This is a genomic window from Streptomyces griseoaurantiacus (assembly GCF_036189845.1).
GTDB classification, from domain to species: domain Bacteria; phylum Actinomycetota; class Actinomycetes; order Streptomycetales; family Streptomycetaceae; genus Streptomyces; species Streptomyces griseoaurantiacus.
Genome location: NZ_CP108326.1, coordinates 3351324 through 3450000 on the forward strand (window position 1 = coordinate 3351324; position 98677 = coordinate 3450000).

A 98677-nucleotide genomic window follows, 5' to 3' on the forward strand; every position below is an offset into this window, starting at 1 on the left:
CTCCAGGGGATCGTCGTTCTGCACGCGGGAGAGGTCTATGAGCTCCTGCACCAGGCTGGTCAGCCGGGTTGCTTCCACCTGCATGCGGCCGGCGAATCGTTCCACCGCCTCGGGGTCGTCCTTGGCGTCCAGGACGGCCTCGGAGAGGAGGGAGAGCGCGCCCACCGGGGTCTTGAGTTCATGGCTGACGTTGGCGACGAAGTCGCGTCGCACCGCCTCGATGCGCCGGGCCTCGGTGAGGTCCTCGACCAGGAGCAGCACGAGCCGCGAGCCGAGGGGTGCCACGCGTGCGGAGACCGCGAGGGCCTCGCCGCGTCCGCCGCCGCGCCGGGGGAGGTCCAGCTCGACCTGCCGTATCTCGCCGTCCCGCCGGGTGTCGCGGGCCATCTGGAGCATGGGCTCCACGGCCAGCTCGCCGCCCCGGACCAGCCCGAGCGCGTACGCGGCGGAGCTGGCCTTGACGACGGCGTCGGCCTCGTCGAGGACGACCGCCGAGGAGCGCAGGACCGACAGCACGGTGTCCACGCCGGGCGGCAGGACGGGGTCGGTGTGCAGGGAGGTGCGGGTGGGACGCGCCTGATCGCGTTCGCTCCAGCGGAACGCCAGCATGGCGATGACACCGGTGAGCACTCCGGCGATCGCTGCCGCTGCGGCGACCGCCGCGTTCACGTCCATGCGACCAGGTTAGGCACGGGTTCCGCTCAGGCCACAGCCGTCCGGGTGCGACCTCGAACACTCGTCGCCCAGAGTTCACCTCGGGGCCAGGGACGGTTCACCTGGGATGCCGGAAACGGACGCGTACGGCCCGGAACGTGGGAGCGTGGGGGTTCGCCGGGCTCCGGTACCCCGCCGGCCGAAACGAGAGGAACACCTGATGCGGGACGCGTACCACGAGGAACTGGACTCGATCGGTGAGGGCCTGGTCGACATGGCCCGGCTCGTCGGGTCGGCGATCGGACGCGCCACGACGGCGATCCTCGACTCCGACCTGAAGCTGGCCGAGAGCGTGATCGAGGCCGACAAGAAGGTCGACGACCTCCAGCACGAGCTGGAGGCCCGGGCCATCACGCTGCTGGCCCGGCAGCAGCCGGTCGCCACCGACCTGCGGATCGTCGTGACCTCCCTGCGGATGTCGGCGGACCTGGAGCGCTCCGGCGACCTCGCCCAGCACGTGGCGAAGCTGGCGCGGCTGCGTTTCCCCGAGCGCGCGGTCCCGCACGACCTGCACGCGACGATCCTGGAGATGGGGCAGCTCGCGCAGCGCCTGATGGCGAAGGCGGCGGAGGTCATCATCACCAAGGACGTCGATCTGGCGCTGCAGCTGGAGCAGGACGACGACGACATGGACCTGCTGCACCGCACGCTGTTCCAGCACCTGATGGACGACCGCTGGAAGCACGGCATCGAGACGGCGGTCGACGTCACGCTGCTCGGCCGGTACTACGAACGGTTCGCGGACCACGCGGTGTCGGTCGCGAAGCGGGTGGTGTACCTGGTGACGGGCGAGCACGCGGACGAGATCCAGGCGGACATCCAGCCGGTAACGGGGGCGGAGGGGGTCTGAGACCGGGCGCGGGCCCTGGGGGGGGCTTGCTCGGGGGCTCGCGGCGGTCGTACGAGTGCCCGAACGCCTCCGTGCGCCGTTGATGCGCCCGACGGACCGGGCATGCACTGGGCAGCAGCACGGGCACCGCCCGTCGCGGCCACCGCGCCACCGCGGCAACGAGGAGGGACCGAGACCCATGGCCGAATCCCCCAGCACGCCCGACCCCACCCAGGAGCGCGAGACCCAGACGCCGGCCGAGGTCCTCGGCCTGCCCCTGATAGCCGCGTGCGGCTGCGGCAGCGGATGCGGCTGCGGGTGCCAGTCCGGCGCGCCCTGCCAGTGCGGCTGAGGGCGTCGGCCGGATCCGGCTCGGCCGAGGGGCCGCCCGTCCTCCCCGGCGGGCGCGCGACGAGGGCTACGGCACCTCCGCCTTCCCCTCGGACGTCACCCGCTCCACCGACTTCGGCTTCGGCCGCTCCGCAGGCTCCGGGGGCTCGACCACGGCGACCGTGACCGCCGTCTCCTCCTCGGGGAGACCCTTCATCAGGACGCCGTAGCCGAGGGCCGCGACCGTGCCCACCGCCGCGCACAGCCCCCACAGCCATCGCGCGCCGAGGTGGTCGAGGACGAACCCGGCCATCAGCGGTGCCACGAGCGCGGCCACGGACCAGGACAGGCTGTAGACGCCCTGGTACCGCCCGCGCCCCTGGGCCGGTGACAGCCGGACGACGAGGCCGGTCTGGGTGGGCGCGTTGATCATCTCGCCCAGCGTCCAGACGCACACGGTGAGCGCGAAGACGCCGACCGACCCGGCGAAGGCGGTGAGCCCGAAGCCGTACCCGGCGAGGAGGGAGGAGGCGACGAGCATCCTGCCGGGGTCCCGGCGCACGAGGAACCGGGTCACGGGTATCTGCAGGGCGACGATGAGCACGCCGTTGACGGCGATGGCCAGGCCGTAGTCGGCGGGCGTGAACCCGGCCGCGCCCATGGCGACGGGCAGGCCCACCGCGCCCTGCTGGAAGACCAGGGCGACCAGGAAGGACAGCCCGACGACGCCCATGTACCGCCGGTCGCGCAGCACGGTCCGCAATCCGACGGCCTCGCCCTTGGCCGTGGCTCCTCCGGCCGGCGCGGGCCGCGACTCGGGCAGCTTGAGGAAGACGACGACCGCGCAGGCCATCGTCATCGTCGCCTCGATCAGGAACCCGGCGAGATAACTGAACTCGGCGATGAATCCGGCGCCGGCGGAGGAGATGGCGAACCCGAGGTTGATCGCCCAGTAGTTGAGGGAGAACGCCCTGACACGGTCCTCGGGCCGCACGATGTCGGCCATCATCGCCTGCACGGCGGGACGGGAGGCGTTGCTGGCCGCGCCGACCAGAAGGGCGACGGCGGCGATGGCGACGGGGTCGCGCATGAAGCCGAGCAGTGCGACGGACAGCGCGGTGGATGACTGCGCGAGAAGCAGTGTCGGACGCCGCCCGAAGCGGTCGGTCATCACCCCGGCGCCGAGCGAGGAGACGACGCCGCCGAGCCCGTACAGGGCGGCGACGAGCCCGGCGTACGAGGCGGAGTAGCCGCGGTCGACGGTGAGGTAGAGCGCCATGAAGGTGGCGACGAAGGCTCCGAGCCGGTTGACGAGCGTGCTGGTCCACAGCCACCAGAAGGCGCGCGGCATACCGGAGACGGTCTCGCGCGCGGCGCGAATCGGACCGGCGACTGACATGGAACTCCCCCACGAACATACGTACGGACGACGGCGCGGGCGACGCCACCTGAAGTAAGCGTCGAACCCAGCGCGCACACCTTACGCATGCCGACCCCGGCGGGCCACTGAAATAGGAACCGCGCCGGCAACGGCCCGGCGTCCACCTGCCGACCACCGAACGCACCCCCGCAAGGGCGTCCATTACGCTCGGAGGCATGGCCGACGCACCGTACAAGCTGATCCTCCTCCGCCACGGCGAGAGCGAGTGGAACGCGAAGAACCTGTTCACCGGCTGGGTGGACGTCAACCTCAACGAGAAGGGCGAGAAGGAGGCGGTCCGCGGCGGTGAGCTGCTCAAGGACGCCGGCCTGCTGCCCGACGTGGTCCACACCTCCGTGCAGAAGCGCGCGATCCGCACCGCGCAGCTCGCCCTGGAGGCGGCCGACCGCCACTGGATCCCGGTGCACCGCTCCTGGCGCCTGAACGAGCGTCACTACGGCGCCCTGCAGGGCAAGGACAAGGCGCAGACCCTCGCGGAGTTCGGCGAGGAGCAGTTCATGCTCTGGCGCCGCTCCTACGACACCCCGCCGCCCGCGCTCGACCGCGACGCCGAGTTCTCCCAGTTCTCCGACCCCCGCTACGCCACGCTCCCGCCGGAGCTGCGCCCGCGCACGGAGTGCCTGAAGGACGTCGTGGCGCGCATGCTGCCGTACTGGTTCGACTCGGTCGTCCCCGACCTCCTCACCGGCCGCACGGTCCTCATCGCCGCCCACGGCAACAGCCTGCGCGCCCTGGTCAAGCACCTGGACGGCATCTCCGACGCCGACATCGCCGGCCTGAACATCCCGACGGGCATCCCCCTGTCCTACGACCTCGACGCCGAGTTCAAGCCCCTCAACCCCGGCGGCACCTACCTCGACCCCGAGGCAGCGGCAGCAGCCATCGAGGCGGTCAAGAACCAGGGCAAGAAGAAGTAACGCGCCACCAGCAAGCCCCCGGCCTGCGGTTTCTTCGCGGGGCGGGGGCTTTTTGGTGGGGCTGGGCCGTCTCTGGGCCGTCAGGTGCCGGACGACTCCGGGCGGGCCGTATCGAAGACGGCGGCGACGGCCTTGCGGGTGCGCTCTTGGCTGGACGGCATCAGGTGGGCGTACACGCGGAGGGTCAGGCCCGGGTCCGAGTGGCCGAGGTACTCGGCGAGGGCCTTGATGTTCTCGCCCGCGTCCAGGAGCACCGAGGCGTAGAAGTGGCGGAGCGCGTGCATGCCGTTCTCGCGGGACTCGGCATACGACCCGCCCGGCTCTCGCTCCGGGATCACGCCGGCCGAGGCGAGCGCCCGCTTCCACACCTCCTCGTTGAGCGACGTACGCCAGACGTACCCACCGCGCGGCCCGGTGAAGAGGAGTCGCTTGGTGACCGGAGGGCCGTCGGCCACCTTCCACGGCAAGGTGATCTCGACCGGCGGGAACTCCCTCATGTGCGCCCGAAGCGCATCGGCGACCGGGCCCGAAATCGGCACGTCCCGGAGCTTGCCGCCCTTGGGCGGGGCGAACACTGCCTTGCTGCGGCTCAGTTTGAGTTGCTGAACCACGTGGAGCGTGTCCGAGTCGAAGTCGATCGCGTCCACGGCGACGCCGAGGATCTCCCCCTGGCGCAGCCCGCAGCCGGCGCCCAGGTCGACCATGGCGCGGAAGCGCTCGGGCATGGCGGCCCGGACGGCGAAGACCCGCTCAGGAGTCCAGGGAACGACGCGCTTCGCGTCCACGGTCGGCGGCCGGACAGACCGGGCCGCGCACGGGTTCTGGGGCAGGTGGCCGTCGTCCACGGCCGCGCTCAGCGCCGCGCGCACGTTGGAGTAGATCGTCCGGGCGTACGACCCCGGATGCCGTTCTCCTGCAACTGCCGCACCCAGTCGCGGATATGCGCTGGCTGGAAGGAGCCGAGCGGACGCGTGCCGAGGTAGGGAAAAGCGTGCAGCCGGAGTTGTGACTCCATCGAGGCCTGGGTGTTCGGGTCGGCGCCCTGCGTGGCGCCCAGCGCTCGGCGTACTGCTGGAAGGTGATCCGGGCCGCGCGCGGGTCGATGTACTGCCCGCGTGCCATGTCCGCCTCGATGTGCGCGAGCCACTGGTCGGCGAGCCGCTTCTGACGGTCGGGGAAGCTCTTGGACTTCTCCGTACCGTCGGGCCCGACGTACCGAGCGCGGTAGCGGAGCCCCGAGCCGTAGCGCTCGGTCTTGACCTTCCGGACCTTCCCGTCCGGGCCCATCTCGGTCCGATACCACCGGTCTTGGATGTGCCCGGCCATCAGGCGGCAACTTCCTCGCGCTGCGCGTCCACCCAGGCCCGTACGTCCTCCGGGTCGAAGCGCAGGTGCCGACCGACCCGGAAGCCGCGCGGTCCGGTGCGCTTCCGACGCCACTGGTAGACCGTCTCGACGCTGGGCAGGTCGAACATCTCGACCAGGTCGTCGGGCGTGAGGTAGCGCGAGGGCAGGGTGCGCGGTGCGGCGGCCGCGCCCGCCACGGCGAGGCGTCGGTCAGCCACGGGTGGGTTGTCCTTCCGTTCCGGGGGCGGGTTCGAGGGAGGCGGCGAGCCAGGCTTCGGTGTCGGAGAGGCCGGTTCCGGCGAAGACCCGGTGCGCGAGGACGTACGTCGTCTCGGGCCCGGTGTCGGTGGTGGCCGCCTGTGCGCGGCGCCATGCGGCGCGTGCGTCGCGGAGGGCGCCGAGGGTGGTGGAGTAGCGGCGGGACTTGGTGGAGAAGTGGCCGCGGAAGCCGAGCATGTGGGCCCAGGCACGCAGGCGGAGGTGTTCGAGGTTCTTGCATGCGCCGAGGGTCCACGCGATGCGGATGAGGCGGCGGGCGTGGTCGCTGAGGTCGAACTGGGCCAGCTCGGCGGCGAACTTCAGCGGCCGGTCCAGAGCTCCCGTGGCCGTCTCGGCGCCCTTGGTGGCGTACTTGGCGATGTACGCGGCGACGGCCCGTTCGGTCAGTTCCCGGCCGCCGTCGAAGTCGGCCGAGCGGATGGTGCGGACGTCGAGCTGTCGGCCGAAGGTGAAGGTGTGGGCGCGGCCGTCGATGACAGGGCCGTCCACGCGGACCTTGGCGGCGGCGGCACGGATGGCGTCGGTCAGCAGTTCGGCGGTGGCCCAGGCCGGGGGCGGGGTGTCTCCGCCGCCGGGGCCGTCGAGGCGGATGACGGCGTGGAAGCGGACGGCGCCGCGTTTCTGGTACTCGGCGACCTTGGCGAAGGACACGCGCGCGTGCTCGCGGAAGCGTCGCTGCGAGAGGCCGGCGCGCTTGGCGACCTCCCGGCGCAGGTAGGTGGAGAAGCGCTGCCAGAGGGCCCCGGCGTGCGCGTTCCACAGGACGGCGGCTTCGTAGTCGTAGCGCTCGGGGTCGAGCGGGGTGCCGAGTCGGTCGTCGTCCTGGTCGTGGCGGGTGCCGCAGCGGCAGGGGCGAACGGTCCCGGCCGGGCCCGTAGGCCGGTTCTGGACCGGGCCGAAGCTCGGCGCGGTGAAGGTGGCGAAGACGCGCGGATGCGCGGCGACGTGCTCGGGGATGCCCTTGCCGCCCCGCAGACCCGAGGTGATCAAGGCGGCTCGCTCCGCTCACCGCGCGCGGCCCGGCCGGCGCCCATGCCGCGTTCATAACAACCAGTCGCCTGATGCCAGAGATGCCACCTCATAAGACCGCAAGACTTGTATGGCAAAAAAGCACCGCCGTGTGCGAGCTCCCTTCATCGGAGGCATTTCGCACCCGTCCAGGAGGACACAACAGGTGTTTCCGGCGTGCACCTCGTGATGACCGTCATCGAGTGTCCGCAACAATCAAGCTTTGTTCGAGCACAGAACGGATGTCGATCCGGTAGTCGTACCGGGCCTGAGCAAGAGCTTCCGGGCAGCCACCGGCAGCTGTCCAAGAATCCCTCTACTGATGACGCCACCCACTTCGAGAGACATAGGAGCAATCACAGTGAAAGTGGCCAGGAAAAAGCCGGACCAATGCGACGCACTAGATTTTGTAACGCAGCAAGAGACTCATGCGAGTTTTCGCGCCTGCTCGATTGCTTCCCTGACCAAAGCGAACTCGCGAGGACTGCCAGGATGGCGCACAGCAGAGCCCACTTCGGCTCTCGCCATGCCCGTCATCACAGACTCCAAAACCTCATCGTCCGGCCTCGCGCCTCTCGCAAGTAGAAGTCTTACCGTTTCCAGGTGCCCACTCCCAGCCGCACTGGACAAGGGGCTTGATTTTGTCGAGGTCGCGATTTTCCTGGCGAGGCCTTCAACTAGTTGAGGTTCCGCTGTCAAGTTAGGGGATGCCCCGCGATCCAACAAAAGTTGCACCATCTCAACATCACCTTGCGCGGCAGCAAGTATCAGCGGTGTACTCTGATCCACGCCGACTCGACCATCGGGATTCGCGCCCGCGTCGAGGAGATGTCGAGCCACTTCGTGCATACCTCTCGGCGCGGCGTACCGCAATGCGGTCGTTTCGCCGTACTCGCCTATCTCGATATCGGGGTCGGCTCCAGCAGCCAAGAGGATGCGCACCACTTCAGGATGATTGTTCCATACAGCCTGGTCCAGAGCGGTACGACTCACGCCAGCCTCGCACAAGTCGATTGAAGCACCTGACGCCAGCATCTCGGCAACTTGCTGCGAATTACCGGAAGCAGCAGCCTGGCGTAGCATCCGGGCGATGTCATTCGATTCCACTTATTCTCCCTTCTGGCATGTCATACCGAGCCATTGGAACCCGGAGGGAAACGAGGGCTGCCGCCCTTCCCTCAGCGCGACAGCCCTCAGTTTTCCATCTGGGTCAGCCCGTCGCCGGATACATGGTGATGACCTCGGAGAACTTGCCGTCACCGTACTGTGCGACCACCAAGGTCACCTTGGTGGCAGGAGCACTGCCACCGAACTCAGGGGACTGGATTCCCGCCCCCGTGAATGCGAACGTTTTCTCGTAGTAGTTGTTTTTGTTGAGCTTCCACTCGCCGGCGCTCGTCATGCCGGTTTCCCAGATTTTCTGCAAATCGTTGTTCGTCAAGTACGAATAGAAGATTCCTTGGTTGGATCCAGGCTGGCTCCGCCCTCGAAGTGAGAGTCGCGAATGTTCTTGATCGCCCTCAGGGTGAGGAGAGGAAGTTCTCCAGTCGGAGGGAGATTACAGCAGGGAACATCAGCGGCGAGAGAAGTTCGGCCAACACTCTCGGTGCAAGTGGTGTATTGCGGGACCCGAACAGAAGGGAAAGTTCCGGAAGAGCCACTGAGTATGCAAGTGAGGACGGAACCTGAGGCTGTGCAACCCCCACCACCCGGCCATATCGAACCCGGCTTCGCCGCGAACCTGAGCGTGAATTTCGCCTACCATGCACCAGCACAGTTCGTGGTGGACTGGAAGCAAATGTAGCCAGTATTCACCGGATTTCCGGCTCCACTTGCCACTAGGCGAGGAATACCTCATCAGAAAAAGAGGGTGCCCCGGTAACACTGGCGCCAGTCCAACTGCATGTAGTGGGAGTTCCAGCGGCAGCGCTCTTGACACCTACCAAGCTTGCCTCTCCGTCAGGCATCGTAGAGGCCGCCACAGGCGATGACGCATCTTCCGAGGTCGTCGAACCAGCGGCGAGGGCAGAAGGCACCCATATCATCAGCGCTGCCGCCAGTGCAGCCACGAATGTAACCACCGATCTGATTGCGAACTTCACTATCCCACCTCTCGTGGCGTCGCCTTGCTGAACTACAGGTTCCGTTACCTATACAGGCGCACGTACAGCCGCCACACCGTGCTCTAGCGTGCGATTCCGTCTGTTCCACGCTCCGAACCTGCGAGATCTGTAGGGTTGTTGCCTTTGGAGCGGTGTGAGCACATGCAGTGTGCACGGAAGTGACCAGAGCAGTTAGCGGAATTGAATTGAAATAATCACACTCAAGTTGAGGACGGCAGCGTGGCTGAGGCCGCCAGTGGTGCAGAGAGGCATACGCGCACCTGGTCAGTCGGCGCCCCCGCCGTCGTGGCTGACTGTCGGTGGCTGAGGTTCAGACGGACTGCATGCAGGGCAAACGCCGTCACTCGGGGACAGGTCTCACTCGCCTCTGCCACACTCCGCGCATGGGGCGCTGTGCTGGAGTAACACGGCGAGGGCAAGCATGCCGGAACAGGGCAGGGCGGAACGGGTTCTGCCATCTGCACGGGGCGGGCGGCGTGGCCGAGCACCCGAACTTCGTGCCCCGTCCCTACGTCGCGCACGCTCACATCCGCAGCCCAGTCCTGTACGACGGCCACGCCGAAGAGGTTGGTTGTGGAGGCTGTGGTGGTCCCTCGTGAGCTGGTTCGAGTGGCTGCGCGGCAGCAGCCGGGGACGGCGGAGTCCTGAAGGATGACGCGCCTACTCACCAGGTTGGCTGGGCCGTCTCTGGGCCGTCCGAGGGCGCTCAACAGCGACCGGCAACGACCAATGATGACCATCACGCACGCAGGGACACCGCCCCGACCTGCAAAACCCAGCTCACCAAGATCCCCGGCAAGACCCAGGGCAACAAGAAGTAAGCGCCCACGGACAAGCCCCCTGTCTGCGGTTCTTTGCAGGCAGGGGGCTTGTCGCTGCCGCGCGCGCTGGGGGTCTGCGGGGAGGGACTGGAGCAGTTCCGTTCGCCTCTCGTCTCACCCGTCCGTGTCGTCGTCGCTCCGCCGGGTCTCCGGTTCGCCGACGAGCCGGGTGCCGAGGTGGTACACGACGTCGACGTCCCGGTAGGCGTGTCCCGGGACGACGGGGTCCGGGAGGCGGGTGCGGTCGCTGTGGCTCGTCGACTTCCGCTTGCCCGTTCCGGTAAAGCGGACGGTGGTGCGGGGTTCCCGCGTGAAGCGGAGCCGGTCGGCGTGCACCCTCGACCGGAACGAGATGTCCTCCGTCTTCGGCGGACTCCCGGCGCCCGGCCCCCGCGTTCACGGCGGATCCTCCGGCTTCCTGGCGGTACGGGGTCGACCGGACCTCGGCGGCAGTTTCCCGTCCTCCCCGCGCACTCGGCGCGTACGGGGGGCGCGGGCAGGACGGGAGGCCGCCGCCTTCGTCACACCCGTAGCCGATTCCGCCACGTCCGCGACCGGTTCCGCCGCGCCCGCCACCGGTTCCGCCGCGCCCGCCACCGGTTCCGCCGCGCCCTCGACGGTGTCGCCCACGGCCTCACCGGCACTGCCGACGGTGCGGCCCGTTTCACGGCCGACGTCCTCCACCGCCCGCCCGGCACCACCGCCCACGTCCTGAACGGCTTCCCCCGCTCCCCGGCCGACGTCCCGCGCCACGGAGCCAACGCCCTGCCCCACGTCCCGCACGGCGGTCCCCGCGCCCTCCCCCACGTCCTGAACGGCGGTTCCGGCACCGCGGCCGACCTCCTGGACGGCCCGTCCGGCGCCCGTGCCCACCTCGCCCACGGCGTGACGTGCACCGAGGCCGACATCCTGCACGGCGGAGCCGACCCCGCGCGCCAGTTCGTGCAGCAGTTCCGGGTTGCGGTCGAGCGTGGTGAGCACTCGGTCGATGATCTGTGCGACGTGGTGGAGACGCACGGTGAGCTGGGCCTGCGCCTCGACGCCCGAGATGCCCAGGTGCACACGGCCGAGGGAGACGTCGGCGCCCACGTTCAGCCGGAGGAGGTCCAGCACCTCGGCCCGCAGCGAGACGTGCGCCCGCAGATCCTCGACGTCCAGGTCGATCTCGTCGACCTTCAGGGTCGGAACGTCGAGGAAGACGTCGGGGTTCGCACCGGCGGTGTCGTCCCCACCGCCCCCGTCATACGCGTCGACGCCGTCGACGCCGTCGTCCCCGTGGTCTGCGTCGTCTGCGTCGTCTGCGTCGTCTGCGTCGTCTGCGTATGAGGACGACGGATCCTCCTCGTAGGTCTCGGGATCGGCGTATTCGTCACCGTGTTCGGCGTCGTGGTCCTCGACGAGGTCCTCGTCGTCATCGGCGTTGCCGCGCATCGCCACGCCTCCACACTTCCAGCTGGCATTTCCACCATTCTCATCCGAAATGCCCCGGGATGCGCGATACGCGAGGTGGGACGAGTACGGCCCCAACCCTGTCCGTCCCCTAGACGTCCGCCCCCTGGACCTCCGGGTCCACGTTGTCCAGGTAGAAGCGGACCGAGGCGATCCGGTCGTTCTCGAGGGTCAGGATGGTGACGCCGCGGGAGAGGTAACGCGCGTTCTCCACCGTGGTGCCGCCGATCTCCCACTCGGCCCACACCTGATCGCCGTCCTCCGCGGACCGCTGGACGGCCGCCACCAGGTCGGGGACGTGGGCGAACAGTCCCGCCCAGTTCTCCCGCATCTTCGCGTGGTCGGTGATGCCGCTCTGCGGGTGCAGCGGCCGGCGGGAGCGGAGGTTCCCGGCGAAGCAGTCGGCGAAGGCGTCCAGGTCGTGGGCGTTCATCGCGTTTTCCATGCGGCGCAGGATGTCCGGGGTCGTCGTCTTCTCGTTCATGCCGGTGACGATGCCAGCCGGGAAGCCCTTCAGCCTGGGCCTGTCCGGCCCCCGACGGGGGTCGCGGCGAGGTGACCGACCAGGTCGTGCAGCCGTCCCGCGTCCGTGGAGCCGGGCGCGGCCGTGAAGAGCATCGCGACGGCGTCACCGTCCGGGACGGCGAGCAGGTCGCAGTCGAGGGTGAGCTCGCCGACGTCCGGATGGCGCAGTACGGACCGGTCCTCCTGCGTGCCTGTGGTGCGCGCGGCGCGCCACAGGCCGTCGAAAGAGGCGCTGGTGGCGCGCAGTTCGTCGACGAGCGCGGCGAGGGAGTCGTCCGCGGGGTAGCGCAGGGAAGCGGTGCGGAGCCGCGCCGTGAGCAGCGTCTCGAAGCCGGTGGCGTGCTCGGGGGTGCGGTGGACGCTGCTGGGGGCGTCGCCGAAGATCCGCCACGCCAGGTTGCGGTCCCAGGGGCTCGCGGTGGGCTCCCCGCACTGGAGTACGGCCCACGCGTCGTTCCAGCCGACGACGTTCCATGCCGCGTCGCACAGGCACACCGGGGTGTTCCCGAGCCGTTCGAGCAGGCGTGTCGCGCCCGCCCCGGTCACGCGCGGTACCTGTCCATCGGCCGCGGCATGCCCGGCCAGCGCGCAGAGCCGCTCGTACTCCGCCTCGCTCACCCGCAGGGCGCGGGCCAGGGCGGTCACGACGGCGGGGGACGGACGGCGGCGCCCCTGCTCCAGGCGTCTGAGGTAGTCCGCGGAGACCCCGGCCAAGTCGGCGAGTTCCTCCCGGCGCAGACCGCGGGCCCGCCGGCGTCCGACGGACGGCAGCCCGACCGCGGCGGGCGTGGTGCGGTCACGCAACTCCCGGAGCGCGGAGCCGAGTTCGTGTTGCCCCATGATCCCAGTCTGCCGCACCCGCACGACACACACCCCACGACGCGAAAGCTCCCCACTCGCGACCGGTCCCCACAGGCGAAAGCTCCCCGCACAGGGAAGCTCCCTGCCCACGAGACCTCCGCGGGCAGGGAGCTTCTTCACGCGTGCCGGGTCACGACCGACGCGTCACGACCGACGCGTCACGACCGACGCGTCACGACCGGCGCGTCAGTGGTGACGGCCGCGCCCCCAGGACTCGCTGTCGACACGGTGGCCGCGGTCGTTGCGCAGGGTCGCCGTGTCGTGGTTGTCCCAGACCTCGCGGCTGCGGTCCTGGAACAGGTCGTGGCGGGTGTCGAAGCCCCGTCCGGTGTGGACGCGCACCGAGGAGCGGCCGTCGAGGCGGTAGTGACGGAAGGTGTACGTGTGGCCGTCCCTGTCGGACAGCGTCCAGCCGCTCAGGTTGACCCCGTGGCGGCCACGGTTGGAGATCTCCACCCACTCCCTGTTGAGGGTGCGGTTGTTGCGGTCGTCCCTCCCCGGAGCGGCGTCGTACTTCACCTGGGTGATCTGCACCTCCTGGCGGTGCGGGCGCGCGTGGTCGGCGGCGGACGCCGGCAGCGCGGCCACGCCGAGCAGAGTGCCCGCCGCGAGCACTGCGGCGGCGAGACGGCGGGAGGAGAAGGAAGCGGGAGCGGAATGGAACACAGGTTCCCCCTGCATGATGCGGGCACGCCTCGTCCACGGCGTGATGCCGCGGACGGAAACGGTGCGAGGTGCGGGTGCGACCGGCCGGCCGCACGTCCCCACAGTGCTCCCGAAGCCCGTCACGTGAACCCGACATGGACGTCGTGTTACACCTTGTCCATATTTCCGTGACGGTCACCTGCAACGTCCATTTATGGTGTGACGGCGTCATGTTGACGACGCGTCGACCGTCTCCGCCCCGCGAACACCGGCCCGCCGGGACCGCACGCCAGGTCACGCCACCCCGGAAGGCTTCCGCACCGCCACTCGAAAGTGGGTAACGGGCGGAGTGGTGTTCACGGGTGCATGCGCGCGCCCTTGAAGGTCTTGTCGACCGCGTTGCGGGGCCCGTACACCGCGAGGCCGACGAGATCCAGATCCGTGGTCGGCACGGCCCGCACCGCCGCGCGGTTGTCGTGGTCGTTGCCCGTCGCGAACAGGTCGCGGGTGAACAGGGCCCGGGGCAGCGCGCGGGAGAGTGCGCGGGTGTGGGCCGCCTTCAGGGTCTCCTTCGTCCCCTCGAAGATCAGCACCGGCTGGCGGAACATCGGCAGGTACCCCACGCCGTCCGCGTCCTCATAGGGTTCCCCGACCACCTCGGGCACCTGTGGTCCCAGGCCGCTGACCAGGAACGCGGTCACGTTGAGGCGCTGCCACGTCTCCAGGTCGTCGCGGAGCAGTACGGCGATCTTGGTGTCGAAGCGGGTGCCGGGGGCCGGACCGGCGCCCTGCACGGGACTCCCGGCGCTCTCGCCCTCGCTCCCGCTCCCGCTCCCGCCCCTCCCCTTGCTCTCGCTCTTGTTCGCGGACTCGGTGCCCATGGACTCGGTGCTCATGGAGTGAGACTGCCGATCCGCTCGGGGCCGGGTCTTGTACGTTTTTTGCATGGCCGCTCAGCGCGAGGTCTCCGCCTGGCGCCCGCGCGTACCGGGTGTCGTGGAGGTCTTCCACGCCCACTACACGGGGTACGCCTACCCGATGCACGTCCACGACGCCTGGACGCTGCTGATCGTGGACGACGGCGCCGTACGGTACGACCTGGACCGGCACGAGCACGGCACCCCGCACGACACCGTCTCCCTGCTGCCGCCGCACGTCCCGCACAACGGCTCGCCGGTGACCGAGCGGGGCTTCCGCAAGCGGGTGCTCTACCTCGACCTCTCCGTGCTCGACGCGGGGCTGGTGGGGGCCGCCGTCGACGGCCCCGACCTGCGCGACCCTCTGCTGCGCGCCCGGATCGGGCAACTGCACACCGCGCTCGGCCGGCCCGGCGACGAGTTCGAGGCGGCAAGCCGGCTGACCCTCGTCACCGAACGGCTGTACGGGCATCTGCGGCCCCGGCAGCGCCTCCGGGTGCCGCCCCCGGACCGCGGCGTCGCCCACCGGCTGCGCGAACTGCTCGACGCGCGGCTCGTGGAGGGCGTCGCGCTTCAGGAGGCGGCGCGTCTCGTGCACGCACATCCGGCACACCTCGTACGGGCGTTCAGCCGCCGTTTCGGGATCGCGCCGCACCAGTACCTGATGTCACGCCGGGTCGAACACGCCCGTCGGCTGCTGCTGCGGGGAATGCGGCCGGCCGACACCGCGGTCGCCAGCGGGTTCTACGACCAGGCGCACCTGACCCGGCACTTCCGGCGCCTGGTCGGGGTCACGCCCGGGCGGTACGCGCGGGCGGGCGACGGCGCGGCTGTCCGCACCGGCTGAAGCGGCGGCGCGCCGGCCACACGGACTCGAACGCCGCGCCCGCCACGCGACTTCGCAGCGTCCCGGCGTCACGGGCTCCCGCTCGGGCCGTGGCTCAGGTCTCCTCGTCCACGTCCCGGGTGAGGCGGGTGAACGCCTCCAGGTTGCGCGTGGACTCGCCGCGCGAGACCCGCCACGCGTACTCCTTGCGGATCGCCGAGGCGAACCCGAGTTCGAGGAGGGTGTTGAAATCGCCGTCCGCCGCCTCCAGGACGGAGCCGAGGAGGCGGTCGAGCTCCTCGGGAGTGACGGCGGCCAGCGGCACCTTGCCCGCGAGGTAGATGTCGCCGAGGCGGTCGACGGCGTAGGCGACGCCGTACAGCTTGAGGTTGCGCTCCAGGAGCCAGCGGTGGACTCCGGCCTCGTTCTCGTCGGGGTGGCGGACGACGAAGGCGTTCAGGGAGAGCGCGTGCCGGCCGAGGCGCAGGGAAAGGGTGGTCGACAGCTTCCGTGTGCCGGGGAGCTTGACGACGTACGCGCCGGGCTCCGGGCTCTCCCACTCGAGCTCGGCATCCTTCAGGGCGGCCTCGACGACCTCACCCGCACGCGTCACCCGCTGCTCCTCCTCAGCCATGGTGGGAGCGTACGCGACGGGCCTCGGCGGCGGCCGCACGCATGCGGCGCCGGTGGTCGTGGACGGCACCCGTGTACACCTCGGCGGTGGCGGCGGCGGCCGCGTCCCAGCCGAAGCAGCGGGCGTGCCGGGCGGCGGCGTCGCCCATGGTGTCGGTGAGCGTCGGCGTGTCGGCGAAATCCTCCAGCACGCGCGCGTAGGCGACGGGGTCGTGGCCGTCCACCAGGAAGCCCGTGGAGCGGTCCCGCACGGCGACCGGAAGACCGCCGACGGCCGCGGCGAGCACCGGCGTACCGGCCGCCTGCGCCTCTATGGCGACCAGGCCGAACGACTCGCTGTAGGAGGGCATGACCAGGACGGAGGCGGCCCGGAACCAGTCGGCGAGCTGGTCCTGGGCGACGGGCGGCCGGAACCGTACGACGTCGGCTATGCCGAGCCGGGCGGCGAGCTTCTGCAGTCCCTCGGGCTTGGCCAGGCCACTGCCGCTGGGACCGCCCACGACGGGGACGACCATGCGGGAGCGCAGTTCGGGACGCCGGTCGAGGAGGACGGCGACGGCGCGCAGGAGTATGTCGGGGGCCTTGAGGGGCTGGATGCGGCCCGCGAAGAGGGGCACGAGCGCGTCCTGGGGCAGGCCGAGCCGGGCACGGGCGGCGGCGCGGCCGTCCGCGGGACGGAAGCGTTCCAGGTTGACGCCGGGATGGACGACGGCGACGCGCGCGGGGTCCGCCTCGTAGTGGCGAAGCAGTTCCCCGGCCTCCTCGGTGGTGTTGGCGATGAGGCGGTCGGCGGCGCGCACGACCTGGGTCTCGCCGATCACGCGCGCGGCGGGCTCGGGGGTGTCGCCGGCGGCGAGGCTGGCGTTCTTGACCTTGGCCATGGTGTGCATGGCGTGCACGAGCGGGACGCCCCAGCGCTGGGCGGCGAGCCAGCCGACGTGGCCGGAGAGCCAGTAGTGCGAGTGGACGAGGTCGTAGTGGCCGGGGCGGTGGCCGGCCCATGCCTGCATCACGCCGTGGGTGAAGGCGCACAGCTGGGCGGGGAGGTCCTCCTTGGCCAGACCCTCGTAGGGGCCGGCGTCGATGTGCCGGACGAGGACACCGGGGCACAGTTCCACGGTGGGCGCCACGGAGGCGCTGGTGGCGCGGGTGAAGATCTCGACCTGGATGTTCTGGGCGGCGAGCCGCTGGGCCAGCTCCACGATGTAGACGTTCATGCCGCCGGCGTCGCCCGTGCCGGGCTGGTGCAGCGGGGAGGTGTGCACGGACAGCATCGCGACGCGCCGGGGGCGGCGGGCGAGACGCAGGCGGGGAGAGGGGGAGCTTGCTGCCGATCGACGCCCGAGCCTGTTGATGTACTGGCTCACGGTGGCGTTCCTCCTTGCAGCGGGCGGACGGGGGCCTGTCGGGCGCGGTGGTGGGCGTGGCTGGCCCTCCGACCAGGGCCAACACCGGAGCGTTCCACTCCATTTCCGGCGGACGGAGTTTTGCCTATTTATTACCCGGGTTCGCTCAACCGTTCGAGCTCGCTTGCGTCGGCCCTTCGTCGGCGGCCCTGTAGCGGTGGCCTTCCGAGAGCCTTGTCGTCGCGGCTCCGTTCCGTTTCCGGGTACCCGGCGGATGGCCGGGCGCACGTGGGCGGGAGTTGTCCACAGGCCCGCACGGCATCTGCCGCTCCCGCCTAATCTCGTACGCATGACAACCCGCGCAGCGTCCCGCCCCGTGGGTACGGCGACACGCGGGACCACCAACCCCAACCGGCTCCGCCGCATGGACCGCTGGATCGCGGCGGCCCACGGCGCCGAACTCCGCCGCTCCCCCGCCCCCCTCGCCGTCGACCTCGGTTACGGTGCGGCGCCCTGGACCGCCGTCGAGTTGCTGCGCCGGCTCCGCTCCGCCGCCCCCCGCACCCGCGTCGTCGGCATCGAGATCGACCCCGCCCGCGTCGCCGCCGCGCAGCCCTACGCACGGGACGGGCTGGACTTCCGGCACGGCGGCTTCGAGGTCCCGGTCCCCGGCCGCCCCGCCCTGATCCGCGCCGCGAACGTCCTGCGGCAGTACGACGAGGAGGTGGTCGCCGCGGTCTGGCGGCGGCTGTGCGCCCGACTGGCCCCCGCCGACCCGGCGACCGGCTCCCGCGGCGGACTGCTCGTCGAGGGCACGTGCGACGAGATCGGCCGACGGCACGTCTGGGTCGCGCTCGGCCCCGAGGGCCCCCGCACCGTGACCTTCGCGACCCGGCTCGGGTCCCTGGAACGCCCCTCCGACCTCGCGGAAAGACTCCCGAAGGCGCTCATCCACCGCAACGTCACGGGGGAGCCGGTGCACGCGTTCCTGCGCGACTTCGACCGCGCCTGGGCCTCGGCGGCGCCGTACGCCTCCTACGGTGCACGCCAGCGCTGGATACGCACGGTCCGCGCGCTGACCGGCGACTGGCCGGTCGCGGACACCGCAGGGCGCTGGCGCCAGGGTGAGGTCACCGTGGCCTGGCAGGCGTTGGCGCCCCGCGGCTGGACGCCGACCTCGGCGCCGGCACCGCCCTCCGCCGCGTAGCGGACGGCGAGCCGCCCCGGCGACGCCGGCGGACGGCGGCAGACGGACGGCGGACGGCGGACGGCGGCAGACGGACGGCGGACGGCGGACGGCGGACGGCGGACGGCGGACGGCGGTACGAGGATCCGACGCACCGGCGCACCGGCGTTACGGCGCACCGGCGCACCGGCGCACCGGCGCCACGGGACCGAACCCGGCAGGGAACGATCTCCGCACGTCGTTCGTCACAGTCGCCGGGAGATCGTCGTCGCGGACGCGACAAGGACGCGAGAAGGACGCGACAAGGGGAGAAAGACTCCCGGTACGACACGCACCCTGTCGTACCGGGCGACGACGTGGCACGATCCCCCAGGCGTCCGAAAGTTACTGACGGGAAACTCAGTTATTTGGGGGACGGAGTATGGGATCCGGACAGCGGAGCCTGACCACGGCGGCCATCGCCCTGGTCTGCGCGGTCACCGTGCTGAGCGCACCGGGCACGGCGTTCGCGAGCGCTTCGGCGCCGAAGCCCCCGCCCGCGCCGTCCTCCGGCGGCCAGGGAGGCGGGGACGCGTCGGCGGACGCCAAGAACTCCGCCGACGGCGGTTCGACGGACGGCAGTTCGGCCGGCACCCCGCCCACCTCGACGGAGGACACGGCGACCGACGCTCAACTCGAGGCCGTGCAGGAGAAGTTGGACAAGCTGTACCACCAGGCCGCGGTCGCCACGGACGCCTACAACGCCGCCGAGGAGAAGGCCGAGAGCCAGTCCGCCCGCATCGCCGAGCTGAACCGCCAGATCGACGCGGCCAAGGCGAAGCTGGGTGAACTGCAGGACCGGGCCGGCGCCGCGGCCCGCGCCCAGTACCGCGGCGGGACCCTGCCGCCGGAGATGCAGCTCTGGCTGAGCAAGGACCCGCAGAAGTTCCTCGACGGTGCCCAACTCGCCCGGCAGGGCCAGCAGGCCACCATGGGCCTGATCGACGAGCTGAAGCAGACCAAGACCGATCTGGGGAAGCTCTCCAGCGACGCCTCCGACCGCTACGAGAAGCTGGAGGCCAACCGCAAGGAGAAGGCCTCGGCGAAGAAGCGGGTGAAGAAGCGGATCGCCGCCGCGGAGACCCTCCAGGACCAGTTGGAGGCGAAGGAGAAGGAGCGGCTGGCCAAGCTGGAGGAGGAGGCCGCCCGGCAGGCGCAGACCGACTGGCTCGACTCCGGTGTGCTGAAGGACGTGAACACCAAGGCGTCCGCGGCGGGCCGCGAGGCGGTGGCCTTCGCCACGGACCAGATCGGCAAGCCGTACGTGTGGGGCGCCGAGGGGCCGAACTCCTACGACTGCTCGGGACTGACGTCACAGGCCTGGCTCGCCGCCGGCCACGCGATCCCGCGGACCTCGCAGGAGCAGTGGAAGCAACTCCCTCACGTCGCCCTCGCGGACATGCGCCCCGGTGACCTGATCATCTACTTCGAGGACGCGAGCCACGTGGCCATGTACCTGGGCGACGGCAAGATCGTCCACGCCCCGCGCCCCGGCCGCACGGTGACGATCGCCGGCGCGGGCACGATGCCGATACTCGGGGTGGTGCGCCCCGACGCGTGAGGCGCACCGCGCACGCCCTCGCGAAGCCGGGTGACACCCGCGGCACCGCCTGACGATGTCCACGGCGCCGCGCGAGGACGTCCTCGGCAGCGGTGGGCAAGGTCCGCGCCACCCGGCAGGCGGTCCTCGACCGTGCCCCCTGCCGGCGCGAGGCACGGGGCGCCAAGGCCGGGGTGACGTGCGGTGTCGCGTGACGCACCCCACCGTCCGTCCCTCGGCGGGCCGTCGAAGGGTGTGCCGCGCACGTGACGTTCGTCATCCCGCACCCCGTCCCGGGGTGTCCAAGTCCGCCGCGTATCGCGGCATATGACGGCGGCGCCCTGCCCCGCGTGGTCCGGAACACCATTCCGCTGCGGGCGCGGCTACCGCTATGGTCCCCGTCGGTGGGCGAGGTCCTTCGCGCCACCACGCCCTCGGGGGGAGGGAAGGAACCCAAGACGATGCCCGTACCCGTACCGCGGCAGAGAGCGATCCCGGCCGCGGAGAGTGGTCAGGCTCAGGCCGCGCCCCACGTCAGCGGCCCGTCCACGGAGACGGGCCGCGAGCCGCCCGCCGAGGGCGTCCGCGGTCCGGCCACGGACGCGCCGGCCGACGGCACGGCCGTGCCGGACGGCTCCGCCGTGCCCGCCGCGCCGGCCTCCGCCGACGCCACGCCCGCCAACCTCACCCTGCTGGTGATCGAGGACGACCCGGCGGGCTCGCCGATCGTGCCCGAGATGCTCGACTCGGCGGGCCGCCCCATCCGACTGCGCACGGCCCGCAACCTCACCGAGGCCGAGCGGCTGCTCACCGACGACGTCCACTGCATCCTGCTCGACCTCGCGCTGCCCGCGCCCGGCCGGGCCGCCGACAGCGAGGACGAGCTGGTGGTACTGCGCCACGTGCTGGAGCTCGCGCCCCGGCACGCCGTCCTCGCGCTGACCGCCAGCGGTGACGCCGAGCGCGGCGCCGAGGCGGTGCGCGTGGGCGCGCAGGACTACCTGCTGCGCGAGGAGCTGGACGGCAGGCTGCTGAGCCGGGCGATCCGGTACGCGGTGGAACGCAAGCGCTCGGACACCGCCGAGCGGCGGCTGACCGAGTCGAAGCTGCGCGCGCAGGAGAACGCCCGGCTGGAGCGCGGGCTGCTCCCGACACCGCTCCTCGAGGGCTCCTCCCTGCGCTTCGCGGCCCGCTACCGGCCCGGTCGCTCGCGCGCGCTGCTCGGCGGGGACTTCTACGACACCGTGCGCACCCCGGACGGCACCGTGCACGCGATGATCGGTGACGTCTGCGGGCACGGTCCCGACGAGGCGGCGCTCGGCGTGGAGCTGCGCATAGCCTGGCGGGCGCTGACGCTGGCGGGGCTGTGCGGCGACCGGTTGCTCTCCACGCTCCAACAGGTGCTGGAGCACGAGCGCGACAACGACGAGATCTTCGCGACGCTGTGCACGGTGGACATCGCGCCGGACGGCCGTCGCGCGGGCCTGTGCCTGGCCGGCCATCCGGCCCCGCTGGTCGCCCGCCCCGGCCGGGCGCCGGAGCTGCTGCCGTACGACAACAACGGCCCCGCGCTGGGCCTGCTGCCGCGGGCCCGCTGGCCCCGTACGCAGGTGGAGCTGGGGGCCGCGTGGAGCCTGATGCTCTACACCGACGGCCTCATAGAGGGCCACGTCGGGAACACGGGAGAACGCCTCGGCCAAGAGGGAATGCTCGGGCTGGTGCGCCGCCGGCTGGAACAGGGCCTGAGCGGCGAGACACTGCTGCGCACCACGGTCGACGAGGTGCGCGACCTCAACGGCGGCGAGCTCACGGACGACGTGGCCGTCGTCCTGCTGGACCGCAGCGCCTGACGCCCCCGCCGGACACCGCGAACCCGGCCCGGCCCGACCCGGCCGGAGCGCGCCGTGCCGTGTCTGCCGCGGCCGAGAGGGTTCAGCGGCCGCCGTTGTAGGGCCCGTACGGGCCGTCGCTGCTGCTGCCGCCGCTGCTCCGGCGCCCGAAGCCGCCGCCCGAGACCCCGCGCAGGGCGGGACGGACGTCGACGAAGAAGACGATCGTGGCGACGAGGCCGGCGAGCTGCAGGAACAGCATGGGGATCAGCAGGTTCACCGCGACCGTGACGCCGAGGATGATCAGCCAGAAGCCCTTGGTCTTCTTGTCGGCGGCACGGTAGGCGTCGTCGCGGAAGAGCGCGGCCATGACCAGTGCCACCACGGCGAGCACCAGCATGGCGGTGTAGAGCAGCCACATCAGGCCGCCGAATGCCGTCAACAGCATGTTGCCCACCGTCCGAGTCGTGGTCGTGGTCGTGTCGTCCTTCGGCCGACCGTGCGCCGGTACGGCCACCGTACCCGTAGAACGGGCCGGGCATTCCGGAAGTGCCCGGAGCGTCCGGCCCGTTCCCGCACCCCGGTCACTTGGCCGGAGGCGTGGTCTTCCTGGCCGTGCTCGGCTTGCGGGCCGGGGCCTTCTTCGCCGGGCTCGCCGGGCTCGCCTGACTCGTCGCGGTGGACTTGCGCGCGGTGGGCTTCGGCGCGGTCGCGGACGGCTTGTCGTCCTCGATCCGGACCGGCTCCGCGGGCTTGGCCACGGGCTTGACGGGCTGCACCGGGCGGGGCTTGGCCTGGCTCTTCGGCGCGGGCTCGGGCTCGACGGCGATCGCGAGGTCCTCGATCTCCTCGGCGGCGTCGCCGCGCCAGGTGCGCACGGCCTGCTCGCCCTGCTCGGCGACCTTCTCGTAGGCCTCACGGGCGCGGACGGCGTACTCGGCGGCGACGCCGACCCCGCGCAGCGCGAGGTCCTGGGCGGACTCGCCGAGCTTCTTCAGGTCGGTGTCGAAGGAGCCGATGAGGTCGTTGACCCGGGCCTGAAGGGTCTCCTGCGCCTCCTTGGCGCGGGCGGCGGCCTTCTCCTGCACGGCCTTGGGGTCGGTGTTGCGCACGGCATCGATACGGGCCGGCGCCTCGTTGCGGAGCTGCTCGACCAGGCTCGGCACCCGGAGGGCCTGCTTCCATGCGAGGTCGGCGGTGCCGGCGGCGAAGTAGAAGGGCTTGGGGTCGCTGAGGGTCTTGCGCAGGTCGTCGGTGATGGCCATGACGATGGTCCTCCCGGATTGCTGTCTGCTGAGGGTTTGTGGTGACCGCGGCACCCGTCCGGCTGCCCGTCCGGTGGGCGCGGCCGGGGTTCAGCCGGCCGTACGCCGCGGTCCGGCGTCGCCGCCGGCCGTGCGCGAGCCGTTCACGGTGCCGGTGCCGGTGCCGCCGTCCGGGGCGGCCTCGGCCTCGGACGGACGGAACGCATCGGGTGCGCCCGGCGCACCCTTTGTACCGTCCGCGTCCACGGCGACCGTCGCCGCCGCGCCGCCCGTCCCGGCGTCACCGGGCACGTTCTCCAGCCCGCTCTCGTATCCGTTCCCGTGTCCGTTCTCCTTGCGGAAGGACTCGTAGATCTGGAGCAGCACCTGCTTCTGGCGCTCGGTGAGCGTGGGATCGGCGAGCAGCGCGGCCCGGGTCTCGACCTCGACGCGGTCACGCTCGGCGTCGAGGATGCCGGCCCGCACGTACAGCGTCTCGGCGGAGATCCGCAGCGCCTTGGCGACCTGCTGCAGCACGTCCGCGCTCGGCTTGCGCAGCCCACGCTCGATCTGGCTCAGGTACGGATTGGACACGCCGGCGGCGTCGGCGAGCTGCCTGAGCGACAGCTGCGCGTTTCGCCGCTGCTCACGCAGGTACTCACCGAGATTGCCGACATTGAGCGTTGCCATGCCTCCACCATGCCCCACCCTCGCTAACTTTTGCAAGCACCCGCTTGCAAAAGTGCGCCACGCCACTGGGCTCCTCACCATGGGGGCGACGGTCTCCGCTTCACCCGCTCCCAGGCCGCGTCGAGGCCGTGACCCGCCCGGGCTAGCCTGGGCCGGCATGATCGTCTGGTTGAACGGCACGCACGGGGTGGGCAAGACGACGACGGGTGCCCTCGTGCGGCGATTGGTCCCGGGTTCGCGGGTGCTGGATGCCGAGAAGGTCGGCGAGACACTCATGGACATCGAGCCGGGGCTGCCCTGGACGGGCAACTTCCAGGACTGGCCGCCGTGGCGGCCGCTCGTGGTGGAGACCGCCCGGCGGGTGCTCGAATACACCGGCGGCACCCTGGTGATGCCCATGACCGTCCTGGTCGAGCGGTACTGGCGGGAGATCGGCGCGGGCCTCGCCGAGCACGCGATTCCGGTGCGCCACTTCGTTCTGCACGCCGACCGGGACACGCTCCTGCGACGCATCGAGGAGGACACCGTCCTCGGCCCCTCGGAGTTCCGTCTCGCCTACGTCGAGCCCTACGCCGAGGCGGCCCGCACCTGGCTGCACCAGGAGGCCGAGGTCGTCGACACCACGCGCCTCACCCCCGCCCAGGCCGCCCGGCGGATCGCGGAGGCCGTCGCGAGGGGGTAGAGGGGTGAGGGCCGAGGACGCGTACGGCCACCCGGTGACGGCCACCCGGTGACGGCCACCCGGTGACGGCCACCCGGTGACGGCCACCGGGTCGAGCCCCGCCTCCCCCCGTGCGGAGGCGGGGCCCGGCCGTGGGTGCCGGGGTGGTCAGCCGGCCTGGCTCGGGACCTGCTTGTTGGCGTCGACCACCGCGCGCTGGGTGATCGCGCTGGTGAAGGTGACGGTGCCGACCTCGAAGGGGCTGTCCGGGGTCTTCTCGACGACGACGTTGCGTTCGCCGAGGAAGCTGAGGGTCTTCTTGTCGAAGATCCACTCGGTGCGCTCGCCGTCGGTGTCGTTCTGCCGGGCGATGGCCACCCCGTGGCGGCCCACCGCGTCGACCGCGTCGTCCACCGCCACGACCCCCGGGATCTTGGCCGCGGCCTTGTAGAGGGCGGCGGCGAGGCGGGCCGGCGGGTAGCTCTCGGTGAGCAGGTCGCCGATGGCGACGAAGGCCGCCTGGTCGCGGGGGACCTCCTTGTCCCGTTCGGCGTCCGAGTCCCGGTAGATGCGGCGGAGCAGCGCGTCGGGGTTGGTGGGGAGCGCCGCCAGGTCGTTGTAGGCGGAGCTCACCGGGATGTCACTGGAGAGGGTCATGCCCTTGTCGCTGGTCTCGCCCGGCTCGATCAGCCAGCCGTCCTTGCCGTCCAGGGAGTTCCAGACCTGGCGGGTGTGCAGCTTCTCGCTGACGACCGTGGTCTTGTCGTCGACCGTCTTGGGGTAGGTGTCGGCGACCTTGGAGGCGATGTAGACGTACTGGCCGGCGTGCGGCGCCGGTTCGGAGACCTCGGCGGCGGCGAGGGAGATCCGGTCGAGCAGCCGGGGGGCGCCCTGGGTGTCGGCCGTGCCCACCGTGGTGGTGAGCGCGGGCCCGGTGGCCAGCGGGGTCCTGCCGCCGTCTCCGTCGCCGCCGGACACGACGACGGTGGTGACGACCGCGCCCGAGAGCGCGAGGGCCGCCGCGGGCACCAGGACGACGCGGCGCAGGAACGGGTTGCGGTGCCGGGGGACGGCGACCGGACGGTCGTCGGAGGCAGTGGCGGCGGACGTGCGGAGGTCCTCGTGGATCTGGGTCATCATCTGCTCCTTGTGGAACTGGTGACGGCCCGCCGGCAGGTCTCGCGGAGCGGAGGGCAGGAGGCCCTGCGTCTCCGTCCACTCAGCCGGGTGCGGCTGGGAGGGCTTGGCGTTCATCGGTGTCCTTCCTGTGCGGACCGGATCACGTATCCGCGATCACCTGTTGTCTGCCGATTCGTGGCGGTGAGTTCCCGTTCGCCACGAAATTTCTCCGGGCCGCCGTCCGGGCCCCCGTCCTTGAGCAGTTGCGCGTCGGCGAGCTTGCGCAGCCTGCGGCGGGCGCGGGAGAGCCGGGAACGGACGGTGCCGAGGGGGATGCCGAGGACCCTGGCGGCGTCGGCGTACTCCATGCCCTCCCACAGGCACAGCGTCAGCACCTCGCGTTCGGGGCGTTTCAGCAGGCTGAGGGCGGTGAGAGTGGCGGCGATCCGGCGCCGGTCGTCGAGCCGTGCGGCCGTCTCCTCGGCGTGGTCCTCGACCCGTTCCCGGGCCGCGCCCTCGGCGGCCACCGCCTCGGCGGCGTTCCGGTACCGGCGGTTGCTGCGGTACTGGGAGCGGGCCACGTTGGTCGCGATGCCCAGCAACCACGGCCGCAGCGAGCCCCCTTCGGCGTCGACGGACGCACGGCGGCGCCACGCCTCCATGAACGTCGCGGACATGACGTCCTCGGCCGCGGACCAGTCGGCGGTCAGCCGGAAGGCGTGGTTGTACACGGCCCGGGCGCACTCGTCGAAGAGTTCCGCGAAGGCGTCCGGGTCCCCGGCGCGCACACGGCTTCGCATATCTGTGGTCACGTCCTGGACTGCCGTCCCACGCGCCCGAGTTCCCGTGTCCTGCGTCACATCGCCCCTCGGCATCACTCCGCCCGCCCTTCCGGGACCGGCACGACCAGCGGCACCGGCGACAGCGGCGACAGCGGCGACAGCGGCGACAGCGGCGACAGCACAACACAGACAATTCGGCGGTTCGTCTTCGCTTCGCCCCGGACCTCTGAACTTGCTCAAGTTCTCCCGGAGGAAAAGCAATTCGAAGGATCGCGGGTGTCTCATGGAACTCGACACCGCCTGCACTCTCCATCGGCTGGGGGTCATGAACCATGCCCAAGGACGATCGCAGTACTGTTCGCCGTGCGCATCGCGGCTTACCCAGCGCTTTTCGCCCCGAAAACAGCACCGGAACCTCCTTATTCCGGCCCGCGAGCGAGATGACGGCCGCGAGGCACCCACTGTTCCCGCCCCACCGGAACAGACAGGGCCTGGTGGCCGTGGCACTGCTCGTGGGCGTGACCGCGGTGTGGGGGTCGACCTTCCTCGTCATTCAGGACGCGACCGACACCATGCCGGTTCTCGATTTCATGGCCGCGCGTTTCACGGTGGGCGCGCTGGTTCTGGCGGCCTTGCGACCGCGCAGAATAATGTCGCTCGACCGCGCCGGCTGGGCCGGGGGAGCCGCTCTCGGCATTGCTCTCGGTACGGCCTACACCTTGCAGGTATTCGGCCTGCGGCACACCTCCGCGACAATCTCCGCTTTCGTCACCGGAATGTTCGTGGTGTTCACTCCGCTGCTGGCCGCACTCGTACTGCGCCGGCGCGTCACGCCGGCCGCCTGGGCGGGGACCGGCCTCGCGTTCGCCGGACTCGCGCTGCTCACCCTCAACGGCCTCCGTGTCGGCACGGGTGAACTCCTGACCCTGGGCTGCGCCCTGGGCATCGCCCTGCAGATCCTCGGCACCGACACCTGGGCGGCGGGACGGGACCCCTACGCGCTCGCCTTCGCCCAGATGGCGACCGTGGCCGTCGCTGCGTCCCTCGCGGCACTGCCCGGAGGGCTCAGCCTCCTCCCGCCCGACCGGGCCGCCTGGTTCGGGGTGGTGTGGACCGGGGTGTTCGCCACGGCCGCCGCTCTGGTCGTCCAGACCTGGGCACAGACCAGACTCAGCCCCGTGCGGGTAGCGGTCGTCCTGACCCTGGAACCCGCCTTCGCCGCCCTGGTGGGGGTGTTCGCCGGTGACGTCCTCTCCGCCCGGCAGGTGATCGGCAGTCTGCTGGTCCTGCTGGCCATGCTCCTGGTCGAACTCCGCACCACCCCGGCCGCCGGCCCAGGCACCGGCACCGGCACCGGCACCGACAGGCGGACGGAGCCCGCCGCCGTGCCCCGCCTCGCCCCGAGCAGCACCCCGTAGAGGCGCCGGGCGCCGCCTCCCCGCGCCCCCGTCTCCCGCACGCCCTCCCCCCACTTCCCTCCGCCCCCACTCCCTTTCACCCCGCACGCCCACGCATGCCCCCGCGTGCGCACCGCCCCCGGAAGGACACCCTCATGCTCGGCCAGACCCCCACCGATCACGTCACCACCGATCAAGCCCCCGGCGAGGCCAGGGCACTTCTCGAGGAGGCGGCACGCGAGCGCGTGGCTGCCGGCGCCACCGGCCAGACCGTCCTGAGCCGCCCCGAGTGGCTGTCGTGCGGACCCCTGCGACGGGCCCTGCGCGAGACGGTCCTGCCGCCCGACCCGGCCCGGGGCTTCCGGGTGGTCGAGGGGCTCTTCGGGGGCCTCCTCGACCTCGGCGCCACCCCGTCGCACTGGTCGCGGAACGACCCGGACGCCACCGCGCCCTTCGAGATCTCCCTGGCTCTCGTCGCGGAGACACTCGGTTCCGTCTTCGGCTGGAGCGAGCAGCAGGAGGGGCGCCTGGTGCACGACATCGTGCCGAGCAAGGGCTTCGAGCACCTCCAGGTGGGCGCGAGCAGCGCGGTGCCGCTCGTCTGGCACACCGAGGACGGGTTCCATCCCCAGCGCGCCGACTACCTCCTGCTCGCCTGCGTGCGCAATCCGGACGGGATCGGCAGCAGGCTCGCCTCCGTGCGCGATCTCGACCTCGACCCCGACGACGTCGCACAACTGCGCCGGCCGCTGCTCGCGATAGAGCCGGACGACAGCTACGCCTACGGCGACGGGAGCGCGGAACCGGCCGAGCCGGTCGGGATGGCGACGCTGTGGGACCGGCCGGACGGGCTCTGCGTGCGCTACGACCCCTCGTACACGCGGTATCTCACCGACGACAAGGACTTCGTCTCCGCGCACGAACGCCTCGGCGCCGCCTTCGAGGAGCAGGGCTTCGTCGTGCCGCTGTCCCCGGGCGACCTGCTCGTCATCGACAACGACACCCTGGTGCACGGGCGGCTCTCCTTCCGCCCCCGCTACGACGGCACGGACCGCTGGCTCAAGCGGGTGCTGGTGCGCTCCCCGCGCAGCAGGCCGGCCGCGGAGGGACGGGAGCACGGCTACGACCAGCGGCGGGTCTTCCCGGCACGGGCCACGCTCCCGACCGGGGCGGGCGGTTCGCACTGGTAGGGGACCGGGCGGGCCGGGTCACCACGGCAGCGGTCGGCTGTGCAGCACGTCCAGCCGGGAGACGGCGCGGGTGAGGACGACGTAGAGGCGGTGCGGGCCGCGCGGTTCGGCCTCGGCGATCGCCGCCGGTTCCACGGCGACGACGTGGTCGTACTCCAGCCCCTTCACCGCACCCGCCGGCACCACCACGACGGGGGCGGCCGGTCGTTCCGGACCGGCCGCCCCGATGCCCGCGGCGCCGAGGACCCCGCGCACCCGCTCGGCGTCACGATCGACGGTGATCACACCGACCGACCCCTCGTGCGTGAGCGCCCTCCTGACCGCCTCGACGACCGCGCCGTCCAGCTCCTCCGGGCGCCGCACGTGCCGGACGGTCAGTTCGCCGTCCCGGCGCAGCGACCGGGCCCGCGGCACGTCCACGTCGAGCCGGTCCAGCAGCCGGTTGGCCAGGCCGAGGACGGCCTCCGGCACCCGGAACCCGGTGGTCAGCGGGATCACGGCGGCCTCGGGCCGGCCCAGGTGGGCGAGGAGGGCCGGCCAGTCCCGCGCGGACCAGGGGGTGGTGCCCTGCGCGAGGTCCCCGAGCACGGTGAGGGAGCCGAAGGCGGCCCGGCGCGCGATCGCCCGGCACTCCATCGGCGAGAGGTCCTGCGCCTCGTCGACGACGACGTGCGCGTAGCCCTCCGGGTGCTCGATCAGTCCGGCGAGCTCGTCGAGGAGGACGAGGTCGGCCGCCGACCAGCGCGCCGAACGGGGGGAGCGGGGCGCTCGCGCCCAGGCGAGGGCGCGCTGTTCACTCTCGTCCAGCAGCCCTTCGGCCGCCGCGGCGAGCACCGTCCGGTCGCCGAGCAGCGCGGCGAGCACCTCCTCCGGGCGCGCCCGCGGCCACACCGTGTCGAGGTACGCGCCCACCGGGCGGCAGTGGGCGACGCGCCGCAGCCAGGCGGCGCCGAGCGGCCCCGTCCGCCGTTCGGCCCGCTCCCGCACGTGGTGCGCGATCCGCGTGCGCACCCGCTCGCGCCCCACCGCGTACGGCGGTTCCTCTGCCCGTACGGCCGCCACGATCTGCCGCAGCGTCCCGCCGGACACGCGCAGGCGGTGGGCGCCGACCGGCACCGTGAGGTCGGCGGCACCATCCGGGTCCACCCCGGCGTACAGGGCCCGGCGCAGGACCTCCGCCATCCGGGGGTCGTGCTTGACCTCGGCGGCACGCGACGCGTCCTCGGCGGTGACCGGGTGCCGGGCGATCTCGTCGGCGAGCGTGGACTGGCGCACGCCGGTCTCGCCGAGGGCGGGGAGCACCTCGGAGATGTAGGAGAGGAAGGTGCGATGGGGGCCGAGGACGAGCAGGCCGCCGCGGCGGATGCGCCGCGGGTGGGTGTAGAGGAGGTAGGCGGCCCGGTGCAGTCCGACGGCCGTCTTGCCGGTGCCGGGGGCACCCTGGACGCACAGGGTGGTCGACAGGCCGGCGCGGACGAGGTCGTCCTGCTCGGGCTGGATGGTGGCGGCGATGTCGCGCATCGGGCCGAGCCGGGGCCGTTCGATCTCGGCGGTGAGGAGGCGACCGGGCCCCTCGGGGGCGGTGGCACCGGTGAGGGGCTCGTCCTCGAAGCCGGTCAGGTCGGCCGAGGCGCCGCGGCTGCCGGGGGCCCAGCCGAAGCGGCGGCGGACGGCGACGCCCTGCGGCTCGGCGACGCTCGCCTGGTAGAAGGCGCGCGAGACGGGTGCGCGCCAGTCGACGACGAGGGGCGGGGCGGCCGGGTCCGTGCTGAGCCTGAGCCGGCCGATGTGGTAGCTCTGCCCGGCGTGCCCGGGGGCGTCCTCGGCGAAGTCGAGGCGCCCGAAGAAGAGCGGGCCCTCGGGGAGTTCCCGCAGGTCCCAGGCGCGGCCGCGCAGTTGTCTGCCGAGGACTTCCGCGTCGGCGCCGGAGGCGGAGACGTCCGCCCCCGTGACGACCTGTTCGTCCGCGCCGGCGAGCAGCGCGGCGAGCGCGGCGCGGCAGGCCTCGTGATGGGCGCGTTCGGCGCGGAGCGGGGCGGGTGGAGCGGGGGCGGGGGGCGTGAGGGACACCGAGGACACCGAGGACACCGAGGACACGGAGGGCGCGGAAGCAACCGAGGGCGCGGCAGGCACGGGCGGGGGTACGGCGGAGGGCATGGGCCCAGCGTACCCAACTTCCGTTACTCGGTAACGTTTTTTACTCAGGCATCATTGCCTGGAGCGTTCGGCTCACCTCGGGCCCCCGAACCCGCCCAGCCCTTCCCCCAGCCGTCCGAACGCCCGCTGCGCCGCCTCGACGGCCTCGCCGTGGACGTCGTCCGCCCGCTCCCCCGCCGCCATCCGCCGCCAGTTCTCCAGCGCGAGGACCCGCTGCACGGCGATGATCTGCGCCGCGGCGAGCCGGGCGTCGAGGCCGCCGCCGAGGGCCGAGGCGAGCGCGGCCTCGGAGCGTTCGAGGTAGCCGTGGAGCCGGGCGGCCAGGGCGGGGGTGCCGTAGAGGAGCCGGTGGAAGTCGAGCACGGCGGGGGCGTCGTTGAGCCCGGTGACGGGGTCGCGGTGGTCCAGCCCGTCGAGGAAGCGGGCGCGCAGCGCGGCGACCGGTGAGGTGCCCTCGGCCCGGGCGGCGACGACGCGGGCCGGCTCCGTCTCGTGGTCGGCGAACCGGTGCAGGACCAGGTCCTCCTTGGTGGGGAAGTACCGGAACAGCGTCGGCTTGGAGATCTCCGCCGCGGCGGCCACCTCGGCCACGGACACGGCGTCGAAGCCACGCTCCAGGAACAGCGCGATCGCGGTCTCGGAGACGTCCCGGTACATCCGTAGCCGCTTCCGCTCCCGCAGGCCGACGACACCGGAAGGACCGGGCAGACCGGCAGGACCCGACGGACCGGAGGGACTCGACGGACCGGAAGGACCACCGGCAGCGGCCGCCGCGTCACCGGCGCCCCGGCTCCCGCCGTCCACCGCGCTGCCCCCGTCCACCGCGCTGCCCCCGTTCGCCACGCTCCCGCCGCTTCCGTCGTTCCCGTGCTTCTCCCTCATGCCGCCGAGCCTACGCAGCGGCCCGCCACCCGGGGCCCCGGGCCGCGTACCGTCACCGCGCCGCTCGGTCCAGGGCCGCCGCGATGCGGTCGGGGGCCGGGACGCCGGTCAGGCGCAGGGGACGCCGGGCGGCGGTGAGGACGGCGTGCAGCCGGTGGGCCTCCTTGACGAGGAGTCCCTCGTCGTCCGGGCTGCGGGTGAGGAATTCGGTGGCGCGGACGACGTCCGTGAACACGGACTGGGCCCGTTTGAAGTCGAGCAGCTTCTCCAGGTCCTCCTCCCAGCCCTTGGTGCCGCCCTCCCAGGCCGTCCCCGCCCAGCGCTCCTCCATGACCTGCGCCCACCGCTTGGCGACGAGCCGGTGCTGCCAGTCGGGGTAGCGCATGAGGTACAGGTGGGTCGCGAGGTCGTAGAGGGGATCGCCGAACATGGCCAGTTCCCAGTCGATGGTCCACAGCCGGCCGGCCGCGTCCACGACGAAGTTCTCCCGGTGCAGGTCCGCGTGCAGCAGGCAGAAGCGGCGCGGCCGCAGGCCCGCGACACGGTCCCGCAGCGCGGTGAAACAGCCGTCGTCGAGCCCGAGTTCGTCGAAGAGGGGGCCGAGACGGGGCCGGTTGTACCGGTAGACGCGCTGTTCCGCGAAGTGGACGAGCCGCTCCAGGAAGTCCGCGCTGTCATGGTCGTCGGAGCGGTCCTCCGGGGTGCACCTGCGCTCCACCGCCAGGTCGCCCGGGGCGATGTCCGCCAGCCTCTCGAACAGGACGAAGACCTGGTCGACGAGCGCGTCGGGGACGTGCTCCCCGGAGGGGTGCAGTTCCCCGAGCGTGTGCCCCTCGATGAACTCCTGCAGCAGCGTCTCGTCCGAGACCGTGTAGACGCGGGGAATCGCCGCCCCTTCCACGTGCCCGCGCAGCGCGAGCAGCAGCCGTTCCTCCGACAGGAAGCAGCGACGGTCGAACCAGAGCAGGTTCTCCCGCGGCGAGCGGCACTTGCCGCGCCCCGCGTCCCCGCCGGCCACCGCCTCGGGCAGCGGGATCACGTACGTCTCGTGGTGGTAGCCCTCGAGCGGCCCCTCGACCGCGCTCGGGTCGCCGCTCAACTCGGCGGCGCGGTCCCGCGCGGGAGAGGAGTCGGGTTCGGATGACATGGTTCGTCATTTCCTCGGGCTGAGCACACCAGTGGTGTGGAAGTGAAGCACGGTACTCCCCCCGAGAACGAGCATGCTGCCAGATGTCGTCGCCCCCGTGGCACCTGACGTGCCAAGAGGGTGACGGGGCGAGCGCGTGTACGGGTGGTCCGGGCGGTCGGGCCCCTTCGGGGCTACCGCAGTCCGCTCAGCACCTGTTCCAGGGAGCCGACGATCGTGGTGGCGTCGGCGGCCCGCAGGGCCTTCTCCTTCTCGTCGTTGCGGGCGTAGCCGAGGAAGGGGACGCCGGCCTGGGCGGCGGCCTGGGCGTCGGAGGGACTGTCGCCGATCATCAGGGCGTCCTCGGGGGCCGCGCCGAGTGCGCCGAGGGCGCGGTTGAGGTGGTGCGGGTCCGGCTTGAGCTGGTGGAGCTCGTGGGTGCGCCCGTAGATGTGGGGGGCGAAGCAGTCGAGCAGGCCGCGGCCCCGGAGGTAGGCGGAGGCCGTGCGCGCGGAGTTGTTCGTGGTGACCGCGAGGCGGGCGCCGACCGCGGTCCAGGTGCGGATCACCGGATCGGCGTACGGCGTCGGCCAGGCGTCGGGGACGGCGAGGAGCTCGTGGTGCGTGAGCAGTTCCTCCAGGGCCGTGACGAGGTCGCTGCCGGGGTGGCGTTCGTCGACCGCCCTGAGGATGACGTGCGGATCGGCGGCCCCCTGTTCCTCCTCGGTCAGCAGGTGGAGCAGGCCCTGCCCCCGCAGCCACTCGCGCATCTCCCGGGCCACCTCGTCCGCCGGGTGCCCCGCGAAGAGCCTGCAGATCGGCCCGTCGAAGTCCCAGAGCACGAAGCGGGCACGGGTGACCAGTCGTCGGACGTTCTCGGAATCTGCTGTCACCGCATCAGTCTGCGTCGTTTCAGGAGTCACTAGGAGAGTGTCAGGTCCGACGTGATGGTTTCCCAGAGGGCGTCGAACCACGACTGCGACTCCTCGACGAAGGCCGAGTCCCGCTGCCCGGCGCGTTTCTCGAAGGAGAAGAGCAGCGACTGGGAGCCCAGGGCGTCGAACATCTCCAGGGTGCCGCTCTCCATCTCCTCGGCACGGCGGGTCAGCATGTAGTACGCGAGCAGCGCCTCGTCGCCGTTGAGCAGGTACAGCTTTATCGGCGGGGTGAACGGCAGGGCCCGGAAGGTGACACGCACGTCGATGCCGTGGGTGCCGCGCAGGGAGAGCAGATTGTGCTGGAGGACGTGGCCCTGGGCGTTGCGCTGGCCCAGCCAGCGCTTGTGGACGGTGTCGTCCTGGCCGCGCCCCTCGACCGGCACCGGGAAGGCCAGGTCGATCTCGCGGGAGGGCAGGAGGATGCGCACGTCGATGGAGCGGGGGCGCAGCCGGCCCTCGTGGATCAGCCGGAGGGGCTCGCCGATCGCCACCATCAGCGTCTCGGCGGTCAGACAGGCCGCGTCGACCCGGACCTGGGGCGCGGAGAAGGCCTCGACGAGGCGCGGGGCGAGGGCGACCATGGTCGGCCGGGGCTCGTCCACGGTCGGCGCGGCCTCGGCGATGCGGGGCGGGCTGCCCTTGCTGACGTTGCTCAGCAGGCCGTCCTCCTGGAGCACGCGCAGGGCCTGGCGGACGACGCCGCGCTCCACCTCGAACTCCTCGGCCAGTCTGGCCTGGGTGGGCAGCCGGTCGCCCGCCTTCAGCTCACCTGCGCGGATACGTTCCCGCAACGCGTCGGCGATCTCCTGGGGCGAGCGCTTCTCGGCTCTCTGCTGGGGCACGACCAAACGTTACAACTTTCCTCCATCTCGGACGAGTTGTTTGGAACTTGTTTCGGACTGAACGCCAACTGGGAATAACTACAACCAAGTTGGCAACCAACTTGGTTGAGTTGGTGGAAACCCTCTCCCACATGGCAGCCGACATCCGCACCGCCCCGTCCGCCCTGAAGGGGGTGCCCCACCATGCCCGTCCAGATCGTCCTGAGCACCGTGTTCACCGCCGGTGTCGAACAGTTCCTCCAGTGGCGGTACGGCCCGATGGGCTTCGTCGGGCTGGTGCTGCTGACCATCGGGGTCAAGGCGAGGAACGTCACGTGCGGCTCGCTCGGCGTGGTCGTCCTCACGCTGCTGATCACCGGGCCGAGCTTCTAGGGCCTGCTCCAGGAGTCCCGCCCGTCCGCCTCTCAGGGCGCGGGCTCCAGGTCCGAGCTGATCGTCTCCCAGAGCGCGTCGAACCACAGCTGGGACTGCTCGACGAACGTCGTGTCCCGGGTGCCCGCACCCTGCGCGAAGGGGAACAGCACCACCCGCGTGCCCTCCGCGTCGTACATCTGCAGGGCCTCGTGGTCGATCTCGGCCTCGCGCCGCCGCACCGTGTAGTACGCGAACAGCGCCTCGGTGCCGTTGAGCAGGTACAGCTTGACCGGCGGGGTGAAGGGCAGGGCGCGGAAGGTCACGTGGACGTCGATGCCGTGGGTGCCGCGCAGGGCCAGCAGGTTGTGCCGCAGCACCTGGCTCTGTGCGTTGCGCTGGGCCAGCCAGCGGCGGTGCACCTCCCCCTCGGCGGCGTCCGCGCCGGCCACCGGCGTCGGGAAGGCGAGCGGGATGTCCCGGCGGGGCAGCAGCACCCGCACGTCGACCTTGGCCGGTTTGACGCGCCCCGCGTGGATCCGGCGCAGGGGCTCCCCCAGCGCCAGGTTCAGCGAGATCGACGTCAGGCACAGCGCGTCGATCTCCACGTGGGGCGCGGCGAAGGCGGCCGAGATGCGCGGGGCGAGGGCGACCGTGGTGGGCCGGGGCTCGGCGGCCGGGCCGTCCGGCACCCGTCCGGCGTCCGGGGCGACGGTCGCCGGGCTGCCCCGGGAGACGCCCGCGAGCAGGCCCTCGGACTGCAGGATGCGCAGGGCCTGCCGCACGGTGCCGCGCTCGGTGCCGAACTCCTCGGCCAGCATCGCCTGCGTGGGCATGCGCGCCCCGGCACGCAGTTGCCCCGAGCCGATGCGGGCGCGCAGGACGTCGGCCACCTCGCGCGCGCGGCGCCGGGGGCCCGGGGGCTTCTGCCGCCCGTCGACGGGTGTCGTGCCCGGCGTGTGTTCGGGTCGTTCCGGAGAGTGTTCCGGCGTCACGGCCAAACAGTACAACTTCTCGCCATCTCCGGGCAGTTCATGGAAGGGTGGTTATAAGACGTCTCCAAGTGGAGATAACTCAGGTTGAGTTGGTCGCCAACTTGGTGGGCGACCTGGTCGGTCAGCCTGGTCGGTCAGCATGGTCGGCCGAACTCCCTTCCGGAGGGGAGCCGGGAGCTCGGCCCGCACCATCCGCACCACCGCGCACCACCCGCACAGCCACAACCGAACATCGGCGGCGGAAACCCCGCCGCACCTCCGCACAGTCACAACCGCATACGGCACACGGCACAGTCACAACCGCACCGCCACAACCGAACAGGCGCTGCCGCCGCGAGGCGCGCGGCAGGCGTCAGAAGACGTCCGGGCACCACGGTCGCCGGGACGTGCGCAGCAGGGCGTCGGCCAGTCGGACGGCGCCCTCTCGCTGTTCCCGGACCCTGCCCAGCGCGGCGAGCCGAGCCGCGGAGTCGTCGCCGAGCCACAGCGGCGCGAGGTCGCCGACGGTCAGGCTCAGGTCGGGGTCCTCGGTCGTCGGCGCGCAGCGGGCGCCGTCCCGGGCCGCCTCCAGCCGGTAGCGGCCGCCGGACAGCCCGTCCCCGTCGGTCACCTCCAGGACGAGCGTCCCCTCGCTCTCGTAGGTCCGCGCCTCCAGGGCCCGTACGACGTCCAGGATCCGCACCCACAGCCAGTCCGCGAGGGTGGTGAGGCGGGCGGCGCGCGGGTCGGGCAGGAGGTGCGGCAGCAGGTCGTCGGGGGCACGGTGGCCGCTCCGCACCCGGGTCACCCAGTCGATCGAGCACACGTGGTGCCACAGGGCGCGCTCGGCGGCCGGGGTGGTCGCGATCAGGCTCCTGACCTGGGCGGTGACCTGGGGCTGCTTGCCGCCGCCCCATTCCTCGTCGCACGTGTAGGTCACCAGGCCCTGCAGTTCGCCGGAGGCCGAGTGGTGGACGGCGTGGAACGGCTCCGTCCAAGGCCGGCCGAACCGTACGAGGCCCGTGGCGGCGCGCCACCACAGGTCGGGCCGGTCGACCGCGCCCGGCTGGACGGCGCACAGACGCGCGTGCAGGCCGGGGCCGAGCCTGCGGACGTCCTCGCCGTCCACGAGGTCGATCCGGCCGCCGTCCTCGGGACCCGCCCACCGGGGGTCCAGGCCGGAGCGGGGGACCTCGACCGTCCACTCGGCGGTGTGGGCGGCGGGGCCGAAGCCGAAGCGGCCGTAGATCGGGTACTCGGCGGCGATCAGGGTGGCGACGACGTCCCCGCGCTCCTTCGCGGCCGCCAGGTCGTGGGCCATCATCCGGCTCAGCAGACCGCGCCGGCGGTGGGTGGGCGCGACCCCGACGTTGGTGACGGCGTCGGCGGGCACGGTGGCGCCGCCCACCACCGTGAGCCGCTGGGGGAAGGAACGGAAGGTGGCGACACAGCGCCGCGGCGCCGCCTCGTCGAAGGCGCCGAGGGTACGGGCCGGGTCCAGCGGTTCCAGGCGCTCGGCCATGGCCTCCGGCTGGGCATCGGCGCCGAGCGGGTCCGTGGTGCGCAGGAAGACGGTCTTCTGTGCCGTGAGCCAGGCGGGGAGCTCGGCGGCGGTGACCGGGCGGACGTCGAGTATGCGGGAGGAGGACGGGGTCATGCGCCCACGCTAGGCGGGCGGGGTCGGGGGTGTCCTCCGGGTTTTCGTCGGCCCGGGACCGGCGGCGAGGGGCGCGCACGGGGCGGCTGTCGGTGGTGTGCCCTACGGTCCTGGCATGGCAGCCAGAATCGATCTGACCCTCGACTGCGCGGACGCCGCGCTCCTCGGCGCGTTCTGGCGGACGGCGCTCGGCTACGTGGACGAGCCCCCGCCCGCCCCCTTCACCACGCGCGAGGAGTGGCTCGCGCAGTTCGACCTCCCCGAGGACGACACCGAGGACGACGCCGTGTGGCTCTGCGATCCCGAGGGCGTGGGCCCCCGGCTGAGCATCCTCACGGTGCCCGAGCCGAAGACCGCGAAGAACCGGCTCCACATCGACATCCGGGTGCCGGGGCACGGCGGTCCCGCCGAGCGGTGGGCGCGGATCAGGGCCGAGGCGGAGCGGCTGGTCGCGGCGGGCGGGGCCGTGCTGACGGAGGTCGAGGAGCACCACGTGGTGATGGCCGACCCGGAGGGCAACGAGTTCTGCGTCGCCGCCGCCGCGCCCTGACCCGGCCGGGCGCGTGCTCCCCGCCCCGCCTCCTCACGCCCGCCGCCCCGCACGATCCCCGTGCGCTCAGCCCAGCAGGTCCTCCACCTGTGCCTCGCCCTCGCGGTAGCGGCGGGCGATCTCCCTGGTGCACTGGTCCGTGGTGCGTTGCAGGGCCCGGCGGCGGCGGGAGATCCGGCGTTCGTAGCGGCCGAGGCGGGTGAGTCCCGTGGTCAGTTCCTCGTCCGTGCGGGCACCGAGGTCGGACAGCTCGACCTCGCCCAGCATGTCCGCCGCGAGCCGCCGGTACTCCTCGCCCTGCGGGGTCCCCAGGGTCACGTGCCGGGCCGAGGAGCGCTGCGCGGCCGGGGCGTCCGTCAGGATCGCGGTCAGCCGCTTCACGAAGCCGTCCTCCGGCGCGGCCGTCCCCCCGCGCCGGGCCAGTTCCGCGCGCAGGATGTCGATGCGCCCCTGCAGCAGCCGCCGTACGTAGCTGAGGTCCGCCTCGTCCCGCTGGGCGTCCCGGCGCAGGATGCGCAGCTCGGGCAGGCTCAGGGCGGAGAGGTCGGGCTCGGGCGGTTCGGGGGGCAGCGGGCTGTCCGTGCGCTGCACGGGCGGCCGGTGCTCCCCCGCGCACACCGTGCGGGCCAATGACGCGATGTCGGGCTGCTGCCCGATGCTCGGTGTGGTCATGCTGCTGCTCCACCGTCCCCTCGACCGGTGCGGCGCACCGACGGGTGCGGCCGCATCACGCATCGTGCCATCCCCGGTGGCCGTTATATGACCAAGTGCCCCCCGACAGCCCCGTATGGACGGTCGAGGAGTGACAAGAATCCCCTTCGAGTACCCCCCGAGGTCGTACACCGTGCGCACGGCATCATGGTGCCCATGCGAGCGGTGGTGCAGAGGGTGGACGGCGCCGAGGTCGTCGTGGACGGCGAGACGGTCGGCGCGATCGAGGGCGAGGGACTGTGCGTCCTGGTGGGGGTCACCCACGAGGACACCGAGGAGAAGGCGGCGCGACTGGCCCGCAAGCTGTGGACGCTGCGGATGCTGGCCGACGAGCGCTCGTGCAGCGACATCGACGCTCCGCTGCTGGTCGTCAGCCAGTTCACGCTGTACGGGGACGCCCGCAAGGGGCGCCGCCCGACGTGGAACGCGGCGGCGCCGGGGGACGTCGCGGAACCCCTGGTCGACGAGGTCGTCGCTCAGTTGCGCGCGCTGGGGGCGACGGTGGCGACGGGCCGGTTCGGAGCGCGCATGCGGGTCTCGCTGACCAACGACGGCCCCTTCACCGTCCTGCTGGAGATGTGACGGGGCGCACGGCCGGGGACGGTTCGGGGCCCGCTGGACTCGACGGGCCCGACGGCCCGACGAACGGCTCAGGGCTCGACGACCGTCTCCTGCGCCGCCGCCGTGGAGTCGGCGAGCAGCGGCGCGTCGACGGGGACGTTCCGCTTGACCAGGGCGAGTGCGACCGGGCCCAGCTCGTGGTGGCGCACGGACGTGGTGATGAAGCCGATCTTGCGGCCCTCGGGCCCGTCCGCGGCCAGGCGCAGCTCCGTGCCCTGCGGCGGCAGGTGCACCTCGCTGCCGTCGAGGTGCAGGAAGACCAGCCGGCGCGGCGGCTTGCCCAGGTTCTGCACCCGGGCGACCGTCTCCTGGCCCCGGTAGCAGCCCTTCTGCAGATGGACGGCGGTGGCGATCCAGCCCAGCTCGTGCGGGATGGTGCGGTGGTCGGTCTCGAAGCCGAGACGGGGGCGGTGCTGCTCCACGCGCAGCGCCTCGTAGGCGAGCAGTCCCGCGGCCGGCCCGTGCCCGGCCGCGTACGCCTCCAGATCGCCCCGGGGCAGGAAGAGCTCACGGCCATACGGTGTCTCGCGGACGACGACGCCGCCGGGCACGTCGGCGATGGAGCCGGCGGGCTGGTGGACGAGGGCGTAGTCGGCGGTGCGGTCGGCGACCTCCACCCGGTTGAAGAACTTCATCGACTCCAGGTAGGCGACCAGCGCCTCCTGGGTGCCGGGTTCGACGTGCGCCCAGGTGGTCTCCCCGTCGTCGACCAGATAGAGCGCGTGTTCGATGTGGCCGTGCGGGGAGAGGATGAGCGCCTCGGTGGCCCGGTGCGCGGGGAGGTCGCTGACGTGCTGGGTGAGCAGCAGGTGCAGCCAGCTCAGCCGGTCCTCGCCGGTGACCGTGACGACGCCGCGGTGGGAGAGGTCCACGAATCCGGTGCCGTCGGCGAGGGCGCGCTGCTCGCGGAACAGGTCGCCGTAATGGGCGGCGACGCCTTCGTCCACGCCCTCGGCGGGGACGGCGCCGGACAGGGACAGCAGAGGACTCTTCATGGTCATACAGCCTACGACCGGATTTCCGCCCCGTTTATTTCTCCCCCGGGCTCCCGCCGTGCGCCCGGGCCGTGCAGGCCTCGCAGCGGCCGAAGATCGCGAAGTGCTTCATGTCGGTGTCGAAGCCGAACTCCGCGCGCAGCTTGGCGGTGAACTCGGCGGCCACCCCGACGTCGGCCTCGATGACGTTGGTGCAGTCCCGGCACACCAGGTGCAGATGGTGGTGCCGGTCGGCGAGGTGGTAGGTCGGCGCCCCGTGCCCGAGGTGCGCGTGCGAGACGAGTTCCAGCTCCTCCAGCAGCTCCAGGGTCCGGTAGACCGTGGAGATGTTCACCCCGGAGGCCGTCTTGCGCACCTCGGCCAGGATGTCGTCCGGAGTCGCGTGCTCCAGGGTGTCGACCGCTTCGAGCACGAGCTGGCGCTGCGGCGTCAGCCGGTAACCGCGCTGCCGCAGATCGGTCTTCCAGTCGGTGGCCACCACGCGCTCCAGTCTAAGGGCTGTCCCGCCGTCGAACCGGGCCCCGCGGAAAGGCGGGAGCGCCCGGCGCGGGGCGCCGGGACCGTCACTTGAAGAACGCGATGCCGTCGTCCGGCATGTCCTCGGGCAAGGCCTTGGCCCAGCGCTCGACGTCCTCCGGGGAGACGACCTTCTTCAGGTGGGCCGACATGTAGGGGCGCAGCTCGACCTCCGGGGTCTGCTTCTCGCCGACCCACATCAGGTCGCTGTTGACGTACCCGTACAGGCGCTTGCCGCCGGTGTACGGACCGGAGGCGGCGGTCCGGGCGACGGCGTCGGTCACGAGGTCGACCTGGGGCTTCTTGTCGGCCAGTTCGCCGTACCAGACCTCGACGACACCGTCGTCGCGGACCATGGTGACCTCGACCTTGCGGTCGGCGTCGATCCGCCAGAAGCCGGACTCGCTCTCCAGCGGCCGCACCTTCTTGCCCTCGCCGTCCAGCACCCAGCTGCGCGAGTGGTACTCCAGGAAGTCCCGGCCGTCGTGCGTGAAGGAGACCTCCTGGCCGAAGTTGCACTTCTCGGAGCCGGGGAAGTCGTGCACGCCGGCGCCGGCCCAGTTGCCGAGCAGGAAGGCGAGCGGGACGAGGCCCTTGTGGAGGTCGGACGGGATCTCGATCATGAGCGGGGCTCCTGGACGACGGTCAGCGCTGGCCCTGGTACAGCTTCTTCACGGTCAGGTACGCGAAGGCGAGCACGCCCACGCAGACCAGGACCAGCAGGGTTTCGAAGAAGATCTCCACGGGGTGCTCCTCGGGCGAGCGGTACGAGCGGTACGCACGGACACGGCAGTGGCACTACAGGGCCGGGCCCCAGCTTACGCGGCCGGGGTCCGGCCCTCCTCTCCGGGCCGCTCAGCCCAGCAGCTCGCCCTGGAGCACGACCGTCTGCTGGAACGGCACGGCCTTCGCCCCGCCCTTGCGGGACTGCGTCACCAGCGCGACGACGTCCCCGGCGGACAGATACGCCTGCCGCACCTGCTCGGCGCCGTACGGCTCGGACTCGACGTAGAGCGAGCGGTTCTCCCCGGGGACGGCCGCCTGCTCCGGCCAGTCCTCGTCGAAGACGGACAGGGCGGCTCCGCGCAGCGCGGGAGGCTCGTCGATGGTGTGGCTCAGCTCGTTCCGGTACAGGTCCTCCGCGACGGTGGCCGAGCCGAACTGGAGCAGGTAGATCCGGGTGCGTGTGCCGTCGGGCATGGTCCAGCCCCGGGCGGCCACGTGCCGCAGCCCGTGGTCGGCGAGCTTCGCGCCGAGGTCCTCCCGGTCCTCCTTCTCGGCGTACACCGACAGGAAGTCCTTCGCCGGCAGCCAGCCGTCCTTGCCGCGCAGTGCCGTGTCGACGCGGGCCCCCTTCGGCGCGGGCAGGACGAGCGCGCGCAGGTCGGCGTAGTGCGACCCGGCCTTGTTGGCCGTGTCCAGGGGCCCGGGGCGGCCGGAGGGCAGCGGCGGCCGGGTCAGCTCCGGGTAGTCCCAGCGGCCGTCCGAGGCGGTGGCCAGCCCGGGCAGGTCCGTCCGCTCGGCACGGGTGAGGCCGTACGCCGTGGACGCCCCGACCGCCGCGAACACGAGGGCGGCGGCGGTCCACCGCAGCGCCGTCCACAGGGCTCGGCGGTCCTTCCTCATCGGGGCGGGCGAGGTCGGCGGGGCCACGGAGCCGTCCTCGACGGGAGTCTCCCGGCCGGCGACCGCAGCCTGCCCGGTGGGGGAGGCCTCCTCGGCGGGACCCTCCCGGCCCGTGACCGCGTCCAGCCCGGTGGGGGAGGCCTCCTCGGCGGGAGCCTCCTGACCGGCGAGGGCGTCCTGCGTGGTGAGGGCTTCCCGTTCGGCGGCGGCCTCCTGCCCGGCGGGAGCATCCCGTTCCGCCGGGGCGTCCTGCTCGGCGGGAGCATCCCGCCGTATCGGCGCTTCCTGCTGCTGGTCGGTCATACCGCCTCCCCCGGCTCCGCGATGCGGTCGAGCTGCTTCTTCAGGAGCCGTGCGGCTCCCTTGGTGCTCATCGGCGACACCCCGTCCGCCGTGGCCGTGACCAGCACGTCTCCTTGGCGGGCGAAGCAGTACATCATGTCCAGTTTCTCGCCGGCGTCCTTCGGCGGCAGGTAGCACCGGGCGTCCTTGTGTCCCTCGATGCGGGGCCCCGCGCGCAGGATGTCGCCCAGGAGGTCCAGGAGCCGGCCCTGTCCGGCGACCGAGGTCCGCACGGAGGCCCGGTCCATGCGGACCAGCGTGATGCTCGCGGTGCCGACCTCGTCGTGGTAGCTGTTGTTGAGGTAGCTGCGCATCGCCATGCCCTTGATGTGCTGCTTGTCGATCTCCCGTTCCAGCTTCCCGCGCTGGGTGCGCGGCAGCCCGCGCAGCGCCTCCTTGCGCAGGGCGGTGGCCCGGGCGCCGCTGAGCTCGGCGTCCGCGCCGAACTCGCCGAGGTCGGGTCCCCGCTCGTAGTCGTCGGTGCCGTAGGGCACGAGCAGCGAGGCGAGGCCGGTCGCGGCGGGCACCTTGGCGTCGTGCTTCGCCGGGATCTTCCACGAGGGGGCGCCCGCCGTGCGGTCGGCCCCGTCGACGGCGACGGCGGTGTACCCCACGCCGCCGAGGATGGCGAGGGCCAGCACGGCCACCCCGAGGAGCCGCCCCACCCGGGCACGCCCGCCGGGACGGGCGGAGGCGGCCGGTTCCTCGGCGGCCGAGGCCGGCGTGGTCGGCGAGGTCGGCGAGGTCGGCGAGGTCGGCGGTGCCGGTGTGATCGGCGAGGTCAGCGGTGCCGGTGTGATCGGCGAGGTCGGCGGGGTCGGTTCTTCGGTGCTCACAGGCGCTCCAGCTGTCGCTCGGCCAGGCGCGTGACGGTGGCCCTGGCGACCGGCCGGGTGCCGGTGACGTAGATCTCCAGGCAGACGTCGCCGCGCCAGGCGTACGCCTCCGCGTGGTACTCCGGCAGATGGCCGGCCTTCGTCCTGGGCCGGGTGTGGACGTACACCCGGCCCTCCTCCGTGCCGGGGAGCACCGAGCTACGGCTGTCGCTCTCGCGGTCGGACCAGTACAGGTTGGACCGGTTGGTGACGGCCGCCCCCGCGTACTCCTCCTGCCGGTACTGCACGAGGCGGATCTCCACGCCGGTCCGGTCGCCCTGCTGCCAGCCCACGACGGCGGCCCGGCGGAACTCGTTCTCCGCCTCGTGCGCGTAGGCGCCGGCGGGGTCCTTGTAGGTCTCGGCGTACGTGGCCAGGTCCATCCAGCCGTCGCCGGCCACGGACTCGACCCATTCCGCGTCCTTGGCCCCGGCCGGCTTCTTCAGCAGCAGCTTGCGCAGGTCGCCCTCGGTCCGCAGCCAGGGGTCCCGGGCGGGGGACAGCGGTTCGGGCTCCCCCTCGGCCTGCTCGAGGACCGGCTGGGAGAGGGAGGGCAGTGCGGTCGGCGCGCGGTCGGCCTGGATCAGGTATCCGGCGCAGGCCCCGGCGATCAGCCCGAGCACGGCGGCCCCGGCGATCAGCAGCGGGCCGCGGCGCCGCCGGGCCGACGGCGCGGAGGGGCCGGAAGGCGGGGCGGCAGACGGAGCGGAGGGTGCGACAGGCGGTGCTTCGGGCGCTTCCGGCGCGTCGGGTCTTTCCTCGGGTGGTTCCAACACGTCCCCCACAAAAGGTGATGCACGGATTCCGTATCCGCGCGCACAGAAGACCCACAGGTCCCGTCCCCGGTTGTGGACGCGTTGATTACGATTCGGGCATGGCGAAGAAGCTCGTGATCAAGGTGACCGCAGGGGCCGACGCGCCCGAGCGCTGCTCGCAGGCGTTCACCGTGGCGGCCGTGGCCGTGGCCAGTGGCGTGGACGTGTCCCTGTGGCTGACCGGGGAGTCCGCGTGGTTCGCGCTGCCGGGCCGGGCGGCGGAGTTCGAGTTGCCGCACGCCGCGCCGCTGCCCGGCCTGATCGAGTCGATCATGGCGGCGGGCCGCATCACGCTGTGCACGCAGTGCGCCGCCCGCCGGGACATCACGGAGAAGGACGTCATCGAGGGCGTCCGGATCGCGGGCGCGCAGGTGTTCGTGCAGGAGGCGATGGCGGACGAGACGCAGGCGCTCGTCTACTGAGACGGGGCGGGGGCAGACCTCCCACCGACACCGACACCGGTGCCGGCAAGCGCACGCGCACCGGCATGGGTTTCGGTGCCCCGGCCTGCGTCAGTGGCGCTTCCTGCCGTCCAGCTCGTCCCACCATTCGTCGGACTTGGGGTCGCCGGAGGGGTCGTCCCACCAGCGGTCCTCGGGGCCGCGCCGGTTGGCGAACATCGCGGCCGCCGGGGGAATGACCATGGCCACCAGGCACATGCCGATGGCGGCCGGGACCGACCAGAGCCGTACGACCGCCCAGGCCAGTACGAAGAGTGCGATGCAGGTCCCCATCATCACGAAATAGGTCCGGCGCCGACGTGCGTACATGCTTCTCAGGGTAGGCCGGATCGCCCCTCCGCGACCCGGCGGAGACGACGGCGAGGGGCCGCACCCGCCGGTCCTCCCGGTGGGTGCGGCCCCTCGCCGTGGGTGCGCGGCGCGGACGGGTCCGCGCCCGCGTCCTCAGACCGCGATCGCGACCTCCGCGAGGCCGCCCTGCTGGGCGACGACCGTGCGGTCCGCGCTGCCGCCGGGCACCAGGGCCCGCACGGTCCAGGTGCCCTCGGCCGCGTAGAAGCGGAACTGCCCCGTCGCGGAGGTGGGGACCTCCGCGGTGAACTCGCCGGTCGAGTCCAGCAGCCGGACGTAGCCGGTCACGGGCTCGCCGTCCCGGGTCACCTGGCCCTGGATGGTGGTCTCACCGGGCTTGATCGTCGAGGCGTCCGGGCCGCCGGCCTTCGCTCCGCACATGTCCTACTCCTGAAGAGGTCTTGAAAGGTCGGTGTCGTCGGTCGTGAGGGGTTACTTGCCGGTGCCGAGCTCGATCGGCACGCCCACGAGGGAGCCGTACTCGGTCCAGGAACCGTCGTAGTTCTTGACGTTCTCCTGGCCCAGCAGCTCGTGCAGCACGAACCAGGTGAGCGCGGAGCGCTCACCGATGCGGCAGTAGGCGATGGTGTCCTTGGCGAGGTCCACGTTCTCGGCGGTGTAGAGCTCCTTGAGCTCGTCGTCCGACTTGAACGTGCCGTCGTCGTTGGCGTTCTTCGACCACGGGATGTTCGCGGCCGTCGGGACGTGGCCCGGACGCTGCGACTGCTCCTGCGGCAGGTGGGCCGGGGCGAGCAGCTTGCCGGAGAACTCGTCGGGCGAGCGCACGTCGACGAGGTTCTTCGAGCCGATCGCGTCGACGACGTCGTCGCGGAAGGCGCGGATCGAGGCGTCCTGCGGCTTGGCCTTGTACTGGGTGGCCGGGCGGTTCGGGACCTCGGAGCCGTCGACCAGGTCGCGGGAGTCCAGCTCCCACTTCTTGCGGCCGCCGTCGAGGAGCTTGACGTCCTGGTGGCCGTACAGCTTGAAGTACCAGTACGCGTACGAGGCGAACCAGTTGTTGTTGCCGCCGTAGAGGACGACGGTGGTGTCGTTGGCGATGCCCTTGGCCGACAGGAGCTTCTCGAAGCCCTCCTGGTCGACGAAGTCGCGGCGGACCGGGTCCTGGAGGTCCTTGGTCCAGTCGATGCGGATCGCGTTCTTGATGTGGTTCTTGTCGTACGCGGCGGTGTCCTCGTCGACCTCCACGAGCGCCACGTTCGGGTCGTCCAGGTGCTCCTGGACCCAGTCGGCGTCGACCAGTACGTCGCTGCGGCTCATGCTTTTCTCCTCCGGGGCAGTTACGGCGGGATGGTGCGGGATGGTGCCGAATTCGTACGGGGCGCGCGGCCGTGCCCCGGGAGGGGCGCGTACGGCGCGGGGTGGGGCTCTCGAGGGCGAGGGCGCCCGGGGGAACGCGGAGGCGGCGGCCTCCGGTCAGAAAGTGCGACAGAGCATGGCGGCGACGCGGCACAGGTCGACTGCCCGCCGCTTCGTCAGATCCGCCTGTCCCCGCAGTCGGGAGACGCTCGAGTAGCACTGCATGCAGCGATCGTAAGGACGGACGGGCGCGCATGTCACCGGCGTGTCATATCGCGAGACACGATCGTCCACGATGTGGGACGACCGAGGTGTCAGAGGTCCCGCGGGTCCCGTGCCGGGTCCGCCGCTGCCCGGTTTCGCGGCCATTGTCGGCCGCGCCGCGCGAGCGGGGCATCTGCTGAGCGGACGGGGGCGTCTCGGCTGACGGACAGTCGGACTGGCGGGGACGGTGTTCGGGATGCCTTTCGGCCACCCCTGGGCGCGTCCAGGGGCGGTTCTACCCTGCGGGAGCCCGTCTCATTCCGGAGGGCCGCCTCATTCCGGAAGGCCGTCTCATCGCGGACGGCCGTCTCATTCCGGAGGGCCTGCGTCTCGCGCCGGGGGGCCGGCCCGTCGGCCCGCGGTGCCCGCCGTTCAGCCCGTCACGTTGACGTCGGTCCCCTTGGCGGTGATGTGCACGCCCTCCTCCGCGGCCTCGACCTTGTCGATCCTGATGCCACCGGGGAGCTTGTCGATGACCTGCTGGAAGTCGGTGATCGAGCGGATCTTCTGCTCGGCGAGGTCCACACCGGTCTTCGGCAGCGAGTCGGCGTGCACCTTGACGGTGTCGCCCTCGACGGTGACCGAACTGAGCAGGGAGGTGGTCTGCGCGATCTTCTGGCCGAGCACCGAGCCCTCCAGCCTGACCTTCACCTTGATCTTGCCGTTGCCGCCGTCCGAGAGACCGAGGACCTTCGCGGTGACGCCGGGCACGACCTCCGTCGGCTCCGACTTCGCCGCCTTCAGGAGTTCCGCGTAGGAGATGGTCGCCGTGCCGGTCGCGGTGCGCGCGGTGGCGGAGGAGTAGTCGCCGGAGAAGTCGACGCCGTGCATGTCCGCCTCGAGGTCGTCGATGCGGATGGTGTCCGCGCCGCCGTTCCCGCCCGCGGTGCCGGTGTCGACCTCGTAGTCCTTGATGCCGACGTGGATCTCGTCGAGTTCGCCGCCCGCGACCTGGGTGAGGAAGGGGAAGCCGTCGATGGAGACGCTGGGGGTCTCGGTGAGGTGCTCGTTGGTCTTGATGCGGTCGGCGGCCTCGTTCTGGGCGAGGTGCACGGCGACGCGGTCGGCGATGACGAAGAGCCCGCCGAGGACCACGACGATGATGAGAATTATTCGCAGTGCGCGCATGCCCGGTGTGTCCCCCGTGTCGATCGGCCGAAAGGCGAGCCTAACGCGGGAGTCAGGAGGGCCGCGCGGGTGGGGGACGGCTTGTCGATCACCTGTGACAGGCCGTTCCCCGCCCCGGTTCCCCGCGGCTCCCCCTCGGACCGGGGCGTCACCCCAGCGCCCGCCCCAGCACGTACACGGCCGGCGCGGCCGCGGCGAGGGGCAGGGCCACACCCGCCGTGAAGTGCACGAAGCGGGAGGGGTAGTCGTAGCTCGCCGCCCGGTGGCCGATCAGCGCGCACACCCCCGCGCCCGCCCCGAGCACCGCGCCCCGGCTCCCCAGGTCCGTCATGCCGCCGACGGCGATCCCGGCGCCCGCCGCGGCGAGCAGGGCGACGACCACGGACGCCGCCGTCGGCAGCGGCAGCGCCCGCGCGACGATCGCCACGGCCACCGCCACGCCGCCCACGGTGACCGCGTCCGCCTCGGCCGCGAGGTGCCCCGTCGCCACGATCGTCAGCGCGGCCGAGACGACCGTCGCCATCAGGCCGTACATCCGCTCGTCCGCGTCCGCGTGCGAGCGCAGCTGCAGGACGACGGTCAGCAGCACCCACACGCCGAGGGTGCCGAGGATCGCGGCCGGTCCGTGCTCCCGCCCCTTGGCGAGGACCGCCACGTCGGCCACGAGGCCGCCCAGGAAGGCCAGCGCGATGCCCTGCCGGGCCGGCCACATGCCGTTGAGCCGGAACCAGCCGGCCGCGGTCACCGCCTGCAGCAGGACCAGCGGCACGACCAGCGCGTACGAGCCCACGGCCGCCGTCCCGGCGAGCAGCGCGCCCAGCACGGCGGTGAGCAGCGCGGGCTGCATCCCGGGCTCGATGATCGGTGAGCGGCCCTCCAGCCGGGCCCGCTGCGCATCGGTGATCCGGGCGTTCCCGGCGACCGTGGCGGGCCCGTAGCCCGCGTCACCGGCCCCGTCCCCCGCGGCGGGCGCGGGAGCCGCTGCCGGGGTCCGGGCGGCGGGCGCGGCGGGCTCGTGAGGCACGGCCGACTCGTGGGGCACCGCCCCCGTCGTCGGCAGGTACGCGGTCTCCGCCGCCGGGACGGCGAGCGAGGGCTGGACGCTCGTCTCCCAGGTCTGGCCCTGCCACTGCTGGGTGTTCTGCAGCGGATCGCCGGCGTCACCGCCGTACCAGTCCTGCTGCTGGGCGTGCGGGGGCTGCTGGTGCTGCTGGTGCTGCTGGTGGGGATACGGCTGCGGGGCCTGGGGGAACGCGTGCGGCTGTTCCGCGTAGCCCTCATAGCCTTCGTGGCGCTCGTAGCCCTCGTGGCTGTCGTAGCCCTCATGGCTCTCGTACCCGGGCCGGTACCCCTCGGGCGCCGCGTAGCCCTCGTACCCCTGCCCCTGGTCCTGGCCCTGCCCCCGGTCCTCGTACCGCTGCTGCCCGTACTGCCGGTACCGCTCCTGGTCCCGCTGCTGTCCGTGTTCCCCGTAGGGCCCATACGGCTCGGTCATGCTCACCCTCCTGCGAACGGCGGGAGCACCTCTACCGTGCCGCCCTCGGCCAGCCGTACCGTCTCGTGCTCACGCGTCCCGACCGGGTTCCCGTCGACGAGGAAGGAGCACCGCAGCAGGACCCGGTCCAGCTCGCCGGGGTGTCGTTCCCGGGCGGCGTCGAGTGCCTGCGCGAGCGTGGCCGCGTCGTACGGCTCCTCGGCGATTCCGGCCGCGGCCTTGGCGGCGGCCCAGTAGCGCACCGTGCCTCTTGCCATCTCGTCCCTCGATCGTGGGGCCGGCCGGAAGGTTCCGGCGTTCGGCTGTGAACACGGTCAGGCTAGCCCGCCCGCGCCGCCACCCATGCCCCGATGCGCTCCAACAGCTCGTCGGCGGCGGCGTTCTCGGCGTGGCCCATGCCCCTCTCCAGCCAGAGTTCGGCGTGGCCGGGGGCGGCCTCGGCCAGCATGCGGGGGTGGTCGAGGGGGAAGTAGCCGTCCCGGTCGCCGTGGACGACGAGCAGCGGGGTGGGCGCGATCAGCGGCACCGACTCGACCGGGGAGGCGGGAACCGGGTCCCAGTCCCGGTGGTGGATGCGGGTCCGCAGCCCGTAGCGGCCGACCGCGCGCCCCACCGGCCGGGTCACCAGCCAGTGCAGCCGGCGCATGGGTGCCGTGCCCCGGTAGTACCAGCGGGCCGGCGAGCTGACCGCGACCACGGTGTCCGTCTCCGCGCCCGGGGGCCTGAGCGCCGCGTGCCGCAGGACCACCGAGCCGCCCATCGAGAATCCGACCGTGGCCACACGGGTGTGGCCGAGGTCACGTGCCCACCGCACGGCCGCCGCCAGGTCGAGCACCTCGCGGTCGCCGACGGTGGAGTGCCCGCCGGAGGCTCCGTGCCCGCGGAAGGAGAAGGTGACCACCGCTCCGTGGCGGCGCAGCGCGGCCGCGACCCGGCGGACGTACGGACGCTCCAGATCCCCGGTGAATCCATGGGCGAGGACGAGTGCGAGCCCGGTGCCGACGGCACCCCCGGCGGGCTCCCCCGGGTCGTACGCGGCATCGATCGCGACCCCGTCCTCGGTGCGCAGGAACCGCCGCGCGGACCCCTGGGACACCCCCTCCGTAAACGTCCCGGACACCGCCGCCGCGGCCGTCTCACCCTTCGGACGCCTGGTGGAACGTGCCGCACGACCTGCCCTGCCACCGCTCATGTGGGCTATTGTGCTGGGAAGAGGACTCGGGCAGAGCAGCCCCCGGGTCCTTTTGTGCTTCCGGCGGCGTTGTATACGAAGCGGGACGCCGGGGTGGGAGCACCGAAGCAACGCAGTGCCGCACACGTCCTCGATGGAACCGAGGAAGGACCAGACGTCATGGGCCAGCGAATCGAGCACCACCATAGGAGCCACGAGCCCCGAAGGCCCCTCGGGACCCGTGTGATCCACGGGACCCACGGGACGACGACGCCCGGGGGGAGGACGCGATGAGTTCCCTGCTGCTCCTCACCAACGCCCTCCAGCCCTCGGCGGAGGTGCTTCCGGCGCTCGGCCTGCTGCTGCACAGCGTGCGGGTGGCCCCGGCGGAGGGCCCGGCCCTCGTCGACACCCCCGGCGCCGACGCCATCCTGATCGACGGCCGCCGCGACCTGCCGCAGGTGCGCAGCCTGTGCCAGCTCCTGCGCTCCACGGGACCGGGCTGCCCGCTCGTCCTGGTGGTGACCGAGGGCGGCCTCGCGGCCGTCACGGCGGACTGGGGCATCGACGACGTCCTGCTGGACACCGCCGGCCCCGCCGAGGTGGAGGCCCGGTTGCGGCTGGCCATGGGCCGGCAGCAGATCGCGGGCGACGACTCCCCCATGGAGATCCGCAACGGCGACCTGTCGGTGGACGAGGCGACGTACTCGGCCAAGCTCAAGGGCCGCGTCCTCGACCTCACCTTCAAGGAGTTCGAGCTGCTGAAGTACCTCGCCCAGCACCCGGGCCGGGTCTTCACCCGCGCCCAGCTCCTGCAGGAGGTCTGGGGGTACGACTACTTCGGCGGTACCCGCACGGTCGACGTGCACGTACGGCGGCTGCGGGCCAAGCTCGGCCCCGAGCACGAGTCGCTGATCGGCACCGTGCGCAACGTCGGCTACCGGTTCGTGACCCCGGAGAAGCCGGAACGGACCCAGCCGGGCGAGCGGGCGGAGAAGCAGGACGCGCAGGGCGGGCCGGAGGGGGCGCGGCGGGCGAAACGGGACGAGGCGGGCGAGCCGGCCGAGGCCGTCGCCAAGGCGGCCTCCGAGGCCTGATCCCGAGGGGTGAGAAGCGGAGGGAAAGCGCCTGCCCAGGCGCGTTCCATCCGCGTAGACTCCGCGCGTGGCCAAGGTGACTCGGGATGATGTGGCGCGGCTGGCGGGGACCTCCACCGCCGTCGTCAGCTATGTCATCAACAACGGACCCCGGCCGGTCGCCCCGGCCACGCGCGAGCGTGTCCTCGCCGCGATCAAGGAGCTGGGGTACCGGCCGGACCGGGTCGCCCAGGCCATGGCCTCGCGGCGGACCGACCTCATAGGCATGATCGTGCCGGACGCGCGCCAGCCGTTCTTCGGCGAGATGACGCACGCGGTCGAGCAGGCCGCCGCCGAGCGCGGGAAGATGGTGCTGGTCGGCAACACCGACTACGTCGCCGAGCGCGAGGTCCACTATCTGCGGGCCTTTCTCGGCATGCGGGTCTCCGGGCTGATCCTCGTCAGCCACGCGCTCAACGACCACGCCGCCGCCGAGATCGAGGCGTGGGACGCCCGGGTGGTGCTGCTGCACGAGCGGCCCGAGCTGATAGACGACGTGGCGGTGGTGACGGACGACCTCGGCGGCGCCCGGCTCGCCGTGCGGCACCTGCTGGACCACGGGCACCCCTACGTGGCCTGCATGGGCGGCACCGCCGACACACCCGCGGTGGGCGACCCGGTCTCCGACCACGTCGAGGGCTGGCGGCAGGCGATGGCCGAGGCCGGCATCCCGACGCAGGGGCGGCTCTTCGAGGCCCCCTACAACCGCTACGACGCCTACCAGGTGGGCCTCGAACTGCTGGCGGGACCGGACCGGCCGCCCGCGATCTTCTGCTCGACGGACGACCAGGCGATCGGGGTGCTGCGGGCGGCACGGGAACTGCGCATCGACGTCCCGGCGCAGCTCGCGGTGGCCGGCTTCGACGACGTGAAGGAGGCGGCGCTGACGGATCCGCCGCTGACGACGGTGGCCTCCGACCGGTCGGCGATGGCCCGCGCGGCGGTGGACCTCGTCCTGGACGACGGCCTGCGCGTCCCCGGCTCCCAGCGCGAGCGCCTGAAGCAGTTCCCCTCCCGGCTGGTGCGGCGGGCGTCCTGCGGCTGCGCGGCCTGAGCCCGCGCCCCCGGCGCCTCCCGGGTACGCCCCGAGCACCCCGTACATCTCAGCCGCCACCCGTCCTTATATCGGGCATACACACTTCTGTCGGGCTTCTCAGCGGTCCCTCAGGCGTCTCTCATGAGCGCGGGACACTCTCCTTTACATGACAGAGAGCAGCTTCCGCAGCGGCGACCACGAGCAGCACCCCCAGGCCGGCCAGGCCCCCCAGGGCCCCGCCGAGACGCACCTGCACGCTCCCGTGAACCCCGAGTGGCCGCCTCCCCCGCCCTACGCCCCCGCCCCGCAGGCCCCGGCCGCCCGCCGCAGGCGCGCGAGGGGTCCCGTCACGCTCCTCGCCGCCGTCGCGATAGCCGCCGCGGCCGTGGGCGGCGGCACCGCCTACGGCATCCAGGAGCTCACCCACTCCGACGGCACGGTCGCCGCGAGCACCACGGGCGCCGACGCCGTCCCGACCGCCAAGAAGGGCTCAGTCGCCGCCATCGCCGCCGCCGTCAGCCCCAGCGTCGTGGAGATCAACGCCACCTCGAACGCCGGACGGTCCACCGGCTCCGGTGTGATCCTGACCGGTGACGGCGAGGTCGTCACCAACAACCACGTCGTCTCCGGCGCCTCCTCCGTCAAGGTGCGCACCCACGACGGCAAGACCTACACCGCCCGGGTCGTCGGCACCGACAGCAAGAAGGACCTGGCGCTGATCAAGCTGGAGAACGCCTCCGGCCTCTCCCCCGCCTCCCTCGGCGACTCCGACGCCCTCCAGGTCGGCGACCAGGTCGTGGCCATCGGCTCCCCCGAGGGCCTCACCGGCACCGTCACCAGCGGCATCGTCTCCGCGCTGCACCGCGACGTGACCGTCTCCACCGACGAGGGTCAGCAGCAGCAACAGCAGGGCGGCGACGGCGGCTGGCCCTTCGAGTTCGGCGGCCGGCAGTTCAACGGCGACACCGGCGACTCCACGACGACGTACAAGGCGATCCAGACCGACGCCTCCCTCAACCCGGGCAACTCCGGCGGCGCCCTGATCAACGCCTCCGGCCAGATCATCGGCATCAACTCCGCGATGTTCTCCTCGGCCACCAGTTCCTCCTCGTCCGACGCGGGCAGCGTCGGCCTCGGCTTCGCCATCCCGATCAACACCGTCAAGTCCGACCTCGCGGCCCTGCGGGCCGGCGGCTCCGGCGACTGACCGCCCCGGCGCGGCAGGCCCACCGAAGGAGAACGAGATGATCCAGCAGGTGACGCACCCGGCCACCGGCACCGGAGCGGCGGGCACGACGCTCGCCCTGACGGTCGCCGCCGCCCTCGGGGGCCCGCGGCCCCAGTCGCCCCCGAGATCCCCGGCGAGCCCGGCACCCCGGGCCCCCGAGGTCACCTCCGCCCCGCCGCAGCCGCACCTCATGGGCCTGCGGACCACCGCCGACCGCCCGCACCGCCGCCGCGTCGCCCTGCGCAGGCTGGACACGCTGCGGACCTGACATGCGACGCTTGAGGCGTCCGCGCCCGCCCCCGACGGTGCCGCCGCAGGCGCCGGCGCACGGCACGCGGGCCCCGCCCGTCCCCCGCACCCGAGGAACCCCACGCCATGAGCCCCGCCGAAGGCGACCGTGACACCCAGCGCATCCTGATCGTCGACGACGAGCCGGCGGTGCGCGAAGCACTCCAGCGCAGCCTCGCCTTCGAGGGCTACGGCACCGAGGTCGCCGTGGACGGCGCGGACGCGCTGGAGAAGGCGGCCGCCTACCGGCCCGACCTGCTGGTCCTCGACATCCAGATGCCGCGCATGGACGGCCTCACCGCCGCCCGCCGCATCCGCGCCGCAGGCGACACCACCCCGATCCTCATGCTCACCGCGCGGGACACCGTCGGCGACCGGGTCACCGGCCTCGACGCCGGCGCGGACGACTACCTGGTCAAGCCCTTCGAGCTGGACGAACTGTTCGCCCGCATCCGCGCCCTGCTGCGCCGCAGCTCCTACGCCGCAGCCGTGGCCGGCGCGGACGAGGAGAACGACACCCTGGCCTTCGCCGACCTGCGCATGGACCTGGCCACCCGCGAGGTCACCCGCGGCGGGCGCGCGGTGGAACTGACCCGCACCGAGTTCACGCTCCTGGAGATGTTCCTGGCGCACCCGCGCCAGGTGCTGACCCGTGAGCAGATCCTCAAGGCGGTCTGGGGCTTCGACTTCGAGCCGAGCTCCAACTCCCTCGACGTGTACGTGATGTACCTGCGCCGCAAGACGGAGGCCGGCGGCGAGCCCCGCCTGGTCCACACCGTGAGGGGTGTCGGATACGTGCTGCGCGCGGGCGGCGCGGAGTGAGCGCAGTGGTCCGGCGATTCCGCACGCTGCCGCTCCGCTCCCGGCTGGCCCTGCTCGTCGCGGCGGCGGTCGCCTTCGCGGTGGCGGCGGTGTCGGTGACGTGCTGGTTCCTCGTGCAGGGCAGGCTGTACGCCCAGGTGGACGACGATCTGAAGCAGGCCACCCAGCGGCCGCAGCTGTACTCCCAGGTCGTCGGCACGCTCAACAACTGCACCCAGACCCCGCAGGGCGCCCCCAGTCAGCTGCGGACCCGGGAGAACTACTACCTCGAACTGGTCCAGGCGGACGGCACGGCCTGCGTCTCCTCGAACTCCGCGGGCATGGTGAAGGTCACCGGCGCCGACAAGCGCGTGGCCCAGGAAGCGGGCTCCGCCGACCGGGTCGTGCGCCGCAACGGCACCGACGACGACGGCAACGCCGTCCGCATCCGGACGATCCCGCTGACCGTCACCCAGAGCATCGACACCGAGCCGCAGGTCTTCCCCGGCACCGCCCTCCTCGTCGCGACCCCGCTCAGGAGCACCCAGTCGACCCTCAACGACCTGGCACTGATCCTGCTGCTGGTCTCCGGGATCGGCGTCCTGGGCGCCGGGGCCGCCGGGCTCGCCGTCGCCAGGGCCGGCCTGCGTCCCGTCGACCGGCTCACCGAGGCCGTCGAGCACGTGGCCCGCACCGAGGACCTGGCCGTCCGCATCCCCGTCGAGGAGCAGGCCGACGACGAGATCGCCCGCCTCTCCCGCTCCTTCAACTCCATGACGGGGTCCCTGGCCTCCTCCCGCGACCTGCAGCAGCAGCTCATCGCGGACGCCGGGCACGAACTGCGCACGCCGCTCACCTCGCTGCGCACGAACATCGAACTCCTCTCCCGCAGCGAGGAGACCGGCCGCCCGCTCCCCGCGGCCGACCGCAAGGCGCTGCTCGCCTCGGTGAAGGCCCAGATGACGGAGCTGGCCGCGCTCATCGGCGACCTCCAGGAGCTCTCCCGCCCGGACACCGGCCAGCACTCGGACCGCACCCGGATCCTCGCCTGGCAGGACATCGTGGAGGCGGCGCTGCGCCGGGCCCGGCTGCGCGGCCCGGAGCTGACGATCACGGCGGACGTGGAGCCGTGGTACGTCCGCGCGGAGCCGTCCTCGCTGGAGCGGGCGGTGGTCAACATCCTGGACAACGCGGTGAAGTTCAGCCCCGGGGGCGGCACGATCGAGGTGCGGCTGGCGGACGGGGTGCTCACGGTGCGGGATCACGGTCCCGGCATCGACGCCGAGGAACTCCCCTACGTCTTCGACCGCTTCTGGCGCTCCCCCGGGGCGCGCTCCCTGCCCGGCTCGGGCCTCGGCCTGTCGATCGTGGCCCGCGCGGTCCGGCAGGCGGGCGGCGAGGTCTCCCTCGCCCCCGCCGGGGACGCCGGCGGCGGCACGGTCGCCACGATCCGCCTCCCGGGAGCGCCGACACCGCCGCCGGGGCAGGAACCGGACGAGCTGACCTGACCGGGCCGCCCCCGCGGTTCCGTCAGGTGGCGCTGCGCAGGTGCCGTACCCGGGCGGGGCCGTCGACGGTGCCGCGGGCGATCCGGGACGCGAGCTCCTCCAGCCGTTCCCGGGTGGTGCGGTCCTCGGGCTGGTAGACGACCACGCGGGTGCCCGGATGCTCCTGGAGCCGCAGCGTGACCGTGCGCAGCGACAGGTTCCCCACGTGCAGCGAGCGGATCCGCTTCACCCGCCGGGCGCCGGAGGACACGTCCGCCTGGTCCCACAGCCGCGCGAACAGCGGCGACTCGGCGCGGAGCCGGCGGAGCAGCGGGGGCCAGGCCGGGTGCGTGAGCGATTCGCCGTGGTAGGCGCGGAGCTTGGCCACGAGTACCGCGCACTCCTGCGCGTGGTCGGCCTGCCCCTCGATCCAGTCGGGGTGGGTGAAGTGCAGGTACGCCCAGTTGCGGTCCGTCTCGGGGAGCGCCTCGATGTCGTTGATCATGAACCGGAAGGCCGCGTTGTAGGCCAAGGGCTCGAACCGGGGGTCGATCATCACCGCCGGGTGCGGGGAGAGGCTGTCCAGCAGGACCCGCAGGGGGCCGTCGTCCGCTCCGGGGCCCCCGGGTTCCTCCGCCTCCGTCTGCCCGCCGAGCAGGAACAGGTGCCGGCGCTCGTCCTCCGACAGGAGCAGGGCGTCCGCGATCGCCGCCAGGACCTCGGCACTGGGCCGCACGTCACGGCCCTGTTCGAGCCACGTGTACCAGGTCGATCCGACGTTCGCGAGGACCGCGACCTCCTCCCGGCGCAGCCCCTTGACCCGGCGCCGGCCACCACCCCCGGCGAGCCCCACGTCGGCGGGCGAGAGCCGGTCCCGCCGTGCGCGCAGATACGCGCCGAGTTCCCGGGAACGTACGTCAGCCATGCCGCCCAGCATGGCACCCGGGACCGGAACCAGGGTGGTGGTCCGACCACCAGCGTCACGGCGCTCTGGGTGGGCGGCCGCGGGGCCCGCAGAGTGCCTGTCATGCGACTACGAACGATGCGCGGCCGAGCCGGCCGGGACCGGGACGGCGAGGGCGGGGAGCGGGACGGCCCCCCGGAAACCGGGGCGACCGGCACCGGAGCCACGGACACCGGCACGACGAGCGCCGGGGCGGCAGCAACCGGGCCCACGGGCACCGGAGCCACAGGAACCGGGGCGGACGGCACCGGCACGACCGGCACCTGCACTACCGGGACCGGCACCACAGGAACCAGGGTGACGGGCACCGGACCTACCGGCACCGGAGCCACGGGAACCAGGGCGACCGGCACCGGACCTACCGGCACCGGGACCACAGGAACCAGAGTGACGGGCACCGGACCTACCAGCACCGGACCCACGGGCACCGGAGCCGCAGGAACCAGGGCGACCGGCACCGGCACGACGGGGACCGGGACCACAGGAACCGGGGCGACCGGGGCAGAGGGAACCGTGCCCGCCACCGGTACCGGGCTCACCGGCGCCGGCCCCCACGGAACCCGGCGGCCGCCCTCGTGGCCGGTGCTTCTCGCGGCGTTCGGTGCCACCTACACCTTCAGCGTCGGCAACGTGACCGCGCCGCGCCTCGGGCCGGCCCTCGGCGCGGACCGCGGCGAGGTCGCGCTGGTGCTCGCCGCGTACGCGACCTCGTTCGCCGCCGGGCTGATCCTGGCCGGGCGGCTCGGCGACCGGTACAGCCGCCGGCGGCTGCTGGGCGCCGGGCTCCTCGCGCTGGGGCTGACCTCGGCCCTGGCCGCGGCGGCCCCCGGGCTGTGGTGGCTGGTCGCGGCCCGGGTCCTGCAGGGCGCGGCCTCGGCGCTGGTGATGCCGCAGACACTGGCGCTCGTCCGGACCATGGGCGGCGACGGGCCCGCCGTGGCCCGGCGGACGGCGGCGTTCACCGCGAGCTCGGGGGTCGGCACCGTCGCCGGGCAGATCCTCGGCGGCCTCGTCATGGGGCTCGGCCTGCCCTTCGCGGGGTGGCGGGCGGCAGTGCTGACCTCCGCCCTCCCCGGCGCGGTGGCGCTGCTCGGCGTGCGCCGGCTCCCGGCGTCCGCCCGGGGCGGCGCCGAGCGGCCCGACCTCGGCGGGGCGCTGCGGATCGGCCTCCCGCTGCTGGCGCTCGTCGCCGGTCTGTCCCTCGGTCCGGCCACGCGCTGGACGTGGTGGACCCCGGCACTGGTGGCGGCGTGCCTGCTGGGGCTGTACGGCTTCCGGCGGGACCAGGGCCGCCGCGAGGAGGCCGGGCACCCGGTCCTCGTCCCGCCCTCGGTGCTGCGGCTGCCCGCGCTGCGGCTCGGCCTGCTGATGACCGTCCTGCTCTTCACGGGCTACGGGGCGTTCAGCTATGAGTACGCGCTGCTCACCCAGAGCGGGCTCGGGCTGACGCCGGTCGCGTCCGGGCTCGCGCTGACCGCCTTCGCCGGGACCTTCGTGGTGGCGGGGCTGCGCATGCCCCGGATCACCGCGCGGTTCGGCGCCCGCACGATGGAGCGGGCCGCGGCGGCGCAGGTCACCGGCCTGCTGCTGCTCGGCCTGGTCTCGTGGGCCGCGCAGGGCAGGAGCGCGGCGGCCTGGGTGGGGTGCTTCGAGGTGATCGGCGTGCTCCTCGGCGCCGCCCAGGCCGCCCAGTACGGGCCCTTGCTCGGCACCGTCATGGCGGCGGTCCCCGATCGGGCGGCGGGCCTGGCCGGGGGACTGTTCACCACCGCGCAGCAGGCCTCCCTCGGCCTCGGCGTGGCCACGGTGGGCGGCCTCTTCGGCTCCCTCGCCCCGCCGCTCGGCTGGGAGCACGCCTTCGCGGTCACCCTCGCCGTACAGGCGCTCACCACCGCGCTGTTCGGCCTCCTCGCGCGACGCCTGCGCGCGGAGGACCACACCGGCACAACGACAACCCTCGACACCGCGATCAGCACAGAAAAGGCATGAACATGATCAAGATGGTCATCACACTCAAGCGCCGCCAGGGCATGACCCACGAGGAGTTCACGCACTACCAGCGGAACATCCACCGCCCGCTGCTCATGTCGATCCCCGAGGCGCGGCGGTACATCCGCCGGTTCGTCGTCTCGTACCCCGTCCCGGCGCCCCGGTACCCCGAGCCGGCGTACGACTCGGTGGTCGAGGCGTGGTTCGACAGCATGGCCGACCTGGAGGCGCTGTTCTTCAGCGAGAACTTCCTCAGGACCGTCGACCCGGACCACGAGAACTTCATCGACCTGTCCGCCTTCGGGCGGATCATCTGCGAGGAGGACGTGGTCCTCGACCGCGCCGCCTCCTGACCGCGGCCGCCGGGGGCGGCGGCGCCACCGCCCCCGGCCCGCAGTCCACCCGCTGCCCACCGTCCACCCCCGGCCCGCCGTCCGTCCGCCGCCCACCACCGCGGGACACGCGACACGCCCCTGCCCTCCCCGTACGCTTCGACGCATGACCAGCGACGACACCGCACTGCCCGGCCGGAACCGTTCCCTCGACACCCTCGCCGTGCTCTCCCCCGACCAGGCGGAGGCCGTCTCCGCGCTGCTCGCGGAGGCCGCCCGCAACGACGGGCAGCAGGCGGTGTCCGAGCAGGGCAGGCTGCGACTGCGCGGCGGCGCCCGGGAGGGCGTACGGCATCTGCTGCTGTCGGCCGGCGACACCCTCGTCGGCTACGCGCAACTGGAGGACACCGATCCGGTGGAGGCACCGGCCGCCGAACTGGTCGTGCACCCCACCCACCGCGGGCAGGGCCACGGCCGCGCGCTCGGTTCGGCACTGCTCGCCGCGACGGGCAAGCGGCTGCGCGTGTGGGCGCACGGCGGGCACTCCGCCGCCCGGCACCTGGCCCAGGTCCTCGGCCTCACCCTCTTCCGCGAGCTGCGCCAGATGCGGCGCCCGCTGACCGACTTCGACGCCCCCGAGCCGAAGCTCCCCGAGGGCGTGCGCGTGCGGACGTTCCGGCCCGGCCAGGACGACACGGCCTGGCTCGCCGCCAACGCCGAGGCCTTCGCCCACCACCCCGAGCAGGGCTCCCTCACCCAGCGCGACCTGGACGACCGCATGGCCGAGCCCTGGTTCGACCCCGAGGGCTTCTTCCTGGCCGAGCGCGCGGGGGAACTCCTCGGCTTCCACTGGACGAAGACGCACGCGGAGGAGGGGCTCGGCGAGGTCTACGTCGTCGGCGTGCGCCCCTCCGCCCAGGGCGGCGGCCTCGGCAGGGCGCTCACCACGATCGGCCTGCGCCACCTCGCGGAGCGGGGCCTGCCCACGGCGATGCTGTACGTCGACGCCGACAACACGGCGGCGGTGACGGTGTACGAACGCCTGGGCTTCACGACGCACGAGACGGACCTGATGTACCGCACGGAGAGCTGAGGCACCGGGGGCCGGGGCGGGAGCTGAGGCACCGGGGGCCAGGCACCGCGGGTGACGGTGGGGCCGCCGGGCCCCCGTGCCGCACGGGGGCCCGCCACCCCCGGCCCTCCCTCGCGGCGGCCCCGCACCCCCGGTGCGCCCCGCGGTTCCCCGCACGTCATGTCGCCGTAACCGGCGGTTCAGCCGGCCTTGCGAGGCTCGGCGAATGCGACCCCCCGTGCCCGCACCCGCGCCGCCCCCCGCGCAGGGGTCCCGCACGGGGGGCGGCCGTCCTGTCGAGCCCCCGCCACCTCCGGTTTCTCCTGTCTCCGACGCGCCTGTTCCGCTCCGTACGCGGAAGAATGGTCACATGAGCCAGCAGAACGCCCAGGCGCCCGTGGCGCACGCACAGCAGCCCTCCGTCGGGTCACTCGCCGCGCACCGCCCCCACACGGTCGCCGCCGCGGGCTCGAACCTGGAACCCGACCTCGACTCCGACCTCGACGTCTACGACGACTCGGCGGACGGCGGCCGGCTGCCGCAGGGCCGCTTCCTGGACCGGGAGCGCAGCTGGCTCGCGTTCAACGAGCGGGTCCTCGAACTCGCCGAGGACCCCGCCACGCCCCTGCTGGAGCGCGCCAACTTCCTCGCGATCTTCGCCAGCAACCTGGACGAGTTCTTCATGGTCCGGGTGGCGGGCCTCAAGCGCCGCATCGCCACCGGCGTCGCCACCCGCTCCGCCTCCGGGCTCCAGCCCCGCGAGGTGCTGGAGATGATCTGGGCCCGCTCCCGCGAGCTGATGGCCCGCCACGCCGCCTGCTACCACGAGGACGTCGCCCCGGCGCTCGCCGAGGAGGGCGTCCACCTGGTCCGCTGGAGCGAGCTCACGGAGAAGGAGCAGGCGGGCCTGTTCACCCTGTTCCGGCACCGCATCTTCCCCGTGCTGACCCCGCTGGCGGTCGACCCCGCGCACCCGTTCCCGTACATCTCCGGGCTCTCCCTCAACCTGGCCGTCGTCGTCCGCAACCCGGTCTCCGGGCACCGGCACTTCGCGCGGGTCAAGGTGCCGCCGCTGCTCTCCCGCTTCCTGGAGGCCTCCCCGCAGCGGTACGTGCCCGTGGAGGACGTCATCGCGGCGCACCTGGAGGAGCTGTTCCCGGGGATGGAGGTGCTGGAGCACCACACGTTCCGCCTCACCCGCAACGAGGACCTGGAGGTCGAGGAGGACGACACGGAGAACCTCCTCCAGGCGCTGGAGAAGGAGTTGATGCGGCGCCGGTTCGGGCCGCCGGTGCGCCTCGAGGTCGAGGAGTCCATCGACCGGTACGTACTGGACCTGCTGGTACGGGAGTTGAAGGTCAGTGAGGCCGAGGTGTACCCGCTGCCGGGCCCCCTGGACCTCACCGGCCTGTTCGGCATCGCCGCCCTGGACCGGCCCGAGCTGAAGTACCCCAAGTTCATCGCCGGCACCCACCGCGACCTGGCCGAGGTCGAGTCGGCCTCCGCGCCCGACATCTTCGCGGCGCTGCGCGAGCGGGACGTGCTGCTGCACCACCCCTACGACTCCTTCTCCACCTCCGTGCAGGCCTTCCTGGAGCAGGCGGCCGGTGATCCGGACGTGCTCGCCATCAAGCAGACGCTGTACCGCACCTCCGGCGACTCCCCCATAGTCGACGCGCTCATCGACGCGGCCGAGTCCGGCAAGCAGGTCCTCGTCCTCGTCGAGATCAAGGCGCGCTTCGACGAGCAGGCCAACATCAAGTGGGCCCGCAAGCTGGAGGAGGCCGGCTGCCACGTGGTGTACGGGCTGGTCGGGCTGAAGACCCACTGCAAGCTCTCCCTCGTCGTCCGCCAGGAGGGCGACACACTGCGCCGCTATTCGCACGTCGGCACCGGCAACTACCACCCCAAGACCGCCCGCCTGTACGAGGACCTGGGGCTGCTCACCGCGGACCCGCAGGTCGGCGCGGACCTCTCCGACCTGTTCAACAGGCTCTCCGGCTACTCCCGCCGCGAGACCTACCGCCGGCTCCTCGTCGCCCCCAAGTCGCTGCGGGACGGCCTGGTCTCCCGCATCGACAAGGAGGCCCAGCACCACCGGGCGGGCCGCCCCGCCTACGTCCGCATCAAGGTCAACTCGATGGTCGACGAGGCCGTCGTCGACGCCTGCTACCGGGCCTCCCAGGCCGGGGTGCCGGTCGACGTGTGGGTGCGCGGGATCTGCGCGCTGCGCCCGGGGGTGCCGGGGCTGTCGGAGAACATCCGCGTCCGCTCCGTCCTCGGCCGCTTCCTGGAGCACTCCCGGGTCTTCGCCTTCGGCAACGGGGGCGAGCCGGAGGTGTGGTTCGGCAGCGCCGACATGATGCACCGCAACCTCGACCGCCGCATCGAGGCGCTGGTCCGGGTCACCGACCCGGGCCACCGGGCGTCCCTGAACCGGCTGCTGGAGACCGGCATGTCCGACCGGACGGCCTCCTGGCACCTCGGCCCCGACGGCGAGTGGACCCGCCACTCGACCGACCTGGAGGGACAACCGCTGCGGAACATCCAGGAGTCGCTCATAGACGCCCGGAGGCGCCGGCGTGGCACCACAGCACCCTGAGGGGGCGGCGCCGGCGCCGCGGAGTCCCGGTGCCGGGGGGCCGGCGGCCCCGAAGGGGGACCGCCCCGTCGACGGGGACGTGCTCGCCGCGTATCTGCGGGAGCGATCCACGGAGTTCCTGCGCGCGCTGCGGGCGCACCGGGAGAGCGGGGGCGGCGCCCCCGAGGAGTCCGCCGAGGCGGTGCGGGCGCTGCGGCGTTCGGCACGGCGGATCAGCGGGACGCTGCACACCTTCCGGCCGCTCCTCGACACCGAGTGGGCGGAGGGCCTGCGGCCCGAACTGGCCTGGCTCTCCGGCACCCTCGCCCACGAGCACGCCCACGCCTCACGTCTGGAGCGCCTGCTGCTGGCCCTGCACCGGCTGTCCGGCGCGGTCCCGGTCCCGGCTGCCGCCGGAGTCGGGGCGCGCGAGGAAGGGGCGCGCGGGAACGGGGCGCGCGGGAACGGGGCCGACGCCCCCGCCGGCCCCGACCGCACCAACCTCACCGTCGGCGCGGCCAAGGCGGGCGCCCTCCTCGACCGCCGGCTCACCCTGGCCCGCACCCGCGCCCACTCCACCGCCCTGGAGGCCCTCGGCTCCGGCCGCTTCCACGCCGTCGCCGACCGGATCGCCCTGCTGGCCGGAGAGGTCCCGCTGTCCCCCGCCGCGGCCGGCGCCGACCTGCGCCTCCCGGCCGCCGCCGCCGAGGAGCGGCTCACCGACGCGGTCGCCGCGCTGCCCCTGCTCACGGCCGGCCACCCCTACAACGCGGCGGCCCTCGTCCACGGCCTCGCCCCGGACACCTCCCCACAGCCGCAGGACGCCCCCTGGCACCAGGTACGGCTCCTGCTGCGCCTGCACCGCTACGCGCGGGAGGTCCTCACCGGCGCCCCCGCCGAGACCCGCCTGGAGGCGGCCGACCAGGCCCTGACCCGCCACCGGGACGCCGCCGAGGCCGCGGCGGCCGCCGCCGAGGCGGCCCGCACCCCGCGCATCGCCCCGGCGACGGCGTACGCGCTCGGCGTCCTGCACGCCGACCAGCGCCACGAGGTGGAGGCCGCCCGCTTCGCCTTCCACCACCTCTGGCACCGCCTGCCCCGGTGACGGGCGCGGCGCCGACGGGGAGGCGCCGGGCGCCCGGGGCTCGTCCCCCACACCGCCCGCAGGCGTTCACCGCGCGTTCACCCTCACCCATCGCCCGCTTCACCTCTTCTGCCTAATTTCGGCCTTACCCGGTGCGAAGCGCCCACCCAGGAGCCGCCCCCGCACCGACGATCACAAGCCGGCCCACCTGGCCCGGACCACGACGTCGCACGCCGCCCCCACCGGCGGCCTCTGGAAGGAACTCCCGAAAGTGAAGCTTCAGCGCAAGAACCGGCTGCGCGCCCTCTCCCTCGGTGTCGTCGCCGTCTCCGGCGCCCTGGCCCTGACGGCGTGCGGCTCCGACGACACGGGCTCCACCGGCGACGGCGACGCCTCGGCCGCCGCGAACACGAGCAGCATCAAGTGCGACGACGCCAAGGGGCAGCTTCAGGCCTCCGGCTCCTCCGCGCAGAAGAACGCGGTCGACGCTTGGGTGAAGCAGTACGTGCGGGCCTGCAAGGGCGTGCAGATCAACTACAACCCGAGCGGCTCCGGCGCCGGTGTCACCGCCTTCCTCGGCGGCCAGACCGCGTTCGCCGGCTCGGACTCCGCGCTGAAGCCGGAGGAGGTCACCGCCTCGAAGAAGGTCTGCTCCGGCGGCCAGGCCGTGGACCTCCCGATGGTCGGCGGCCCGATCGCCGTCGGCTACAACGTGCCCGGAGTGGACAACCTCGTCCTGGACGCCCCGACGCTCGCGAAGATCTTCGACAGCAGGATCACCACGTGGGACGACGAGGCGATCAAGAAGCTCAACCCCGACGCGAAGCTCCCCTCCACCAAGATCCAGGCCTTCCACCGCTCCGACGAGTCCGGCACCACGGACAACTTCACCAAGTACCTGATCGCCGCCGCGCCGGACGACTGGAAGTACGAGGGCGGCAAGGCCTGGCAGGCCAAGGGCGGCCAGTCCGCGCAGGGCTCCTCGGGCCTGGCCCAGCAGGTCAAGCAGACCGAGGGTGCCATCTCCTACTTCGAGCTCTCCTACGCCGGTGACGGCATCAACGCGGTCCGGCTCAAGACCGACGCCGCCGACCCGGTCGAGGCCACCGTCGAAAACGCCACGAAGGCCATCTCCGCCGCCAAGATCACCGGCACCGGCAAGGACCTGGCGCTGGAGATGAACTACAAGCCGACCGAGGCCGGCGCCTACCCGCTGACCCTGGTGACGTACGAGATCGTCTGCGACAAGGGCAACAAGGCGGAGACCCTCCCCGCCACCAAGTCCTTCCTCGGCTACATCGCCTCCGAGGACGGCCAGAAGCAGCTCGCCGACGCGAAGTACGCGCCGATCCCCGAGGAGATCATCACCAAGGTCCGCGAGACCGTCTCCAACCTGAGCTGACCCGAGCCGACCTGAGCGCGCGGTCCGCCCCGGCCTCCCGGGTCACCGGGGGCGGACCGCGCCGTCCGGTGCACCGCCGCCCGGAACCGTCCTCCGCGACGGTTCCGCAGACCGGAGATCCTCATGGACACCACCACCCAGAACACCGAGCAGCCCCCGCCGACCCCACCCGAACCCGCCTCCGCGGCCACCACCGCCGAGGAAGGACGCGCCGCCCGCGGGGCCACCCGCCCCGGTGACCGCGTCTTCCTCGGCCTGTCCCGCGGTTCCGGCATCTTCCTTCTGGTGATCATGGCCGCGATAGCGGCCTTCCTCGCCTACCGCGCGTCGATAGCCATCGGCAAGGACGAGGGCAACTTCCTCACCACGATGGAGTGGAACACCAACGTCGACCCGCCGGTCTTCGGCATCGCGGTCCTCGCCTTCGGCACGGTGATCTCCTCGATCATCGCCATGGCCCTCGCGGTCCCGGTCGCGGTCGGCATCGCGCTGTTCATCACGCACTACTCCCCGCGCCGGGTAGGCGGCGTCCTCGCCTACGTCATCGACCTGCTGGCCGCCGTCCCGTCCATCGTCTACGGCCTGTGGGGCGCCCTCGTCCTGGTGCCGCACATGGAGGGCCTGTTCGGCTGGTTGGACACGTACTTCGGCTGGACCGGCGTCTTCGAGTGGCAGGAGGGCGCCCCGCGCTCGCTGCTCACCGTCGGCATCCTGCTGGCCATCATGATCCTGCCGGTCATCACCAACGTCAGCCGTGAGGTGTTCCGCCAGGTCCCGCGGATGCACGAGGAGGCGGCCCTCGCCCTCGGTGCCACCCGCTGGGAGGTCATCCGCATGTCGGTGCTGCCCTTCGGCCGCTCCGGCGTGATCTCCGCCTCGATGCTGGGCCTGGGCCGCGCGCTCGGCGAGACGATGGCCGTCGCCACCGTCCTCTCCCCCACCTTCAAGATCCACGCCAGCCTGCTCGACCCGGGCGGCGGCACCTTCGCGCAGAACATCGCGAGCAAGTTCGGCGAGGCCACCGAGACCGGCCGGGACGCCCTGATCGCCTCCGGCCTGGTCCTGTTCGTCATCACCCTGCTGGTCAACGGCGCGGCCCGCATGATCATCGCCCGCCGCAAGGAGTACTCGGGGGCCAACGCATGAGCACCGCACCCACACCCGCGCCCACGCGCGCCACCGTCCCCACGCCCCGCACGCTGCGCGGCGCCCGGCTGCCGAAGTGGTCCCCGTGGGCCCTCGCCGGCGGCTCGCTCGTCCTCGCCGTCCTCCTCGGACTCGTCGCGGACATGGACAACCCGGCCCAGCTCGGCCTGATCGCGGCCGTCCTGTTCGTCCTCGGCACGTACGGCGTCGCCGCCCGGGTGGAGGGCCGCCGCCAGGCCAAGGACCGCGTCGCCACCAGCCTCGTCTGGGTCTGCTTCCTCCTCGCCGTGATCCCGCTGGCCTCCCTGCTGTGGGAGACCGTCCGGCAGGGCGTCAAGGTTCTCGACTTCTACTTCCTGTCCCACTCCATGGGCGTGGTCGCCGACACCGAGACCGGCGGCGGCATCTACCACGCCATCCTCGGCACCCTGGAACAGGTCGGCCTCGCCACCGTCGTCGCCGTGCCGGTGGGCGTGCTCACCGCCGTCTACCTGGTCGAGTACGGGCGCGGCCGGCTCGCCAAGGCCGTCACCTTCTTCGTCGACGTCATGACCGGCATCCCCTCGATCGTCGCCGGCCTGTTCGTCCTCAGCTTCTGGATCCTCGTCCTCGACATGGGCTACTCCGGCTTCGCCGGCTCGCTCGCCCTGGCCATCCTGATGATGCCGATCGTGGTCCGCTCCACGGAGGAGATGCTCAAGCTCGTCCCGAACGAGCTGCGCGAGGCCTCCCTCGCGCTGGGTGTGCCGAAGTGGCGCACCATCCTCAAGGTGGTCCTGCCGACCTCGATCGGCGGCATCACCACGGGCATCATGCTCGCCGTCGCCCGCATCACCGGGGAGACCGCCCCGGTGCTGCTGCTGGTGTGGGGAACGAACTTCATCAACACCAACCCGTTCGCCGACCCGCAGGCGTCGCTGCCGCTGTACATCTACCAGCAGTACGCCAACAGCGCGGGCTACGGCGCGGCCTACGACCGCGCCTGGGCGGCGGCCCTCACCCTCATCGCGATCGTGATGATCCTCAACCTGGTGGCCCGCGGCATCGCCCGCTGGAAGTCCCCCCGCTGACTCCCCGCCCCACGAGACCGGAAGCGAAGTACCAGTCATGGCCAAGCGAATCGATGTGAGCGGGCTCACCGCCTTCTACGGCTCCCACAAGGCGATCGAGGACATCTCGATGACCGTCGAACCGCGTTCGGTGACGGCGTTCATCGGCCCCTCGGGCTGCGGGAAGTCCACGTTCCTGCGCACCCTGAACCGGATGCACGAGGTCACGCCCGGCGGCCGGGTCGAGGGCAAGGTGCTGCTGGACGACGAGGACCTGTACGGCCCGGGGATCGACCCGGTGGCGGTACGCCGGGACGTCGGCATGGTGTTCCAGCGCCCGAACCCCTTCCCCACCATGTCGATCTTCGACAACGTGGCGGCGGGACTGCGGCTGAACGGCAGCCACAAGAAGGCGGAGCTCGGCGAGATCGTCGAGAAGTCGCTGAAGGGCGCCAACCTCTGGAACGAGGTCAAGGACCGCCTGAACAAGCCGGGCTCCGGCCTCTCCGGCGGCCAGCAGCAGCGGCTGTGCATCGCGCGGGCGATAGCGGTGGAGCCGGACGTCCTCCTGATGGACGAGCCGTGCTCCGCGCTCGACCCCATCTCCACCCTCGCGATCGAGGACCTGATCAGCGAGCTGAAGGAGCGCTTCACGATCGTCATCGTGACGCACAACATGCAGCAGGCGGCCCGCGTCTCGGACCGCACGGCGTTCTTCAACCTCGCGGCGGTCGGCCGCCCCGGCAAGCTGGTCGAGATCGACGAGACGGAACGGATCTTCTCCAACCCGTCCGTCCAGGCCACGGAGGACTACATCTCCGGCCGCTTCGGCTGATCCCCCCGAACCCTCGCGGTGCTGCATGGCGGTGCCACCGCGAGCCCAGGGCCCGCCCCCTCAGGGGGACGGGCCCTTTCACCGTGCGCCGCCCCCGGCGGACCAAGAGGCGCGAGGCCGCATCGATCCGCGGCTCCGCCGCGCGAGCGCGACCACCCACACCGGTACCCACCAGCAGGCGACACCCCCAGCCGACCCAAAAGGGGCGCGGGGAACCGCGCGACCAGCCACAACGGCCCCGCACCGACCCACGCACCCCCGGCCCCACTCACCCCACCCGGCGGAGCGCTACAGCACCGCCAGGTCAACCACCCAGAAACTCACCGCCGCCACGATCGCCGCCGCCGGCATCGTGATGAACCACCCCAGCACGATGTTCTTCGCGACCCCCCACCGCACCGCGTTCACCCGCCGTGTGGCCCCCACGCCCATGATCGCCGAGGTGATCACATGCGTCGTGGAGATCGGCGCCTTGAACAGGAACGCCGTCGTGAACATGATCGACGCGCCGGTCGTCTCCGCGGCGAACCCCTGCGGCGGGTCCAGCTCGATGATCTTCCGCCCCAGTGTCCGCATGATGCGCCAGCCACCCGCGTACGTGCCGAGCGACAGCATGATCGCGCACACGAGCTTGACCCACACCGGGATCGTGTTCCCGTACTCCTGGACGTCGGCGATGACCAGCGCCATCATCACGATGCCCATGGTCTTCTGCGCGTCCTGCAGACCGTGTCCGAGGGCCATGCCCGCCGCCGACACCGTCTGGGCGATCCGGAAGCCGCGCTTGGCCTTGTGGGGGTTGGACCGCCGGAAGATCCACATGATCGCGGTCATCACCAGGTAGCCGACGATCAGACCGACGACCGGGGACAGGAACATCGGGATGACGATCTTGTCGACCACCCCGCTCCAGTAGACCTTGATCCCTCCGGCCAGCGCCGCGCCGACCATGCCGCCGAACAGCGCGTGCGAGGAGGACGAGGGCAGCCCGTAGTACCAGGTGAGGAGGTTCCACACGATCGCGCCGACGAGCGCGGCGAAGAGGATGCCCATCCCCTTGGAGCCCTCGGGCGTGTCGATCAGCCCCTCACTGACCGTCTTGGCGACCCCGGAGCCGAGGAACGCGCCCGCGAGGTTCATCACGGCGGCCATCGCGAGCGCGGCACGCGGGGTCAGTGCCCGCGTCGACACGGAGGTGGCGATCGCGTTGGCGGAGTCGTGGAAACCGTTGGTGTACGTGAAGAAGAGCGCGACCGCGACGGTCACGACCAGAGCGAAGGTGTCCATGGACGCGCCTCAGGACTCCTTGACCGCGATGGTCTCCACGGTGTTCGCCACGTGCTCGAAGGCGTCGGCCGCCTCCTCGAGGACGTCCACGATCTGCTTGAGCTTGAGCACCTCGATGGCTTCGTACTTGCCGTTGAAGAGCATGGCCAGCAGCTTGCGGTGGATCTGGTCGGCCTGGTTCTCGAGGCGGTTGACCTCGATCCAGTACTCCGTGAGGTTGTCCATGGTCCGCAGGTTCGGCATGGCCTCGGCGGTCAGTTCCGCCGCCCGCGCCAGCACCTCGATCTGCTGCTCGACGCCCTTGGGCAGTTCCTCGACGTTGTAGAGGACGACCAGGTCGACGGCCTCCTCCATGAAGTCCATGATGTCGTCCAGGGACGACGCGAGGTTGTAGATGTCCTCGCGGTCGAAGGGCGTGATGAACGAGGAGTTCAGCTGGTGGAAGATCGCGTGCGTCGCGTCGTCACCGGCGTGTTCGGCGGCCCGCATACGCTCTGCGATCTCGGCCCGGGCGGAGGTGTCCGCCCCGAGCAGTTCCATGAGGAGCTTGGAGCCCGTGACGATGTTGTCCGCGGATGCGGCGAACATGTCGTAGAAGCTCGTCTCCCTGGGGGTCAGACGAAAGCGCACGTGGGGTCCTCGGGATGCTTCGGTTTCGGTCAGGCTGATGCTAGGCGCATCATCCGGCCACGGCTAACGGGCCGCCCCCAGTGTCGCCCATCGAACACGGCGTTCGGCACCGGGGCGGGTCCTCGAGTACGGACGGGCGTACCGGCCGGGCCTTCCCTCCCCCGCGAAGTCCACTACCATATACGGGTGGGGGGTATGCCCGAGTCGGCACCGAAACGTCCGGCACCCCTGCCCGACCGCTTCCCTCTCGCGCTTCCCAGGAGGACGCCATGACGACCCCGCCCCCCGAGGCCGGCCCGCCCGCGCCCTCCCCGAGGACGGCGCCGGACGCCCCGGCCGCTCCGGATGCCCAGGCCGTCGTGGTCACGGACCACGACCGCGGCATCCACGGCTACCACAAGCAGAAGGACGAGCACCTCAAGCGACTGCGCCGCATCGAGGGCCAGGTCAGGGGCCTGCAGCGGATGGTCGACGAGGACGTCTACTGCATCGACATACTCACCCAGGTCTCCGCCTCGACGAAGGCCCTGCAGTCCTTCGCGCTCCAGCTCCTGGAGGAGCACCTGCGGCACTGCGTCGCGGACGCGGCCCGCAAGGGCGGTGACGAGATCGACACGAAGGTGGAGGAGGCGACGAAGGCGATCGCCCGCCTCCTGCGCACGTAGGCACCGGGGTCGCCTGAGCCACCGAGGTCACCGAGGTCACCGAGGTCACCGAGGCGAGGAGGACGCTCCCGTCAGTCCCCGTTCTCCTCGCCCACCCGCAGCACCTGGTCGATGCTCTCCATCGACAGCCGTTCCCCGCTCGCCGCGGAGGCCGCGATGATCAGCTCGCCGCAGAGTTCGATCTCGGCGAGAGCCACGTGGTCCTGCACCGCCGTCCCACCGACCGGAGCCACGCGCCTCACCTCTTCCTGCCGTCACCGACCTCCAAGAGTAGGGAGCGGCACACGCCCCGCGCATGGCACGGAAGGGCTAGTTCTCACGCCCGCTGCGTGGCGCCAGTCACTTTTCGGCAATTTTCCCGTCGTAGATATCGGCCCCCCGGGGCAGCCGGACGTCGACACCGACCCCGAAGTCGTACAGCAGCGCCGTCGACGCGACGGCGACCGGGTTCTTGGCCTGGCCGCCCACGAAGCTGAACCGCTGCCGGATCTTGCGGACGCGTCCCTCCTCGTCGAGGTACACGTCGAAGGGCACCTCGGCGGTGGCGAACCCCTTGGCCGCCGCGGTGAAGGGCCCCCGGTTCACCCCGGAGGCCTCGCGCGCGGCGAGCGCGAGGTCGGCGGTCCCCCGGTAGTGCCGCACCGGCGTCCCGGCGACCTCGGTCCGCCCGAGGTACGTGGCCGTGCGCGCCCCGCGCAGCACCTCCGCCGCGGCGTACGGGTCGGTGACGCCGCCGGTGACGAGGTTGCCGTCGGAGAGGGTGCCGATGTCGACCCGCACCCATTTGTCGGCGGGCACCCCGGCCCCGCGGTTCTTCATGAACAGGGCTCCGGGGGCGAGGAGTTCGGTGATGGGGCGGTGTTCGCGCGCCCCCGCGGGGTCCTCGGGGAGCAGCACCTTCAGCCGGCCGAGCCGCTCGCGGTAGTCGTAGACGCCGGAGCCGCGGATGGTGACGCGGGTGCCGCCGGTGGCCATCTCCATGGAGGTCTGCGCCTTGGAGGTGCCGGCCCTCACGAGCCGGTCGGCGGCCCCGTGCAGCACGGTGATCGTGTCACCGCCGGGGGCCGCCTCCTCCGCCCCGGCGCGCTCGCCGGAGCAGCCACCCGCACAGGCCGCCAGGGCCGCGGCCAGGACGGCCACCGCACTCGTCCGCCAGTGCCGCCGCGCCACCATCGCCGTTACCCCCAGCCGGGTCGGTCCCGTCCCTCCAGTCGCCCGGTTAACGAGGGCAGGGGACACCCGTCACGCGCAGGACGGATCAGGACGGTCCGTGGGTAGCGTGTTGACGTGCCGGAAGAAAATCACGAAGCCTCGACCCCCGCCCCCCACCGCGCGACGACGGTCGAACAGGGCCGCTTCTGCGCGGCCCGCTGCACCTGCGGCTGGCGGGGCCCCGCACGCCGGGCCAGGAGCCTGGCGAGGACGGACGCGGAGAACCACGCCGCCGCCCACCCCGGCGCCTGACGGGGAGACCCCGTGGGCGCTGCGCGGGCCGAGGGCGGTACCGGCCGTCTCAGGGCCCCTCGTTCGGATCGTCCCGGCGTCGCGGGGCCCGGCACGCGGACCCCGCTCGGATCGGCCGCAGACGCACCGCGCCCGCCCGCCCGCCGGTCGGTCGGTCGGTCGGCCGACCGACCGACCCGATCCGAACGAAAGATCCTAGGCAGCCAGGTCGCGTTCCCCCGGAACATCGGCCGAGGTGCCGGAGGCCATGTCCGCCCGGCGCCGGTCCCGCACCAGCCAGCCCAGCCGCGGGGACTTCTCCACCGCCCGCACCACCGGGGTCAGCAGGGCCATCGCCACCGGCGACAGGAGCAGCGCGACCGCCGTGCCGAGCGCGAAGCCGCCCACGACGTCGGTCGGGTAGTGGACTCCCATGTAGACCCGGCAGAAGCCTTCGAGCAGGGCGAGTCCGATGCCGATGAGGCCGAAGCGCCGGTTGGCGACGAAGAGCCCGACCGCGATGGCCATGGTGAGCGTCGCGTGGTCGCTCACGAAGGAGAAGTCGTCCTTGCCGTCGACGAGCACCTCGAGGCCGTCGTGATCGACGAACGGCCGGGGCCGCTCCACGAAGCCCCGGATCGGCACGTTCACCAGCACCGCGACCCCCGCCGCGAGCGGTGCCCACACCAGCGCGGCCACGGAGGGCGCCGCGCCCTCACCGCCCCGCCGGCGTACGCCCCACCAGCACCAGAGCACGAGCAGCATCATGGCGAACAGCAGCCCGTACTCGCCGATGAACTCCATCAGCCGGTCGAACCAGTGCGGCGCGTCCTTGGCCAAGCCGTTGATGTCGTACAGCAGCTCGACGTCGGGGTTCGACCCGGAGGATTCGGCGAGTCCAGCCATCGTGCAGCGGCCCCTTCGTCGTCATTGCCCATCGCATCGGTACGGATCCGTCGTCCGTGCGCCTGCGCACACGTACAGCGTCACCGCGGTTGCACCCCGTGGTCGTAGAACGGCCGGGCCGTCTCCGTGCCCCCACGCGCGAGCGGCGGGATTCGCACGGATGGTTACCGCTGTCTACGTCAACAGGAACGCACACCGTTCTCCGGAACGTTCCACGTTCCACTGAATGATCACGCAGACGTTATCGAAGAGAAATGCGTCACCGCAGCTCAGGGGGTGCGTACGGGCGACGCTATCAAGCCACCTGGCCACCTTGCGCCCCCCGTCCGGCCAAGGCCCGTATGCCCTCCGAGGTGCTGTTTCACACCGCGCTGGGGAGCGCTTTCGCGCCATCTTCGGTGACCCTGGTGGCGCCGAAGTAGTCAGGGGTGTCGATCGGATCAAACCGGATGACCGCCCCGGTTCTGGGGGCGTCGATCATGTAGCCGCCGCCCACGTAGATGCCCACGTGCCGGATGGCCCGCGAGTTGGTCAGGTCGTCGGAGAAGAACACGAGGTCACCGGGGCGCAGCTCGCTCCGCTTGGGGTGGGGCCCCGCGTTGTACTGGTCGTTGGCCACGCGCGGCAGCGTGATCCCGACCTTGGCGTACGCGGCCTTGGTGAGCCCCGAGCAGTCGAACCGGCCCCCCTCGGCCGCCGTTCCGTTGCCGCCCCACAGATACGGCGTCCCGAGCTTGGACTGCGCGTAGTTGATGGCACCGGCGGCCTGCTCGCTGGGCGGCACCGCCGACACGGGCGCGGCGAAGCTCTCGGCGAGCGTGGTGATCGTCTTGACGTAGTTCCGCGTCTCGGCGTACGGCGGCACCCCGTTGTACCGCAGCACGGCATCGGGCCCCGCGTTGTACGCGGCGAGCATGTTCTTGGTCCGGTCGCCGGAGGCACTCTTGACGTACTGGGCGAGCTTGCAGTCGTAGGAGGCGGCGGAGGGGATGGCGTCGGCGGGGTCGTTGACGTCGCGTCGGCCGTCCCCGTTGCCGTCTATGCCGTGGGTGGCCCAGGTGCTGGGGATGAACTGGGCGATGCCGTGCGCGTCGGCGGGGCTGACGATGTCCGGGTCCCAGCCGCTCTCCTGGTAGAGCTGGGCGGCCAGCAGAGCGGGATTGAGGGCCTCGCAGGAGTTGCCCCACTTCTGGACCAGCGCCCGGTACGCCGCGGGCACGGCCCCCTTGGCCAGCCCGACGCTCCCCTGTCCGACGCCGTTGGCGAGGTTGCCCGCGACCATGTACACGCCGACAACGAGCACCATCATGAAGCCGAGGCCGGCCCCGGCCGCGGCTCCCCCGATCACCCACGCTCTACGCACGGTTCAACTCTCCCCCATACCCGCTCTGTTCAGGCGTGTTTCCGCGAGAGTGGCGTTATTTCGCCCGGAAACCGGTGCACATGATGCTGGGGTACTCCTTCGGACTGGCGACGTGGTGGAACTGCACCGTCCAGTCTCCGGGGTCGTTGGTCAGCGGAATGGCCCCCGACGTCCGTTCAGCGCCCTGCCAGCTCTGGAAGTCGTCCGGGTAGGTGAACGTCGTCCAGTCGTCCCCGGCGCCGGCGTGCAGGTCGACGGGCCTGGCGGCGTAGCCGATCGCGGCGTTCACCTGCCCGAGCCCGGTGGGCCTGCCGGTGTCCGGGTCGATGTCGTGCGGCGGTTTGACGGTGACGGTGACGTAGTACGGCGTGTCCGCCTCGGCCCCCCACTTGTCGCGGACACCGATCTCGATCTTGTGGTGGAGCACGGCGTCGGGCGAGGTCTCGTCCGGGTGGTCCGGATCGACGAACGACATCATGAAGCCCGAGGTGGCCCGCTCCTCGGGCGGGAGGTTGCAGATGCCCTTCTCCGAGTCCCAAAGTGTGCGGTCGAGGTCCAGCGAGGTGTCGATGTAGGTGGGGACGCCCTGGGAACCGGTGGCGCCGGATGCCTTCGCACTGGCACTGGCCTTCGTCGCACCCGGAGCGGGACTCGCCTGCCCGCTCGGCGAGGTGCGGGCACCGCTCGCCCGGGGCCGGGCGCCGGCCTCGTTCTCGTGTCCGCCGCCGTCCTTGCCGTGCGGCAGCAGCAGGTACGCCGTCACCGTGCCGGCCCCGACGACCAGTGCGAGCGCCACGGCCGCGGCCCAGGGCGCGAGCCGCCGGCGCCCGGGCGGTGCGACGGGCGGCGCCGGGAAGGAGGCCGCCGTGGGGACGTAGGTCGGCGCGTAGGCCGGGCCGCCGTACCCGCCGGCGCCGGCCGTCGGCAGCTCGTGCGGCCCCGGGGGCACCACCCCGGCCGGCGGCTCGCCACCCGCCGGGGCCTGCGGCACCGCCTGCGCCAGCCCGGCCAGCTCCCCGTAGAACGCGTCCTCGACGATCGCCGACCGCACCCCGCAGCGGGCGATGACCTCGGTGAGACCCGGCCGCTGAGCCGGATCCTTCGCCACACAGGCCCCGATCAGCGCGGCCAGTTCCGGCTCGACACCCTCGACGTCGATCGGTTCGTGGACGGCCCGGTAGCTCACCCCGGTCGGATCGCCCTGGCCGAAGGGCGGCCGTCCGGTCGCGGCGTAGGCGAGGGTCGCGCCGAGCGCGAAGACGTCGGCGGCCGGCCCGACCTCGTTGCGCAGCAGCACCTCGGGCGAGGTGAACCCGGGCGTGCCCGGCACGTATCCGGCCTCCGTGAGCGCGGTCTGTCCGACGCCGCGCGCGATGCCGAAGTCGATGAGCTGCGGACCCTGTGCCGCGAGGATCACGTTCTGGGGCTTGAGGTCCCGGTGCGTCACCCCGTGCCGGTGCACCGCCGCGAGCCCCTCGGCGAGCGCCGCGCACACGCTGCGGCAGGTGGCCGCGGGAAACGGCCCGCGCGCGGCGACGGCTCCGGCGAGCGTCGGACCCGTCACGTACTCGGTGGCCAGGTAGTAGGGCGGCGCGTCCAGCGAGGCGTCGATCAGACTCGCCGTGTAGGCGCTGCGCACCGCGCCCACGGTCGCCACCTCGCGCCGGAACCGCGCCAGCGCCTCGGGATGATCGGTGATCTCGTCCCGGATCACCTTGATCGCGACGAACCGCCCGCCCGGCGACCGCCCCAGGTAGACCTGTCCCATGCCGCCCGCGCCCAAGCGCGCGACCAGCAGGTACTCGCCTATGTGGGCCGGGTCCTGTGTCTTGAGTGCCTCCACGGGACGAACCCTGCCACAAGGGTCCGACGGCGGGCGACCCCGACCTAAACACCCGTCAGCCGGCTCCCGACGACGCGTCCTTGTACAGGGCTCGTCCCGCCTCCCCCACCACCACGCTGTACGACACGTCCGCCGTGGCGCCGCCCTCCTCGTGACCGCCGATCACGCCGACGATCTCCCCGGCCCGGTCCAGCCAGGGGCCACCGCTGGTGCCGCCGGTGAAGTCGGGACAGTCGACGCGCTGTTGGGTGGGCCCGAAGGCGACGGGCCGGGCGGTACAGGCGATCGGGGCCTCGCGGGCGGCGGGGTGACCGACGACGGTGACGGGGCCGCGCGGAAACCCGCCGTCGAGGGGGTTCGCGCCGACGGCGTCCTCCACGCCCCGGCCGCCCTCGCCGAGGTCCAGCGAGGCGAAGGCCAGGTCGTGGTCCTCGTCCGCGCGTTCGGCCCACTCCTCGTCGTAGAAGACCTCCCGCACCTTCCACACCCCGTGCGGCGCCGTACCGTCCCGGTACCCCGGCGCGAACCACAGCGGGCCCCCGCCGTCCACGCAGTGCGCGGCGGTGACGATCAGGTCGTGGCCGGGGCTGTGCACGACGGAGGCGGTGCAGAAGTGCCGGCCGTCCTCGTCGAGGAGGACGCCCACCCGCGCGGTGCGCGGGGAGGGCGGGACGGTCCGGGTCACCCCGAGGGGCGGACGCCCGGCCCCCTCCTCGGCGGAGGCCACGCTGACGCACGTGCCGGTCAGCAGCACCGCACAGCCGAGCAGGAGGTGCCGCGAGCAGGGGCGGCCGGAGCGGCGGGAGCCGCCGCCCGGCGCGCGTCTGTGGCGCTTCATGTCAGCCGGGGGGTACCCCGGGTCCCACCGGTCACACTCGGCACTCGGCCCACAGCAGCTTGCCGCCGTGCGCGGAGCCGAGTTCGCGCAGGGTGTAGCCGCCGTAGTCGTCGGCGCACGCCCGCACGAGGTGCAGCCCGCGCCCCGACTCCTCCCAAGCCCCGGCCGTCGCCCCCGGCGGCACGCCCCCGCCCCGCCCGCCGAAGCCGGGCGGAAGCGCGGGGCTCTGGTCCCACACGGCCACGCGCAACCGACCGCGCCCGCCGTCGTACCGGATGCGCAGGGCGTACGCCCCCTTGGTGTGCACCTGCGCGTTCGCCAGCAGTTCTGCGGCGAACAGCTCGGCGGTCGGGGTGTGCGGCTCGAGCCCGTAACTCCCGAGCACCCGCCGCAGGGTCCCGCGCCCGATCCCGGGCGCCCGTGGATCGTTCGGAAGGTGGAGGGTGTAGGCCCAGGACGGCGCTACGGTGGCCATGGAGGACTCCGATCACTGAGGGGAGCGGGTGGGGTGCGGAGAGTTCGCGTGCGGATGCCCAGTGACCTTCGCCGCTCCGTCGAGCGGGGCACTTCTGGGCGAGGGCGCCGAGTTATAAGGTAGCGGCACAGTGAAAATGTATGAACCGATTGCCGGGAATCTGATTCACTACCACCCCTGTGGGTGACGGAGCACGCCAGAAGGCAGGCCACACCGTGAGAAGCAACCCGACCGGCCGCCAGCTCCGTCTGGGCACGGAGCTGCGGAAACTCCGGGAACGGACGGGGCTCAGCGCGACCCAGGCCGGTCAACTCATCGGCATCAAGCAGACCCAGGTCAGCAACATGGAGGCCGGCCGTGTCGGCGTCAGCCCCGAACGCGTCCGCACTCTCGCCTGCCACTACGAGTGCGGCGACAAGGCGCTCGTCGAGGCGCTCGGCCGGATGGCCGCCGACCGGACCCGCGGCTGGTGGGAGCAGTACCGGGAGCTGCTGCCCGCCGTCCTGCTGGACCTCGCGGAGGTCGAGCACCACGCCACCGCACTACGGTCCGCCGTCACCGTGCACATCCCCGGCCTGTTCCAGACCACCGACTACGCGCGCGAGATCTTCCGCCAGGACGTACCCGAGATGTCACCCCCGGACATCGAGCACCGGGTCTCCTTCCGCGTCAAGCGCCAGGCCATCCTTTACGGCGACTCCCCGACGCCCCACCAGGCGATCATCCACGAGGCCGCCCTGCGCATGCGGTTCGGCGGTGCCTCGGTGACCCGCGCGCAACTCGAACACCTTCTGCGGATGAGCGAGCAGGAGCACGTCAGCCTGCATGTCATCCCGTTCGAGGCGGGTACGTTCCCGGGGTCCGGCCAGTCCATCTACTACTCCCGGGGCTACGTCCCGCAGTTGGACACGGTCAATCTCGATCAGTCGCACGGCCCTGCCTTCCTCGACTCCGAGGCACAGCTCGACAAGTACCGCGTCCTGCTCGACCGCATGGAGGCCAGCGCGCTGCCGCCCCAGCAGTCACGGGACTTCATCCACAGCATCGCCCGAGACCTGTGAGGAACCGATGCCCATATCCGCCTCCACCTGGCAGAAGTCGTCGTACTGCGCACAGGGCAACTCCTGCGTGCACGTCGGCGCCGATCCCGTCGGGGCCGTCCTCCTGACCGAGAGCGGGGACCCCTCGGGAACCGTCCTCTCCACCCCCGCCCCCGCCTTCCACGCCCTCCTGCGCACGCTCAAGTCCACGGAGAACCCGCATGGCTGACGTTCCCCCCGGCCTCGTCTGGGAGCGGGCCGCGCCGCCGGACGATCCCGGGCCCGGCCCCTGGATCGAGATCGCGTACGGCGAGGGCTACGCGGAGGGCGACCCCGAGGCCCCCGTCTACCTCCGCGAGACGACCGCCCCGGACACCGTCGTCACGACGAACCGCCGCAAGTGGGAGGCCTTCGTCCTGGGCGTCCAGGCGGGCGAGTTCGACCACTTCGTCGAGGGCGTCGAGGGCGCGTAGGGCCCAGACCCCGCACGACTGTGACGTCAGGACCGTCCGCCGGGACGCTGCGACGGCCCTGACGTCACACACCGAGAAGTGGGCCCTGTTCTACTGCGGCTTGAAGGAGCGGATCTGGTAGTTGCCCTGGAGGTTGCCGCCTGTGTGGGCGAGGGTGGAGCCGACGCGGGAGTGGTAGTTCGTGTGCGTGTAGTACTGGACGCGGTGCCCGGTGTTGTTCCAGAGCGAGCGGACGTTCTGGCCGCGCTGGATGAAGGAGCAGTCGTCGGCGGTGTTGGCCTTCTTGGCCTGCGACCACTGACAGCGGGTGCCCCCGCCGTTCCAGTCGCTGTAGATGCAGAAGTATCCGGGTGTGCAGCGGTAGGCCGCCCGGCCGGCGGCCGCCTCGGGGGCGGCGGTGGCGGTGGGTACGACCCCGAGGGCGGCGGCCAGGGCCACCGCGGCCACGGCGAACGAGCGGATGCGGGTGCGAGGCATGATGCAGCTCCTTCTCCTCGTCGCCGGCGGGAGCGGCCATGCCGCTCCGGACCGGCTGAGCAGAACCGTTCGAGAGCAGGCAGAGGCACGGCGTGCCGAGGGCACGGGTGGTCGACCTGCGGGACGCCGCCAGTATGGGTCGCCCCCATAAGCCCGCTTAGCGTGTTTTCACCGATTCACCCGATCGCCTGAGCGCCACGGCGTATCCACCACGCGCACACCCACCACCCCGCACGCCGTCGCACGCACGGCGGTCGCCTCCGTTCAGAGCCGATCGGTGAGATCGGGTCCCTTGCCGTCGATCAGATCGGGCATCGCCGGCCCGTACCCGTCGGCCCGCCCGAAGTAGGTGGCCTCACCCGGCTCGGGTGCCGTCCCTAGAAGGCGCTCCAGCGCCCTGAGCGCCGAGGCGAGGCGGGGGGCGTTGCGCGCCTGCACTTTCGGGTGCGGCTCGCCGCGGAAATCGCAGTATCCCCAGATGTCGTGGTACACCGCTACCTCGGCGGCCAGGTGCCGTTCCTCCGGATAGACGGTCAGGACGACGAGATCACGTTCCCTGCGTTCGGCGCCCTCGGCGTCGAACCAGCTTCCCGTTCCTGACATGCGGAGGGCACCGACCTCGGCGTTCGGATGTGCCACAGGACGGCTCCCGGCGATCCCCCGGGACAGTTCCCCCTCGGTCGGGCTTTCCGGCACCGCGAGCTCCGTGGTTCCCACGCTGCCGCGCCCCTTGACGAACCACCTCCACCGCAGACTGTCGGGCCGCAGCAGCCCATGCTCACGGAGCACCTCCGACATGCGCACGGCGGTCGTCAGCGCGGAGTCGAGACCGGGAGGCGCGAACGCGTCGAGCTCCCACTCCCAGGAAGCGGCTTCCTCAGGCGCGCACATCACGGAAACCGGGTCCCTCCCCACGGGGGGCGCGGTGGACGCACCGCACCCAGCGACTCGCCGGTGGGACGGCGATCGCCGCTCTTCGCGGCGACCGCCGTACTCGCGCGCACCAACCCCCTACGCCGCGCTCAGGCGGCGCACCGCGTCCTCGATGAAGCGGGCCGCCTCGGCGGCCGTGATCTCGACGTGGTCGATCTCGTTGTGGCCGAGGTCGTACAGCCGCAGGTACTCCGTGGGCTCCCAGCGGAGGTTGCGCGTGAACGCCTCGTCGAAGGTCTCGTCCTCGTCGGTGCGCCGTCGGACGAGGCCACGCGGACGCTCGCGCGGGTGCCCCTCGTCGATCTTGGCGTAGTAGGTGACGGCGCCCTCGCCGTCCAGCGCGTCCAGGGTGGACGGCGCGAGGGTGGGGAAGGGCGGCGTGGACAGGTTGCTGTCCACCGTGCCGAGCGGCACCATCACGCCGTTGAGATCGATGAACTGTTCGATGAAGTAGCCGCCGCCCCGCTCGCACATCAGGAGCAGCGGCTCGTACGGGTCCTCGGAGGGCCCTGAGGGCAGCTCCGTGCCGGCCTCCCGCAGCGCGGCCCAGCGGACGGCGGCCCGGCAGGCCTGCCGCAGCGAGGCCGGGGAGACCTCCACCAGCACCTCGTCCAGAGCCGCCTCGACCTCCGGCGCGAGCGCGACGCCGGGGGCGACGCGCTCCGCGAGGTCGAAGAAGGGCCACCCCTCCCGGTCCCCGAGGGCCTCCGCCCACTCGGCGGTGCGCCGCAGATACTCCCGCATCAGCAGCGCCCGCGAGTCGGCGTGCTCGTACGCGGCGGCGGCGTCAACCCAGTCGATGCCCCGTAGCCGGGCCACAACGGTCGCACAGCGCCCGTCCCGTACACACTTCGGAGGCTGCACGTCACCGCTTTCTCGCTCGGGGCCCGTGCGGTCGGGGCCCTCGCCGTCGATCAGATCGGAGGTTGCCGGCCCATACGCGTCGGACTGCCCGAAGTAGGTGGCCTCGCTCGGCTCGAGGGCCGTCCTCGAAAGCTGCCCAGCACCTTGAGCGCCAGGGCGGGGCGGGCACCCACCCCGGCGACTCGCTGAAGCGGTGTCAATCGCTGTTCGTCGATTCCCGAAGGGCATCGAGAGAGACCGACCGCGGCCCCTCTGACGTCACCACGTACCCCGCCCCGTCCTCGTCAAGCAGTCCGGAGAGCTCCTCGAGCGCCGCTTCGGGGGTCAGTCCGCGCCCATGCGCCCGTTGCAAGCGCTCCAGCCACACCAGGCCCGCGCGATAGACGAGATCGTCGCCCACGTCCGTGGGTTCGAATCCGGCCGCGTTCTCACCGTCGGACGCCCACACGTATCCGAGAAGTCCGTGCGCGCTCTCCACAGGGAGACACTTGACCTCCCCCTTCGCCTTGCGCGAGTAACCGATCCGCCCGAAACCCGGCGCATGAAGGAATACGTCGTACCGGCGGGGAATCTCGAAACTCCTCCACACGTCCGACGCCTTGCCCTCTGCCGTGAAAAAGTTCTCGGCACCGGTCTCGGACGGTTTGGCGAAATATGTCGGGTCATCCGGCTCGGTCTCCGACCCGAGGGTCTCGGCCAGGTCGTGCAGGACTGCGGCGAGACGCGGCGCGTTCGCCAGGTGGACTTCGGGCTGAGGCCGGCCTTTCAGGTCGTACGGCAGCCAGGCGTCCGTGTATGTCAGCAGGTCGACCGTCACGAACTCCGCGAAGGCCGAGGCACCAAGCAGGAAAAGACGCTCAACCAGCTCCTGCCCGTGGGCGGTAGCGACCGGACCACCACAGGTGACGGACACGTCCACGGCGCCGATCTCCCCCGAGCTCATGGCGCCCCGGACCTGATCCGCCACCCGGTCGAGGTCTTCCCTGAGGCTCGCCCCGCCCGCCCGCACAGGGATGTCACCGCGGAAGAGGTAGGTGTTCGCCACTCCGGCTTCCTTGACGGACACACGCAGCTCACCGACCTGAGAAGCGAACTGGTGCCGCGCCAGCACCGCGAGGGCCGCGAGCGCGTCGCGAAGACAGCGGGTCAGGTCGTCCCCGGTGTCGTCGTCACGGCCCCAGGCCCAGCGGGCGACCGGCGTTGTCGCGATCACTACGCACCTTCCGGGGTGAACTCGCCGTCACGGGGGATGAAGATCTCCCCTTCCGGCGTACGAATGACGAACTGCACGTTCTTACCTTCGTAGCCCTTCTGCAACCGACCGATCTGAGTTTCCATGTCCGCCAGCGACGCCTTCGTGTCGACGACGAACGTCTGGACATCGGCGTGCGATTCGGTTAGCTGACCGATCTTCTTGAAGACGTTCCGTACGACTTTGCTCGCGTCTGCCGGAGAATCCGGACCCGTCATGTCCTTGAACTGGTAACCGTGAACCCGACCTCTCGCATCCCGGGCCATGAGGTCGAGATCGGTTCTCGCATCGGTGAAGACTCCCGGCTTGATCTCGTGGCCGCCTTGCTTCACCTCGAACGAGATGTCGGCAATTCCGTCTTCGTGAAGTCTGTTGGCCAGACGGATCTGCTCCCGGGCTCCGGGTAGCTCGCTGGGCCGTGACAGGTTCGACACCACATCCGAGAAATTGGGAGCGTCCTTGAACCGGCCCGAGGCGATGGTATCGGCGATCTCCCTGCCCGCCGGGTCGTGCGCCAGGGTGTCGAGGATCGCCTCCACGTCACCAGGCTTGACCTTCGTGCCGCGGATCTGGTCCCGAACCGCCTGCTCAACCTCGCCTCCGCGCTCCAACGGCCCCATCTCGTCCGGCGGCCTTTGCCAGCCCGCCGGACCATCATGGGCCCCCGCGTCCACGACATCGCTTCCGCCCGGGCCGCCCGTCCCGCCTCCGGCCCCAGGGTGCTCGCCCACACGGTGGCCACCGACGGCGCCCTCGTCCGCAGCCCCTCCCGGACCACCGTCTTGACCACCCGTCGCAGGCTGCTCGTGATGACCGCCGCCCCCCGGACCCTCGTGCCCCGGGCCGCCCGGCCCGTCCCCATGACCGCCGTGCCCCCCGTGGGGCGGCTCGTGGCTCGCCGAGGGGCCGGGCCCGTGCTCGTGGGCCGTGCCGCCGGGGAGGTGGTCGCCCGTGTGACCGCCCGGGAGGTGGTCCCCCGCGTGCCCGCCGGGCAGGTGGTCGCCGCCCGCGTGGACGACGGGGGTCTCGCCGCCGGCGTGGACGACCGGCGTCGTCTTACCGGCGTCGTCGCCGACGCGGCCCAGGTCGGCGAGGTTGTCGTCGAGGCTGTTGCCGAGGCGGATGTGCTGTCCGGCGTTCTCCGCGGTGTGGGTGCCCGCGCCGACGAGGGCGGGTTCCTTGACCGGGGACGGGGTGTGCGGATTGTCCGCGCCGCTCGTCCCGCTGCCGGAGGTGGTGTCGGGCTTGTCGACGATGTCGGTCGGGGCGTCCTGGCCCGCGTGCACGACGTTGCCCTGGCCGTCCAGCACGTTGCCGTGCGGGTCCAGGTACTGCGCCGGTGCCCCCGGCTCCGTCGGCAGCTTCGTCGTGCCCTCAGGCAGGGCCGGGACGTCGTCGGGCAGCTTGAAGTTGCCGTCGGGGAGCTTGACCGCTCCCTCGGGGACCGCCGCGCCCTCGGGCAGGTGGAAGGACCCGTCGGGCAGCTTCAGGGCGCCCTCGGGCAGCGTGATCGCGTTCTCCGGCAGCTTGGGGATCTCGATGTTGCCGACGCCCTTCAGCGCCTTGCTGATGTCGCCGATCTTCGACAGACCCGCCCCGGCACCCTTCATGACATACGTCATCGGGTCGATGACCTTGCCCGCCTTGCCCGCCACCGACAGGGCCTTGGCCACCGCACCGGCCTTGCCCGCACCCGAGGCCGCCGCCCCCGTACCACCGGTGAACACCGTCGTCAGCACGTTGAAGGTCACCGCACCCGCCGCACGCGCGGGATTCTTCCCCCACTCGTCCCACGCCACCAGCGCCTTGCCCGTCTCCTTCATCGCGGTCCGCGAGTCCCGCAACCAGGAGGGCAACTTGTCGTCCGGCAACGTCCAGAACAACGTCGACGCACCAGGAATCGAGGAGATCACCAGACCCGTGGCCAGCTGCGCCAGGCCCTTCCACGCCTGACCCATCGCCTCCCAGCCACCGAAGCCCACCAGCGTGCCCAGGCCCTTGATCGTGCCCCACACACCGTCCACGATCAGGCCGTCCCACACGAACGACTTCACCCAGTGGCCGACCTCGTACCAGTGATGCTTCTCCTCCACCGGGTCACCCCAGGGAAGCTTCGCGTTCTTCAGATCCTCCGCATCGAACCCGTACTGGTCCTCCCGCTCGGACCCGTCACCCGCGACCATCTGCGTCCCGCCGAAGATCGCCGTGATCTTGTTGTGGCAGGTCCGCTCCGCCGCCCAGAACGCCGCGACCGTCGTCGTGATCTCGTCCCGGATCCCGTTGTGCTCCTCGACCTTGTCCCCGTCGTACTCCCAGTCGTCGTCGTCCTTGACCGCATTGACGAACGTCGTCGCCTTCGTCTTCAGCTCCGCCAGCTTCGACACCAGCGGACGGATCTCCGTCGCATACGACGACAACGCCGAGGACACCGTCTCCAGATCCGTCGCGAACTCATCCGCACGGTCCTTCACCGGCTTCGTCGACGCGAACAACTGCTCCGCCTCCGGAGCCTTGTAATACGCCGACAACCCCTGGAACTTCGCATGCACATCACTACCGGTCGTCCGCACCGCACCCGCGTCCGACTTCAACCCCTGATGCGCCAGCTGCAACTGGAAGAGATCACCGGTGTACTGCGGGATCTTCGACGGGTCGATCACCTCGTCTGTACCCCGGGCTTCTTCGGGTCGATGTCGGGGGCCGACAGCGCCTTGCGCTGCGCCTCCGCCGCCATCTCCTCGTCACCGTTGAGGTACGCAGTCGTCGCGTCGACCGCGCCCTGCAGCGACTTGCCCGCCCTGGCCGCGATGAACTTCAGGTCCTTCACCGCGTGATCCGCGTACTGCGACAGGGCCAGCGCGACCAGACCGCCCTGCGCCTTCTCGCCGCCCTCGCCCCCGCCCTCGGCGGAGATGGTGCCGGCGCTGGTCGCCGCGGACGTCATGTGTTCCCCGTACGCCTTCGCGTGCTTCTCGATGTGCGACGCCTTCTCGCCCGTCGTCTTCAACACGCCCTGAATACCCTGCGGCTTCAGATCCCAGCCCGACACGTGCGCACCCCCGTGCTCCTCAGTCCGTCCATGCCCTGTTCCCGGCGCCGGGGCCTCCTGCCGTCGTAACGGCCCCGACGCCGCTCCTGCCTCTTGCCCGTCCCCAAGGAGGGGCACCGTCACCGAGGCGACGGATCGCCCCGACCGGCCACCGGCCGCGTCAGCCGATGTTGTCGACCGCCGCCTTGGCCCGCGAGAGCGTCGACTGCGCGGTGCCGTCGTTCTTCTCCAGCGTCGACTTCACCAGCGCGATGATGTTCTTGACCTCCTGCGAGGCCCGGTTCCACCGCTGCTCCTTGCCGTGGTACTCGTCCGCCACGCCGTCCGCGGTGAAGTCCGACATCGCCGCCTTGACCTGCCGGTCACGCGCCGCGATGACCTCCTCCAGGCGGCCCACGACCGCCTGGATGTTGCCCTGCGCGTCAGTCGACGCGCTCACGTCGTACGAACGACGGTCCGCTCCCTGCGCCATCACACACCACTCCCCGTGAGAAGAAATCCAGCCTGTCCGTCGAGCGTCCGCTAGCGGGCGCCGAACCGTGCTCCGTCGAAGTTGGCGGCCGACATCTGCTGCTTCGCGTTGTCGCCCTGCTCCTGATCGCCGGACCCGAAGGCCGACTCCATGCCCGACTGACCGCCGAGGATCGCCGACAGGGACGCGTTCAGGTCCGCCGTGATCGAGTCGGCCTTCGCCTTGAACTGGTCGAAGGCCACCCGGCCCGCGCCGTTGAACTTGCCCTCCAGCGGCTGCGCGGCCTGCACGAGCTGACGGATCAGCGTGCCCAGGTCGTCACCCGACCCGCGCGAGTCCCGCATCAGCGTCTGCAGGGTCTGTGCACCCATGTCGAACTTCATGCGATCGATCCCCCTGACTGTTCCGGCTCTCTGCGTCCTGCGTTCGTACGTTCTTACGTCTGCCTTACGCCTGGCTCCCGTACCACTGTTCCCCAGGCTGCTCAACTCGCGCAACCGAGCTACGTAACAGGCTTGCCACAGCAAACACAGCGGTTGGCAACAGGGGCAACGAAGGAGGTCCGGACGCGGTCCCGCCCGCCACCCGCGCCGCTCCGCCACCAGGCTCCCCGCCCGACCGTCGGCCGACCGTCGGCCGACGGCGTTAACCTTCATCCGGACGGGTGATGCACCGCCCCGGCGAACTGTCCGGTCGTCAGCCGACGGCACGTCAGTACCCGGCGGGACGGCGCGCGGGGGTCGCACCGTCGCGCGGCGGCCTCATCCGGGCCGTCGAGGAGAGGCCAGGGTCGCGGCGGCGCACACCGACGACGTGACGGGGCTTCAGGGGCGTAAAGGGGCTAACGACCGGACCACGGCACGGGTTACCCCCATCACGTCATTGCCCGGCGTAATCCGCCGTGATACACAGAGTGACCATACGATTCCCCGCACACCGCCCCGAGTCCCCCAGGAGACGCCCGGCGGTCCGGAAGACAAAAGAAGAGACGAAACCCGCCAATCAATGACGCCAAGTCGACATACGACAGCGGCATTGTCAGCGAGAATGAGCCTGGCCTCCGTGCGGTACGACGAAGGTGCAAGAGTTCGGAGAACTACCCGACAGGGGCGGTGACTTACATGCTTTTCGCGGCCGAAAAAGGCGACATCAACACCATCATCGGCGGAATCGCCCCAGACTGGGGTCCGTTCGGCAGTCTCGGCAACGAGGCCCGCGTGATGGTCGAGGTCGTCATGGCCGTCGCCATCCTGCTCTGCCTCGCCATCGCCATCTGGGGCGCGGCCAAGCAGCGCATCGGCGCCACGGCCCTGCGCGACACGTTCAGCGCGGAACAGGGCAAGGGCCTGATCGTCGCCGGTCTGACCGGGGTCTTCATCATCGGCTCGCTCGGCACAGTGTTCACGATCGTGTACGGCATGGCCGTCTAGCACGCCGGCGGCCGCCGTCCGGCGCCCCCTCGGTCGCGGCCGGGCGCGCTCCCGGTCCCGTCGATCCGTCCGCCCTTCGCGCCCCACCGGCTGAGGTTCCGTTTAGCTGATGTCCAGTCACCATCGAGCCGTCTCACCGCACTACCCCGAGGGGCAGCGCGGTTACCGTCGTACTCCGGCGCGCTCCGCCGGTACGCGGACGACGGAACCGGAGCGGGCCGGCACGAAGTGTCCCGGTACGAGGACGAGGTCGAGGGTGAAGGGGGCGTGGCCGGCATGAGTCCCGGTGGCGAGCGCGGATACGGTGACGCCTCCTCACGAGGCGACGAGGGAGGATACGGCGACGGCGGCTACGGAGGCACGGGGCAGACCCGCACCCGGCTTCCGGATCGCCCCGGCGACGTCTACGGCGGCGCACGGCGCGGCCGCGGGGGCTCCTCGCGGAGCACGGTGACGGTCGTCGCCGTCGTCGTCCTGCTCATCGCCGCCATCGCCTTCGCGAACCGTGGCGGCGGCGGAGGCGGAGGGGACGGGAGCGGCTCGGCCTCGAACGGCTCTCGCTCCGGCGACAGAGCCAAGTCCGCCCCCACGACGGCCACCGGCAAGCGCCCGGTCGACACGAAGACCTCCGGCATCCCCACCGGCTACGCCCACGACCAACAGGGCGCCCAGAGCGCGGCGACGAACTACGCCGTGGCAATGGGCGGCACCGGCATGTTCAACGCGGACACCCGGCACGTCATCGTCGACACGGTCTATACCGAGGCCGCCGCGGGCAAGCTCCGGAATGCCATGGACGACGCGTACTCGCCGAGCTTCCTCGACCGGCTGGGCCTGAAGCCCGACGGCAGCCCGCCCGAGGGCAGCACCTTCGTCTCCCGGACCGTGCCCGTGGGCAGCAAGGTCAAGGAGTACGACAACGACTCCGCCACCGTCGCCGTCTGGTACATGGGCCTCATCGGCATGGCCGGTCCTGGCTCCACGGACCCCGTGACCACGTCCTGGTCGACGTGGACCTTCGATCTGCGGTGGACCGACGGGGACTGGAAGATCGTCTCGGACTCGCAGAAGGACGGCCCCACCCCGGTCCCGGGTGACGACAAGGCCGCCGCCTCCGACGAGATCAGCAAGGCCGTCGAGGAGTACGGAGGCTTCACGTATGCCCGGTAAGCACCGCGTGCTCAGGCTCGCGGCGGTCGTCACCGCCGTGCAGACCGGCGCCATTCTGCTGGCCACCCGCGCCTTCGCCGATCCCGACCCCTCCTCGTCCCCCTCACCCTCGGAGTCGTCGGGCGGGGTGAACTGCGACCACATCGTCGGTCGTGCCGGCGACTACTGCCAGCGCGGCAACCAGCGGAGCGGCTCCGGCTCCTCCGACTCCCCCGGCGTCAGCGACACCCTCGACCCGCTCTCCTCCCTCGCCCGCGGCTGCGCCGACGCCGCCTCCTGGACCGTCGACAAGCTGTCCGAGGCCGTGAAGGAGACGGCCACCGTCGACTTCACCAACACCAAGTTCCTGCAGCAGTACGCCGTCGTCTTCGCCGCCTCCACGATCCTCACCCTCGTGCTGTGGCTGCTCGCCGTCGCCAAGCGCGCCGTCCGCGGCGTGCCGCTCGGCACGGCGATCGGCGAGGCCATCGGCTTCCTGTGGCTGACGGTGCTGGCCTCCGCCTTCACCCCACTGATCCTGTACACCGTCGTCTCCGCGACCGACGGCGTCACGGACGTCCTCGCCAAGACCACCGGCGACCAGACGGACACCTTCTTCGGCACGTTCTCCGGCGCGCTGAAGAAGCAGGAGAACATCGGCGGCGGCCCGATCATGCTGATCGTGGTCTCCCTGGTGTCGATCCTGGCCGCCGGCGTGCTCTGGCTGGAACTGGTCATCCGCGCCGCCCTGCTCTACGTGGGCGCCCTGCTCGGCACGGTCGTCTACGCCGGCCTGGTCGACAAAAACCTGTGGAGCCACGTCCGCCGCTGGGCGGGCATCATGATCGCCGTGATACTGGTGAAGCCCGTCATCGTCATCGTCCTGGGGCTCGCCGGCGCGCTCTCCACGGACGACGGTCCGGGCGCCTTCTCCGCGGTCGTCTCCGGGCTCGCCATCATCCTGCTCGCCATCTTCGCCAGCGCCATGATCTACCGCTTCGTGCCCGGCTTCGGCGACGAGATCGCCGCCGGCCGCAACAACCGCATGATGCAGGGCGCCGAGAGCAAGGCCGCCGCCGTCATCAGCTCCCCCGCCACCTTCGTCGCCCAGGGCATCAAGGCCCACAGCACCCGCGCCGACAACGGCGGGGGCGGCGGTGCCGCGTCCGGCGGTGCCCGCCCCTCCAACCCGGCCTCGGGCGGCGTCGCCGCCCACAGCTCCCGTTCGGGGAACGGAGGCGGGGGAGCCGTCCCCTCCCCCGCGCCCGCACCCCGTTCGAGCCCCGTCAACACTCCACACGCCAGCAACACCCGCAACAGCGGCACCAAGAGCACGGGAGGTGAAGGGCGTTGACGACCGAGTCCCACCTGTCGCATCCGATCGCGCCCCGCCGGACGTACCTGATCGGCCGCGCCCGGCCGAACGCGGTCATCGGACGCAACCGGGAGACGGGCGAGATCGCCCTGATCATCGCCGGCGCGTTCCTCGGCATGATGTGCGGGCTCCTCGTCCCCGCGCTCCCCCTGCGCATCGCGTCCCTGACGGGTTTCCCGCTGCTCGCGCTCGCCGCCGTCTACGTGCCCTACCGGCGCCGTACGTTCTACAAGTGGTTCGAGATCAACCGCAGCTACAAGCGCACGGTCAAGCGGAACGCCACCTACCGTTCCGTCGCCATGGAGGCCGGCACCCGGATCGACGGCCGCGAGATCGAGATCGGCCCGCCCCCCGGCATCGGCCGCATCTCCTGGCTCGCCGCCCCCTTCGGACCCGACGAGATCGCCGTCCTGCTGCACGCCGACCGGCGCACGGTCACCGCCGCCATCGAGATCGAGGGCCCCGGCGTCGGCCTGCGCGACAGCGAGGACCAGGAGGCCCTCGTCGACCGCTTCGGCACGCTGCTCAAGCACGTGGCCAACGGCGACGGCTTCGTCACCCGCCTCCAGATGCTCGCCCGGACCCTGCCCGCCGACCCCGACGCCCACGCCAAGGACGTCTCCGTCCGCGGCGACGAGCGCTCCCCGGGCTGGCTGCAGCGCTCCTACGAGGAACTGCAGTCGATGGTGTCCACGAGCAGCGAGCAGCACCGCGCCTACCTCGTCGCCTGCATGCACTTCAACCGTGAGCTGGCCGCCGAGGCCAACGCCATGGCGCGCGCCGCCCGCTCCCAGCACGGCCAGAAGCTGGACCGCGACGCCGGGCTCGCCGTCGTCATGGCCCGCGAGCTCACCGACATCTGCTCGCGCCTCCAGGAGGCCGACATCCGGGTCCGCCAGCCGCTCGGCCAGGGCCGGCTCGCCTCCCTGATCCACTCCATGTACGACCCGGACCACCCGATCGACCACATTCAGGCGATGACCAGGCGCAACGCCTGGCCTGCCGAGCTGGACGCCACCGAGCCGACCTTCCTCCAGGCCAAGACCCGCGAGTCCACCACCCGCGAGCCCTGGTGCCACGCCACCGCCTGGGTCAAGGAGTGGCCGATGACCCCGGTCGGCGTGAACTTCCTGGCACCGCTGCTCGTCCACACCCCGGACGTCATCCGCACCGTCGCCGTCACGATGGACCTCGAACCCACCGAGATCGCCATCGAGCGCATGCTGACCGAGAAGACGAACGACGCCGCCGAGGCCAGCCGCGCCGCGAAGATGAACCGCACGGTCGACCCGCGCGACATGGCCGCCAACAACCGGCTCGACCAGCGCGGCGAGGACCTCGCCAGCGGCGCGGCCGGCGTCAACCTGGTCGGCTGGATCACCGTCTCCTCACGCACTCCCGAGGCCCTGGCCCGCGACAAGCGGACCATCCGTGCCTCGGCCGGAAAGTCGTACCTGAAGCTGGAGTGGTGCGATCGCGAGCACCATCGCGCCTTCGTGAACACTCTTCCGTTCGCCACCGGCATCCGAAGGTAGGGCTGCCCCATGCGGGACCCGCTGTCCATCCTCACCGAAGCCTTCACGTCCTTCCTCTTCGGCAAGGTCGAGACCACCCGGCTCCCGGTCCGCACCTCCACGGGCCAGGCCCAGGCCGTCTACCTGCCCACCGCGGCCCCCGGCCTCGGCGATTCCGGTGTGATCATCGGACGTGAGGTGTACTCCGGGAAGGGCTACATCTACGACCCCTTCCAGCTCTACGGCCAGCAGCTCCCCGCCCCCCACTGGCTGGTCCTCGGCGAGTCAGGCAACGGCAAGTCGGCGCTGGAGAAGACGTACGTCCTGCGCCAGCTCCGCTTCCGGGACCGCCAGGTCGTCGTCCTGGACGCCCAGGGCGAGGACGGCGTCGGCGAGTGGAACCTCATCGCCGAGGAACTCGGCATAACGCCGATCCGCCTGGACCCGACGGCGGCCCTGAACCACGGCATCCGGCTCAACCCGCTGGACCCGTCCATCACCACCACCGGCCAGCTCGCCCTGCTGCGCACCATCATCGAGGTCGCGATGGGGCACGGCCTCGACGAGCGCTCCGGCTTCGCCCTCAAGGTCGCCCACGCGTACGTCAACGAGACGATCGTCGAGCGCCAGCCGGTCCTCACCGACATCGTGGAGCAACTGCGCCACCCCGAGCCCGAGTCGGCGGAGGCGATGAACGTCGCCATAGACGACGTACGGGCCTGGGGTCTGGACGTCGCGCTGGTCCTGGACCGCCTGGTCGACGGCGACCTGCGCGGCATGTTCGACGGCCCCACCACGGTCGGCATCGACCTCGACGCCCCCCTGATCGTCTTCGACCTCTCCCACATCGACCGCAACTCCATCGCCATGCCGATCCTCATGGCGATCGTCGGCGTCTGGCTGGAGCACACCTGGATCCGCCCCGACCGGAAGAAGCGCATCTTCCTGGTCGAGGAGGCCTGGCACATCATCAACAGCCCCTTCGTCGCCCAGCTCTTCCAGCGGCTGCTCAAGTTCGGACGCCGGCTCGGCCTGTCCTTCGTGGCGGTCGTCCACCACCTGTCCGACGTCGTCGACGGGGCGGCCGCCAAGGAGGCGGCGGCCATCCTCAAGATGGCCTCCACCCGCACCATCTACGCCCAGAAGGCCGACGAGGCACGGGCCACCGGCCGGGTGCTCGGCCTGCCACGCTGGGCGGTGGAGATCATCCCGACGCTGACCCCCGGCATCGCCGTCTGGGACGTCAACGGCAACGTCCAGGTCGTCAAGCACCTCATCACCGAGACCGAACGCCCCCTCGTCTTCACCGACCGCGCCATGACCGAGTCCTCCTTCGACCGACCGGAGGACGACGCACTGCGCGCCGCCGAACTCGAGGCGGAGGAGCGGGCCGCGGCCTTCATGGAGCACCATCTGGGCGAACTGAGCGGCCTCGACGGGTCCTCGGAGTCCACCGTGGCGTAAAAGAGGGTGAGCGACAGGGCGGCGCCGGGAGTGGGCATGGGCGCGCGGGAACAGCGGGGAGGCGTGGACCCGACATGAGACCGGAGGATCGCGGTCACCGGACGGGCGGACAGGCCGCCGGAGCAGCTGAAGGCGGCACGCCGGACGGCGGCCGCGGCGGCATGCCGGACGGCCTGCTCATAGGGCTGCTGCTGTTCCTGCTCGGCACGACGGTGCTGGTGTGGACGGCCACGGGCCTGTCCGGCCTGTTCGCCGGCGGCGCCTGGCCGCACGGCGTGACGTTCTCGCGCACGCCGCTGGCCATGCGCCACCTGATGGGGCAGCCGCACGACATCAGGGGCGCCTGGCCGGACACCCCGGCGGACCAGCTCTCGGGTTACGGGCTGTTCTGGGGCCTGTTCATCGCCCAGCTCATGGTCCTCGTCGTCCTGACGGTGTTCGTCCTGGGCACGCTGACCCGATGGCGGGCGGTACGGGCTCGGCGGCGCGCGGAGGCGAGGAACACACCCCCGGCGGCGCGGACGGAACCCGTACGGCCGGCACCGGAGACGCCCACGGGGCCGGCAGCGGGCCCTGCAGCCCCTCCGACCGCCCGACCGGTTGCTCCGGGAGCCGCGGTGACTCCCCCGGCTCCAGCGGCTCCTCCCGCGATGCCTCCACCGGTCGAGGCCGCGCCGGCGCCCGGCATCCCCGCATCCGGCGTGCCCGCACCGCGCCCGGCGGTGGACGACGGGATGCCGAGGGGCCCCCGGCCGGGCGGCGCGAGGGCAGGCGACGGCTGGGAGCACCCCTCCGTGCTCCTCGGCCACGCCGACACCCGCCGCCCCGCCGCCGTCCAGGCCGTGCGGGACGCCTCCGGGCCCACCGTCGTCGTCACCTCCGACCCCTCCCTGTGGGCGGAGACCAAGGACGCCCGCGCCAAACTGGGCCCCGTCCTCCTCTACGACCCCTCGCACCTGTGCGACACCCCGGCCCGTCTCCACTGGTCCCCCACGGCCGGCTGCGAGGACAGGGAGACGGCCAAGGCCCGCGCGGAGGCCCTGCTCGCCCCCGTCCGCCCCACCGCCAAGATCGACCAGGCCCTCGCGGACACCGCCGAGACCCTGCTGCGCTGCTATCTGCACGCCGCCGCGGTGGACGGCCGCGCCGTCCGCCACCTCCACCGCTGGGCCCAGGGCACGGGCGTCCAGGAGGCCGTACGGGCCCTGCGCACGAACCCCAAGGCGTCCCACGGCACGGCGGGCGAACTGGAGGCCGCCCTCACCTCGTATCCCGACCGCCGCGACATGGCACAGGAGTTGACGGCGCGCGCACTGTCCTCACTGTTCACCGTCAATATCCGCGAGGCCTGCACTCCCCACCGAAGTGACGCCCTCGCCTTGGATTCCTTCGTCAACGAAGGGGGAACGCTTTATGTGGTCGGTGAACCCATCGAGGACCCCAGACAGCATCCCGGAGCGATGCCCCTGCTGACGGCCCTCGTCTCACACGTGGTCGAGCGCGGCCGCCGCATGGCCGAACGGTCATCCGCCGGTCGCCTCGACCCACCACTTGCCCTCGTCCTCGAGGACGTGGCGGCGGTCGCCCCCCTCCCCCGGCTCCCGGAGCTCCTCGACACCGGCGCCGACCGGGGCCTCCCCACTCTGGCCCTGCTCCGCTCCCGCGAACAACTCCGCTCGCGCTGGCCGCAGTACCGCCTCCCGGTCTAGGACCGGACGACGGTCCTCAGGCCGGGTCGGACGGCCATCGCAGGACCATCTCCCGCTCACGGTGCCCCGAACCGCCCGGCACCGGGCCGGTGACTCCGGTGGCCACGAACCCGGCCTTCCGGTAGAAGGCCTCCGCCCGCGCGTTGTCCTCGTGCACGAACAGCCGCACACGGTCCAGCCCCCGCTTCCGGCACCAGTCCACCGCGGCCTCGAACAACGCCGCCGCCACACCGGTCCCGCGCTGCTCCGGCCGCACGAAGACACCGACGAGATGCCCCTGCTCACGCTCCACGACGTGCCCGAGGAAGTCCTCCGAACCCGCCTCCTCGACCAGTACGGTCACCGAGCCGTCCCATGCGCCGTCCGGCCGCTCGGCGATGAACTGCTGCCGCTGAAACGCCCCCTCCGCCGCAGTCGACGTACGCTCCTGCCAGTAGAAGTCCGGCTTCGCGAGGGCGTCCTCGTACGTCTCCAGGAAGGCGAGGGGAGCCAGGGGATCCCGCAACGCCTCGAGCCGCAGCCGCTTCACGGCCGGCCACTCGTCGGTACGTATGGCACGAATCACGTGGTTCATGACGGCCACGCTACCCGGCGCGCGCTCCGCCGGAAATTGCTTAAAAACAAGAAAGCCCCCGTGCCAATGGCACGGGGGCTTTCTCCAATATTTGTTCGGCGGTGTCCTACTCTCCCACAGGGTCCCCCCTGCAGTACCATCGGCGCTGTAAGGCTTAGCTTCCGGGTTCGGAATGTAACCGGGCGTTTCCCCTACGCTATGACCACCGAAACACTATGAAACACAACCAGCAACCGGTAACAAAACACGGTCTGATCGTTCGTGGTTTCAGAACCAACACAGTGGACGCGAGCAACTGAGGACAAGCCCTCGGCCTATTAGTACCGGTCACCTCCACCAGTTACCTGGCTTCCAGATCCGGCCTATCAACCCAGTCGTCTACTGGGAGCCTTACCCCATCAAGTGGGTGGGAGTCCTCATCTCGAAGCAGGCTTCCCGCTTAGATGCTTTCAGCGGTTATCCCTCCCGAACGTAGCCAACCAGCCATGCCCTTGGCAGAACAACTGGCACACCAGAGGTTCGTCCGTCCCGGTCCTCTCGTACTAGGGACAGCCCTTCTCAAGACTCCTACGCGCGCAGCGGATAGGGACCGAACTGTCTCACGACGTTCTAAACCCAGCTCGCGTACCGCTTTAATGGGCGAACAGCCCAACCCTTGGGACCGACTCCAGCCCCAGGATGCGACGAGCCGACATCGAGGTGCCAAACCATCCCGTCGATATGGACTCTTGGGGAAGATCAGCCTGTTATCCCCGGGGTACCTTTTATCCGTTGAGCGACGGCGCTTCCACAAGCCACCGCCGGATCACTAGTCCCGACTTTCGTCCCTGCTCGACCCGTCGGTCTCACAGTCAAGCTCCCTTGTGCACTTACACTCACCACCTGATTACCAACCAGGCTGAGGGAACCTTTGGGCGCCTCCGTTACCCTTTAGGAGGCAACCGCCCCAGTTAAACTACCCATCAGACACTGTCCCTGATCCGGATCACGGACCCAGGTTAGACATCCAGCACGACCAGACTGGTATTTCAACGACGACTCCACCCGAACTGGCGTCCGAGCTTCACAGTCTCCCAGCTATCCTACACAAGCCGAACCGAACACCAATATCAAACTGTAGTAAAGGTCCCGGGGTCTTTCCGTCCTGCTGCGCGAAACGAGCATCTTTACTCGTAGTGCAATTTCACCGGGCCTATGGTTGAGACAGTCGAGAAGTCGTTACGCCATTCGTGCAGGTCGGAACTTACCCGACAAGGAATTTCGCTACCTTAGGATGGTTATAGTTACCACCGCCGTTTACTGGCGCTTAAGTTCTCAGCTTCGCCACCCCGAAGAGTGACTAACCGGTCCCCTTAACGTTCCAGCACCGGGCAGGCGTCAGTCCGTATACATCGCCTTACGGCTTCGCACGGACCTGTGTTTTTAGTAAACAGTCGCTTCTCGCTGGTCTCTGCGGCCACACCCAGCTCACCGTGCAAGACGGCTCACCAGACATGGCCCCCCTTCTCCCGAAGTTACGGGGGCATTTTGCCGAGTTCCTTAACCATAGTTCACCCGAACGCCTCGGTATTCTCTACCAGACCACCTGAGTCGGTTTAGGGTACGGGCCGCCATGAAACTCGCTAGAGGCTTTTCTCGACAGCATAGGATCATCCACTTCACCACAATCGGCTCGGCATCAGGTCTCAGCCTTGATGAACGGCGGATTTACCTACCGTCCGGCCTACACCCTTACCCCGGGACAACCACCGCCCGGGATGGACTACCTTCCTGCGTCACCCCATCACTCACCTACTAACCGCTTGGGCCGGCGGCTCCACCACTCCGAGATTGTCCGAAGACGCACCCGGCGGTTTCACGGCCTTAGCATCACGATGCTCGATGTTTGACGCTTCACAGCGGGTACCGGAATATCAACCGGTTATCCATCGACTACGCCTGTCGGCCTCGCCTTAGGTCCCGACTTACCCTGGGCAGATCAGCTTGACCCAGGAACCCTTAGTCAATCGGCGCACACGTTTCCCACGTGTGAATCGCTACTCATGCCTGCATTCTCACTCGTCAACCGTCCACAACTCGCTTACGCGGCTGCTTCACCCGGCAGACGACGCTCCCCTACCCATCACAGCCTCCGTTGGGAGTACATGCTGCAATGACACGACTTCGGCG

99 protein-coding genes, 2 rRNA genes and 1 pseudogene (2 of these 102 only partly in view) are annotated in these 98677 nt (G+C 71.6%); 40 read left to right on the forward strand and 62 right to left on the reverse strand.

The genetic code is table 11. The features are described from left to right. Window positions 1-675 carry the 5' portion of a sensor histidine kinase gene (locus tag OHB09_RS14860; RefSeq protein ID WP_006139066.1) on the reverse strand. 672 nt of this gene lie to the left of the window's left edge, so 675 of the gene's 1347 nt are visible here — the first part of the coding sequence; its start codon is at window positions 673-675; its stop codon lies off the left edge, out of view. A gap of 199 nt (window positions 676-874) precedes the next feature. Here OHB09_RS14860 and phoU point away from each other — a divergent pair, with 199 nt between their 5' ends. Next, on the forward strand, window positions 875-1564 hold the full coding sequence (gene phoU / locus OHB09_RS14865; protein ID WP_006139067.1) for a phosphate signaling complex protein PhoU: 690 nt from the start codon (window positions 875-877) through the stop codon (window positions 1562-1564). Window positions 1565-1742: 178 nt separating this feature from the next. Next, window positions 1743-1895: a hypothetical protein gene (locus OHB09_RS14870; protein WP_176945084.1), complete on the forward strand. Its 153-nt coding sequence runs from the start codon at window positions 1743-1745 to the stop codon at window positions 1893-1895. Window positions 1896-1961: 66 nt separating this feature from the next. On the opposite strand, the gene OHB09_RS14875 is transcribed toward OHB09_RS14870, so the two are convergent. After that, on the reverse strand, window positions 1962-3272 hold the full coding sequence (locus OHB09_RS14875) for an MDR family MFS transporter (protein WP_328918785.1): 1311 nt from the start codon (window positions 3270-3272) through the stop codon (window positions 1962-1964). Window positions 3273-3469: 197 nt separating this feature from the next. On the opposite strand from OHB09_RS14875, the gene OHB09_RS14880 reads away from it, so the two are divergent. Continuing rightward, complete coding sequence (locus OHB09_RS14880) at window positions 3470-4231, forward strand: phosphoglyceromutase (protein WP_006139069.1); 762 nt, start codon at window positions 3470-3472, stop codon at window positions 4229-4231. 80 nt (window positions 4232-4311) lie between these two features. Here the strand turns inward: OHB09_RS14880 and OHB09_RS14885 are convergent. From OHB09_RS14885 to OHB09_RS14935, 11 genes and pseudogenes are all read right to left on the reverse strand, one after another. Continuing rightward, window positions 4312-5557 (reverse strand): annotated as a pseudogene (locus OHB09_RS14885) (tyrosine-type recombinase/integrase). Continuing rightward, a complete protein-coding gene (locus OHB09_RS14890) occupies window positions 5557-5796 on the reverse strand; it encodes a helix-turn-helix transcriptional regulator (protein WP_328922088.1) in 240 nt (79 codons plus the stop codon). The pseudogene OHB09_RS14885 and the gene OHB09_RS14890 overlap by 1 nt, the downstream one beginning before the upstream one ends. Continuing rightward, window positions 5789-6847, reverse strand: a complete 1059-nt coding sequence (locus OHB09_RS14895) for a replication initiator (RefSeq protein WP_328922089.1) — start codon at window positions 6845-6847, stop codon at window positions 5789-5791. The genes OHB09_RS14890 and OHB09_RS14895 overlap by 8 nt, the downstream gene beginning before the upstream one ends. Before the next feature lie 444 nt (window positions 6848-7291). After that, on the reverse strand, window positions 7292-7972 hold the full coding sequence (locus OHB09_RS14900; RefSeq protein ID WP_191854857.1) for an ankyrin repeat domain-containing protein: 681 nt from the start codon (window positions 7970-7972) through the stop codon (window positions 7292-7294). A gap of 103 nt (window positions 7973-8075) precedes the next feature. Further along, on the reverse strand, window positions 8076-8306 hold the full coding sequence (locus OHB09_RS14905) for a hypothetical protein (protein ID WP_191854858.1): 231 nt from the start codon (window positions 8304-8306) through the stop codon (window positions 8076-8078). A 1617-nt stretch (window positions 8307-9923) separates the two neighbouring features. Next, entirely contained in the window at window positions 9924-10145 is a 222-nt protein-coding gene (locus tag OHB09_RS14910) for a hypothetical protein (RefSeq protein WP_318295073.1), read from the reverse strand. Between the two features lie 60 nt (window positions 10146-10205). Further along, entirely contained in the window at window positions 10206-11240 is a 1035-nt protein-coding gene (locus OHB09_RS14915; RefSeq protein ID WP_328922090.1) for a hypothetical protein, read from the reverse strand. Window positions 11241-11349: 109 nt separating this feature from the next. Beyond that, window positions 11350-11742, reverse strand: coding sequence for a nuclear transport factor 2 family protein (locus tag OHB09_RS14920; RefSeq protein ID WP_093599906.1), 393 nt, complete (start codon window positions 11740-11742; stop codon window positions 11350-11352). 29 nt (window positions 11743-11771) lie between these two features. Continuing rightward, complete coding sequence (locus OHB09_RS14925) at window positions 11772-12623, reverse strand: helix-turn-helix domain-containing protein (protein ID WP_191854860.1); 852 nt, start codon at window positions 12621-12623, stop codon at window positions 11772-11774. Between the two features lie 207 nt (window positions 12624-12830). Continuing rightward, on the reverse strand, window positions 12831-13325 hold the full coding sequence (locus OHB09_RS14930) for a lamin tail domain-containing protein (protein ID WP_093599912.1): 495 nt from the start codon (window positions 13323-13325) through the stop codon (window positions 12831-12833). 320 nt (window positions 13326-13645) lie between these two features. After that, entirely contained in the window at window positions 13646-14083 is a 438-nt protein-coding gene (locus tag OHB09_RS14935) for a DUF2000 domain-containing protein (protein WP_328923020.1), read from the reverse strand. Between the two features lie 151 nt (window positions 14084-14234). Between OHB09_RS14935 and OHB09_RS14940 the strand changes: the two genes are divergently transcribed. Further along, window positions 14235-15053 (forward strand): helix-turn-helix transcriptional regulator, encoded by an 819-nt coding sequence (locus OHB09_RS14940; RefSeq protein ID WP_093599916.1) that lies wholly within the window; start codon window positions 14235-14237, stop codon window positions 15051-15053. A gap of 94 nt (window positions 15054-15147) precedes the next feature. Here the strand turns inward: OHB09_RS14940 and OHB09_RS14945 are convergent, their stop codons facing one another. Continuing rightward, window positions 15148-15666: a type III secretion system chaperone family protein gene (locus OHB09_RS14945; protein ID WP_093600046.1), complete on the reverse strand. Its 519-nt coding sequence runs from the start codon at window positions 15664-15666 to the stop codon at window positions 15148-15150. After that, window positions 15659-17032 carry a D-inositol-3-phosphate glycosyltransferase gene (gene mshA / locus OHB09_RS14950; protein ID WP_050811126.1) on the reverse strand — a complete coding sequence of 458 codons (1374 nt, stop codon included), beginning with the start codon at window positions 17030-17032 and terminating at the stop codon, window positions 15659-15661. The genes OHB09_RS14945 and mshA overlap by 8 nt, the downstream gene beginning before the upstream one ends. Before the next feature lie 328 nt (window positions 17033-17360). Between mshA and OHB09_RS14955 the strand changes: the two genes are divergently transcribed. From OHB09_RS14955 to OHB09_RS14965, 3 genes are all read left to right on the forward strand, one after another. Next, window positions 17361-18218, forward strand: a complete 858-nt coding sequence (locus OHB09_RS14955) for a class I SAM-dependent methyltransferase (protein ID WP_328922091.1) — start codon at window positions 17361-17363, stop codon at window positions 18216-18218. Between the two features lie 400 nt (window positions 18219-18618). Continuing rightward, complete coding sequence (locus tag OHB09_RS14960; RefSeq protein ID WP_328922092.1) at window positions 18619-19797, forward strand: C40 family peptidase; 1179 nt, start codon at window positions 18619-18621, stop codon at window positions 19795-19797. Window positions 19798-20237: 440 nt separating this feature from the next. After that, window positions 20238-21626, forward strand: a complete 1389-nt coding sequence (locus OHB09_RS14965; RefSeq protein WP_328922093.1) for a PP2C family protein-serine/threonine phosphatase — start codon at window positions 20238-20240, stop codon at window positions 21624-21626. A gap of 82 nt (window positions 21627-21708) precedes the next feature. Here the strand turns inward: OHB09_RS14965 and OHB09_RS14970 are convergent, their stop codons facing one another. The 3 genes from OHB09_RS14970 to OHB09_RS14980 form a co-directional block, all read right to left on the reverse strand. Next, entirely contained in the window at window positions 21709-22053 is a 345-nt protein-coding gene (locus tag OHB09_RS14970; protein ID WP_040894550.1) for a DUF2516 family protein, read from the reverse strand. 136 nt (window positions 22054-22189) lie between these two features. Continuing rightward, the gene (locus OHB09_RS14975; protein WP_006139098.1) at window positions 22190-22870 is read right to left on the reverse strand and encodes a hypothetical protein; all 681 of its coding nucleotides are present in this window, start codon (window positions 22868-22870) and stop codon (window positions 22190-22192) included. A gap of 90 nt (window positions 22871-22960) precedes the next feature. Beyond that, complete coding sequence (locus tag OHB09_RS14980) at window positions 22961-23539, reverse strand: helix-turn-helix domain-containing protein (RefSeq protein ID WP_191854866.1); 579 nt, start codon at window positions 23537-23539, stop codon at window positions 22961-22963. Window positions 23540-23696: 157 nt separating this feature from the next. On the opposite strand from OHB09_RS14980, the gene OHB09_RS14985 reads away from it, so the two are divergent. Further along, window positions 23697-24221 carry a P-loop NTPase family protein gene (locus OHB09_RS14985; RefSeq protein ID WP_191889816.1) on the forward strand — a complete coding sequence of 175 codons (525 nt, stop codon included), beginning with the start codon at window positions 23697-23699 and terminating at the stop codon, window positions 24219-24221. A 147-nt stretch (window positions 24222-24368) separates the two neighbouring features. Here the strand turns inward: OHB09_RS14985 and OHB09_RS14990 are convergent, their stop codons facing one another. Both OHB09_RS14990 and OHB09_RS14995 read right to left on the reverse strand, forming a co-directional pair. Beyond that, the gene (locus OHB09_RS14990) at window positions 24369-25454 is read right to left on the reverse strand and encodes a CU044_5270 family protein (protein WP_328922094.1); all 1086 of its coding nucleotides are present in this window, start codon (window positions 25452-25454) and stop codon (window positions 24369-24371) included. Then, on the reverse strand, window positions 25451-26119 hold the full coding sequence (locus OHB09_RS14995; protein ID WP_328922095.1) for an RNA polymerase sigma factor: 669 nt from the start codon (window positions 26117-26119) through the stop codon (window positions 25451-25453). Before OHB09_RS14995 ends, OHB09_RS14990 begins: the two co-directional genes overlap by 4 nt. Before the next feature lie 476 nt (window positions 26120-26595). Between OHB09_RS14995 and OHB09_RS15000 the strand changes: the two genes are divergently transcribed. Both OHB09_RS15000 and OHB09_RS15005 read left to right on the forward strand, forming a co-directional pair. After that, window positions 26596-27519 carry a DMT family transporter gene (locus OHB09_RS15000; protein ID WP_328922096.1) on the forward strand — a complete coding sequence of 308 codons (924 nt, stop codon included), beginning with the start codon at window positions 26596-26598 and terminating at the stop codon, window positions 27517-27519. 134 nt (window positions 27520-27653) lie between these two features. Next, a complete protein-coding gene (locus OHB09_RS15005) occupies window positions 27654-28688 on the forward strand; it encodes a TauD/TfdA family dioxygenase (RefSeq protein WP_191889812.1) in 1035 nt (344 codons plus the stop codon). 18 nt (window positions 28689-28706) lie between these two features. Here OHB09_RS15005 and OHB09_RS15010 read toward each other — a convergent pair whose 3' ends face one another. The 5 genes from OHB09_RS15010 to OHB09_RS15030 all read right to left on the reverse strand — a co-directional run bounded on the left by OHB09_RS15010 (window position 28707) and on the right by OHB09_RS15030 (window position 34639). Then, window positions 28707-30845: a HelD family protein gene (locus tag OHB09_RS15010; protein ID WP_328922097.1), complete on the reverse strand. Its 2139-nt coding sequence runs from the start codon at window positions 30843-30845 to the stop codon at window positions 28707-28709. A gap of 72 nt (window positions 30846-30917) precedes the next feature. Further along, a complete protein-coding gene (locus OHB09_RS15015; RefSeq protein WP_191854913.1) occupies window positions 30918-31502 on the reverse strand; it encodes a TetR family transcriptional regulator in 585 nt (194 codons plus the stop codon). Between the two features lie 277 nt (window positions 31503-31779). After that, on the reverse strand, window positions 31780-32874 hold the full coding sequence (locus OHB09_RS15020; RefSeq protein ID WP_167794322.1) for an aminoglycoside phosphotransferase family protein: 1095 nt from the start codon (window positions 32872-32874) through the stop codon (window positions 31780-31782). Window positions 32875-33047: 173 nt separating this feature from the next. Then, window positions 33048-33746, reverse strand: coding sequence for an HAD family hydrolase (locus OHB09_RS15025; protein WP_006139112.1), 699 nt, complete (start codon window positions 33744-33746; stop codon window positions 33048-33050). Between the two features lie 29 nt (window positions 33747-33775). Further along, entirely contained in the window at window positions 33776-34639 is an 864-nt protein-coding gene (locus tag OHB09_RS15030) for a GntR family transcriptional regulator (RefSeq protein ID WP_167794321.1), read from the reverse strand. A 177-nt stretch (window positions 34640-34816) separates the two neighbouring features. Here OHB09_RS15030 and OHB09_RS15035 point away from each other — a divergent pair, with 177 nt between their 5' ends. After that, entirely contained in the window at window positions 34817-35005 is a 189-nt protein-coding gene (locus tag OHB09_RS15035) for a hypothetical protein (protein WP_006139114.1), read from the forward strand. A 32-nt stretch (window positions 35006-35037) separates the two neighbouring features. Here OHB09_RS15035 and OHB09_RS15040 read toward each other — a convergent pair whose 3' ends face one another. Continuing rightward, entirely contained in the window at window positions 35038-35979 is a 942-nt protein-coding gene (locus OHB09_RS15040; protein ID WP_191889811.1) for a winged helix-turn-helix domain-containing protein, read from the reverse strand. Window positions 35980-36331: 352 nt separating this feature from the next. Next, entirely contained in the window at window positions 36332-37615 is a 1284-nt protein-coding gene (locus OHB09_RS15045) for a GNAT family N-acetyltransferase (protein ID WP_191854875.1), read from the reverse strand. A gap of 115 nt (window positions 37616-37730) precedes the next feature. Here OHB09_RS15045 and OHB09_RS15050 point away from each other — a divergent pair, with 115 nt between their 5' ends. Continuing rightward, entirely contained in the window at window positions 37731-38165 is a 435-nt protein-coding gene (locus OHB09_RS15050; RefSeq protein ID WP_093599956.1) for a VOC family protein, read from the forward strand. A gap of 66 nt (window positions 38166-38231) precedes the next feature. On the opposite strand, the gene OHB09_RS15055 is transcribed toward OHB09_RS15050, so the two are convergent. After that, window positions 38232-38837, reverse strand: coding sequence for an RsiG family protein (locus OHB09_RS15055; RefSeq protein ID WP_093599959.1), 606 nt, complete (start codon window positions 38835-38837; stop codon window positions 38232-38234). 195 nt (window positions 38838-39032) lie between these two features. Here OHB09_RS15055 and dtd point away from each other — a divergent pair, with 195 nt between their 5' ends. After that, window positions 39033-39458, forward strand: a complete 426-nt coding sequence (gene dtd / locus OHB09_RS15060) for a D-aminoacyl-tRNA deacylase (RefSeq protein WP_040894527.1) — start codon at window positions 39033-39035, stop codon at window positions 39456-39458. 68 nt (window positions 39459-39526) lie between these two features. Here dtd and ygfZ read toward each other — a convergent pair whose 3' ends face one another. The 6 genes from ygfZ to OHB09_RS15090 form a co-directional block, all read right to left on the reverse strand. Further along, window positions 39527-40492 carry a CAF17-like 4Fe-4S cluster assembly/insertion protein YgfZ gene (ygfZ, locus tag OHB09_RS15065; RefSeq protein WP_040894555.1) on the reverse strand — a complete coding sequence of 322 codons (966 nt, stop codon included), beginning with the start codon at window positions 40490-40492 and terminating at the stop codon, window positions 39527-39529. 34 nt (window positions 40493-40526) lie between these two features. Then, complete coding sequence (locus tag OHB09_RS15070; RefSeq protein ID WP_040894528.1) at window positions 40527-40973, reverse strand: Fur family transcriptional regulator; 447 nt, start codon at window positions 40971-40973, stop codon at window positions 40527-40529. Between the two features lie 82 nt (window positions 40974-41055). After that, window positions 41056-41631, reverse strand: a complete 576-nt coding sequence (locus tag OHB09_RS15075; RefSeq protein WP_191854877.1) for an FABP family protein — start codon at window positions 41629-41631, stop codon at window positions 41056-41058. A 232-nt stretch (window positions 41632-41863) separates the two neighbouring features. Next, window positions 41864-42634 carry a hypothetical protein gene (locus tag OHB09_RS15080; protein WP_213088832.1) on the reverse strand — a complete coding sequence of 257 codons (771 nt, stop codon included), beginning with the start codon at window positions 42632-42634 and terminating at the stop codon, window positions 41864-41866. 299 nt (window positions 42635-42933) lie between these two features. Continuing rightward, window positions 42934-43812, reverse strand: coding sequence for a hypothetical protein (locus tag OHB09_RS15085; RefSeq protein ID WP_328922099.1), 879 nt, complete (start codon window positions 43810-43812; stop codon window positions 42934-42936). Next, window positions 43809-44474: a hypothetical protein gene (locus OHB09_RS15090; protein ID WP_167792663.1), complete on the reverse strand. Its 666-nt coding sequence runs from the start codon at window positions 44472-44474 to the stop codon at window positions 43809-43811. Before OHB09_RS15090 ends, OHB09_RS15085 begins: the two co-directional genes overlap by 4 nt. A 251-nt stretch (window positions 44475-44725) precedes the next feature. On the opposite strand from OHB09_RS15090, the gene OHB09_RS15095 reads away from it, so the two are divergent. Further along, window positions 44726-45088, forward strand: coding sequence for a DsrE family protein (locus OHB09_RS15095; RefSeq protein ID WP_006139127.1), 363 nt, complete (start codon window positions 44726-44728; stop codon window positions 45086-45088). Between the two features lie 90 nt (window positions 45089-45178). On the opposite strand, the gene OHB09_RS15100 is transcribed toward OHB09_RS15095, so the two are convergent. The 7 genes from OHB09_RS15100 to OHB09_RS15130 form a co-directional block, all read right to left on the reverse strand. Next, window positions 45179-45436, reverse strand: a complete 258-nt coding sequence (locus OHB09_RS15100) for a DUF3099 domain-containing protein (protein WP_167792664.1) — start codon at window positions 45434-45436, stop codon at window positions 45179-45181. 135 nt (window positions 45437-45571) lie between these two features. Beyond that, window positions 45572-45859, reverse strand: coding sequence for a DUF1416 domain-containing protein (locus tag OHB09_RS15105; RefSeq protein ID WP_006139129.1), 288 nt, complete (start codon window positions 45857-45859; stop codon window positions 45572-45574). A 51-nt stretch (window positions 45860-45910) separates the two neighbouring features. After that, window positions 45911-46756 carry a sulfurtransferase gene (locus OHB09_RS15110; RefSeq protein WP_006139132.1) on the reverse strand — a complete coding sequence of 282 codons (846 nt, stop codon included), beginning with the start codon at window positions 46754-46756 and terminating at the stop codon, window positions 45911-45913. Window positions 46757-47431: 675 nt separating this feature from the next. Then, window positions 47432-48187 carry an LmeA family phospholipid-binding protein gene (locus tag OHB09_RS15115; protein ID WP_006139133.1) on the reverse strand — a complete coding sequence of 252 codons (756 nt, stop codon included), beginning with the start codon at window positions 48185-48187 and terminating at the stop codon, window positions 47432-47434. A gap of 148 nt (window positions 48188-48335) precedes the next feature. Continuing rightward, window positions 48336-49682: a hypothetical protein gene (locus tag OHB09_RS15120; protein ID WP_328922100.1), complete on the reverse strand. Its 1347-nt coding sequence runs from the start codon at window positions 49680-49682 to the stop codon at window positions 48336-48338. Window positions 49683-49684: 2 nt separating this feature from the next. After that, window positions 49685-49939: a MoaD/ThiS family protein gene (locus OHB09_RS15125; protein ID WP_006139135.1), complete on the reverse strand. Its 255-nt coding sequence runs from the start codon at window positions 49937-49939 to the stop codon at window positions 49685-49687. Window positions 49940-50001: 62 nt separating this feature from the next. Beyond that, window positions 50002-50874, reverse strand: coding sequence for an alpha/beta hydrolase (locus tag OHB09_RS15130; protein WP_040894530.1), 873 nt, complete (start codon window positions 50872-50874; stop codon window positions 50002-50004). A gap of 269 nt (window positions 50875-51143) precedes the next feature. Here OHB09_RS15130 and OHB09_RS15135 point away from each other — a divergent pair, with 269 nt between their 5' ends. From OHB09_RS15135 to OHB09_RS15160, 6 genes are all read left to right on the forward strand, one after another. Continuing rightward, window positions 51144-51950, forward strand: coding sequence for a winged helix-turn-helix transcriptional regulator (locus tag OHB09_RS15135; RefSeq protein ID WP_006139137.1), 807 nt, complete (start codon window positions 51144-51146; stop codon window positions 51948-51950). A 67-nt stretch (window positions 51951-52017) separates the two neighbouring features. Continuing rightward, a complete protein-coding gene (locus tag OHB09_RS15140; RefSeq protein WP_040894531.1) occupies window positions 52018-53043 on the forward strand; it encodes a LacI family DNA-binding transcriptional regulator in 1026 nt (341 codons plus the stop codon). A 148-nt stretch (window positions 53044-53191) separates the two neighbouring features. Continuing rightward, on the forward strand, window positions 53192-54232 hold the full coding sequence (locus tag OHB09_RS15145; RefSeq protein ID WP_328922101.1) for a S1C family serine protease: 1041 nt from the start codon (window positions 53192-53194) through the stop codon (window positions 54230-54232). A gap of 37 nt (window positions 54233-54269) precedes the next feature. After that, window positions 54270-54521: a hypothetical protein gene (locus tag OHB09_RS15150; RefSeq protein ID WP_319350764.1), complete on the forward strand. Its 252-nt coding sequence runs from the start codon at window positions 54270-54272 to the stop codon at window positions 54519-54521. Window positions 54522-54628: 107 nt separating this feature from the next. Beyond that, the gene (locus OHB09_RS15155) at window positions 54629-55363 is read left to right on the forward strand and encodes a response regulator transcription factor (RefSeq protein ID WP_006139142.1); all 735 of its coding nucleotides are present in this window, start codon (window positions 54629-54631) and stop codon (window positions 55361-55363) included. Continuing rightward, window positions 55360-56850: a HAMP domain-containing sensor histidine kinase gene (locus OHB09_RS15160; protein WP_093599983.1), complete on the forward strand. Its 1491-nt coding sequence runs from the start codon at window positions 55360-55362 to the stop codon at window positions 56848-56850. Before OHB09_RS15155 ends, OHB09_RS15160 begins: the two co-directional genes overlap by 4 nt. Window positions 56851-56872: 22 nt before the next feature. Here the strand turns inward: OHB09_RS15160 and OHB09_RS15165 are convergent, their stop codons facing one another. Then, on the reverse strand, window positions 56873-57754 hold the full coding sequence (locus OHB09_RS15165; protein WP_176945227.1) for a helix-turn-helix transcriptional regulator: 882 nt from the start codon (window positions 57752-57754) through the stop codon (window positions 56873-56875). A 552-nt stretch (window positions 57755-58306) separates the two neighbouring features. Here OHB09_RS15165 and OHB09_RS15170 point away from each other — a divergent pair. The 9 genes from OHB09_RS15170 to pstB all read left to right on the forward strand — a co-directional run bounded on the left by OHB09_RS15170 (window position 58307) and on the right by pstB (window position 69283). Beyond that, a complete protein-coding gene (locus OHB09_RS15170) occupies window positions 58307-59782 on the forward strand; it encodes an MFS transporter (protein ID WP_328922102.1) in 1476 nt (491 codons plus the stop codon). After that, window positions 59779-60135 (forward strand): EthD domain-containing protein, encoded by a 357-nt coding sequence (locus OHB09_RS15175; RefSeq protein ID WP_006139146.1) that lies wholly within the window; start codon window positions 59779-59781, stop codon window positions 60133-60135. Before OHB09_RS15170 ends, OHB09_RS15175 begins: the two co-directional genes overlap by 4 nt. Window positions 60136-60280: 145 nt before the next feature. After that, window positions 60281-61207 (forward strand): mycothiol synthase, encoded by a 927-nt coding sequence (mshD, locus tag OHB09_RS15180; protein ID WP_328922103.1) that lies wholly within the window; start codon window positions 60281-60283, stop codon window positions 61205-61207. 349 nt (window positions 61208-61556) lie between these two features. Continuing rightward, window positions 61557-63788, forward strand: a complete 2232-nt coding sequence (locus OHB09_RS15185) for an RNA degradosome polyphosphate kinase (RefSeq protein WP_006139148.1) — start codon at window positions 61557-61559, stop codon at window positions 63786-63788. Next, on the forward strand, window positions 63769-64872 hold the full coding sequence (locus tag OHB09_RS15190) for a CHAD domain-containing protein (protein ID WP_371788432.1): 1104 nt from the start codon (window positions 63769-63771) through the stop codon (window positions 64870-64872). Before OHB09_RS15185 ends, OHB09_RS15190 begins: the two co-directional genes overlap by 20 nt. Window positions 64873-65122: 250 nt before the next feature. Next, complete coding sequence (gene pstS / locus OHB09_RS15195; RefSeq protein WP_006139150.1) at window positions 65123-66253, forward strand: phosphate ABC transporter substrate-binding protein PstS; 1131 nt, start codon at window positions 65123-65125, stop codon at window positions 66251-66253. A 123-nt stretch (window positions 66254-66376) separates the two neighbouring features. Further along, window positions 66377-67399 carry a phosphate ABC transporter permease subunit PstC gene (pstC, locus tag OHB09_RS15200; RefSeq protein ID WP_006139151.1) on the forward strand — a complete coding sequence of 341 codons (1023 nt, stop codon included), beginning with the start codon at window positions 66377-66379 and terminating at the stop codon, window positions 67397-67399. Then, window positions 67396-68469, forward strand: coding sequence for a phosphate ABC transporter permease PstA (gene pstA / locus OHB09_RS15205; protein WP_006139152.1), 1074 nt, complete (start codon window positions 67396-67398; stop codon window positions 68467-68469). The genes pstC and pstA overlap by 4 nt, the downstream gene beginning before the upstream one ends. Before the next feature lie 37 nt (window positions 68470-68506). Continuing rightward, the gene (pstB, locus tag OHB09_RS15210; RefSeq protein ID WP_006139153.1) at window positions 68507-69283 is read left to right on the forward strand and encodes a phosphate ABC transporter ATP-binding protein PstB; all 777 of its coding nucleotides are present in this window, start codon (window positions 68507-68509) and stop codon (window positions 69281-69283) included. A gap of 288 nt (window positions 69284-69571) precedes the next feature. Here pstB and OHB09_RS15215 read toward each other — a convergent pair whose 3' ends face one another. Then, entirely contained in the window at window positions 69572-70570 is a 999-nt protein-coding gene (locus OHB09_RS15215; protein WP_191854889.1) for an inorganic phosphate transporter, read from the reverse strand. A gap of 9 nt (window positions 70571-70579) precedes the next feature. Beyond that, window positions 70580-71200: a DUF47 domain-containing protein gene (locus OHB09_RS15220; RefSeq protein WP_006139155.1), complete on the reverse strand. Its 621-nt coding sequence runs from the start codon at window positions 71198-71200 to the stop codon at window positions 70580-70582. A 269-nt stretch (window positions 71201-71469) separates the two neighbouring features. Here OHB09_RS15220 and OHB09_RS15225 point away from each other — a divergent pair, with 269 nt between their 5' ends. Beyond that, window positions 71470-71865, forward strand: a complete 396-nt coding sequence (locus OHB09_RS15225; RefSeq protein WP_093600013.1) for a metal-sensitive transcriptional regulator — start codon at window positions 71470-71472, stop codon at window positions 71863-71865. Between the two features lie 71 nt (window positions 71866-71936). On the opposite strand, the gene OHB09_RS15230 is transcribed toward OHB09_RS15225, so the two are convergent. Continuing rightward, the gene (locus tag OHB09_RS15230; protein ID WP_167795840.1) at window positions 71937-72098 is read right to left on the reverse strand and encodes a hypothetical protein; all 162 of its coding nucleotides are present in this window, start codon (window positions 72096-72098) and stop codon (window positions 71937-71939) included. A 106-nt stretch (window positions 72099-72204) separates the two neighbouring features. Further along, on the reverse strand, window positions 72205-73038 hold the full coding sequence (locus OHB09_RS15235) for a hypothetical protein (RefSeq protein ID WP_006139158.1): 834 nt from the start codon (window positions 73036-73038) through the stop codon (window positions 72205-72207). Between the two features lie 114 nt (window positions 73039-73152). On the opposite strand from OHB09_RS15235, the gene OHB09_RS15240 reads away from it, so the two are divergent. Beyond that, a complete protein-coding gene (locus OHB09_RS15240) occupies window positions 73153-73329 on the forward strand; it encodes a hypothetical protein (RefSeq protein ID WP_006139159.1) in 177 nt (58 codons plus the stop codon). 195 nt (window positions 73330-73524) lie between these two features. Here the strand turns inward: OHB09_RS15240 and OHB09_RS15245 are convergent, their stop codons facing one another. The 5 genes from OHB09_RS15245 to OHB09_RS15265 all read right to left on the reverse strand — a co-directional run bounded on the left by OHB09_RS15245 (window position 73525) and on the right by OHB09_RS15265 (window position 78733). After that, window positions 73525-74214: a phosphatase PAP2 family protein gene (locus OHB09_RS15245; RefSeq protein ID WP_006139160.1), complete on the reverse strand. Its 690-nt coding sequence runs from the start codon at window positions 74212-74214 to the stop codon at window positions 73525-73527. 361 nt (window positions 74215-74575) lie between these two features. Further along, complete coding sequence (locus OHB09_RS15250; RefSeq protein WP_006139161.1) at window positions 74576-75577, reverse strand: C40 family peptidase; 1002 nt, start codon at window positions 75575-75577, stop codon at window positions 74576-74578. A 55-nt stretch (window positions 75578-75632) separates the two neighbouring features. Continuing rightward, a complete protein-coding gene (locus OHB09_RS15255; protein ID WP_328922104.1) occupies window positions 75633-77420 on the reverse strand; it encodes a serine/threonine-protein kinase in 1788 nt (595 codons plus the stop codon). Between the two features lie 55 nt (window positions 77421-77475). Then, window positions 77476-78258, reverse strand: coding sequence for a trypsin-like serine peptidase (locus OHB09_RS15260; protein ID WP_167795180.1), 783 nt, complete (start codon window positions 78256-78258; stop codon window positions 77476-77478). A 31-nt stretch (window positions 78259-78289) separates the two neighbouring features. Beyond that, window positions 78290-78733 carry an ATP-binding protein gene (locus OHB09_RS15265; protein WP_167795181.1) on the reverse strand — a complete coding sequence of 148 codons (444 nt, stop codon included), beginning with the start codon at window positions 78731-78733 and terminating at the stop codon, window positions 78290-78292. Between the two features lie 215 nt (window positions 78734-78948). Here OHB09_RS15265 and OHB09_RS15270 point away from each other — a divergent pair, with 215 nt between their 5' ends. From OHB09_RS15270 to OHB09_RS15280, 3 genes are read left to right on the forward strand one after another with little or no spacing between them, the layout of a single operon-like run. Then, window positions 78949-79794, forward strand: a complete 846-nt coding sequence (locus tag OHB09_RS15270) for a helix-turn-helix domain-containing protein (RefSeq protein ID WP_328922105.1) — start codon at window positions 78949-78951, stop codon at window positions 79792-79794. 7 nt (window positions 79795-79801) lie between these two features. After that, window positions 79802-80002: a DUF397 domain-containing protein gene (locus OHB09_RS15275; RefSeq protein ID WP_328922106.1), complete on the forward strand. Its 201-nt coding sequence runs from the start codon at window positions 79802-79804 to the stop codon at window positions 80000-80002. Beyond that, complete coding sequence (locus OHB09_RS15280; protein ID WP_328922107.1) at window positions 79995-80246, forward strand: DUF397 domain-containing protein; 252 nt, start codon at window positions 79995-79997, stop codon at window positions 80244-80246. Before OHB09_RS15275 ends, OHB09_RS15280 begins: the two co-directional genes overlap by 8 nt. Window positions 80247-80336: 90 nt before the next feature. On the opposite strand, the gene OHB09_RS15285 is transcribed toward OHB09_RS15280, so the two are convergent. The 8 genes from OHB09_RS15285 to OHB09_RS15320 all read right to left on the reverse strand — a co-directional run bounded on the left by OHB09_RS15285 (window position 80337) and on the right by OHB09_RS15320 (window position 87676). Then, window positions 80337-80723 (reverse strand): peptidase inhibitor family I36 protein, encoded by a 387-nt coding sequence (locus OHB09_RS15285; RefSeq protein WP_328922108.1) that lies wholly within the window; start codon window positions 80721-80723, stop codon window positions 80337-80339. Between the two features lie 264 nt (window positions 80724-80987). After that, the gene (locus tag OHB09_RS15290) at window positions 80988-81614 is read right to left on the reverse strand and encodes a hypothetical protein (protein WP_328923021.1); all 627 of its coding nucleotides are present in this window, start codon (window positions 81612-81614) and stop codon (window positions 80988-80990) included. 120 nt (window positions 81615-81734) lie between these two features. Next, entirely contained in the window at window positions 81735-82520 is a 786-nt protein-coding gene (locus tag OHB09_RS15295; RefSeq protein ID WP_191854899.1) for a hypothetical protein, read from the reverse strand. 196 nt (window positions 82521-82716) lie between these two features. Continuing rightward, entirely contained in the window at window positions 82717-83733 is a 1017-nt protein-coding gene (locus OHB09_RS15300) for a hypothetical protein (protein ID WP_191889799.1), read from the reverse strand. Next, on the reverse strand, window positions 83733-86432 hold the full coding sequence (locus OHB09_RS15305) for a hypothetical protein (RefSeq protein ID WP_328922109.1): 2700 nt from the start codon (window positions 86430-86432) through the stop codon (window positions 83733-83735). The genes OHB09_RS15300 and OHB09_RS15305 overlap by 1 nt, the downstream gene beginning before the upstream one ends. Then, the gene (locus OHB09_RS15310) at window positions 86429-86782 is read right to left on the reverse strand and encodes a DUF6507 family protein (protein ID WP_006138296.1); all 354 of its coding nucleotides are present in this window, start codon (window positions 86780-86782) and stop codon (window positions 86429-86431) included. Before OHB09_RS15310 ends, OHB09_RS15305 begins: the two co-directional genes overlap by 4 nt. Before the next feature lie 199 nt (window positions 86783-86981). Next, entirely contained in the window at window positions 86982-87293 is a 312-nt protein-coding gene (locus OHB09_RS15315; RefSeq protein ID WP_040894055.1) for a pore-forming ESAT-6 family protein, read from the reverse strand. Window positions 87294-87343: 50 nt separating this feature from the next. After that, entirely contained in the window at window positions 87344-87676 is a 333-nt protein-coding gene (locus OHB09_RS15320) for a hypothetical protein (protein ID WP_006138298.1), read from the reverse strand. A 738-nt stretch (window positions 87677-88414) separates the two neighbouring features. On the opposite strand from OHB09_RS15320, the gene OHB09_RS15325 reads away from it, so the two are divergent. From OHB09_RS15325 to OHB09_RS15350, 6 genes are all read left to right on the forward strand, one after another. Further along, window positions 88415-88723 (forward strand): hypothetical protein, encoded by a 309-nt coding sequence (locus OHB09_RS15325; RefSeq protein ID WP_006138299.1) that lies wholly within the window; start codon window positions 88415-88417, stop codon window positions 88721-88723. A gap of 276 nt (window positions 88724-88999) precedes the next feature. Continuing rightward, on the forward strand, window positions 89000-89893 hold the full coding sequence (locus OHB09_RS15330) for a hypothetical protein (RefSeq protein ID WP_167795017.1): 894 nt from the start codon (window positions 89000-89002) through the stop codon (window positions 89891-89893). Continuing rightward, entirely contained in the window at window positions 89883-91226 is a 1344-nt protein-coding gene (locus tag OHB09_RS15335; protein ID WP_006138301.1) for a hypothetical protein, read from the forward strand. Before OHB09_RS15330 ends, OHB09_RS15335 begins: the two co-directional genes overlap by 11 nt. Further along, on the forward strand, window positions 91223-92782 hold the full coding sequence (locus tag OHB09_RS15340; RefSeq protein ID WP_006138302.1) for an SCO6880 family protein: 1560 nt from the start codon (window positions 91223-91225) through the stop codon (window positions 92780-92782). The genes OHB09_RS15335 and OHB09_RS15340 overlap by 4 nt, the downstream gene beginning before the upstream one ends. Before the next feature lie 9 nt (window positions 92783-92791). Continuing rightward, entirely contained in the window at window positions 92792-94225 is a 1434-nt protein-coding gene (locus tag OHB09_RS15345; RefSeq protein ID WP_006138303.1) for an ATP-binding protein, read from the forward strand. Between the two features lie 74 nt (window positions 94226-94299). Then, window positions 94300-95934 (forward strand): type IV secretory system conjugative DNA transfer family protein, encoded by a 1635-nt coding sequence (locus tag OHB09_RS15350; RefSeq protein WP_191855056.1) that lies wholly within the window; start codon window positions 94300-94302, stop codon window positions 95932-95934. Window positions 95935-95950: 16 nt separating this feature from the next. Here OHB09_RS15350 and OHB09_RS15355 read toward each other — a convergent pair whose 3' ends face one another. From OHB09_RS15355 to OHB09_RS15365, 3 genes are all read right to left on the reverse strand, one after another. After that, window positions 95951-96508 carry a GNAT family N-acetyltransferase gene (locus OHB09_RS15355; protein WP_167795015.1) on the reverse strand — a complete coding sequence of 186 codons (558 nt, stop codon included), beginning with the start codon at window positions 96506-96508 and terminating at the stop codon, window positions 95951-95953. Window positions 96509-96601: 93 nt separating this feature from the next. Then, a 5S ribosomal RNA gene (gene rrf, locus OHB09_RS15360) occupies window positions 96602-96718 on the reverse strand. Between the two features lie 87 nt (window positions 96719-96805). Further along, window positions 96806-98677 (reverse strand): 23S ribosomal RNA (locus OHB09_RS15365) (it continues 1252 nt past the right edge of the window).

Bases quoted from the DNA above. Each gene is read 5' to 3' on its own strand.
- OHB09_RS14945 (WP_093600046.1), bottom strand. From the start codon at position 15,666: ATGGCTGAGGAGGAGCAGCGGGTGACGCGTGCGGGTGAGGTCGTCGAG.
- OHB09_RS14985 (WP_191889816.1), top strand. From the start codon at position 23,697: ATGATCGTCTGGTTGAACGGCACGCACGGGGTGGGCAAGACGACGACG.
- OHB09_RS15075 (WP_191854877.1), bottom strand. From the start codon at position 41,631: ATGATCGAGATCCCGTCCGACCTCCACAAGGGCCTCGTCCCGCTCGCC.
- OHB09_RS15130 (WP_040894530.1), bottom strand. From the start codon at position 50,874: ATGAGCGGTGGCAGGGCAGGTCGTGCGGCACGTTCCACCAGGCGTCCG.
- OHB09_RS15050 (WP_093599956.1), top strand. From the start codon at position 37,731: ATGGCAGCCAGAATCGATCTGACCCTCGACTGCGCGGACGCCGCGCTC.
- OHB09_RS15100 (WP_167792664.1), bottom strand. From the start codon at position 45,436: ATGTACGCACGTCGGCGCCGGACCTATTTCGTGATGATGGGGACCTGC.
- dtd (WP_040894527.1), top strand. From the start codon at position 39,033: ATGCGAGCGGTGGTGCAGAGGGTGGACGGCGCCGAGGTCGTCGTGGAC.
- OHB09_RS15110 (WP_006139132.1), bottom strand. From the start codon at position 46,756: ATGAGCCGCAGCGACGTACTGGTCGACGCCGACTGGGTCCAGGAGCAC.
- OHB09_RS15325 (WP_006138299.1), top strand. From the start codon at position 88,415: ATGCTTTTCGCGGCCGAAAAAGGCGACATCAACACCATCATCGGCGGA.
- OHB09_RS14965 (WP_328922093.1), top strand. From the start codon at position 20,238: ATGCCCGTACCCGTACCGCGGCAGAGAGCGATCCCGGCCGCGGAGAGT.
- OHB09_RS15320 (WP_006138298.1), bottom strand. From the start codon at position 87,676: ATGAAGTTCGACATGGGTGCACAGACCCTGCAGACGCTGATGCGGGAC.
- OHB09_RS14875 (WP_328918785.1), bottom strand. From the start codon at position 3,272: ATGTCAGTCGCCGGTCCGATTCGCGCCGCGCGCGAGACCGTCTCCGGT.
- OHB09_RS15235 (WP_006139158.1), bottom strand. From the start codon at position 73,038: ATGGTGGCGCGGCGGCACTGGCGGACGAGTGCGGTGGCCGTCCTGGCC.
- OHB09_RS15035 (WP_006139114.1), top strand. From the start codon at position 34,817: ATGCCCGTCCAGATCGTCCTGAGCACCGTGTTCACCGCCGGTGTCGAA.
- OHB09_RS14975 (WP_006139098.1), bottom strand. From the start codon at position 22,870: ATGGCCATCACCGACGACCTGCGCAAGACCCTCAGCGACCCCAAGCCC.
- OHB09_RS14955 (WP_328922091.1), top strand. From the start codon at position 17,361: ATGACAACCCGCGCAGCGTCCCGCCCCGTGGGTACGGCGACACGCGGG.
- ygfZ (WP_040894555.1), bottom strand. From the start codon at position 40,492: ATGAAGAGTCCTCTGCTGTCCCTGTCCGGCGCCGTCCCCGCCGAGGGC.
- OHB09_RS15215 (WP_191854889.1), bottom strand. From the start codon at position 70,570: ATGGACACCTTCGCTCTGGTCGTGACCGTCGCGGTCGCGCTCTTCTTC.
- OHB09_RS14995 (WP_328922095.1), bottom strand. From the start codon at position 26,119: ATGCGAAGCCGTGTGCGCGCCGGGGACCCGGACGCCTTCGCGGAACTC.
- OHB09_RS15145 (WP_328922101.1), top strand. From the start codon at position 53,192: ATGACAGAGAGCAGCTTCCGCAGCGGCGACCACGAGCAGCACCCCCAG.
- OHB09_RS15135 (WP_006139137.1), top strand. From the start codon at position 51,144: ATGAGTTCCCTGCTGCTCCTCACCAACGCCCTCCAGCCCTCGGCGGAG.
- OHB09_RS15330 (WP_167795017.1), top strand. From the start codon at position 89,000: ATGAGTCCCGGTGGCGAGCGCGGATACGGTGACGCCTCCTCACGAGGC.
- OHB09_RS14920 (WP_093599906.1), bottom strand. From the start codon at position 11,742: ATGAACGAGAAGACGACGACCCCGGACATCCTGCGCCGCATGGAAAAC.
- OHB09_RS14925 (WP_191854860.1), bottom strand. From the start codon at position 12,623: ATGGGGCAACACGAACTCGGCTCCGCGCTCCGGGAGTTGCGTGACCGC.
- pstB (WP_006139153.1), top strand. From the start codon at position 68,507: ATGGCCAAGCGAATCGATGTGAGCGGGCTCACCGCCTTCTACGGCTCC.
- OHB09_RS15115 (WP_006139133.1), bottom strand. From the start codon at position 48,187: ATGCGCGCACTGCGAATAATTCTCATCATCGTCGTGGTCCTCGGCGGG.
- OHB09_RS15185 (WP_006139148.1), top strand. From the start codon at position 61,557: ATGAGCCAGCAGAACGCCCAGGCGCCCGTGGCGCACGCACAGCAGCCC.
- OHB09_RS15155 (WP_006139142.1), top strand. From the start codon at position 54,629: ATGAGCCCCGCCGAAGGCGACCGTGACACCCAGCGCATCCTGATCGTC.
- OHB09_RS15285 (WP_328922108.1), bottom strand. From the start codon at position 80,723: ATGCCTCGCACCCGCATCCGCTCGTTCGCCGTGGCCGCGGTGGCCCTG.
- OHB09_RS14870 (WP_176945084.1), top strand. From the start codon at position 1,743: ATGGCCGAATCCCCCAGCACGCCCGACCCCACCCAGGAGCGCGAGACC.
- OHB09_RS15335 (WP_006138301.1), top strand. From the start codon at position 89,883: ATGCCCGGTAAGCACCGCGTGCTCAGGCTCGCGGCGGTCGTCACCGCC.
- OHB09_RS15055 (WP_093599959.1), bottom strand. From the start codon at position 38,837: ATGACCACACCGAGCATCGGGCAGCAGCCCGACATCGCGTCATTGGCC.
- OHB09_RS15095 (WP_006139127.1), top strand. From the start codon at position 44,726: ATGGCGAAGAAGCTCGTGATCAAGGTGACCGCAGGGGCCGACGCGCCC.
- OHB09_RS15125 (WP_006139135.1), bottom strand. From the start codon at position 49,939: ATGGCAAGAGGCACGGTGCGCTACTGGGCCGCCGCCAAGGCCGCGGCC.
- OHB09_RS15280 (WP_328922107.1), top strand. From the start codon at position 79,995: ATGGCTGACGTTCCCCCCGGCCTCGTCTGGGAGCGGGCCGCGCCGCCG.
- OHB09_RS15275 (WP_328922106.1), top strand. From the start codon at position 79,802: ATGCCCATATCCGCCTCCACCTGGCAGAAGTCGTCGTACTGCGCACAG.
- OHB09_RS15225 (WP_093600013.1), top strand. From the start codon at position 71,470: ATGACGACCCCGCCCCCCGAGGCCGGCCCGCCCGCGCCCTCCCCGAGG.
- OHB09_RS15005 (WP_191889812.1), top strand. From the start codon at position 27,654: ATGCTCGGCCAGACCCCCACCGATCACGTCACCACCGATCAAGCCCCC.
- OHB09_RS14880 (WP_006139069.1), top strand. From the start codon at position 3,470: ATGGCCGACGCACCGTACAAGCTGATCCTCCTCCGCCACGGCGAGAGC.
- OHB09_RS15175 (WP_006139146.1), top strand. From the start codon at position 59,779: ATGAACATGATCAAGATGGTCATCACACTCAAGCGCCGCCAGGGCATG.
- OHB09_RS15265 (WP_167795181.1), bottom strand. From the start codon at position 78,733: ATGGCCACCGTAGCGCCGTCCTGGGCCTACACCCTCCACCTTCCGAAC.
- pstA (WP_006139152.1), top strand. From the start codon at position 67,396: ATGAGCACCGCACCCACACCCGCGCCCACGCGCGCCACCGTCCCCACG.
- OHB09_RS14960 (WP_328922092.1), top strand. From the start codon at position 18,619: ATGGGATCCGGACAGCGGAGCCTGACCACGGCGGCCATCGCCCTGGTC.
- OHB09_RS15245 (WP_006139160.1), bottom strand. From the start codon at position 74,214: ATGGCTGGACTCGCCGAATCCTCCGGGTCGAACCCCGACGTCGAGCTG.
- OHB09_RS15260 (WP_167795180.1), bottom strand. From the start codon at position 78,258: ATGAAGCGCCACAGACGCGCGCCGGGCGGCGGCTCCCGCCGCTCCGGC.
- OHB09_RS14930 (WP_093599912.1), bottom strand. From the start codon at position 13,325: ATGCAGGGGGAACCTGTGTTCCATTCCGCTCCCGCTTCCTTCTCCTCC.
- OHB09_RS15105 (WP_006139129.1), bottom strand. From the start codon at position 45,859: ATGTGCGGAGCGAAGGCCGGCGGCCCGGACGCCTCGACGATCAAGCCC.
- OHB09_RS14915 (WP_328922090.1), bottom strand. From the start codon at position 11,240: ATGCGCGGCAACGCCGATGACGACGAGGACCTCGTCGAGGACCACGAC.
- pstC (WP_006139151.1), top strand. From the start codon at position 66,377: ATGGACACCACCACCCAGAACACCGAGCAGCCCCCGCCGACCCCACCC.
- OHB09_RS15015 (WP_191854913.1), bottom strand. From the start codon at position 31,502: ATGTACCGGGACGTCTCCGAGACCGCGATCGCGCTGTTCCTGGAGCGT.
- OHB09_RS15045 (WP_191854875.1), bottom strand. From the start codon at position 37,615: ATGACCCCGTCCTCCTCCCGCATACTCGACGTCCGCCCGGTCACCGCC.
- OHB09_RS14970 (WP_040894550.1), bottom strand. From the start codon at position 22,053: ATGCTGTTGACGGCATTCGGCGGCCTGATGTGGCTGCTCTACACCGCC.
- OHB09_RS15165 (WP_176945227.1), bottom strand. From the start codon at position 57,754: ATGGCTGACGTACGTTCCCGGGAACTCGGCGCGTATCTGCGCGCACGG.
- OHB09_RS15355 (WP_167795015.1), bottom strand. From the start codon at position 96,508: ATGAACCACGTGATTCGTGCCATACGTACCGACGAGTGGCCGGCCGTG.
- OHB09_RS15010 (WP_328922097.1), bottom strand. From the start codon at position 30,845: ATGCCCTCCGCCGTACCCCCGCCCGTGCCTGCCGCGCCCTCGGTTGCT.
- OHB09_RS15290 (WP_328923021.1), bottom strand. From the start codon at position 81,614: ATGTGCGCGCCTGAGGAAGCCGCTTCCTGGGAGTGGGAGCTCGACGCG.
- OHB09_RS15315 (WP_040894055.1), bottom strand. From the start codon at position 87,293: ATGGCGCAGGGAGCGGACCGTCGTTCGTACGACGTGAGCGCGTCGACT.
- OHB09_RS15020 (WP_167794322.1), bottom strand. From the start codon at position 32,874: ATGTCATCCGAACCCGACTCCTCTCCCGCGCGGGACCGCGCCGCCGAG.
- OHB09_RS15345 (WP_006138303.1), top strand. From the start codon at position 92,792: ATGCGGGACCCGCTGTCCATCCTCACCGAAGCCTTCACGTCCTTCCTC.
- OHB09_RS15080 (WP_213088832.1), bottom strand. From the start codon at position 42,634: ATGAGGAAGGACCGCCGAGCCCTGTGGACGGCGCTGCGGTGGACCGCC.
- OHB09_RS14940 (WP_093599916.1), top strand. From the start codon at position 14,235: ATGGCCGCTCAGCGCGAGGTCTCCGCCTGGCGCCCGCGCGTACCGGGT.
- OHB09_RS15120 (WP_328922100.1), bottom strand. From the start codon at position 49,682: ATGACCGAGCCGTATGGGCCCTACGGGGAACACGGACAGCAGCGGGAC.
- OHB09_RS15350 (WP_191855056.1), top strand. From the start codon at position 94,300: ATGAGACCGGAGGATCGCGGTCACCGGACGGGCGGACAGGCCGCCGGA.
- mshD (WP_328922103.1), top strand. From the start codon at position 60,281: ATGACCAGCGACGACACCGCACTGCCCGGCCGGAACCGTTCCCTCGAC.
- OHB09_RS14990 (WP_328922094.1), bottom strand. From the start codon at position 25,454: ATGAACGCCAAGCCCTCCCAGCCGCACCCGGCTGAGTGGACGGAGACG.
- OHB09_RS15150 (WP_319350764.1), top strand. From the start codon at position 54,270: ATGATCCAGCAGGTGACGCACCCGGCCACCGGCACCGGAGCGGCGGGC.
- phoU (WP_006139067.1), top strand. From the start codon at position 875: ATGCGGGACGCGTACCACGAGGAACTGGACTCGATCGGTGAGGGCCTG.
- OHB09_RS14980 (WP_191854866.1), bottom strand. From the start codon at position 23,539: ATGGCAACGCTCAATGTCGGCAATCTCGGTGAGTACCTGCGTGAGCAG.